Consider the following 110,880-nt stretch of genomic DNA (forward strand, 5'->3'; position numbering starts at 1 on the left):
GGGGTGGGGGAGGGCGTGCCGGGCCCCTCCGTGCTGGTCGCGTCCGGGCTGGGTGTCTCACTCGCTGAGGGGCTCGTCGTTGATCCACTAGTGTCCGCCTGCGGCGAGCACGCCGTCAGGGCGAGGAGGAGGGTCATGGCCGCGGCAGCGCTGGTGAGGCGGGGGTTCATGGCCACACCGTACCGCTCCGTGGCATCGAGAGACGAGAGCATCGCGGTATCGCCGTGGTCTCCCGACGTCGCGATAAAGTCGGCGGGTGAGCAACGTGACTTCCTCCGCCGGTTCCGTGGTCGTGATCGGTGATGCCCTGATCGATGAGATCCGCGATGATGCGGGGGTGCGCGAGCTCGTCGGCGGAGCTGCCTTGAACGTGGCCGTCGGTCTGCGTCGCTTGGGGGTGGAGACCACGCTGATCGCGATGCTCGGTGACGACGAGGCGGGCGCCCACATCCGTGAGTACCTCGAGGATCACGGGGTGACTCTGATCGCGAGCGAGGGGCCTCATGGCTCGTCTCGGGCCGTGGTGCAGCGGGCGCGGAACGGCGAGCCGCAGTACGTCTTCAACGAAGCAGCGCAGAAGCGCAGCATCCGATACTCCGACGAGGCACGTGGGGCGATCGCCGATGCTGCGCTCGTCGCGATCAGCTGCTTCCCCTTCGACGTGCCGACAGAGGTCGATGCCCTCGTCGATGCCCTGGGCGATGCGAGGGTCGCGGTCGACCCGAACCCTCGCACCGGGATGCTCAGAGACCGTGAGGAGTTCGTGCGCGGGTTCGAGCGGGTGGCGACGTCGGCCGCCATCGTCAAGGTAGGAGCCGATGATGCATCGATCCTGTACGACGGCGACCTCGATTCTCTGCGGGCGCGACTCCGCAGCCTCGGTGCCGCTGCCGTGCTCGCGACCGCGGGCTCGGACGGCGCCACGATCGATGCGGAGGCCGGTGTCGTGTCTGCGCCCATCGCACAGCTTCCCGGAGCGGTGATCGACACCGTCGGGGCGGGAGACGCGACGCTCGCGGCTGTCTCCGAGGGCCTGGTCGCTTCGTCGCCGTCCGACCTGGGGGAGTGGCGCGCACTGCTGCTCCGCGCCATGGAGGTCGCCGCTGCGACCTGCCGCGCGGAGGGAGGTCTGCTGCGGACACCGGAGTCGCTGGCCGACTCCGGACGTGGCGTGAACGGCAGCTGACGTTTCGATTTCTTGGACCCGCCTCCGACAGGTATGCTTGTCTCTCGTGCCCCCGGTTGGCTGTCGAAGTCGGACGGGTGCGCTCTGGCGAGTTACCCAAGCGGCCAAAGGGATCTGACTGTAAATCAGACTGCACTGCATTCGGGGGTTCGAATCCCTCACTCGCCACCATCATCATCACGAAGAAGGCCGCCAAGAAGCCGGCGGCTTTCTTCGTTCCTGGGCCGAGTGTCACTCAGACCTCACTCCACCCCAGCCTCACCTCTGCGGCCAGCAGCGCTCCGCCCGCCGGCATCGGGAACCACGTGCCTTCCCATCCGCCGTAGCGGTTGTCGTCGACAAAGTCGAGAGCCAGTTCGATGCGAGCCTCGCGGCTGAGGTCGTCAGAGGCGTCCTCGTCGTCCAGGAAGAGCTGTCCCTGAGAGCGGAGGCTTGCGAGGAGGGCGTCTGCGACGTTGTCGGCTACTTCCTCGGTGGCACGGGCGAACTCGATGACAGTCGCTGAGCCGTCCGGTCGCCAGCCATACGTGTCCTCATCGTTGTCCCGCTCGATCACGCGCCCGCTGCCGAGCAGTTCCGTGACGATGCCCTCCGACCCGAGTCTGTGCCCACGGGCTTGACGCCGAGGATCCATGCGACATGTCGGCGCGGCACCAGCAGGCCCGAATGTACGTTTCAATGCGTTTGTGTCAGTATGAGTACGTGAGCGAACTCTTGAGCGTGGATGACGTTGCAGAACGATTGCACCTGCGACCCAGGACGATCCGCGACTACATTCGGACTGGTCGTCTCCGAGCGACACGCATCGGCAAGCAGTATCGAATCCGCATCGAGGACCTCTACCTCATCGAACAGCGAGGTGCTGCGCATCCCCAGAAGATCGGTGGCGGGCCAGTAGCCAGCGCGACGATCGCGGTTCGCATCGAAGCGGCGGATCTGCGTCAGGAGGAACGAGTGTTCTCGCTTCTCAATGTCGTCGGCGGGTTTCCAGGGGTGGCGCTGCAAGTCGTGCGCGCATCGGAGGGCGGGGCGATGCAGGTCGTAGCGACCGGCTCCCTCGACGCGGCTCTCGACGTGCTCACGCGGATCAGTAATGCGATGGAGGTAACCGATGACTGACAACAGGCGATTCCGGACTGCCGTCGGCGAGAACGAGGTCCGGCACTCGTACGAGGCTCTCATCGCGAAACACATCCCGGACGTCGTTCGGCGCACCGTCCCGACTTCGATAGGTCCGGTTGCAACCCTGACGACCGGCCCGGAGAGCGGAACCCCTGTTGTTCTCCTGCATGGCTCTGGGGCGACGGCACTCTCGTGGGCTCCGGTCCTTTTGCGGCTGTCAGACCAGTACCGTCTCCACGCAATTGACCTGCCCGGAGAGGCGGGTGCGAGCACGCCCACTCGGGTGCCGTTCGTTGCGGAAGAGCAGGCACGGTGGCTCGCCGAAGTGCACCGTGAGCTAGTTGACCGGCCGGCGGTGTTCGTTGGCGTCTCCGTCGGCGGCTGGATCGCGACGGCGTTGGCGGTTCATGAGCCGCAACGCGTCTCGCGCCTCGTGCTCCAGTCCGCAAGCGGCTTCGGTCCTCGGAAGACATTTCCGCTCGTCCTCGCGGGGGTGCTCTCGATGCTCGGGGATCGTGGGCGACGTCAGGCGCTGGCGTACCTGACTGGACCGCGCGCCGACGCAGGGCATCGGTCGATGATGCAGCGCGACATCGACGCTTTCGCCCTGCGCACGTTCGCGCACTTCGTGCCCCGCACCGACGCGCTGCCCGAGCACGACGGTGCAGACCTGGCGCGGATTCGCGCACAGATAACTGCCGCCTATGGTGCCGAGGACAGAATGCTGGACGCGAGCGCCGCGGCCCGAAAGTTGCGGACGACATTCCCGACAGCGACGGTCGATCTTCGCGAGCGGGTCGGGCACCTGATTGACGACCAGGCAACCCTCACCCGCCAACAGCTCAGCGCGATCATCCCATAGCCGCTGAGGGGAAGCTTTCGTACCGCGCGAGGCTCTGCGGGCTCGCTGCGGTACCGGACGCGACGGCCGTCGAGGAGATAGTTCCCGACGTTGAAGCGTGGGCGACCGAACTCCTGCAGGCACGCAACAGCCTCGCCCACTCAGGCAACGACGATGCCCAACGTGGCATCTTCGAACTGGCGGACGTCGTCACTTCTCGCCCTGGTGCTCATGGTTGAGATCGCGTTGCCCGCAGAGGTCCAACGACGTGCGGCATCGAGTTTCTCGATGACCTCGGGCCTCGTCGAACATCCCCCTCGGATTCGGGGCTGCAGCCGTCCCCACTCATGCACAGCGAACTAGCGGTGTGGAGCGGAGCTCAGCCAGAGCCGACGATGGCCCAACCGCACGCCGCTTAGTAGCGCGCTCACGCCAGTGGATTCGGCAGTGCACATGGTGCCCATGAACCCTGAAGCCTCACGGCATCGCAGAGATACGCGAACAGCCCATCACCTCCGCGGAGAAGCGCAGAGATCTAAGGCCCACGCGATCACCGCGAGGGCCTTCTCTCGTTGGTGTGACCCCTCGCTGTAAATAGGGTGGTGACATGTCGCCGATGATCCGCACCCAGTCCGACGTTCGGATTCGATCGTGACCGCGCCCGCAGGCTGGTACGTCGATGACCAGGGCTCGACGCGGTGGTGGGACGGTTCCCGGTGGGGTGAGGACGCGCCGGTCGTAGCGACATCACCGGAGTTCCCTTCGGTCCCTGAGGGGAGCGATACGAACACGGCATGGGTCTGGTTGATCGTGCTTCTCCCTGTGCTGAGCGCGATCGCGACCATCGGCTATCTCGTGCAGATGCAGCAGGGGATGTTCGAGGTGCTCGCGGTCGTGCCGATGGATGGCTCGTCGTCACTCGACGTGGACAGGTTCATCGCTGCGGAGTTCAACGCCTTCCTCACGCCGTGGTACCTGGTCCTGACGCTGTCGGGCTGGGTGGTCTACGGGCTCTCCGTGTGGTTCGCCGCCCTGGATGCCCGAGAGCTCGCAGCGCGGGGGTTCGTTCGTCCGTTCCCCTGGGCGTGGACCTTCCTGTCCTCGTTGGTCTATGTGATCGGCCGCCACGTGGTGATCCGTCGGCGGGGCGGAAGGACTCTGGCACCGCTCGTGGTCACGATCGCGATCCAGGTCGTCATGCTCCTCGCGGCATCCGTCTGGGTGTCCGTGTTCGCCGCGCAGCTGTTCGAGACGGTGTTCGAGATGGCCACGACCCGGCGACTGTGACGCGGCCCCGCCCCGCGAACGGTTTCCTAGACTGGAGGGATGCGACCGCTCACCGAAGCCGACGTCCGGGCATCGTTCGTCAATGCGGATGATGACGAGCTGCGTCTGATGGAGATGCCTCATGACTTCCTGCTCGTCGACTGGGACTACCTCGACTTCTTCGCCTGGCAGGATCCGGGCGCGAGTCGGCGTGGCTACGTGCTGATCCCGCACGACGATGACGTGATCGGAGTGGTGCTGCGCGCGACGGACCCGGGGCGGGCGCGCTCGGGCATGTGCAACATCTGCCACACGATGCAGCCGGGCAACCAGGTCGCCCTCCTCTCCGCGCGTCGAGCCGGCGAAGCGGGTAAGCGGGGAGACTCGTTCGGCACCTACATGTGCGCCGACCTCTCCTGTCATGAGAACGTGCGTCTCGCCCACCCGCTGGCACCGAACGAGATCAGATCTCCCGGACAGGTCGACTTCCGCCTCGACGGCACCCGCCGACGGATGGAGAGCTTCGTCTCGCAGGTCTGGGAGCGGGTCTGATCGCGGTTACGCTGGTGCGACACGTTCTGCGCTCGAAGGAGAAGCCATGACTGATGCCATCCTGTTCGCCGTCGAAGAGGGAATGGCCAGGCTCACGCTGAACCGCCCCGCTCGTCTCAACGCCTTCAACGCCGATCTGGCGCACGCGTGGAAGGATGCGACGGCCGAGGCGACATCGCGTGTCGACGTGAAGGCGATCCTCCTCGATGCCGCGGGTCCTGCGTTCTGCGCCGGGGGAGACGTGATCGACATGGCCACGACGATGGGCGCTTCCGGGGCGGAGATCACGGCGCTCGCCGAGGTCATCAACTCGGGCATCCGCTCCCTGACGGAATCGGCGGTGCCTGTCGTCGCGGCAGCCCACGGCACGACCGCAGGCGGAGGGCTGGGGATCCTGCTGTGCAGCGACTACGCCGTGGTGGGCTCTAGGTCGAAACTCGGCAGCCTGTACGCGAACATCGGGCTGACCCCCGATCTGTCCGTCTCCGCGCAGCTCGCCCGTGCCGTCGGACAGCGTCGCGCACTGCAGCTCGTGCTGCAGGACCGACTGCTCACGGCGGGGGAGGCCGTGGAGTGGGGGCTCGTCGCCGAAGCCGTCGAGGGCGCGGACGCCGCCGCCGAGGCGGAGAGTGTGCGAGCGCGCGGCGAGGAGATCGCCCGCTTCTGGCTGGCGGGCGCTGCCGATGCCTACGGTCAAGCGAAACGACTGGTGCGCGCGCAGCCGGAGCGTTCCTTCATCGAGCAGCTGAGCGAGGAAGCGCGCTCGATCGGTGCCGCGCTCGAGACTCCCGGCGCGCAGGCCCGCGTCGCTGCCTTCGCGGCAGCGTCTGCGAAGAAGGCCGGCTGACCTCTCCTCCCCAGGCGGAATGAAAGCGACAGGTTTCACTCGCGGGGCCGAGAGCCCCCGGGGAACCGCTGGCGTGCATGGCAGGATGAAGGCATCGCCGCTCGACGAGAGGATCGCCATGTCCCAGCCGGACATCACCACGCATCAACAGCAGGGTGAGAAGAAGAACATGTCGCTGTTGATCAGAGGCTCTCTATGGATCGCCATCGGCGCCCTCATCGCCGCGGCCCTCGTGTGCGTCATCTGGGTGCTCATCGGTGATCAGGATGGTCTGATCGGTCGCGCGTTCCTCACGATCCTGCTGCTGGCCGCGTTCGCGGGGATCGCGATCCTCGAAGCCGGGCTCGCGCCGAACCGCCCCGACTGGCTGCAGTTGGCGAGCATGGTGAGCTGGATCGTCGCTCTCCTCGTCGGTGCCGTGAAGATCTGGCTTCCGGAAGACGGGTTCTACTTCGGTGCGGAGCGCTTCTTCCAGCTGCTCCTCGTCATCGGCATCCTCCAGCTGGCGCTGCTGCACGTACGTCTGTTCACGCCGGCAGCTCAGCGGTATGTCACGACGTTCACGCGCGTCATCTACATCGTGACGATCACGTTCCTCGCCGGTCTGGTCGGCATGCTCGTGTTCTTCCTCGCGTTCCCGAACACGTTCCACTACGGCGAGCTGTACTGGCGCATCGTGGTCGCCCTCACGATCCTCGTGGCGGTGGGCACGACGCTGATCCCCCTTCTCAACGCGCTCTTCGCGCCGAAGAAGAAGACCTCGGCCGACCGTGCCGTCGCGTCGGCGCCGTCCTGGCCGACCTACGCCGACGGCATCACGCCGCTGCCCGCGCTGCCCGATGCGTCTCCCGACTGGAACGCGTACTACACCGGGTACCCGACCGTCGCCCCGCCGCAGCATGCACTCGCGCCTGCGCCCGCATCGACATTCCCGGTGGTGCCGCAGCCTGTGCCGCCGCAACCTGCGGCACCCCAGTTCTCCCAGCCCGCTGCACCCCAGTTCGCGCCGCCAGCGGAGTCAGCGCCCGCGGTCCCGGGCGAGCACCCGGTGCCCCCTGTCCCGACCGCCCAGCCGGTGGTCTCCCCGCAGGAGGCTTCGCCCGCCTTCCCGCCGCCGCCGCCCGCACCCCGGCAGCCCGAGCAGTGACGCTGGAACTCGATCTCCGCGACCTGGCCACCGAGGTCGCGGAGGAGGCCGGCCAGCTCGCGCGGCGCCGACGACAAGAGGGGGTGCGTCTGGCGGCGACGAAGTCGTCGATGGCGGACATCGTCACGGAAGCCGACCGCGAGGTCGAAGCGCTCATCCGTTCGCGTCTCCTCGCGGCGCGGGCTGACGACGGCTTCCTCGGGGAGGAGACCGGGGCGGAGGTCGGAAGCAGCGGGATCACGTGGATCGTCGACCCGATCGACGGCACCGTGAACTATGCGTACGGCATCCCTGCATACAACGTGAGCATCGCCGCGGTCCGTGGCGAACCGAACCCCGAGACCTGGGAAGCACTCGCGGGTGTCGTCAACGCTCCGGCGCTCGGAGAGACCTTCGCGGCGGCCCGAGGCCATGGCGCGTGGTCGAACGGTGTCCGTCTCGCGGTGACCGACACGACCCCGGCGGGAGCCCTCCTCGCCACGGGCTTCGGTTACGACCCGGCCACCCACGACGGCGACATCGCGACCGTGGCGCGGGTCATGCCGATGGCCCGCGATGTTCGACGCATGGGCGCGGCGGCGCTCGACCTGGCCTTCGTCGCCGCAGGGCGGTTGGACGGGTACTTCGAGCGGGGCCTTCGCCCGTGGGACTTCGCTGCCGGTGCGCTCCTCGTCGAGGAAGCGGGTGGCGCCGTATCCCGAGTCGACATCGACTCCCCGCGCCCGATGCTGATCGCCGGAGGTGCGGATGTACACGCCCGTCTGCTCGCGATCCTCGCGGAGAACCAGTGAACGATTCATGGCATTCTCAGCCTGGTCAGGGTAGGGTTTATCCGATCGTTACTTTCATCACCCGAAGGTGAAAGTCAAAGTTTGCGCCCCCCGAGCATGACGCACGACCGAGAGAAACGCTTTGCCCTTCGAGAACTCCCAGGCTGCCGCTGCGCCCACGCGCCGATCCAGCCGACTCCGCACTGCGGCCTCTGAGGCCCCCGCGGCGGGACCGACGGCACCCATTTCTGCCGCGGAGTCCACCGCCGTCGCCCTCGCTGCTGTCGCCCCGCTTTCCCGCCGAGCCGCCCGTCAACGTCAGGTGCCTGACGAGGTGGCCGTCGATGCGCTGATCGAGCCCTTCGCCGCGACGAACTCGGAGCCCGTCATCGCCGAGGTCCCTGCGGTTCCCGTCGCTCCGGAGATCGTCGATACACCGGCGGCCCCGACCGGCGGAACTGAGGGAGCCCCGCGCGAACCGGCTGACGAAGCCGACGCGTTCGAGCGTGCGTCCCGCGCCTTCCGTGCGACGGGTTCGGTTCCGACGGTTCCCACGGCTGAGCGCTCGCGGCCCGCAGAGGGGCCGGACGCTGAGCCCGTCGTCCCCTCGCATGTGGCACCTCGTCGCCCCCGCAGCCTCCGCAAGGCGGTCACGGTCGGAGCGACAGTGGGCGTGATGAGCCTCGCCGGCCTCCTCGCGGTGTCCATGACGCTCCCCGCGGAGGCGGTCGCCGGTGTTCGGGGCGGCTCGGCCGCATCGATGTCGCTGGTGTCTGCAGCTGCCGCCGACTCGAAGGATGCGGCGGACACCGAGATCCAGGCCTTCGTCGCCCCCTCCGGCGTGGAGAATGTCGCCCTCACCCGCGCCGATGACTTCAGCACGGTCTCGCTCGCCGAGGTCGCGGCAGAGCAGGGAATCAACTACTCGGGCGAGATCTTCACGAACGACCCGGACGCCGCCATCCAGTGGCCGTTCCTCGTCGGTGTGGGCATGAGCTACGGGTACGGCATGCGCAGCGGCCGGCTCCACGAGGGGATCGACTTCGTGCCGGGCAACGGTGCGCCGATCCAGGCGATCGCCGACGGCACGGTCCGCATCGCCACCGAGCAGGGCGCGGCCTTCGGTGTCACGGTGTACATCGACCACGTCATCGACGGCCAGGTCATCACGAGCCACTACTCGCACATGCAGTACGGTTCCCTGCAGGTCAAGGCGGGCGACACCGTCAAGGTCGGCGACATCGTCGGCAAGACGGGCAACACCGGCCGCTCCTACGGCGCGCACCTGCACTTCGAGCTCATCGTCAACGGAACGACCATCGATCCGATGCCGTGGCTCAAGAAGAATGCCGGCCGTACGTCGCTGACCGCAGAGGACTGACCGGCTCGATTTCATGAGGACGCCACAGTAATGGTATTCTCGTACGGTTGCCCCGCGAGGGGCAGCACGCCCCGATAGCTCAGTGGCAGAGCACTTCCATGGTAAGGAAGGGGTCGTCAGTTCAATCCTGACTCGGGGCTCGCAAGCATTCTTCTCACGCGGACGGATGCCTCGCGGCAGGGTAGCTCAGCTGGTTAGAGCGCACGACTCATAATCGTGAGGTCGCGGGTTCAAGCCCCGCTCCTGCTACAGATCAAGACCCCGGTTCGCCGGGGTTTTTCTGTGTCCGCACCAGTGCGCCGACGGTCCGGAGCGACAGGGTGAGCGTGTCAGTGCTGGATGCCAGCGCCGGGTCCGTGGCGGTCCTCGAACTCGCGGATGGCCACAACCGCTCGACGGTATTCCACGATGCCCACACCGATCCCGATAAGGAACAGAGCAACACCGATGAGCCGCAACACGCCGCCATCGAACACGAGCACGACCGTCGACCCGGTCAGCATGAGCGCTGAGAACGCGATCGTGTAGATGGCCCAGCTTCGCCTGCGCTGCAAGACCATCCGCTGCTGGATGAGGGACGGCTCTGCGGTGGGCTCGCTCATGCGGAGAGCCTACCCGCGGTGAAAACCGACCGGTGTTGGCCGCAATCCTGCAACGACCGCACCGGCTGGGCAATATCGTGGCAGGAGTATCGAACTCGACGGAGAAGGAGCGGCATGCGCATCGCACTGCACTCGGTGATCGCAGAAGGTGCGATCGACGACTACCGGACTCATCACGCGCGAGTCCCCGATGGGCTGCGAGACCTGTTCGGTGTCGCGGGGATCGAGGACTGGACCATCTGGCGCTCCGGCCGCGATCTGTTCCATCTCGTCGAGTGCGAGGACTTCGACGCGGCCATGCGCGTGGTCAACGCCTCGCCGACGAACGATGCCTGGCAGGCCGACATCGGACGATTCGTCGAAGGCTTCCACGGGCCCGATGGCGAAGACGCCTTCACGCCTATCGAAGAGGTGTGGGCGCTCTCCACCCAGCGAGCCACAGACGTCTGAGGTCCGCGAGCGCTCCCGGTATCTTTCGGATACCTGGAGCGCTTGCGGGTAACCAGAGGGCCCCGGATAGCGTGATGGGCATGGCAACGACGACCCCCGTCGACGTGAAGGTGCGCGCCGGGGCTCCACGCACGGGAGCGCCACGGGTCCTGGGCTACGACGCCGCAGGGATCGTGGTCGCCGTCGGAGAGGGGTCGACCCGCTTCGCCGTGGGGGATCGCGTGTTCTACGCCGGGCAGATCGATCGTTCAGGCACCAATGCACGGTTCCACCTGGTGAACGAGAACATCGTCGGCCATGCACCTCGCTCGCTGCCCGTCGCCGAGACGGCCGCATTGCCGCTGACGGTCATCACCGCGTGGGAGAGCCTCTTCGACCGTCTGGCGCTCACCCGTGAGAGCCAGGGCGTTCTCCTCGTGATCGGGGCCGCGGGAGGCGTCGGCTCGCTGATCATCCAGCTCGCGAAGGCCCTCACGCGTCTCGAGGTCATCGCCGTGGCCTCACGTCCGGAGACGGCGGAGTGGGTGCGTGAGATGGGGGCTGACCACGTCGTCGGCCGTGACTTCGCCGGTGAGGTGTCGGCACTCGCCCCCGCCGGCGTCGACTACGTTTTCACCTCGTTCACGCCCGGCAACGTCAAGGCGATCGCCGATGTGATCCGTCCGCGTGGACAGGTCGTCTCCATCGACGAGACCGGCGGCAGCATCGACGCCCTCAAGGCGAAGAGCGCGACCTGGCATTGGGAGCTCATGTTCACGAGCCCCGTCACCGACCCCGCCGACCACTACCAGCACGACCTGCTGGAGACCGTCGCGGACATGGTGGACGCAGGAACCCTCCGCACCACGCTGACGACGCACCTCACTCCGCTGAGCGCCGCGACCATGCGTCAGGCGCACGGCATCGTGGAGGCCTCCAGGACGATCGGCAAGGTCGTCGTCACCGATTGGCCCGAGGCGCCCCGCTCCTAGCGCTGCGGAGCGTCGAAGGCGGGTCCGACCTCATCCGCTGCGGTGACTGCGACACCGACACGTCCGCGGATGAAGAACAGCAGCACGAGACCGAGCACGATCACGGCGGGGTTGCCGAGCCCCGCCAGCGTCGAGACCGGACCCTCGACCGGATAGGCCGTGTGCAGGAAGATGCTCGGGTCGGTGCTGGCGTGCAGCAGGATCGGCGCGAGGAGTGTGCCCGTGACCCGCATGGCGAGGTACATGCAGATTCCGAACGCGAACGTGTAGACGAGCTGGAACGCGGTGGCGAAGACGGACTGGCCGCTGAGGACGTTCCCGGCATGGAGCCCGGCGAAGACCGCGGCCGAGATCACCGCCACGACGATCTCGCGGTGGCCGGCCTTGCGGAGCATGTTCACGACGAGACCGCGGGTGAGCACCTCTTCGGCGAATCCGATGAAGACGCCGGCGAGCAACCAGGTCGCGACCACCTGGAACCCGGCCTCGCCGTAGTCGACGCTGAGCAGGTGCAGGACGTTGAACAGCAATACCACCACGATCGCGATCCACATCCAACCGCGGCCCGTGATGGGCTGCCGTCTGAACAGCTCCCCGAGCCAGCCGACCGACGCGGCGAAGCCGATGAGGAGCAGACACCCGACGAGGACCGGAAGTGCGTAGAAGACGAGGATGCCGGCGGGACCGGTCGGGTCCTCGATGATGTTCGCGAGAGGAGCGAACGCGAACGACAGTGCGTTGTAGAGCACGAAGTAGACGGCGGCCAGAAGGAGGGCGCGCCACCAGCCGCCCTTCTCCCAGAATCGCTTCCAGGGGGTGCCGGTCGTGTCGGCCGGGGCGGGTGCGGTCACGAGCGCTCCAGGACTGAGGGGACGGTTCTCTCGATCAGTGTGGCGCAGCCGCAGTCATCGCGTCCATCCACCGCGTCATCGCGGGCGCGTCCCTCGCCCCGCCCTGCCTGTCGGCGGCGGCATGCGGGGGATCGGGATCGGGCGGGTGGCGCGGGATGTGTCGTGGAAGCGCTGAACGGCGGTGAGCACGTCGTCCACAGACGAGTAACGCAGAGCGAGGGGGAGATCGCGCAGCCAGAGCACCTCGACCTCCGTCGGCGCGTCCTCGTAGACCCGGCACACGACCCGCCTGTGGTCGACCTCCGGGTACTGCAGGTCGACGACGGCCCAATCCGTGGTGCTGACCTGCTCGAGGGCGAACCGTGAGCCTGGTACGCGATCCATCATTCTCCTGACTGTCCCCACGATGAAGCATGCGCCCAAGCGAGCCTTGGTGGGAGCCCCTTGACAGACCGCGGCCCCTGCTCCAGAGGGGCAGGGGCCGCGGTGCTCCAGGCTGCGGTGTTCATCGAGAGGGGGGCGCCGAGTCCGACTCCGGGTGTGCACCGGTCGACGCGGCGGTGGTTCCCGACCACTCGACGCCCCGTTGCTCGGCCTCCAGACGCTCCGCTTCCTCCCCGCTGATGGCCTCGCCCCGGGCCACGAGTCCCGCGGTGTCTGACAGGGGGATCTGCTTCAGGAACAGGGAGAGCAGCAGCGCGAGGGCGATGAACGGCACGAGGTACCAGAACACCGGGGCGAGAGCATCCGCATATGCGGTGACGATGCCCTCGCGCACCTCATCCGGCAGAGAGTTGAGAGTCGAGGGGTCGATCGTCGATGCGGCCTGGGAAGCGGCATCGGGCGATGCGCCCGCGCCGGCGAAGACGCCGAGCAGGTTCTCGGTCAGACGCGTGGTGAAGATGGTGCCGAAGACCGCGGTGCCGAGCGACGCACCCACTTCGCGGAAGTAGTTGTTCGTGCTGGTCGCGGTACCGATCTCACCCGCCGGGACCGCGTTCTGCACGACCAGCACGACGACCTGCATGATGAGGCCGAGACCGGCACCGAACACGAACAGGAACACGCAGATCAGCCAGATGGGAGTCGACGCCGAAAGGGTCGTCATCGCGACCATGGCGATACCCGTGATGATCGTGCCGAGGATCGGATAGATCTTGTATCTGCCGGTCTTCGAGATCGCGATTCCGGAGAAGATCGACGTGCCCATGAGGCCGACCATCATCGGGATCATCAGCAGGCCGGATTCCGCCGCAGAGGTGCCGGACGACATCTGCAGGAACGTCGGTACGAACCCGATCGCCGCGAACATGCCGATTCCGAGCACCAGGCCGATCGCCGTGGCGTTGACGAAGATCGGGTTGCGGAACAGGCTCAGCGGGATGATCGGGTCCTGCACCCGCGACTCGGTGATCACGAATGCCGTCGCCGCGACGACGAGCCCGGCGCCCCACGCCCAGGTCGCGAGAGAGTCCCATCCGAACTCCTTGTCACCGCCGAAGTCGGTGAAGAAGATGAGGCAGGTGGTGGCGATCGAGAGGAAGACGACCCCGAAGATGTCGATCGGCTTCTCGGCCTTCTTGCTCGGCAGCTTGAGCGCGACGAGAGCGATGATGAAGGCCGCGATCCCGACCGGGATGTTGATGTAGAACGCCCACTGCCAGGTCAGGTGATCCACGAAGTAGCCGCCCAGGAGAGGGCCGGCTACGGCCGAGAGGCCGAACACCGCGCCGAGCGGACCCATGTACTTGCCGCGCTCGTTGGCGGGCACGATGTCGGCGATGATCGCCTGGGACAGGATCATCAGACCGCCGCCGCCGAGACCCTGCAGGGCGCGGAACACGACGAACATCCAGAAGTCCGTGGCGAACGCGCAGCCGACGGATGCCAGCGTGAACAGCGCGATCGCGACGAGGAACAGGTTGCGCCGGCCCAGCACGTCGCCGAACTTGCCGTAGATGGGCATCACGATCGTGGTGGCGAGCAGGTAGGCGGTGGTGATCCACACCTGGTGGTCGACACCGCCGAGCTGTCCCACGATCGTCGGCATCGCGGTGGACACGATGGTCTGGTCGAGGCTGGAGAGCAGCATGCCCGCGATGAGGGCGCTGAAGATGATCCAGATGCGGCGCTTCGTGAGCAGGAAGGGCGCATCCTTCGTGGCGGTGGCGGACATTCAACGGGCTTTCTGTGACGGTGCGTAGAGCGAACGGGCGAGGTCGAGGCGGCGGGCGATGAGGTCGGCGAACGGTTCGGTGGACTGGTGATGCAGGAGCTGGTCCATGCTCATGCGCACGAGCGCACCGACGGTGTGGACGACCACCTCGGCGCGGAGTTCGGCATCGGGGTCACCCGCGGTACGACGGAGGATCAGGGCCTGGTCGCGTTGCTCGTTCTTGGCGAGCTGTTCGAAGGCGGCCTTGAGCAGCCGCGGCTCCTGCTCGATCACGGCGAACACCGCGGGCGCGTCATCCACAGGGTTGAAGAGCTCGAAACGACGGATCGTCAACTCGATGAAGTCGTCGAGGAGGTCTCCGTGCTGCGTGACGAACTCCTCTTCAAGAGCTTGCTGGCGGGAATCGATCGTGGCGAAGCCGAAGACCGCGTTCTCCTTGCTCTCGAAGTAGTTGAAGAACGTGCGCCGCGAGACTCCGACCTCGGCGCACAGCTCCTCGACCGTGAACCCGGCGAACCCCTTCTCTGCGGTCAATCGGCGTGCGGCGTCGGTGAGGGCTCGCGACGTCTCGCGCTTGCGCTGTTCCCGCAAAGATTCTGCACTGTCGCTCATGGAGTGCAATATTGCACTTCAAAGCTTGGAGTGCACTGTGAGCCGAGGCTCCGCCCTCTGAAGAAAGTTCGGATTGATTTGTGACATCCGCTGCTCGCGATCCGTCCTAGTCATAGCGTCGCCGACCGCGACCGGCGCCCCTCTGCGGGCGGCCCACGGATGAAGGAGCCCATGATGGCGAACACGACTCCGGGCACGCAGCCCGAGATCCACGTCGAAGCACCACTGCAGGGGGCTGCGGTGGGCACGACGACGATCGAGGATGCGGTGGTCGCGAAGATCGCCGGCATCGCCGCGCGGGATGTCGACGGGGTTCATGCACTCGGCGGGGGCGCCGCGCGCATGGTAGGAGCCATCCGGGACGCCTTCAACACGACCGACCTCTCGCAGGGAGTGTCTGTCGCGGTCGGCGAGGCGCAGATCACCGTCGACATCACGATCGTCGCCGAGTATCCGGTCGCCCTGCAGAAGGTCGCCGACGAGGTCAGGGCGGCCATCCACCGCGATCTCGTCGACCTGGCAGGGGCGGATCTCGTGGAGGTCAACGTCACGATCGACGATGTGCACGTCCCCTCGGACGACGTCGAGGGCGACACCACCGTGGCGGCGAGCGAGTAGTCGCCACGTCGAGGACTCGGCTCCGAGATCCGGGGCCGTAACGAGAAAGGGAGAAGCAATGAGCGCTGAAGACAAGATCAAGGCCACAGCCGAGAAGGTCGCCGGAAAGGCCAAGGAGACCGTGGGCAAGGTCATCAACGATGACAAGCTCGTCGCCGAGGGCAAGGCCGAGCAGGCCAAGGGCAACGTGCGCGATGCTGCGGAGGACGTGAAGGACGCGTTCAAGAAGTAGGCGGGACCGGGGGAGAGGCCGCACCGCCTCTCCCCGATCCCTCACAGGCGGGTGAGACATGATCCGATCCGACGGGGCAGCTGTTCCGAATTCCTTCGGGGATCGGATCGAGGGGTGGGGTAGATGGAGAAGGAACGCTTTCGGACAGCGCTCGAGGATGCGGATGACGGCATCGTCGCCGGACGGGCGATGGATGGGGACGTCGAGGCGTTCGCCGTCTTGGTGCGCAGGTATACGCCGATGATGCGCGCCTATACGCAGCGGATGCTGAACGCCTCCGCCGACGTCGACGACATCGTGCAGGAGTCCTTCGTGGTCGCGTGGCAGCGGTTCGGCGAACTCGAGGATCCGGCGAAGGTCAAGAGCTGGTTGATGCGGATCGTCAGTCGCAAGGCGGTCGACCGCATCCGTGCGATCCGACCGGCCGTCGACATCGACTCGATTGACCGCCCGGCACCTCTTCACGCCGCACCGTCCGCTGTGGTCGAGGCTCGTGCCGGTGTCGCTGCCCTCGGTGCTGCTCTGCGGGAACTGCCCGACGCCCAACGCGAGTGCTGGGTGCTTCGCGAGATCGGCGGATACACCTATGAGGAGATCTCGGAGCAGTTGGATATCCCGGTCTCCACGGCGCGCGGCCTGCTGGCCCGCGCCAGAAAATACATGATCGTACGGATGGAGGAGTGGCGATGACCGACGACAGAGACGCGCCTGAAATCCGCAGACTCGGACTGGAACCCACCGACCTCGACGGGCACACCCTGGACGAGCTCACCGACTACCTCGACGCCGGAAGACGACCGGCCGACCGCTCCATCGACGAGTCGCCCGGGTGTCAGCTGGCCTTGGATGCGCTCGAGCGCCTGCGTGGGCTCGGTGCGGAACTCCTCGCCGCGGAGGCCGCGGCCGAACCCGAGGTCGATGACAGCTGGGTCGACCGGATTCTGAGCGGCATCGCGATGGATGCGCGGGCGGGGCGTCGCATCCCCTTCGAGTCACCGGATCCGAAGGCCGATCTCGCCATCACAGAGGGGGCTGTCCGCGGTCTCGTGCGTTCCGCGGAAGATGCCGTTCCCGGACTGCTCATCGGTCGCTGCAGGCTGGAGGGTGACGTGTCCCAGCCTGGTGCTCCGATCCGCGTCGGGATCGATGCGAGCGCGCTGCACGGGCAGCCGATCCCCAGGGTCGCGGAAGAGCTTCGTGTCGAGGTGGATCGGCGCCTTCGCGCGCACACCGAGTTGAACGTGGTCGCGATCGACATCGCGATCCGAGACATCCGGGAGGTGTCGTCGTGAGCGGGGGAGAGCTGATGCAGGCGGAGGAGCGGGACGAGCTCGCCGCGGCGATCGAGGCGACCCTGAGGTCGACTCCTGGCGTGCGCAGCGTATACAGGTCCGGGTCCGTGATCTCCCAGCTGCTGCGGCTGGGGGCTGAGGCCATCGGCGCCCGCAAGGACGATGAGCCCATGGTCTCTGTGGCCGTCGGCGATGACGGGGTTGCCGTCGAGGCGACACTCGGCGTGGAGTTCACGGCGAGATCGGGCGACATCCTCCACGCCGGGCGCGGGGCCATCGACGCGCTGCTCGATGCCCGAGGCCTGCGGCGCGAGAGCATCACGCTCACGGTGGCACACGTGCAGCCTGCGCAGGTGGATCCCGCAGACCGTCCTCAGGCGCCTGCGACGTCCTGAGCCCCGGAACCACCGAGTGCCGCGGTCCGGGGGGACGGCGGCACTCGGTCTTCAGGGAGTCGATCAGGCGGAGGCGGCCCGGAGCCCCTCCACGAGAGGCGTGGTGGGGCGGCCGATGAGTCGAGCGAGCGTGCCGTCGGTGTCGGCGAGCGCACCGTCCTTGATCCCGGCGTCGAGGGCGGCGACGAAGCCTGCCGTCCCTTCGTCGAGGCCCGCTTCACGGAGCGCGGCGATCTGGTCGTCGGAGTCGAGCGGCACGAACGAGACCTCGCGTCCCGTGACCTCGGCGAAGGCGGCGGCGAGGTCGGAGTAGTTCCAGGCGACGTCGCCGCCGAGTTCGTACACCTCGCCGATGTGACCGTCCTCGAGTGCGACGACGGCTGCGGCCTCGGCGTAGTCCTTGCGGCTCGCGGAAGCCACTCGTCCCTCGCCGGTGCCTGCGGCGAGCACGCCCGTCTCCCCGGCGCGGGTGAGGTCAGCGGCGTAGTTCTCGGTGTACCAGTTGTTGCGCAGGATCACGGCCGGCAGCTCGGCCGCGGCGATGAGCTCTTCCGTCGCCTTGTGCTCGGGAGCCAGGATGAGGTCGCTCGTGGTGGCCTTCGGGGCGCTCGTGTAGACGAACTTGGAGACACCCGCTGCCTTCGCGGCATCGATGACCGTCCGGTGCTGCGGCACCCGCTGGCCGACCTCGGAGCCGGACACCAGGATGACGGTGTCGACGCCCTCGAGCGCAGTCGCGATCGATGCGGGGTCCGTGTAGTCGAGATGCGCCACGCGCACGCCGAGGCCTGCGGCCTTCGCGGTGTCGCGAGCCCCTGCCACGATCGACTGGGGGTCGGCCCCGCGCTCGAGCAGGCTGGCGATGATGAGGCGGCCGAGGTTGCCGGTCGCACCCGTGACGAGGATGGTCATGAGGGTCCTTTCGTAAGTGACACCCACGACAACCGTCGACCGACCTTGCTGCATTCCGATCTGATGGTACCCACTTTGAAGTAAGGTACCCACATGACGGTTAGTTTCGCGCAGATAAAGGAATCCACTCCGTTCGTGTTCGACCAGAACTGCGGCACGCGCGTCGTCCTCGATCACATCATGAGCAAGTGGGGAGTGCTCGTGCTCTCCTGCCTCTCCGACGGCACCCACCGCTGGGGCGCCCTGCGCAGGGAGGTCGACGGCATCAGCGAGAAGATGCTCGCCTCGACGCTCCGGACGCTCGCCGATGACGGCCTCGTGCACAGGGAGTCCCTCCCGACCGTGCCCCCGCACGTGGAGTACAGTCTGACGCCGCTGGGGCGCGACCTGATGGAGCGCATGCTGCCGCTGATGGAGTGGGTCGCTGATCATGCCGACGGCATGCTTGAAAGAGGCTGATTCCACGGATTCCGTTGTGAACGGGTCTTCTTTGCTTCGGATTCATGCCGTCGAAGAAAGCCGTTGACGCGAGAACCGTTGTGGCTCTACTGTTCTGACATGGCAGCAACGACGCCGATTCATCTGGAACGACCCGACGGCAAGGGTCTGGCTGCGGGCACACTGGGACTGTGGGGATCGACCGTGATCGGTCTGGCCTCGACGGCGCCGGTGTACTCGCTCGTGGCGACGCTCGGCTTCGTGGTGCTCGCGGTGGGGGCACAGGCGCCCATCGCGTTCATCATCGCCTTCGTGCCGATGCTCCTGATCGCCTTCGCATACCGCGAGCTCAACAACGCCGTCCCCGACTGCGGTACGACCTTCACCTGGGGGACCAAGGCGTTCGGCCCATGGGTCGGATGGATGGGCGGATGGGGAGTCGCGGTCGCGGGGATGGTCGTGCTCGCCAACCTCGCGCAGATCGCCTCCGTCTACTTCTGGTCGCTGATCGGTCAGGACCTGGAGAACAACGACTGGCGCGTCGTGGTCGTCGCCGTGCTCTTCATCGCGGCGATGACCTGGGTCAGCTGGCGCGGTGTCGAGATCGGTGAGCGCATCCAGAACATCCTCCTCGCGATCCAGTACCTGGCACTGGCGATCTTCATCGTCGCGGCCCTGTGGCAGTTCTTCGCCGGCACCGCTCCGAACGCCACGCCCTTCGATTGGGAGTGGATGAACCCGTTCGCCTTCACAGACTGGTCGGGGTTCACCGAGGCGATCCTCCTGGCGCTGTTCATCTACTGGGGCTGGGACACCTGTCTCGCCCTCAACGAGGAGACGAAGGACCCGAAGCGCATCCCGGGTCGCGCCGCCCTCCTGACCACGGTGATCCTGCTGTTCACCTACGTCGCGGTGACCATCGCCGCCATGATGTACGCCGGACTCGGCGAAGACGGCACCGGTCTCGGCAACGAGGCCAACGCCGACGACTTCTTCCTCGCGATCAAGGACGGGCTGCTCGGTCCGTTCGGCTGGGTGCTGGTGGTGTCCGTGATCATCTCCGCCATCTCGTCGACCCAGACCACGATCCTGCCGACCGCCCGTGGAACGCTCGCGATGGGCGTCTACCGCGCGCTGCCCGCCAAGTTCAAGGAGGTGCACCCGACCTACAAGACCCCCTCGTTCTCGACCATCGTCATGGGTGTGGTCGCCTCGGTCTACTACGTCGGGATGACGCTGATCAGTGACAACATCCTGCAGGACTCGATCCTGTCCCTCGGTCTCGCGATCGCGTTCTACTACGCCATCACCGGCTTCGCGTGCGTCTGGTACTTCCGCAAGGACCTCACCTCTTCCACCCGGGATTTCTTCTTCAAGGGACTGTTCCCGCTGCTGGGCGGGCTCATGCTCGCGTGGGCCTTCGTCCAGTCGGCCATCGACATGTGGGATGTCGACTACGGCTACACCGTCCTGTTCGGTATCGGGGGCACTTTCGTCATCGGTGTCGGCTCGCTGGCGTTCGGTCTGGTGCTGATGTTCGTCTGGTACCTCTTCCCTCGCTCGAAGCGCTTCTTCCGTGGCGAGAGCCTGAACCGCGACACCGAGGTGATGGTGCCGGACGAGCCTGCCGTGACGATCCGGTCGATCGACGGAGGCATCTGAGCATGCCGGTCGCGACGGCGGACCTCTACGACGAGCTCGGGGAGGGGATCCAGTCGCTCGCGCTGCAGCTGCGGTCGTTCGGCCGGAGGTCGGCATTCGACGGACCGATCCGCACCGTTCGCTGCTTCGAGGACAACGCTCTCGTGAAGGCGGTGCTGGCGACCCCCGGCGCCGGCTTGGTGCTGGTCGTCGACGGCGCTGGATCGCTGGAGACGGCGCTGATGGGCGACCTGATCGCGGCGTCTGCCGTGGCGAACGAGTGGGCGGGCGTCGTGATCAACGGCGCGATCCGCGACAGCGTCGCGATCGATGCCCTCGACCTGGGCGTCAAGGCGCTCGGGACGAATCCTCGCAAGAGCGCGAAGCTCGGGGCCGGTGAGACGGATGTCGCGCTCGTGATCGAGGGCGTGGTGTTCCGACCAGGGGCGCATCTCTACAGCGATCAGGACGGCATCCTGGTCGAACGCTGAGGAGCGTCGGGTCGGCCGAGGGGTGTTTGTCCTAGGCTTGCCGAGTGCGCATCCGGCTCGACATCGCCTACGACGGCACCCACTTCCGCGGGTGGGCGAAACAACCGACTCTGCGCACCGTGCAGGGCACGTTGGAGGCCGCGCTCGCGCGCATCGTGGGCTCGGACGTGCAGTTCGTGGTCGCTGGTCGCACCGACGCCGGCGTGCACGCGAGCGGTCAGGTCGCGCACGTCGACCTCGACGAGAAGCAGTGGTCGCGCATCGAGGCCAGGCAGGGCAGGGCTCCGCTGGAGCCGGCGGAGACCATCGCCGGCCGCATGCGGGGTGTGCTCGGCGCCTACTCGGATGTGACGGTCACGCGGACGTCGATCGCGCCGGAGGGCTTCGACGCGCGATTCTCCGCCGTCTGGCGACGCTATCGTTATCGCCTCGCGGACGGCCAGGCGGGGTACGACCCGCTGCGGCGCCACGACACGACCGTCGTCCGCGGCCGCCTGGATGAGCGCGCGATGGATGCTGCGGCGCGGACTCTGATCGGACTCCACGACTTCGCGGCGTACTGCAAGCCTCGTGAGGAGGCGACGACGATCCGCACGCTGCTCGACTACCGCTGGGAGCGCGACGCCGACGGCGTGCTCGTCGCGGAGGTCAAGGCCGACGCGTTCTGCCACAGCATGGTGCGCGCACTCGTCGGAGCGTGCGTGGCGGTCGGGGAGGGGCGCCTCGACGTCGACGACCTCGTGGTGCTGCGCGATGCCCTCACCCGCACCAGCGAGTTCAAGGTGCTGGCGGCACGGGGGCTGATCCTCACCGAGGTCGGGTACCCCGCCGACGACCTGCTCTCTTCACGGGCGGCCCAGACACGCGCGCGTCGAGACCGGGACTGACGCGCGACCTGCCGGCGACCCCTGGCACCCTGAGCGCGTGAGCCGCACGGGAGCGGCCACTAGCGCAGACGTTTCACCGCGTGCAACCCGGAGCCGATGCACAGCGTGCCGGAGTAGCGTTGAACGGTCATGAAGGTCATCTCGTACAACCTCCAGAAGCATCGAGCCGCGGGCGAGCTCGCGACTCTGGTGCGCGAGCACGATCCCGACATCCTCTGCTTGCAGGAGTGCGATGTCCCTGCGCTGCCGGCGCAGATCGGCGACCTCGTGCTCGCCGACGCCACCCAGGGCAATCGTCTCGGGCTCGCGCTCTTCTACCGTGCGAGCACGTTCCACCTGCAGGCGATCCGCATGCTCGGCCTCAAGAAGTCCCTGCACGACCGGATCGCGAAACCCGCTCACGAGCGCGTGCTCGGCGCGCGACTGCGTGACATCGACGACGGTCAGGACTTCATCGTCGCCTCCTTCCACGCGGCTCCGCTGACCGCGTTGAACTCCCTGCGTCGTCACCAGATCCGTGCCGCGCTCACCGAGCTCGCCGCGCTCGGCCACGGATTGCCGCAGTTGATGGTCGGCGATTACAACTATCCGATCTTCAAGGAGAATCTCGGCCAGGCCGTGCGCGACCACGGGTACGCACTCTCCCTCAGTGACGACCACACCTACACGCGCTACCGGGTGTTCCGCGGCCACTACGACTTCGCCACGTCGACGGGCTTCGACATCGAACGCATCACGACCCTGCCGCAGGGAGCGAGCGATCACCGCCCGATCCTCGTCACGGTCAAGCCCGACTGAGCGGTGGTTTGGGCATACGGCACCGGTGGCGTATGATTTCCCTTTGGTGCCTTTCCCCGTCCGCGGAGAAGGTGCATCGTCCGAACGTGAGCCCTCCACTGGCGTGTTCCTCCCCGTCGGGAAGAACCACCCCGGAGTGGGATTCACGAACTTCTCCGTTCGACACAAGAAAGCAGCACTATCGTGACGCGCACTTACACTCCCAAGGCTGGCGAAGTCCAGCGCGATTGGGTCGTCATCGACGCCACCGACGTCGTTCTCGGCCGTCTGGCTTCGCACGCCGCTACGCTCCTGCGTGGCAAGCACAAGCCGACCTTCGCCAACCACATCGACTCGGGTGACTTCGTCATCATCGTGAACGCCGACAAGGTCGCGCTCACCGGTCAGAAGCTCCAGAAGAAGCTGGCTTACCGCCACTCCGGCTACCCGGGCGGCCTGAAGTCGGTCACCTACGCCGAGCTCCTCGAGAAGAACCCGGTCCGCGCTGTCGAGAAGGCCATCCGTGGCATGCTCCCCAAGAACAGCATCGGCCGCCAGCAGCTGTCCAAGCTCAAGGTGTACGTCGGTGCCGAGCACCCGCACGCTGCACAGCAGCCGACGCCGTACACCCTCGACCAGGTCGCCCAGTAAGCGCCGTAAAGACTTAAGGACATACTCGTGGCTGACATCCAGGACACCACCGAAACCCCCCAGAACTTCTCGACGTCGACTCCCGAGACCGACGCGGTCGAGGCGGCTCCCCGCCCCGTCCTCAGCGTCCCGGGCGCCGCTGTCGGCCGTCGCAAGCAGGCCATCGCCCGCGTGCGCATCGTCCCCGGCTCGGGCACGATCACGGTCAACGGCCGCACGATCGAGGACTACTTCCCGAACAAGCTGCACCAGCAGCTGATCAACGACCCGTTCACCGTGCTGAACCTCGCCGGTGCATACGACGTCATCGCGCGCATCTCCGGCGGAGGCCCCTCGGGCCAGGCCGGTGCGCTTCGCCTCGGCATCGCCCGTTCGCTGAACGGCATCGACGAGGAGAACAACCGTCCGACCCTGAAGAAGGCCGGCTTCCTCTCGCGCGACGCTCGCGTGAAGGAGCGCAAGAAGGCTGGACTCAAGAAGGCCCGTAAGGCGCCTCAGTACTCGAAGCGTTAAGGTCAACTGCTCCGATGCCGATCTTTGGCACGGACGGTGTGCGAGGGCTCGCCAATGGCATCCTCACCGCCGACCTGGCGCTCACCCTGGCCCAGGCGACTGCTGTCGTCCTGGGCCAGGGCCGTACTGCGGAGGCTCGCAAGGCTGAAGGCAAGCGACTCACCGCAGTGGTCGCCCGCGATCCCAGGGTCTCCGGGCATTTCATCGCCGCATCAGTCGCCGCCGGTCTCGCCTCCTCGGGAGTGGACGTGCTCGAGGCGGGAGTCATTCCGACGCCCGCGCTCGCGTTCCTCGTCGCCGACCGTGACGCCGACTTCGGTGTGATGATCTCGGCATCGCACAACGCCGCCCCCGACAACGGGATCAAGATCTTCGCGCGCGGGGGCCGCAAGCTTCCCGACGAGGTCGAGCGGCGCATCGAAGAGGCCATGTCCGGCGAGAAACTGCGTCCGACGGGCGCCGGTGTGGGACGCATCGATCGGTTCTCCGACGCCGAGGACCGCTACGTCATGCACCTACTCGGGTCGCTCCCGAACCGCCTGGACGGTATCCACGTGGTGCTCGACTGCGCCCACGGAGCCGCCTCAGGTGTCTCCCCGGAGACGTTTCGCGATGCGGGAGCCGAGGTCACCGTCATCGGTGCCGATCCCGACGGCTGGAACATCAACGACGGCGTCGGCTCGACCCATCTCGACAACCTCGCCGAGGCCGTCGTGCGGTTGGGGGCCGACATCGGCATCGCCCACGACGGCGACGCCGATCGCTGCCTCGCCGTGGATGCCGAGGGCAACCACATCGACGGCGACCAGATCATGGCCATCCTCGCGGTCTCCATGAAGGAGCGCGGACACCTGACCGACGACACCCTCGTCGCGACGGTGATGAGCAACCTGGGTCTGCACGTCGCCATGCGCGAGCACGGCATCACCGTGCGCCAGACCGCTGTGGGTGACCGCTACGTGCTCGAGGACATGAACGAGGGCGGATATGCGCTCGGCGGAGAGCAGTCCGGGCACGTGATCATGAGCGAGTACGCCACCACAGGCGACGGAATCCTCACCGGCCTGCACCTGGTCGCCGAGATGGCGCGGCAGCAGAAGTCGATCGCCGAGCTCGCATCGGTCATGACGGTGTACCCGCAGGTGCTGATCAACGTGCGCGACGTCGACAAGGACCGTGTGTCGGAGGACGAGGTCGTGCAGCAGGCCGTGCGCGACATCGAGTCCGAACTCGGCGACTCCGGAAGGGTGCTGCTGCGCAAGTCCGGCACCGAGCCGCTGGTGCGGGTGATGGTCGAGGCCTCCGACGCGGAGTCCGTGCACGCCTACGCCGGCCGCCTCGCCGAGGTCGTGCAGGAACGTCTGTCGCTCTGACCCCGTGATCGAAAACGGCCGACCGCTGATCTCAGCGGTCGGCCGTTTCGCGTTCACCGTTGTGCTGTGCGGTGCCGCGGTGGGTGCGCAACGCCCGGGGCGTGGCACCGTAGTCCTCCTCGATGGCGCGACGCAGGCTGATGGGAGAGGCGAAGCCCGAGCGCTGCGAGATCTGCTCGACGGTCAGATCGTCGAATCTGCTGTCGGTGAGCAGCGAGCGAGCCAGGCGTGCCCGACGGTGTCTGATCTCCCCGGCGACCGTGTTCTCCACCTCGGCGAAGACCACCTGGAGCTGGCGGAGGGAGGTCTGCACCTCGCGGGCGACCCGTGCTGGGTTCAGTCCGGGGTCGCCGCACTGCTGCGCGATGAGAGCGACCGCACGATCGCGGAGAGCGGCGTGAGCGGAGCGCGGTCCGGATGCGGTATCGACGCGGTCGAGCAGCACCGCTCCGCTCATCTCCACGATCAGGTGCTCCATCGCATACCGTTCGATGGGCGTGGGGTCGTCGTCGACGGCCAGCACCTGCTCGATGAAAGCCTGCATCGCCCGATCGAGAGGGCGTCGCTCTTCCAGGACCCAGGCTTCGGAGGGCAGCGCGGCGACGAACGCCCCCAGCGCGGCGCGGGGGACGTACGCGGCGGTGATGTGCCATGAACCCACGCAGCGCACCCGTTCGGTGATGCCGGGCGGCGCGACCACGAGCCCGCTCTCGACGGGTGTCCACGGGCCGTTCTGTTCCTTCGCCGAGAGCGCGGCGGCGTCGACGAAGGCGAGGATCGCGTGGTCGGGGTGCGTCGCCGTGGTGTCGATCGCGAGCTCCGTGGTGCTGCCCTGCATGGACAACAGGGTCACGGGCCCCGGCGCGCGCTTCGTCGCCCGAAGGGATGCGAGGCCCTCCACTGCGTGCACACCGTGCGCGCTCAACTCCGTCGAACCGACCGTCGTCGCATCTCCTGGAACCACTCAGCACCCCCCGACGCCGATGATCACGGGACGGCATCGACCATCTGGTCGGTCCGCCGGGCGTTCACCTCCCGTCCTCCTCCGTGCGGTCGGGCGGGTGCTCGCTTGGGTCAGAGGATACCGGCGCGCAGGCGGCGGCAACAGGAGATGTTCATCTCGGGTCACGTGTCGCTCAGCGGCGAGAGTCGCTCCAGCTCAGCTGCTCGATGTACCGCAGCAGCACGCCCTCGCGCAACGCCCACGGTGAGACCTCGAGCTCGTCCACGTCGAGCGCGGTCATCGCGGCATGCAGAGACACCGCCGCTGCCACGATCTGGAACGTCCGATCAGGCGTGATGCCGGGCAGCTCCTGCCGGGCGGAGGCGGGTAGACGGGCGAGGCGGGGGATCCAGGAACCGAGCGCTGCGCGGGGGAGGAGCATCCGCTCGCTTCCGGACCATCCCTGGGCCGGGTATCCGACCAACCGGGCCAAGGATCGGATGGCCTTCGACGATCCCACGACGTGGTCGGGGCGGGAGAGCGCGGCGAACTTCGGCAGCACGGCGGCCAGAGTCGCGGTCGCGTGGATGCGCAGTCGTTCGACATCGGCCTCGCCGGGAGGGTCGTCCGGCAGGAACTGCACGGTCATACGTCCGGCGCCCAGAGGCACCGAGACGGCTGCATCCGGCAGCTCCTCGGCTCCCGCGGCGATCTCCAGCGAGCCCCCGCCGATGTCGAGGAGCAGGAGTTGGCCCGCTGACCAGCCGAACCAGCGTCGCACCGCGAGGAAGGTCAGCTCGGCCTCCGTCTCGCCGTCGAGGACCTGGAGCGGCTGGCCCAGGGCAGCTTCGATGCGGGCGATGACGTCAGCGCCGTTGCGAGCATCCCGCACCGCGCTGGTCGCGGTGGCGAGCAACGCATCGACGCGTTCGCTCTCCGCCACCCGTCGCGCCTGCGCGACCGCGGCTTCGAGTGCCACGACGCCCTCCTCCGCGATGGCGCCGTCGGGGGTGAGGTAGCGCATGAGGCGCAGCACCGTCCTGTCGCTCGTCGTCGCGAGCGGGCGTCCGCCAGGGCGGACGTCGGCCGCGAGCATGTGGACGGTGTTGGATCCGATGTCGAGGACTCCCAGGCGCACGGGATGAGAATACTCTCCAGCCGGGCGTCGACCCGTGAGCGCGCCGATACGATGGTCTCCGTGACCACCGTCGACCCCACGCTGCCGCTGTCTCCGTATCGGGAGATCGGGCGTGCGGAATGGGCGCGCCTCGCCGCCGGGCTCGACCAGCCGCTCACCGAGACCGAGGTCGTCGAGCTGCGGGGCATCGGGGACCGCCTCTCGCTCACCGAGGTGCGCGAGGTGTATCTGCCGCTGAGCCGACTCCTCAGCCTCTACGCGACGTCGACCAAGCGGCTGGGCGCCGCGACCTCGTCGTTCCTCCAGGAGGACGACACCACCACGCCGTTCGTCGTGGGCGTCGCCGGTTCGGTCGCCGTCGGCAAGTCGACGATCGCGCGCCTGCTGCGTGAACTCATGAGCCGCTGGCCGGGAACGCCGAGGGTGGAACTGGTGACCACGGACGGGTTCCTCTACCCGAACGCGGAGCTCGAGCGCCGCGGCATCATGGATCGCAAGGGCTTCCCCGAGTCCTACGACCGCCGTGCGCTGATCGAGTTCCTCACCGAGGTCAAGAGCGGTGCTGCAGAGGTGCGGGCTCCGTTCTACTCCCACATGCGGTACGACATCGTGCCGGACGCGAACGTCGTGGTGCGGCGTCCCGATGTCGTCATCGTCGAGGGGCTGAACGTGCTGCAGCCGCCACCCGCTCCGAACGACGTGGCCGTGAGCGACCTGTTCGACTTCTCGATCTTCGTCGACGCCGACACCTCGCACATCGAGAAGTGGTATGTCGACCGCTTCCTCGCACTCCGCCAGGCCGCGTTCAGCAACCCCTCGTCGTACTTCAACGTGTTCGCGCACCTCACCGACGAGGAGGCGATCACCACTGCACTGGGATATTGGAACGAGATCAACATGCCGAATCTGGTGGAGAACGTGATGCCCACCCGGCACCGTGCACGGCTCGTCCTGCGCAAGGGCGCGGATCACGACGTGGAGAGCGTGCTGCTGCGCAAGCTCTGAGGCCGCCCGCCGACGCCGGATTGTACGGACGGCTCGCAAAAAACGCGTCTTACTCTTGATCCCATGTGTGGAATCGTCGGATACGTGGGCCCGCGGCCCAGCCAGGACATCCTTCTCGCAGGCCTTGCACGCCTGGAGTATCGCGGATACGACTCTGCCGGAGTAGCGGTCATCGACGGCACCGGTGCGCTCGGGATGCGCAAGAAGGCGGGAAAGCTCGCCGTGCTGCGCGACTCGCTCGCCGATGCGCCGCTCCCCGACGGATCGACCGGCATCGGGCACACCCGCTGGGCGACGCACGGGGGCCCGACGGACGGCAACGCGCACCCGCACCTCGCCGACGACGACAAGCTCGCGGTCATCCACAACGGCATCATCGAGAACTTCGCGGCATTGCGCGACGAACTCCTCGCCGACGGCGTCGTGTTCCGCAGCGAGACCGACACCGAGGTCGCCGCGGCCCTGCTCGGGCGGGAGTACGCGTCCAACGGGGGCGACCTTCAGCTTGCCTTCCGCAGCATCGTGAATCGCCTCGAGGGTGCGTTCACCCTGTTGGCGATGCACCAGGATCACCCGGGTCTCGTCGTCGGCGCCCGCCGCAACTCACCGCTCGTGATCGGACTCGGCGAGGGCGAGAACTACCTCGGCTCCGACGTCGCCGCCTTCATCGAGCACACGCGCAAGGCGCTCGCGATCGGCCAGGACCAGATCGTCTCGATCACCCCGGACTCCGTCACGGTCACCGACTTCGCCGGTACGCCCGTCGAGCCCGAGCCCTTTGACGTGTCATGGGACGCGGCCGCCGCTGAGAAGGGCGGATGGTCGAGCTTCATGGCCAAGGAGGTCGCGGAGCAGCCCGAGGCGGTGGCGAACACCATCCGCGGGCGCATCCACGAAGGCCAGGTCGTGATCCCCGAGCTCGACGGTCTGGATGAGCTCTTCGTCGGCATCAACAGGGTGATCATCACCGCCTGCGGCACGGCCTCGTACGCGGCGCTGGTCGGCAAGTACGCGATCGAGCAGTGGGCGCGTGTGGCGGTCGACGTCGAGCTCGCGCACGAGTTCCGCTACCGCGATCCCGTGATCGGCGCCGACACCCTCGTCGTGTCGATCAGCCAGTCGGGCGAGACGATGGACACGCTGATGGCGGTGAAGTACGCCCGCGAACGCGGCGCACGTACGCTGTCCATCTGCAACACGCAGGGGGCCACCATCCCGCGTGAGTCCGACGCCGTGGTCTACACGCACGCCGGTCCCGAGGTCGCTGTGGCCTCGACCAAGGCGTTCTCGGCGCAGATCACCGCGCTCCTGCTGCTCGGCCTGCACATGGGCCGGGTTCGCGGCACCGTGGTCGACGCCTCGATCGACGCGGCAGAGCTCGCCGCACTCCCCGAGAAGATCGCCAAGGTCCTCGACAGCGAGCAGGAGCACGTGACGCAGCTCGCCGGCTGGATGGCCGACACTCGTTCGGTGCTCTTCCTCGGTCGTCACGTGGGCTTCCCGATCGCCCTCGAGGGTGCGCTCAAGCTCAAGGAGATCTCCTACATCCACGCCGAGGGCTTCGCCGCCGGCGAGCTCAAGCACGGTCCGATCGCGCTGATCGAGCCGGGGCAGCCCGTGTTCGTGCTGGTGCCGTCGCCGCGCCACTCCGCGCTCGTGCACTCCAAGGTCGTCTCGAACATCCAGGAGATCCGCGCCCGCGGTGCCCGCGTGATCGTGGTGGCGGAAGAGGGCGACGCCGCCGTTCTGCCCTTCGCCGACGAGGTCATCCGCATCCCGCTCGCCGGGGCGATGTTCGAGCCGCTGCTCGCTGTCGTGCCGCTGCAGATCTTCGCGATGGCGCTGGCGACCGCGAAGGGTCTCGACGTGGACCAGCCGCGCAACCTCGCGAAGTCGGTCACGGTCGAGTAGACCCGGCCTTCGAATCGCGCAAATGGCTTCGTTTCCAGGGGAAACGGAGCCATTTGGGCGATTTGAACCGGAATCATGCTCGGTAGGCTGAACGGGTGATCATCGGAACCGGCATCGACCTCGTGGACATCCCGCGGTTCGAGCGGACGATGGAACGGACGCCGCGGTTGCGTGAACGTCTTTTCGCGCCGTCGGAGCGCACCCTGCGGCTGCCATCTCTCGCCGCGCGCTACGCCGCCAAGGAGGCGTTGATCAAGACGCTGGGCGGATCGGACGGCGTGCACTGGACCGAGATCGAGATCGCCTCCGAACCCTCCGGCCGCCCGCACTTCGTGCTCACCGGATCGACGGCCGCCGTCGTCGCGGAACGAGGCATCCTCACGCTGCATCTGACCCTCACCCACGACGCCGGCCTCGCTGCGGCGTTCGTCGTCGCCGAAGGAGCACCGCTGTGACCGTCCCCTTCCGAGAAGCGACCGTCGATCTCGATGCCATCGCCGACAACGTCCGGCACTTCCGACGCCTCACCGGCGTCGAGGTGATCGCCATCGTGAAAGCCAATGCCTACGGTCACGGCGCAGCTTCAGCGGCGGTGGCCGCGCTCTCGGCCGGCGCCACGCGGATCGGTGTCGCCGAGATCCCCGAGGCACTCGAGCTGCGCAGGCAGGGCGTGCATGCGCCGATCATGGCGTGGCTGCACGCACCGGGGGAGAGGTTCGAGCACGCCGCAGCCCAGGACATCGAGGTCGGTATCTCGTCGTTCGATCAGCTGGAGGCGGCCGGTGCGGCCGCTGCCGTCGACCGGCCGGTCGGTGTGCACCTGAAGTTCGAGACGGGGCTGTCGCGCAACGGCATCGCCCCGGCGGACTGGGGGCGTGTGCTGGCGGAGGCGGCGCGTCTCGAGCGCATCGGGCGCCTGCGCATCGTCGGGCTCTTCAGCCATCTCTCCAACACCTCCGTGGACGACGACAGAGCCGCGCTCGCGAAGTTCGAGGAGGGGGTCGCGACCGCTGCGTCGTTCGGCATCCACCCCGAGATCCGGCACATCGCAGCCACCGCCGCTGCGATAGACCTGCCCGAGATGCGCCTCGATGCCGTGCGGATCGGCGTGGGCCTCTACGGGCTCTCGCCCTTCGACGACCGCAGCTCCGCTGAACTCGGGCTGCGTCCGGCCATGACCCTCCGTGGCGCGATCGCCGCCGTCCGTCGCGTGCCGGCGGGGACAGGGGTCTCCTACGGATACGACCACCGCACCGACCGGGACACCACGCTCGTGCTGGTGCCGCTCGGATACGCCGACGGCGTGCCGCGCAACGCCTCGGGGAAGCTCCCTGTCTCGATCGGCGGGCGCCGGTTCCTGAACGTCGGACGCATCGCCATGGATCAGTTCGTGGTCGATGTCGGTGACACGCCCGTCTCGATCGGCGACGAAGTGGTGCTGTTCGGCGACCCCACGCTCGGTGTGCCCTCGGCCACGGACTGGGCGGAAGCCGCCGACACCATCAACTACGAGATCGTCACCAGGATCGGCCACCGGGTGCCTCGGAGGACATCGTGAGCGTGGATCCGGCCTTCCTGGGCCGCCGGGAGATCGCGACCGCCGAGGAGATGGAGCAGCTGGGTCTGGGCATCGGCGAGCAGCTCGAGGCGGGCGACCTGCTCGTGCTGACCGGCCCGCTCGGCGCGGGGAAGACCACGTTCACCCGTGGGCTCGCCGAGGGGCTGGGAGTGCGCGGTCCCGTGCAGAGCCCGACCTTCGTGATCGCCCGCACGCATCCCTCACTCGTCGGACGAGCGCCACTGGTGCACGTCGACGCGTACCGACTCGGCTCCGCCGCCGAGCTCGACGACCTCGACCTCGACCTCGAGCGGTCCGTCGTGGTGGTCGAGTGGGGGCGCGGCATGGCCGAGGAGCTCGCCGACTCGTGGTGGGACATCGAGGTGGAGCGGCCCGTCGGCGCGGCGGACGTCGATCCGTCGGAGCTGGACGCCGACGCACCGCGCTTCGTCACGATCACGCGCGAGAGCATCTCGTGAGCGCGGGGGACGTCCGCGCACTGGTCGCCGTGATCATCGAAGACGACCCGGACGTGCGGTCGCTTCTCGACGAGGTCTTCCTCGCTGCGGGCTTCGAGACGATCCTCACGGGGTCAGGCACGGACGGTCTCGCGGCCGTCGAGCGGCACCGCCCGGTCATCACGACCCTCGACATCAACCTTCCCGGCATCGACGGCTTCGAGGTGGCGCGGCGCATCCGACGGGTCAGCGGCACCTTCATCATCATGCTCTCCGCGCTCTCGGATGAGTCAGACGTGGTGCTGGGGCTCACCTCCGGCGCCGATGAGTATCTGGTGAAGCCGTTCCGGCCGCGAGAGCTGCGGGCCCGGATCGAGGCTCTCCTTCGTCGTCCTCACCTCCCGGACGCCCGCAGCGCTGCGGCCCCGCGCGCACCTGTCGAGTCCGATCCGCTGGCTGACGGTGCGACCGTGCTCACCTGGCGTGGGCGTGTGCACCGAGACCTCAGCCTCGACCTCGACACGCGCATGGTCCTGATCGGCCAACGGCGGATCGACCTCACCCCGACCGAGTTCGATCTGCTCGCCGCGCTGCTCGAGGCGAAGCAGCGCGTGTGCAGCAAGGCCGAGCTCGCCCGCGGGCTGCGGGGCCTCCCCGTCGGCTCGAACGATCATGTGAGCGAACCGGACAAGCGTGCGATCGAGACGCATATCGCGAACCTGCGGCGGAAGCTCGGAGACAGCACGAGCGCCCCCCGCTACGTCGAGACCGTGCGCGGGGTCGGCTATCGCCTGACCCCCGCATCGATCGAACCGAACTGAGCCGGGCGGAGCCGCGGCTCCCCAGCCGCGGCCCCGGATGCCTGCGAATCCCCACTCGCCTGGCCCCGGCGTCTGCGTTGTTCCCCAGTCGCAGTTTCGGCCCCACTCAGAATGCTAGGGGTGCGAAGCCGCCCGAAGAGCGGGCTGTACCGATCTTTGAGTAATCTTGCGGGAAAGCTGAGGATCGACCGGAGGGCGGGCGAAGAGCATGATCCGCACCGTGTCGATCTGGCGTTGGCAGCTGGTGTTCATGGGCAGCATCGTGGCCATCGTGGTGATGATCACCGCCTTCAAGCCGCAGACCTTCGCCAATCCGCTGATCGTCACGGGCATCGCGCTCGTCGTCGTGACCACTGTGGCGACGCTGGCCGTGCCCTGGCATCGGCTTCCGCACAGCGCGGTGGCTGCCGTCCCGCTCCTGGACGCCCTCGCCGTCGGCTTCACGACGAACGCGCCCGACATCCGCCTCGGCTTCCTCTGGGTGTTTCCCGTCGTATGGCTGGCGACCTATTTCTCCCTGCCGTGGGTGCTCGGAGGTATCGCCTTCATCAGCGGCACCCTGGTGGTCTTCGCGGATCAGAACGGCACCCCGGCCGACATCCTGCTGCGGCTTCTGACTCTCGTGATCACGCTCGGGTTCCTCGGCGTCACGGTGCGGATCGGGGCGCAACGTTCGCGCGCGGCGCGGCGGCTCCTCCAGCGACGGTCGGAGCAGGTCAATCGTGCGGCGGAGCGCGCAGAGGCGAACCAGCGTCGGGTCACACAGATCGTGGACGCGCTGGGCGCCGCGCTCGTGGTCGTCACCTCGAGCGGCCGCATCCTGCAGATGAACGACGCCTACAGATCGCTGTACGGACGCGACCGCTTCGGAGCCGCGCTGCCCTCCGCGTCGGTCGAATACGATGCGCGCCGCGGCAACGCCGTACCCCCGACCCAGACGACGCTCGCCAGGGCGGCACGGGGAGAGGCGCTGCATTCCGAGAGGGTGTGGCTGTACGACGGGAGCGGACGCTGGAAAGCGCTCGGGGTGAGCACGCAGCCGATGGCGACCGCGGGCGAGGGCGAGGACATCACCCTGGTCGTGATCGACGACGTGACCGCGATGCTCGAGGTCGAGGAGGAGCGCCGAGCGTTCACCGCGGTCGTCTCGCACGAACTGCGCAACCCGCTCACCGCGATCATCGGCCACGTGGAGCTGCTGCGAGAACGCGAGGACCTGCCGGGCAGGGTGCCCGCTCAGCTCGAGATCATCGCGCACGCGGGCGATCGCATGCAGGAGCTCGTCGGGAGCATCCTGGAGCAGACGAGCCACACGGCCCCGGAGCCGTTCGCCCCCGTCGACCTGCGTGAACTCGTCGAAGCGTCCGCCGCATCCTATGCACCGCTCATCGCCGGGAGCAGGCAGAGTCTCACGATCGAGGGGGAGGGTGGTCTCCTCGTCTCAGGTGATGCCTTCCGCCTCCGTCAGGTGCTGGACAACCTGCTCAGCAACGCCGTCAAGTACACCCCCGCCGGAGGCGACATCACCGTGCAGCTCTCGACAGGACCGGACGGGAGCGCGGAACTCGCGGTCGCCGACAACGGAACGGGGATGACCCAGGAAGACCTCGCGCGCGTGTTCGAGCCGTACTTCCGGGCCGAGAGCGCCATGCGCGCCGGCATCGGCGGAACGGGGCTCGGCATGGGGATCGCGAGGGAGATCGTCGCCACCCACGAGGGCACCATCGAGGTGTGCAGCGAACCGGGCACCGGCACCAGGGTGACACTGCGGTTCCCGCATCGCCCGGCGAAGGAGAACCGCGCATGAGTCCTCTCGTTCCCGTGAGCGTCGACATCACCACGAGCATGGTGGCTGTCGTCACGGTCCTGACCGCGCTGGTGGTCGGGCTCGGCACTCTCGCCCGCCCGAGCCGCGCGACCGTGACGTGGGCCGCTGCCTTCGGGTCTGGCGTGCTCGGTTCCTACCTCTGGCTCGCGGGGCAGCAGACCGACGAGCCTATGCTGCGCGCGGCGGCATCTGCGCTGATGCTGTGCTTCGAGCCGCTGGTATGGATCGGACTGCGGCAGCACTTCGGTCGACGCGCATCCTGGTGGGTGGTGATCCCCTTCCTGGTGGCGGCCCCCGTCCTGCTGGTCGCGACGGCGGGGACACCCGGGTATCTGCCCACATTCCATGCCGTCTTCGTCGCCAGCGGCGTATTCGCGGGCATGGTCGCCTACGAGCTTCTGCGCGGACGACCGGTGGCCAGGGACATCGTCCTGCCCCTGGCGCTCGCCTCGTGCGGTTTCGTCGTCGTGGCGGTCGTGAGCGCCGCCTCCGCCCTCGTGTCCGGCAGCGAGGGGACGCAGGAGCAGCTGAGCGCGCTGCGGGGCATGAACGCCGTGGGGACTCTCGTGGTGAGCACCTGCGCGGCCTTCACCCTCGTCCTGCTGGTGCGGGCCGGGGACAAGGCGGCTGCCGGTGCTGGCACCGAGGGAGCGGACCGCGTCCGCCGACGCCTGCGGAAGGCGGAGGCGCAGAACGATCAACCGTGGTCGATCCTCGACATCCGGCTCGACGATCCCGTCGACCTGCGCGAGGCGTCGACCGGCGCGGCGTTCGCCCGCATCGTCGATCGTTTCCACGAGGACATCGAAGAGGCGCTGCCGGCAGCGGCGGACGCCGACCGGATCGAGGACGGGAGGGCGATCGTCATCATCCGCGCCAGCGACGAGGCTGTGCGCTACCACCTGCGCGCCATGCTCACCCGCATCGCGATCGTCGAACAGGATGCGTCCGCGAACGGTATCCGCTCCTCCGCCAGCATCGGCTGGGCGCCCGTAACCGTCGTCGGCTACGACTACGACCTGCTGCGTGCCGCAGCGGACCGCGCGGCCATCAGAGCCAGAGCCGCCGGCGGCGACCAGTGGAAGCGCGCCAACGCGGACGATCTGAGCGACGTCCGACTGCGCGGCTGACCGCTGCGGGCGCTGACTACGGCGTGCGGGTCTCTCGTCCTCTCGCGAGGGCCGCGACGATCGCATCCTCGGCGTCGGCACCCGTCTCGGCGGCAGCCGACACGTTCTCGGCGACGACCGCTTCGATGATCTCGGTGCGCTGGATGCGCGTCTCGCGCGGCGCCTTCACGCCGATGCGCACGCTGTCGCCCTTGATCTCGAGCAGCGTGACCTCGATGCCGCCGTCGATGCACACGCTCTCACCGATCCGCCTCGTCAACACCAGCATTCGTTCAGCCTAGTGCTGCGGGGACGACACCGACTGCCGGTGCGGGGATGTCGCTCACGACGCCGACCGTCTCGATCGTGAGGGCGGCTGCCGTCGCCTCGTTGTACGACAGCACGGGGAGCCCGTCGGTCTGCGCGGAGACGAGACGTCGCACGGCCGGCCGCAGCGAGGGCGCACACACCAGCACCGGTTCGCCGCCCTCGCGCACGGCGGAGACAGCCTGCTTCACGGACTCGATCACGGCCTCCATGCGCTGTGGGTCGAACACGATCTGACTGCCCTCGTCGCTCGAGCGCAGGCTCTCGAGCATCGCCTGCTCGAGCAGAGGGTGGATCATCACGACGCGCAGGGTTCCGGCATCGGCGAACCGGGCCGCGATCGCGGGGCCCAGGGCGGCGCGGGCGGCCTCGATCAGGCCCTCGGGCTCGGTGGAGGCCCTGGCCCGCAGCGCGAGCGCCTCGTAGATGCGGGTGAGGTCGTTGATGGGCACCCGCTCCGCGAGGAGTCCCTGCAGCACGCGCTGGACCTCTGCCAACGACAGCAGCACGGGCGTGAGCTCCTCGACCGCGGCGGGCGACGCCTGCTTGAGAGCGTCGGTGAGCTGGCGCACGTCCTCGCGGCTGAGCAGCCGGGCAGCGTGGGCGTGGATCACGCTGGACAGGTGGGTGATGATCACACTGGCGCGGTCGATCACGGTGGCTCCCGCGAACTCCGCGCTGTGACGCATCTCCATGGGGATCCACTTGCCCTCGAGCCCGAAGACGGGGTCGAGCGTCGCCATGCCGGGAAGGCTGTCCAGCCCTTGCCCGAGTGCGAGCACCGAACCGACGGGTGCCGTTCCGCGACCGGTCTCGACCCCGGCGATCCGGATGACGTACGTCGCCTGCGGCAGCTCGATGCTGTCGCGCGTGCGGACAGGTGGCGTGACGAGGCCCAAATCGAGGGCGACACGGCGCCGGAGGGCCTTCACACGCGCGAGCAGGTCGTCGGGGCCTCCCGTGACCAGGTCGACGATGTCGGGCGCGAGCAGGATCTCCAGAGGGTGCACGCGCATCTTCTCGATGAGCTCCTCCGGCTGGTCGGTGGGGACGGTCGACGGAGTCTGCGCCGCTGCGGCCTCGTCGCGTTTCTGCGTGGCCTTGATCCGCTGCGCGATCAGCAGCAGCGCCGCGCCGATCGCGACGAACGGCAGCATCGGCATGTGGGGGATGAGCGACATGATGATCGCCGCGCACCCGGCGATGATGAGGGCGTTGCGCGACTGCCCGAGCTGGGCGGATGCCGCGGTGCCCATCTCCGCCTCCGCGGTGGAACGGGTCACGATCATGCCGGTGGAGACGGCCATCAGCAGGGCAGGGATCTGCGTGACCAGACCATCGCCGATCGTCAGGAGGCTGTAGGTGCTCACGGCCTCGTCGATCGTCATCCCGTGCTGCACGATGCCGATCGCGATGCCGCCGACGATGTTGATGATGATGATGACGAGTCCGGCGATGGCGTCGCCCTTGACGAACTTGGACGCGCCGTCCATCGCTCCGTAGAAGTCGGCCTCCGCGGCCACCTCGGCGCGGCGCTCGCGGGCCTCCGCGTCGGTGATGAGTCCGGCGTTGAGGTCGGCGTCGATCGCCATCTGCTTGCCGGGCATCGCGTCGAGCGTGAAGCGCGCGCCGACCTCCGCGACACGCTCCGCACCCTTGGTGACCACGACGAACTGGATGACGACGAGGATGAGGAACACGACCGCGCCGATGATGAGGGAACCGCCGACCGCGATCGCGCCGAACGCCTCGATGACCTGTCCCGCATATGCCTCGCCGAGCACCAGACGGGTGGAGGCCACGTTGAGCCCCAGGCGGAACAGCGTCGCCACGAGCAGCAGCGAGGGGAAGACCGAGAAGTCGAGCGGCTTCTTCACGAACATCGACGTGAGCAGGATCACGAGGGCGAACATGATGTTCAGGATGATGAGGATGTCGAGCAGGAACGGCGGCACCGGCACGACGAGGAGCATGATGATGCCCACGACGCCGATCGGCACTCCGAGCTTGGGAAGCAGCTGTCTCATGCGGTCCTCCGGTAGGGAAGGGAGTGGATGCCGCGGGCGGCTCCGCGTCGTCGCAGCGAGTCGACGAACACGAGCACACGGGCCACGGCGTTGTACAGGTCTTCGGGGATCTCATGCCCGAGCTCGCAGGCGGCATGCAGAGCCCTGGCGAGGGTGATCTCGCGCACCAGGGGAACCCCGGCGCGCACGGCTTCGTCGCGGATGCGCTCCGCGATCACGCCGCTGCCCTTGGCCACGACCTTGGGGGCGGCTCTGCCGGGTTCGTACCGCAGTGCGACCGCGATATGCGTGGGGTTGACGACCACCACGTCGGAGCCGGCGACGGCCGCGATCATGCGGTTGCGGCTCACCGCCAGCTGCCGCGAGCGTCGCTGCTGGCGGATCAACGGATCGCCTTCGGAGTTCTTGCTCTCGTCGCGGATCTCACGCTTGGTCATGCGCGTGTGCTTGCGGTTGCGTCGCATCACCACGAACATGTCGATGGCGGCGAGGGCGAGTCCCACCGCGATCGCGGTCTGCAGCAGGGCGGTCGTGCCTTCGCTCGCGATGCCGAGCAGGCGGGAGACGGAGTGCGCTCCGCTCGCGGTCAGCACGGGCATCAGGCTCGCGATCACGAACCAGAGCGCGATGCCGATGGCCGCGGTCTTCATGAGGGCCTTGGCGCCCTCCCAGAGGGCCTGCATGCCGAACACGCGACGCACGCCGTTGACGAGGTTGAACTGCTCGAAGCGACCTGTCAGCGGGCGCAGGTGCACACCGCCCTGGATGACCGCGCCGATCAGGGTGACGATCGCGACGGCCGTCAGCATCACGGTGAGCGTCGGGAGCACGGAGGCGAGGCCGCGGCCCAGCGCCGCGAGTGCGGCTGCGGGGGTGGGGGCGGCGACCAGGGAGTCGAGAGTGAGGAGCTGCTCCGTGCCCGCGGAGGCCCCGAGGGCGATCGCGGCGGGCATCGTGACGGCCGCGGCACCGATGCCGAGCCAGGCCGTGAGGTCCTGGCTGCGCGACAGGCGACCCTTCTTCCTCGCTTCGCTGAGGTGCTTGTCTGTCGCCTTCTCGCTGCGTTCGCCGCTGTCGGTCCCGCTCATTCGTGCACCCCCTGCATCAGCCGCAGCGCGTTGGCGGCGAGGGCGTCGACGATGCCGGGGAGCACGGCGTACACGGCTCCGGCGAGCAGCAGGGTCAGCAGGATCTTCACCGGGAAGCCCATCGCGAACGCGTTGAGGGCGGGGGCGACACGGGTGATGAGTCCGAGTCCGACGTCGGCGAGGAACAGCACGAGCACAAGCGGTCCCGCGATCTGCACGGCCGCCAGCACGAGCTGCGTCACCCCGTCGACGAGCAGTTCGGCGGGGCCGGCCACCTGGAAGATGCCGTTGACGGGCACGGCCTCGAAGCTCCGCGCGAGCCCGGCCAGGATCAACTGGTAGCCGCCCGAGGCGAACAGCAGCGTGAGCGCGGTGATGTGGAACAGCCGCGTGAACTGCGCGCCGTTGACCATCGAGTGGGGATCGAACGCCTGCGCGAGCTGGAACCCGCCGAAGACGTCGATCAGGCTGCCCGCGGCCTGGAGCGCCGAGAAGCACAGCAGTACCAGGAACCCCAGCAGGGCGCCGGTGACGAGCTGAAGCACGAGCGCGCCGAGGAAGGGGCCGGTGTCGAGGTTCTCGTACCCGGGAGCGACGGCGGTGCCGACGGCGAGGGAGAGCCCGATCGCGAGCATCGCCTTCACGCGCACCGGGATCGCCCCGTACGAGAACGGCGGAGCGATCATGATGAAGGCCGTGATGCGCACCGCGGTGAGCATCGTGGCCTCCAGCCAGGCGAAGTCGATGGGGATGTACACGCCGTCATCCGCTCAACAGCGAGGGGATGCGGGCGAACATCTCGTTGGTGAAGGCGATCATCTCGGCGATCATCCAGTTGCCGGCGATGAGCAGTGCGATGCCGACGGCGACGATCTTCGGCACGAACGACAGCGTCACCTCCTGCACCTGGGTGATGGACTGGAGCAGCGAGATCGCGAAGCCGACGACGAGGGCGGTGACCAGGACGGGGGCGGCGAGCTTCGCCGCGATGATCAGTCCCTGCGTCCCGATGTCGATGACCGCTTCCGGGCTCATCCGACTCCTCCGTAACTCTCCAGGAGGGCTCTGATGATGAGCCCCCAGCCGTCCACGAGGATGAAGAGCAGGATCTTGAACGGCAGCGAGATCATGACGGGCGGGAGCATCATCATGCCCATCGACATGAGGGCCGCGGCCACGACCAGGTCGATCACCAGGAACGGGATGAAGATCACGAAGCCGATGATGAACGCGGCCCGCAGCTCGGAGATCATGAACGCGGGGATGAGCGTGTACATCGGGACGCTGGAGGGGTCCTCGGGGTTGGGTTGGCCGGCCATCCGCGTCATGAGGGCGAGGTCTTCCTCGCGGGTGAAGCGCAGCATCCACTCCTGCAGGGGGAGCTGCCCCACGTCGATCGCCTGGGTGAACGAGAGCGAGCCGTCGATGTAGGGCTGCACCGCGACCGTGTTGATTTCGGTGAGCACCGGCCACATGATGAACAGCGACAGGAAGAGCGAGAGGCCGGCCAGCACCTGGTTCGGGGGGATGGTCGGAAGCGAGAGTGCGTTCCTCGTCATCGCCAGCACCACGAAGATCTTCGTGAACGACGACATCATCAGCAGCAGCGCCGGGGCGACCGAGAGCAGCGTGATGCCCAGCAGGGTCAGGATCGATCCGGACGGGCCGCCGTCCACGCCGTTGATGTCGATCGTGATGCCCTCGCCCGGGTCGTCCGGGGTCACCTGCGCGTGGGCGGCCGTGCTCGAGAGGAGGGTGAGGACGACGACCAGCGCGAGCGCCGCGGCGAGGATCAGTGCGATTCGTCGCAGCGTCCGCCCGTCGACGACCCCACGGGCGACGCTCATCGCGTGCGCCGGATGGCCTCGGCGGTCTGCCGCCAGGTTTCGGGGGAGAGGATGGAACCGCGCAGCGGATCGTTGCGGTGCCGCACACGTCGCTGCGGGGCGGGTGCCACCGGAGAGCCGTCCGTCGATTCCGTCAGAGCCGCCGCGGCGAGGATCCGGTCGAACTCCGCGGCATCCGCAGCCGCCTCCGAGGTCGGCGACGACCATGCGGCACGCGGCTCCTCATCCGACGCGTCGGTCCGTCTGACCGGCAGCCGATCGACGACGTTCACACCGTGCTCCGTGACGCCGAGGACGTACCTGGCGTCCTCGGTCTGGATCACGACGATCTGCGCCTTCGGGCCGACCCCCTGGCGCCCGAGCACCGTGATCGCCTCGCTGTCGCGTCGGCGGGCCTGGGTGCGCGCGACACGGCGCTGCAGGAACCACAGCACTCCGAGCACTGCGGCGAGCGAGAGCACGACCCGCAGGCCGAGCAGGAGGTCGTCCAGGGTCAGGCCTCGACGTTCTCGAGGATGCGGGTGATGCGCACCGCGTAGTCCTGGTCGACCACGACGACCTCGCCGTGCGCGATGACGCGTCCGTTGAGCTTGATGTCGGCGGGGGCGCCTGCGGAGCGGTCGAGCTCGACGATGCGTCCGGGCTCCAGGTCCAGCACGTCGCGCACGGCCATCCTGGTGCGGCCGATCTCGACCGTGAGCTCCATCTCGACGCCGGCGATCCGGTGCAGACGGCGTGAGGAGCTCGCGGCTCCTGCCGGTGCGCGGGTGACGACCACGGCCAGGCGGCCGACGGTGTGGTCGGCGTCGTCCTGCAGGTCGAACAGCTGCACTGCAGGGTCTGCGAAGAGAGCGGATGCATCGCCGATGGTGGCCTCCCCCAGAGCGCCGGAACCCAGCGCGCTGGTCGCCGTCTCGAGGGCATCACGCAACCGGTCGGTGAGCGGCGTGCCGCCGAGCCCATCGACCAGGATCTCCGGCTCGAAGAGCTGCACCGCCAACTGAGCGCTGGCCTCGCCGACGAACTGCGCGATCACGGCGTCGCCGGTGTCGCCGGAGACCTGCGAGGCACGAGCGACGACGGGCGAGGGCGTGGGGAGCGACGCGGCGAAGGCGGCGGCGACGGCGGACTCGTAGGTGGTGGTGCTGGTCACACGGGCTCCTCGGCGGATGCGGGATCGGGGACGGTGGTGGTGACGACACAGGCCAGCCGTGCGCCCGCGCTGCCGACGGCAGCGGTCGCGACGGTCTGATCGCCGACGGTGAGGACCATCGGCCGGTCGGCGGAGTGCGGGAAGGCGATGATGTCGCCCACGGAGAGATCGAGCACCTCACGCGGCAGCACGGTCCGGGGTGCGAGCCGGAGTGCCACCTCGACCGGCGCGATCTCGACCTGACGGCGGATCCGGGCGGGGGCGGCCGAGCGCTCCTTGTCAGAGGGGCGCACGGTGAATCCGGCGAGCACAGAGGCGGGCAGCATCACGCTCGTCGGGACCGTGCGGCCGGCCAGGCGCATCGAGAACCGCGCGACGATGACGGGCTCGCCGGAGGCCGCGACCTGGGCGAACTGCGAGCTGTACTGGATGCCGCTGAACGAGACGCCGAGGGGGAGGAGCCCGTCGAGCGCTCCGGTGAGGTGGTCGATCGCGTCGACGATCAACGAGCGGATCAGTGCCTGCTCGATCGGAGTGAAGGTGCGATCCTCCGAGGCGACAGATGCCCGTCCACCGACCATCTGAACGATCCAGGCGGTCGCGGCCGATGTCGGAAGCTGCACGATGAGGCGCTCTTCGGAGTCGGGGAGCGCGCACACGATCATGGTGGTCGTGGTGGGAAGGGACTGGGCGTACTCGCCGTAGGTCATCATGCCGACGTGCTCGACAGCGATCGTGGCCCGCACGTGGATCTTCGCCGACAGCTGCGCCGACCACTGCCGCGAGAACGTCTCGAACGCGAGTTCCAGAGCGCGGGTGTGCTCGCGGGAGAGGGTCGCGGAACGGCCGAAGTCGTACACCTCGACTTCGGGGGCCCTTGCCGCCGTCCCCGCGCGCACTTCGGAGCGCACGCTGTTATCGATCACCACGAATCGGACTATCGGGCGGTGATCGGCGTGCGTTAGGTGCGCAGGAAGCTCAGGAGGCCGGCTTCCCCGCCTGGGCCTGGGGGATGAGGGCTCGCACCTCCTCGTTCGCATCGGAGAGGACGACGATGTCGACCCTGCGGTTCTGCGCCAGTGCCTCCGGTGCGTCTCCGGCGGCGACAGGTCGCGTGTCACCGAAGCCGACCGACTTGAGATGCGCGGGGGGAAGACCCGAGGACTCGACGAGGTGCCGCAGCACCTGGGTCGAGCGGCCGGACGACAACTCCCAGTTCGTCGGATACGGGGCGACCGATCCGCGCACGTCGGCGTGGCCCTCGACCGAGATCTCGTTGGTCGTCGTCACCAGCACGGAGCCGAGGGCATCCAGGACCAGGAGTGCCTTGTCGCTGAGCGTCGTGCTGTTCGTGTCGAAGAACGTCTCCGCGCTCACCAGGCCGATCGTGAGGCCGCGCTCGTCGATCGTGAAGGTGACATCGGCTTCGAGACCGTTGTCGGCGAGCACCTGACGCAGACGCTCGCGGAGCGCGGAGAGCTCGTTGAACTCGGTCTGGGCGGCGGCGAGGTCGATGTCGGCGAAGTCCTCGCCCTTCTCGTCGACGAGCTCCGGGGGCACGACCACGCCCGTCGTCGCGTCGATCTCGTCGGACGGCTCCTGACCGAAGCCCGTCGCGAGGGAGGCGCTGAGAGCCTCGAACTTCTGCTGGTCGACGGTCGACATCGCGAACAGCACGATGAACATGCACATCAGCACGGTCACCATGTCCATGTAGGACGCCATCCACCGCTCGTCCGGACCGCTGTGCTCCTCCTGCGGCACGCGGCGACGGGCACGGACGCTCATGACGCCTGCTCCGTCTCCTCGGGTGCTGAGGTGCGGGCCTTTCGGCCGGATCGGGCAGAGGGACGCTCGGCCACGAGCGCTCGCAGGCGCTCGTTCACGAACTGGGGAGGCGCGCCGGCTTGGACGGCGAGCATGCCCTCCATCAGCACCGTCATGCGCTCGACCTCGAGCTCGCCGAGTCGCTGCAGGCGACCGCCGATGGGCAGCCAGATGAAGTTGGCCGAGAGCAGACCCCACAGCGTCGCCACGAATGCTGTCGCGATCATCGGACCGAGCGTGTCCGGCTTGTCGAGCTTCTCGAGCACGTGCGTGAGGGAGACGACGGTACCGATGATGCCGACCGTGGGAGCGAAGCCGCCGAGGGTCATGTAGAACCGCGAGGCGGTGCGGTTGCGGGCTGCCGTCGAGGTGAGCTCGTCCTCCAGCAGCACGCGCAGGTCTTCCGCGTCCGTGCCGTCGGCGATGCTCTGCAGCGCCTGTCGCAGGAACGGATCCTTCTCGTCCTCCAGGCCCTGCTCCAGGGCGAGCAGACCCTCGGCGCGTGCCTTCTCGGCATAGCCGACGACCGTGTCGATCATGCTGGCGGCCGTGCGGCGCTCGCCGCGGAAGGCACGGGGGAGCGACTTGACCGCATGCAGTGCGTCGCGCACAGTGCCGCTCGCGGTGCCGACGGCGATCGTGGCTCCGAAGACCAGCACCATCGGGGCGGGGATCAGCAGCGATCCGATGGTCGCGCCCTCGAGGTTGATCATGGCGATCAGGGCGCCGAATGCCAGAAGCAGCCCGAGGATGAGAGACGGATCCATCAGAGACCGACCTCGGGGTCAGGGGTCGACGAGTCCGTTCCAGAGGCGATCATCCCGGCGGCGGTGGCGAGCACCCCGGCGCGGAAGCGGGTGATCTGCGCGATGACGTCATCCATCGTCTCGGTGACGACGAAGGTCGCACCGTCGACCATGATGAGCGTCGTGTCCGGCGTGGCCTGGACGCGTTCGATCAGGTCGGGATTCACCGCGAACCGCGAACGGTTCAGGCGCGTGAGGACGATCATGGGCTCCATCCTGGAAAGATCCGTCCGCGTTCCGGGGAGCACGGACCCGACGGCCCGTCCTGGGCTGTCGGGGGTGACTGTCGGCCGGACGGCGCCGGGCGTTAGTCGCACCCGTCGGCGGCGACCTCCACCGGGATGGAGCGGACTCAGCGGTCGGCGAGCAGCTGGTCGCGCACCTGCCGCCGCAGCACCTTGCCGATCAGCGAGCGGGGCAGGTCGTCGACGGCCGTGATCCGGCGGGGCACCTTGTAGGGGGTGAGCCGGGTGCGGCAGAAGTCGCGCAGCGCGTCGACGTCGAGCGTCGCTCCGTCGCGGAGCATCACCGCGGCGACGACCTCTTCCCCGCCATGGGGCTTGGGGAGACCGACGACCGCAGCGGCTTCGACGTCGGGGTGAGCGATGAGTGTGTCCTCCACCTCGCTCGGCGATACGTTGAAGCCCCCCGTGATGATGAGTTCCTTGAGGCGGTCGACGATGGTGACGAAGCCGTCGGGGGCCACCTGGGCGATGTCCCCGGTGCGGAGCCAGCCGTCCGGCAGGAGCGCATCCGCTGTCTCGCCTGGGCGCCGCCAGTATCCCTGGAACACCTGCGGGCCTCGGATGAGCAGTTCACCCGGCTCGCCGACGGGAAGGTCGACATCCGGGTCTGAAGGGTCGACGACGCGGATCTCCGTGCTCGGGAAGGGCACGCCGACGGTGCCGGGGCGACGTGTCGGACCCATCGGGTTGCCGAGCGCCACCGGCGAGCTCTCCGTCATGCCGTAGCCCTCGACGAGCAGGCCGCCTGTCGCCTCCTCCCAGCGTTTCACCGTCGCGACGGGAAGGCTCATCGCTCCCGAGATGGCGAAGCGCACGGTCGAGAGGTCGATGGTCCCTCGGGCGGCCGCGCGGGCGAGAGCATCGTAGATCGGCGGTACGGCCGGGAGGAACGTGGGCGGCGTCGAGCGCGCTGCCGCCGTGACCAGGCCCAGGTCGAAGGCGGGGAACAGCACGAGCCTCGCTCCGATGCTCATCGCGAAAGTCAGGCACAGGGTCATGCCGTACGCGTGGAACAGCGGCAGCACGCCGTAGAAGGTCTCCTCGCCGTCGACGAGTCCCGGCACCCACGCCCGCCCCTGCATCGCATTGGCTCGGAGGTTCGAGTGGGTGAGGATCGCTCCCTTCGGAACGCCCGTCGTGCCGCTGGTGTACTGCAGGAGCGCGGTGTCATCCACGCTCGGGCCCGGCACTCGGCGTGAGATGCGTCGGTGGGCGGCGAGCTGTTTCCAGGCGATCAGATGCCGTGCCTTCGGAGTGCCGCTGAGCTTCGCACGGGCCTCGCGAGCCCGGGGAAGAGGCAGACGGAGAGCGAGGCGCTTGGACAGCGGCATCGCCTCGGTGATGTCGACGCTCACGATGTGCTCGACCCTGACGTCGGCGGGGAAACCCGCGATCGTGTCGGCGGACTTGTCCCACACGACGGCCACCCGAGCGCCGTGGTCCTCGAACTGGTGGCGAAGTTCGCGCGCGGTGTACAGCGGGTTGTGCTCGACCACGATCGCCCCGAGACGGAGGATCGCGTAGAAGGCCACGACGTGCTGCGGGCAGTTGGGCAGCACGAGGGCCACCCTGTCGCCCGCACCGACCCCGAGTCGGCGCAGTCCCTCCGCGACGCGTTCGACCTGCTCGCCGAGGTCGCGGTAGGTCGTGACGGCACCGAAGAAGTCCAGTGCCGGTCGTCGACCGAAGGCCTTCACGCTCGCCGAGAGCATCTCCGGCAGCGTCTGCGACGGCTCATCGATCTCGGCAGGAACGCCTTCCGAGTAGGAATCGAGCCAGGGGCGTGCGGCGAGCGGCGATGCGGACATGTCTTCCATCCTGTCGGGGAACGCTGTGTAGAGACTCCGTGCCTCAGCCGACGAACAGGAGGACGACGGACAGGATGACGGCGCCCGCTCCGACGGCGGTGAGCGTGATCCCGAGCACCTGGAACGCGTGGAGCAGCGGACGGCGGGGTTCGAACCGCATCAGACCGGGGTGGTGTTCGCTGACGAACGCATCGACCTCCTCGCGTCCGTGCCAGTGGATGGACTCCTCGGCGCGGAGCGGGCGTTCCCGGAAGTCACCCGCGGTGAACCACCGGGCTAGTGCCCGGCCGTGCTCGTCCTCGAGGATGAAGACCTCGTGCGGTAGCCAGGAGCCGTCGTGCATCTTCACCAGGAACACGATGACGAGCAACGGGAGGCCGAGGCCGAGACCGATCCAGGACAGGACCTCGGCGATCGTGCCGACGGCGTCGAGGGCGTTCATCTCCGGCTCCGATCTCCCGGATACGACAGTAGCGGGAGATCGCGGGGTGCTCGGCTCAGCTGGGACCGGGCGGGAGCTTGTCCACTCCGTGACGATTCGGCTTGCCTGGTTCGGCCGCGGTCTCCGGAGAGGCGTGGGCGGAACTCGTCGGCGCCTCGGAGGTCGGATAGCTCGGCTCTTCGATCTCGATCGCCTTGTCGCGCTCTTCGAGCGGGGGGAGGTGATCGAGCGGTTGCTTGATGTCGTCTGGATGTGCCATGCCCCCGAGGATCGACCCGTCGGGCGGCGAGCTCCAGGGGGTTGTGCACCCGTGACCTATGTGGAAGGGGCCTCCGTGACTTCGGCTCGCGCCGCCCACGCCGTTCGAGCCCCCTAGGCTGACGACGTGAATGAGAACCCCGACGCCCGCAACGTGCATGCCGCGCTGGCGACCATCACCGAACATTGGCAGCCGCACCGGCTGACGAGTGTCAACGACTACGACGTCAAGGTCGTCAAGCTGCTCGGAGAGTTCGTCTGGCACACGCACCCCGATACGGACGAGCTCTTCATGGTTGTGCAGGGGAAGCTGACGATCCAGCTGCGCGACCGCGATGTCGTGCTCGGACCGAACGACGTGTTCGTCGTGCCGAAGGGCGTGGAGCACTGCCCGCGGGCCGACGAAGAGGTGCACGCCATCCTCTTCGAGCCGAAGGGGACCGTCAACACGGGGGACGCCGGCGGGGAGATGACCTCGGAGCTCCGCGAGCTCTGACGATCGAGGTGCTCAGACCGCGTGGAGGGCAGCGGCCGCCGCATCCATCACGTCGACGTTCAGAGCGAAGTACGCCCACTTGCCGCGCTGTTCTCGCGTGACCAGTCCCGCTTCCGCGAGCAGTTTCATGTGGTGGGACACCGTGCCCTGCGAGAGCCCCACAGGCTCGGTCAGGTCGCAGATGCATGCTTCTCCGCCAGCTCCGGCGGCGATGAGCGACAACAGTCGGACGCGCGTGGGGTCACCAAGCGCTTTGAAGACCCGGGCAACGCGTTCTGCATCCTCGACGGTCATCGAGGGCGCGATGGGCGGAACGCAACAGCTGGTCGCTTCGATGGTCGTTGGCAAGCTCACGGGTCCAGTGTGACACGTATTGACAATCTTCGATAGGTGAGCGACAGTCTTCATATTGAAGGTTGTCAATGTGAGGAGATGTCATGTCCGAGCTTCCTGTCGTCATCGTCGGAGCGGGCCCGCAGGGCCTTGCCGCCGCGGCGCATCTTGTCGAACGCGACGAGAACGTGATGGTGGTCGAGCGCGGTGAGGGGCCTGCTGCCGCGGTTTCCGAGTGGGGACACGTGCGCCTGTTCTCGGCCTGGCCGGAGCTCACTGACGCTGCAGGACGTCGTCTTCTTGAGGCGACCGGTTGGACTGCACCAGTGTCGGGATATCCGACCGGCGCCGAATGGGTCGACGGTTACCTGGCGCCTCTGGCAAACGCCTTGGGTGAGCGGGTCCACTACGCGACGACTGTCACCGGAGTTGCTCGTCACGGCCGTGACAAGGTCGTCGAGGGTGGGCGCAGGGGCCAGCCCTTCGTCGTGCATACGGTCAGCGCGGACGGACAGGAGTCGCGAGTTCTCGCTCGCGCTGTCATCGACGCGAGCGGCACGTGGGCTCTTCCGAATCCGGCGGGAGCGGATGGATATCCCGCCCTCGGGGAGGCCGCGGCATCCGATCTGATCTCGTACCGCATTCCGGCCGATGTGTCAGAGCTCGCGGGGTCGCACGTCGTCGTCGTGGGTGCGGGGCACTCCGCCGCGCACACTGTTCTGCGTCTGAGCGAATTGGCGCGTCGGGCCCCCGGCACCCGCATCACGTGGATGCTCCGCCGAGGGACTGCGACGAACGTCTTCGGAGGTGGCGCCGGAGATGAACTTCCCGAACGGGCCGCGCTCGGCTCTCGCGCGCGCAGGATGGTCGATGAGGGTGTCGTGGAGCTGGTGGCCGGATTCCGTGTCGCCGAGTTCCGGCGAGCCGCTGACGGTCTGACCGTGGTCGCCGAAGACGGGAGCGAGGTGGCGGGTATCGGGCGTGTATTCGCACTCACGGGCTTTCGGCCGGACACGGAGATGCTGCGAGAGCTCCGGATCGATCTCGATCCCGCCCTCGAGGCGGTCGCTGGCATCGCGTCCGAGATCGACCCGAACATCCACTCCTGTGGATCTGTGGGTGCCACGGGGGCGCGAGAGCTCGCGCAGCCGGAGCTGGGGTTCTTCATCGTCGGCGCGAAGTCCTACGGCCGGGCGCCGACTTTCCTCGCGTTGACCGGCTTCGAGCAGGTGCGGAGTGTCGCCGCGCATCTCGTTGGGGATCACGAGGCTGCAGGGCGCAGCGAGCTAGTCCTCCCCGATACCGGCGTGTGCGGGGGAGCCGGCGCCTTCGATGGCAACGCAGGCAGCTGCTGTGCTGCTCCTTCAACCGTGCAGATCGGTGCGCGGCCCATCGCCGTCGGCTGATTCACGGTGAACTTCACGCGCAGCGATTGCGTTAAACATCGATGAATGTCAATATAGACACATGTCGATACAAGAAGTTGAGCTCGTGATCATCGGGTCCGGCGCCGGCACCGGCGCCGGCACCGAGGAGGTCGAAGCGGTCACGGGATGTGCCGCGGCTCAGGACGCCCAGCACTACCTGGCCGCGCTTGACGAACCTGCGCCCATCGTGGTTGACGCCCCCGCAGGGGAGGCCCTCGTATGAGCACGCCCATCACCATCACTGACGCCACCTTCCAGGCAGAGGTCCTCGACTCGGAGATCCCCGTCGTCGTCGACATCTGGGCCACCTGGTGCGGGCCCTGCAAGCAGCTCGCCCCGATTCTGGACGACCTCGCCACCGAGTACGACGGGCGAGTGAAGATCGTCAAACTCGACGCGGACCAGAACGTCGAGACCGTGACCGCGGTCGGCGTCACCTCGATCCCCACCCTTGGCTTCTACACAGGCGGAACCCGCGTCGACACGCTCATCGGCGCCCACCCGAAGCCCGTCATCGTCGAGAAGATGGAGGCGCTCCTCGCATGAGCACCGCAACCGTACCCACTGACGCACCGGCCACTCGGCGTCTGTCCACCCTGGACCGGTGGCTGCCGCTGTGGATCGGCCTGGCCATGGTCGGCGGTATCGTCGTCGGCCGCTTCATCCCCGGAGCCTCCGACCTCGTGGCGGGACTCGAGGTCGGTGGAATCTCCGTTCCCATCGCCCTCGGTCTGCTGGTGATGATGTATCCGGTCCTCGCGAAGGTCCGCTACGACAGGATCGCCGCCGTCACCGCAGACAAGAGACTGCTCATCTCGTCGCTGGTGCTCAACTGGCTCGTCGGGCCCGCGCTGATGTTCGTCCTCGCCTGGGCGTTCCTCCCCGATCTGCCCGAGTACCGCACGGGACTCATCATCGTCGGGCTCGCGCGCTGTATCGCCATGGTCGTCATCTGGAACGACCTCGCCTGCGGCGACCGGGAAGCGGCCGCCGTCCTGGTCGCCATCAACTCGGTCTTCCAGGTCGTCGCGTTCTCGCTCCTCGGATGGTTCTACCTGACCGTCCTCCCCGGCTGGCTGGGACTCGACTCGCAAGGACTGGACATCTCGGTCTGGCAGATCGCACTGAACGTCCTGGTCTTCCTCGGCATCCCCCTGGTCGCCGGCTTCGCCTCTCGCCTCATCGGAGAGCGTGCGAAGGGACGGGACTGGTATGAAGACCGCTTCCTGCCGAAGATCGGTCCCTGGGCCCTCTACGGTCTCCTCTTCACCATCGTGCTGCTGTTCGCTCTCCAGGGGGAACAGGTCACCAGCCGCCCGTGGGACGTCGCCCGGATCGCCCTCCCGCTGCTGGCGTACTTCGTCGTCATGTGGTTCATCGGACTCTTCGCGGGTAGAGCGCTCGGACTCGGCTACGCGCGCTCGTCGACGCTGGCGTTCACGGCTGCCGGCAACAACTTCGAGCTCGCCATCGCCGTCGCCATCGGCACGTTCGGGGCGACGTCAGGGCAGGCCCTGGCCGGCGTCGTCGGTCCATTGATTGAGGTCCCGGTTCTTGTCGGGCTCGTGTACGTCTCGCTCTGGGCGGCCCGCCGCTGGTTCCACACGGACCCGTACACCGCTGAGAGGATGCAGTCATGAACGTCACGCTGACCGCCGCAGGTGAGTCCTGCAGCCCCGTCGCCACTCATGCCATCGGACCCGAGGCGGCGTCCTCGGTGGCGACCACGCTGAAGGCGCTGTCGGATCCGCTGCGCTTGCGGATGCTGTCGGCCATCGCCTCGGATCCGCGGGGAGAATCCTGCGTGTGCGATCTCGCCGCGCTCGCCGACGTGTCCCAGCCCACCGTGTCGCACCACCTGAAGGTGCTCAAGGACGTCGACGTGCTCACCTCCGAGCGGCGTGGCACGTGGGTCTGGTATCGCATCAACCCGAGTCGGCGCAGCGCTGTGACGGCCTTGCTGGACTCCTTCGCGCCGGCTTCCGTCGCACCCGGGAACGTCGATGACGATCCACCACGGCCGGACTTCGATGCGCGGGTGACCCGTCTCGCCGAGGAGCTCGCAGCGGAGGTTCCCGAACTCGACGCGCGCGTCGTTCTCACGACCGTCCGAGAGTCCTACACCGCGCTTGCGCGGACGGCACGCGTCACGTCAGCTCTTGTGCCTCTCACCGAACGCTTCGCCCGCCAACGGCTCGCAGACCTGATCCGAGACCGCGACTCGGCCGTTCCGCAGGTGCTCTTCGTCTGCGTCGCCAATGCCGGCCGGTCCCAACTCGCCGCCGCGCTCGTCAACCAGCTCGCCGCCGGGAAGGTCATCGCACGCTCTGCGGGTTCCGCCCCCGCCGACGTCGTCCATCCCCATGTGCGCTCGCTCCTCGCCGAGATCGAAGGCGACCGAGCTGCCGAGCGATTCCCGAAGCCACTCACCGACGACGCGGTCCGCGCGGCAGACGTCGTCATCACGATGGGCTGCGGCGACGTCTGTCCGATCATCCCCGGCGTCCGCTACGACGACTGGGCTGTCGGCGACCCTGCCCTCGCCTCGCGCGAAGGCGTCGAAGCCATCCGCGACGACATCGCCGAACGCGTTCGTGTACTCGTCGACGAACTCCTCCACTGACCACATCTCACCAGGAGCACCCATGACCGACACGACCCCCAGACCGTCCGTCCTCTTCGTCTGTGTCCACAACGCCGGACGCTCCCAGATGGCGGCCGGATTTCTCCGCGACATCGCCGGCGACCGTATCGAGGTCCGTTCCGCTGGTTCCATGCCCGCCGACCAGATCAACCCGATCGCGGTCGAAGCCATGAGCGAGCTCGGCATCGACATCACTGCCGAGCAGCCCAAAGTGCTCACGACCGAAGCGGTGCAGGCTTCCGACGTCGTCATCACCATGGGATGCGGCGACGCCTGCCCGTTCTTCCCCGGCAAGCGGTACGAGGACTGGAAGCTCGACGACCCCGCCGGGCAGGGGATCGATGCGGTGCGTCCGATCCGCGACGACATCAGAGCCCGCATCGCCCAGCTGGTGAGCGAACTCGTCTGACGTCGGTGGGAGCCGCGGCACGCTCGTGAATCCACAAGCCGCCGCGGCTTCCTGACGACTCAGCGCTTGAGGTTCGTGAGCTCCTGCAGCACCTCGTCGCTCGTGGTGATGATGCGGGCGTTCGCCTGGAAGCCGCGCTGCGCGACGATCAGGTTGGTGAACTCCTGCGACAGGTCGACGTTCGACATCTCGAGAGCACCGCTGATGATGCCGCCAAGACCGTCGGATCCGGCCTGACCGATCGTCGGCTCTCCGGAGTTGCCGCTCGGACGGAACTGGGACGAGCCGGCCTTCTCGAGCCCGCCGGGGTTGACGAATCCGGCCAGGGCGACACGGGCGAGCACCTCGGTGTCGCCGTTGCTGAAGGTGCCGACGAGGCTGCCGTCGTTCATCAGCGCGTACGAGCTCAGGGTGCCGGCCGGCTTGCCGTTCTGCTCCTTGATGGCGACGTCGCTGACGTCGGCGAAACCGGTGACCGCGGAGAGGTCCACCGTGACACCGCCGGAGACGATCGAGGAGGCAGCCGCCTGCTTGCCGTCCGTGAACGCCAGGGCGGTGGTCGTGCCTCCCGGCTCGGTGACGTCCCACCCCGTGGCCGTGCGGGTGAAGGTGAGGCGGAGCGAGGTGGCCGTGCCCTCGGCGTCGTAGGTCTTGATGTCGCGCACCAGCTGCTCGCCGACCGCGGCACCCGAGGGCAGGTTGCCCGTGACCCGCGCGGTGGTGGTCGCCGTCGCAGGGCTGAGGGCCCCGACCGGGAGCCGGATGTCGCCGATGCCCTGGCCGGGGACGATGACGCCGTTCTGTGCCGTCCAGCCCTGCACGAGGGCGCCGTCGGCCGAGACCAGCTTGCCGCTCGCGTCGAAGGAGAACCCACCGTTGCGGGTGTAGAGCGTCTCGCCACCCGAGCGGACGACGAAGAACCCGTCGCCCGCGATCATGAGGTTGGTCGGCACGCCCGTGGGCTGCGGCGCCCCGGAGGCGAAGTTGGTGCTGATCCCGGCGACCTGCACCCCGAGACCGACCTGTGCGGGGTTCTGACCGCCGGCGGCCTGCTGGGGCATCATCGAGTTGCGCACGAGCTGGGAGAGCGAGTCCTGGAACTGCACGGCCGAGGCCTTGAAGCCGGTCGTGTTGACGTTGGCGATGTTGTTGCCCGTGACGTCGAGCATGGTCTGGTGCGAACGCAGACCCGAGATTCCGGAGAACAGAGAGCGGAGCATGGTGATGCCTTTCTGGAGGGACTGGTCAGGACTGCGGACGGGGAGCGAGGGCGACGCCGGAGACGGCGTCGAGGGGGATGGAGGCCTCGCCGATGGTGACGAGGGGCACGGCGCCGGCGTAGGACACCGAGGTGACGATGCCCTTCTGGGTGACGCCCTTCTCATCGACGTACTGCGCCTCGTGGCCGATCAGGGCGGCGGCGGTCTGACGCATGCTGAGCGCGAAGCTCTCGGTCGAGGTCGCCGTCAGCGCGGTCAGCTGCTCCATGGAGGCCAGCTGCGTCGTCTGCGAGATCATCTCGTTGGTGTTCATGGGTGAACTGGGATCCTGATTGGTCAGCTGCGTCACCAGCAGCTTCAGGAAGACCTCGGAGTCGAGCGTCTTCTTCCGCTCGGTCGGGGGCGTGGTGCTGCCGGTCTGCACGCCGGAGGGCGGGATGGTGCCGGAGATCGGGTCGACCATGGGCGGGGGTTCCTCTCGGATCAGGCGAAGACGTCGATGCCGCCGTGCGGCGAGACCAGGGGTGAGTTCGGGTCGACGGGTGTAGACGGTGCCGGCCGAGGGGTGCTGCCCGGCGCTGTTCCGGCCGTCCCGTCCCGACCGTTCGGCGTTCCGGCTCCGGGCCTGCCCTGATCGGCCCCTCCGGCGTGCGAGGAGCCGGCGGCCGTGCCGTGGGAGCCGCCGAAGTTCTGGGCGGTCGAGGACGTGGGTCCGTCTTCCGAGGCGGACAGCAGGAGTGAGGCATGCGGTGCCGCAGCGGCGAGGTCGCGACGGAGATCGGCGAGGATGGCGCGCAGCGCCTCCCTGCCGAGGTCGTTCGGCGCGTGCAGTTCGATGTGGATCGCACCGCCGGCGATGTGGGCACGCACCGTCACGGGACCGAGGTTCTCGGGTGACACGGTCAGGGTGAGGTTGTGCTCGCCGTCAGGGGCCTGTGCGAGTGCGACGACCGGGGTCGCGATCTGAGGCAGCAGCGTCGGACGCACGGTGGCGGCAGCGGCCGGAGCCGCCGCTGCGGCCATGGGCGTCGACGGTGCCGTGCCGGCGATCGCCGGAGTCGCGGTGGATGCGTCGCCCGTCGCGGGCGAGACGGGAGGCGCCGGTGCGGTGCCGGCTGCTGTGATCGGGGCCGCCGACTCGGTGGTCGGATCGGCTGCCACGACCGCCGCGGCGCTCGTGGTCGCATCGGCGGGTGCACCCGTGGCCGGCTTTCCGCCCGCGGGGAGGGACGAGGTCGAGGGCGTCGCCCCCGCAGTGCCCGACGTCGAGGCGTGCACATCCGCCTTCGAAGACACGGTCACGGTCGGCTCCGCCGTCGTGCTCGTCGCCGGTGGTCCACCGAGCGATGACGACAGCAGCGCGCGGCCGGTCTCGAGGGCTGAGGCGGACGCGACCGTGCCGGTGGAGGATGACGATGACCCGACCGCGATCACGCGCCCCGGCCCTTCGCTCGCGGCATCGCCGTCGAAGGCGCCCGTCGACACGGCGCCGCCCGGGGTGCGAGCCGGCGACGATGCACCGGTCGAACCGCCGACGCCGGGCACCGTCTCCTGTGCGGGAGCCGACTCCGCGGTCTCCCCTGCGGGCGCAGCCGGGCTGGCCACGACGGAACCGGCCACGACGGAACCGGACACGACTGCGGGCGGAGCGGGGCTGACCAGGTCGTAGCCGGTCAGGGCGGAGTCGGGCGGCGTCGGACCGGGAGGCGTCTGACCGGGAGGAGTGGACGGAACGGCGGCTCCGGGTGATGCGGACGGACCAGCGGTCGCGGCGTCGGCAGAGGACTCGTCCGTCGGTGCTCCTGCCGCCGTGTCGTCCGCACGGTCATCGGAGGCGCGCGAGGCATCCAGGATGACGTCGGCGAAGGCCGCGGCCCCGGGCGTGGACTGCCGGGCTTCGGCGGGTGTGCCCGCCGCGCGGTGCACCCGTGGAGTGAGCATGTCGACGATGCCGAGAGACGTCATGCGTGGTCCTCCGTGCTCGTGCTCGTGCGTGAACCGATCTCGTCGAGCTCCGTCTGCTCGGCGTGCAGCTCGGCCGCCCGCATCCGCAGCGCGTGCGCTTCGGCGAGCCGGTCGAGTCCGCGCATCGCCTTCCGCGCCTCGGCATGTTCGGTCCTCGCCTCGTCGACCGTCTGGTTCTGCAGCTCCGACAGCGCGGTCAGGTCGACCAGCAGAGTCCGCCCGGCTACCCGAGCGGCCGCGAGCGCGGCGAGGGAGCGGACGTCGACGGCTTCGCTTCCGACTCCGGACAGGTGGGCGCGCAGCGACCGGTCGCGTGCCTCGGTGTGCTGCGCGTCGATCACGGCGCGTGAGAGGCGCTGGGCGGCCGCGCGCTCCTGGATCTCCCTGACCCGCAGCAGACCGGCGAGCGAGAACGACCGCGTCATGAGACTCCTCCGAACGCGGCCACGAGCTCATCCAGGCGGCGCCACGATTCGCCGATCTCGCTGGTCTCGTCGAGAGGCTGGGTGAGGAAGGCGCTGATCTGCTTCTCGTGGGCGATCGCGGCGTCGATGCGGGCATCCGCTCCGGCCTGGTAGGCGCCGATGTCGATGAGGTCGTTGGCGCGACGGCGGGCGGCCAGCACGGCGCGGAGCGTCGCGGCGTGCGCTCTGCGCTCGGGAACGGTGATCTTGCCGGCGACGCGCGACACCGAGCCGAGCACATCGATCGCGGGGTGGTGTCCCGACAGGGCGAGAGCGCGATCGAGCACGACGTGCCCGTCGAGGATCGACCGCACCGTGTCGGCGATGGGTTCGTTGTGGTCGTCGCCGTCGACGAGGACCGTGTAGATGCCGGTGATCGAGCCGCGGGTGTCCGTGCCTGCGCGTTCGAGCAGGCCGGCGAGGAGCGAGAACGTGGACGGCGGATAGCCGCGCGTGGCCGGAGGTTCCCCGGCGGAGAGCCCGATCTCGCGTTGGGCCATGGCCACGCGGGTGAGCGAGTCCATCATGAGGATGGCGTGCGCGCCGTCGTCGCGGAAGGCCTCGGCGATCCTGGTGGCGGTGTACGCGGCGCGGATGCGTGCCATCGCGGGCTGGTCAGAGGTCGAGACGACCACGACGGAGCGGGCGAGACCCTCCGGTCCCAGGTCGTCTTCAATGAACTCGCGCACTTCGCGGCCGCGCTCGCCGACCAGCGCGATCACGGTGACCTCCGCTTCGGTGCCGCGCGCGATCATGGACAGCAGCGACGACTTCCCCACACCGGAGCCGGCGAACAGACCGACGCGCTGACCGCGTCCGACGCTGACGAGCGTGTCGAGCGTCCGCACCCCGAGCGGAAGGGGGGAGTCGATCCGGTCGCGGCCCATGATGGAGGGCGGAGCATGGTCGAGACTCACCGGCACGGCACCGGTGAGCGGGCCCTTTCCATCGATCGGGCGGCCCAGACCGTCGAGGACACGTCCGAGGAGCGCTGTTCCGGTCGGCACGCGCAGGGCTCCGCCGCGGGCGCGCACCGGAGCGCCGACCGTGAGGCCGGTGACGGGGGCGAGCGGCATGCAGCGCAGCCCGCTCTCACCGATCGCGACGACCTCCGCATCGACACCGTCGAGCGTCACGACGTCGCCGACCGCGCCGTCGAGGCCGCGCACCTGCACGCTGAGTCCGCGCACCTGGGAGACCTCTCCGATGCGCTCGGGCCGTGCCGCATCGAGCACCGCGCCCCAGGCGCTCATGCGCTGTGCTCCCCGAGCGCTCGACGGGCACGGTCCAGCGCGCTCCCGATCCGGGCGTCGATGCGCCCGTGAGCCAGTGTCGCGACGGCATCCCCTCGGCGCAGCGTGTCGTCGGCGACGAGGTCGATCCCGGCCGGCTCCGCGGCGGAGGCCCGCAGCGTCGCGAGGTCGTCCGGGTGAAGGCGCACCTCGCGGATCGCCTCGGGATCCACGCCGCTCATCGCGCGCCGGATGGCGGCGATCGCCGACGTCCCGCCCTCGGAGAGCTCTCCGGCGACGATCAGTTCCGCGAGCTCGATCGCGCAGCGCATCACCCGGTCTTCTCCGGCACCCGTCAGCTCGCTTTCCCGGTCGCCCAGGGATCGTGCGGCGGCGTGGAGGGCGGCGACCGCGCTCTCGATGCGCTGCGCCTCGACGGCGTCTCGCTGTGCCCGCGCCTCGGCTGCAGCGCGCTGCTCCGCCTCAGCCTCCGCGCGGCCGGCGCGGAACCCCTCCGCATGCCCGTCGGCGTACCCCCGAGTGCGGGCGAGTGCGTACTGTTCGCCGTTCTCGCGTCCATCGAGACGCGGGAACATCACCGGTGCGAAGGCCTCAGTAGACATACTCGTCCTCGTCGGCACGCTGCACGGTGATGTCGCCGGCGGCCTCGAGCGCGCGGATGGTCCGGACGATCTCCGCCCTGGCCTCCTCGACCTGCGAGACACGCACGGGGCCGAGCGTGCGGGCCTCCTCGTCGAGGTTCTCCCTGTTGCGCTCGGAGACGTTGCGACGGATGAGGTCGGCGATCGGCTGGTGTGCGCCCTTGAGCGCGAGGGCGAGCGAGCGGATGTCCATGCCACGCAGCACGCGCTGGGTGTCGCGATCGTCGAGCTTGACGATGTCGGCGAACGTGAACATGCGCGAGCGGATGTCCTCCGCCAGCGCGCTGTCCCTGTCCTCGATGCTGGCCAGCAGCGCTTTCTCGACCGTGGCACCGGAACGGGCGATGATCTCGACGAGCGGCTCCACGCCTCCGAGCACTTCCGGGGTGTCGCGCGCCGCGAACGTGCCGGTCCGCGCCTTGAGGGCGTCGGCCACGATGGCGATCGCCTCCTGCGATGCGGTTCCCATGGTCGCGATCGCTTGGGCGACGTCCGTGCGCGTCGGGTCCGGGAGTGCGGCCAGCACGGCAGCGGCGCGGTCGGTCGGCAGATGCGCGAGCACGAGGGCGACGGTCTGGGGCAGTTCGCCGTCGAGCAGCGTGGCGAGCTGCGCGGGGTCTGCGGATCCGAGGAACTCGAAGGAGGAGTTCATCGAGGATGAGCCCACTCTGCCGAGCACCGCGGCCGCGCGTTCGGCCCCGAACGTCGCCTCCAGCAGTCCCGCGGCGATGTCGCGTCCTCCTCGGGCGGGCGGCAGGTGGCCCGACGCGATGCGGTGGAACTGGCCGAGCGCCTGGGCGGTGGTCGCCGCGTCCAGGTTCTGCAGGTCGATGATCTCTGCGGCGACCGCCTCCGCCTCCGCTTCGGACAGATGCTTCATCACCTCGATCGCCTGTGCACGATCGAGGTTCATCAGCACGACGGCCGCCGTCTGCCGGTCGGTCAGTCCGGTCATACCTGCTGCCTGTCGTCGATGAGGGTCCGCAGCAGATCGGCCGTGCGCTTCGGGTCTTGCCGCGTGAGGGAGTCGATCTCCGCGCGGCGGCGCTCGAGGCTCACCTGGGCGGGCTCGGGCTCGGGGTCGGGCTCCGGTTCGGGGTCGGGCGTCGTCTCGAGGAAGGCGAGCGGTGTGGTCGGTGCCTGATCGATGGCGGCGGTCGCGCCCGCGTCGAGCGCGGACAGTGCGGGCGGACGAGCGCCGAAGAGCTCGTCGAACTCGGTATCGGCTCCGCGGCGCCGGCGGGCACGCATGATGAGTGCGGCGAGGCCGGCGAGCAGCGGGATGGCGATGGCAGCGGCGATGATGATGGTGTTCAGCAGGGCGGCCTGGCGCTCGGCGCCCTCCGCGTCCTTCGCCGCCTGGAGTGCCGCCTGTGCCGCCTCGGAACTCGTCTGGTTGAACGCGACGAGCTCGACGGCGACCGAGTCGCCGCGGTCGGTGTCGATCCCCGCCGCGGTCTCGACCAGATCGCTCAACTGAGCGGTGCTCAGATTCCCACCGGCACCCGCATCCACGGCCACGGAGACCGATTGGCGCAGCAGCGAGCCGGCCGGTGTCGACGTGCTCTGTGTGCTCTTGTTGACCGCGTTCGTCCTCGACGTCTCGGTCGACTCGGAGGTCCCGTCGCCGCCGGCAGAGGGGACGGCGATGTTGTCGGGGCCGAGCACCCCGGCGTTCGAGCTCGAGCCGTTCTGCGTGTCGGTCCTGGTCTGCTCGGTCAGCGGGGGAGCGCCCTCGGCGGGTGTGTAGGTCTCTTCGACACGCTCGTTGACGGAGTGGTCGATCTCGGCGACCACGGTCACCTTGGCGTTGCCGGGGCCGACGACGGTGTCGAGCATCTGCTGCACGTTCGCGGTCACGCGTGCTTCGTAGTCGCTGGCCTGCTGGTCGATGCCGCCGGTCGTGCCGACACCCGCTGCCGAGAGGGTCAGACCGCTCTGGTCCACCACGGCCACGTTCTCCGGCTTCATGCCGCTGACCGCGGCGGAGGTCAGATGCACGATCGCCTCGACCTGCTTCGGCGAGAGGGTCGAGCTGCCGGAGGTCTCCACGAACACGGATGCCGTGGGGTCGACCTTCTCGGAGACGAACACGCTCTCCTCGGGGATCGCGAGCTGCACCGACGCGGCCGTCACGCCCTTGATGGAGGAGATGGTGGCGGCGAGTTCGCCCTCGATCGCGCGCTTGAACGTCACGGACTGCTGGAACTCGCTGGTCGTGACGCCCATCTTGTCCAGCAGCGAGTAACCGCCCGAGCTCGCGCCGGGGAGGCCGGCGGAAGCCGCCGCCAGGCGCTGGTCGTACACATCCTTCTCCGGGACGAGCACCGTCGCGCCGCCATCGGCCAGTTCGTACGGCACCGACGACGACCGCAGCTGCTCGACCACGGCGTTCGCGTCGGAGGCGCTCATGCCGGAGAACAGCGGGGTGTAGGTCGGACGGCTGAGCCAGCTGGAGAGAGCGACGATCCCGAGGGCAAGCACGGCGACGCCGATGATGGCGATGGTGCGCTGCGCGAGCGTGAACCCTGCGATCACGCGTCCGATCCGCTGGAACACGTTGGTGACGGCCTGGGGCATCAGGCCTGCATCCGCATGATCTCGTTGAACGCGTCGACGCCCTTGTTGCGCACGGCGGCGACGAGTTCGAGGGTGACGGCGGCCCTCGACGACGCGATCATCGCCGAGTGGATGTCATCGAGGTCTCCGGTGACCGCGGCGACCTTGAGCTTGTCCGACTCGGACTGCAGCGACCGCAGCTCGTCGATGGCGCCCGTCACACTGTTCGCGAACGCCGTGTCGTCGGTGGCCTTGGAGGGCGCGGGGGTGGGCGGGGCGAGTGTGAAACCTGAGGAGATGGCTTCGATGCCGGGGAGTGCGGCCATCAGCTGCGTCCGATCTGCAGGGCGGATTCGTAGGAGTTGCGCGCGCGGTCGACGATGGCAGCGCTCGCCTGGTAACCGCGCTGGGCGAGGATCAGCTGGCTCATCTGGTCGCCGAGGTCGATGTCGGGATAGCGCACGTAGCCCTCGGCGTCCGCGAGCGGGTGATCGGGCTGGTGCACCAGACGTCCCTGCGCGCTGCCCTGGGCGGTGCCTGCGACGTACACGCCGGGGGACTGGTCGCTCGTCTGGGCGAGGATGTACCGCGCCCGGAACGCGGCGCCGTTGCTGGGAGTCGCCGTGTTGATGTTGGCGATGTTGTCGCTGATGGCGTCGAGCCATTTGCGGTGCACGGTCAGGCCGGTGCCGGCGATGCCGATCGCGTCGAAGGTCATGAGGTCCTCATCGCGGTGCGCATCGACGTGAACGAGCCGTTCACGGCCTGCGTGGCGAACTGATATCGCAGCATCGTGTCGATGCTGGAAAGGGTCTCGGTGTCGAGGTTGACGTTGTTGCCGTTCAGGCGGGTGGGCTCCAGAGAGGTGCCGACCGTCGACCCGACCCTCCCATCACCCGCGTCGATCGAGCGGGCGAGCGCCTCTTCGAACTGCACGCGCTTGGCGTGGTAGTTCGGGGTGTTGATGTTGGCGATGTTGTCGGAGATCGCGCGCTGCCGTTGCGCGAGGCCGTCGAGCGCGCTCGTCAGCGCGTTCATGGTCACAGAATCGAACACGAAACCGGCTCCCCGTGTGTGGGTGATGTGGCCGATCCATGGCCGAGGATTGCGAGCCATCCGTGCTCTCCCTGCTCTATCGGCAGGGTTCTGCGCTCCGTTAGGGAGCGATCTCACCCATCGACGTCGAGGTAGGCGGGCTCCTCCGGACGACGGGTGCCCGGCACGCGGCTCACCGCGCCGAGATGCCGGCGCGAGCCCTCGAGATCGGAGCGGGCACGGTCCATCGCGGCCCGCTGGAGGTCGATCACCCGTCTGGCGCGGTCCGCGAGCGCAGGGGGAAGCGGCGTGCTCGGCGGCATCCACGGAGCGAGATCGGTGTCGGCGGCGTTCCCCGGCGCGGCGGCGAGGATCTGCTCGGCCTCCTGCTCGAGTCTGTCGAGGAGCGCGGTCCACTCGTCCAGGGTCACGACCGCGCCTCGGCGACCGTGCGCGCGGCCTCGTGCCAGGCGTCACGCAGCGGGGCGACGATCTCATGGCAGGCGTGCGTGCGCTCGGGGTCGCGGCCGATGTTGGCGCCGATGAGCGTCTGCGACAGGAAGACGTACAGCGAGCGCAGACCGGCGCTGCCGTTCCAGTCGTCCGTGAGCGAGGACGACAGCTCGGAGACGATCGCCTGGGCGTGCTGCAGCTGCGCGTTGGCCTCTGTCCAGTCCTGCGCGCGCTGGGCGATCTCTCCGCGCTCGATGTCGAGCAGGAGACGGTCGTAGAGCATGGTCACCAGTCGCTCGGGCGGAGCCGACAGCACGGCATCGTCACGGTAGCGCTGCTGAGCACGGAGCGCGGCGTTCATGCTCACTTCCCCGAGCTCGAGCTCGAGCCCGGAAGGGCGGCGATCTGCGAGGTGAGGTATGACGACTGCGACTGCAGCTGCGAGAGCATCACCTCGAGGCGTGCGTAGGTGCGCTCGAGGGAGGTCTTGCGCTGCGCGAGACGGACGTCCCAGCGCTCCATCTGCTCGCCGAGCCCCTTCACCTCGCTCTCCTGGCCGGTGATGCGCGTGGTGAGCAGGCCGTCGTACTTGTCGGAGTACACCTTCGCGGTGTCCTGTACCCGCGAGGCGATGTCGGAGAAGAGGCCGGCCACGGCGTCCGGATCCTTCGCGAGGGCTTCGGCGAACTTCTCCTCGTCGAAGCTCATCACGCCGTACATGTCGCTCGAGATGCCGATCGACGACGGGGAGACGCCGTTCACAGGGTGTTGCACCGCATCGGCCAGGGCCGTGCGCAGGGTTCGGACCGCGCTGTCGCCGGTGAAGACGCCGAGGGTGGTCTTGTCTCCCTGCTTGGCGGCGATGGTCGCCTTCGAGCCGTTGTCGATGCGGGTCAGGATGTCCTTGACGGCGGCGATGAATTCCGCCGAGGCCTTGGTGCGGGCGGCGGTGTCGACCGCGACGCCGATGGTGACGGGCACGGTCGAGGCCGCAGACACGGTCACGTCCACCCCGTCGAACAGGTCGGTGAAGGTGTTGCTCGACGAGGTCAGCACCTGCTCAGCGCTCGTGCCGGCCCACAGGCGCACCTGGGCATCGGCACCGACGTCGATGACGGCTGCTCCTGCTTCGGTGGAGATGTCGGAGGCAGTGCCGGCCGCGACCGCAGCGGTGTCACCGCGAAAAGCACGGAACTGTCCGGCTTCTCCCGAATCCGCCGCGCGCAGCTGCAGGCGGTGCATCGGGTTGCCGTCGGCGTCGCGTCCGGCGGGGACCGCCGTCGCGACGATGCCGAAGCCCGCTTCGTTGACCGCCCTCGCGACGTCCTGCATCGACGTGGATTCGGCGGTGACCTGCACGCGCTCGCCCTTGGCGTTCTCGAGCGTGATCACGGGGGGATCGACGGGCCATCCGGCGGAGGCGGCCGACACGATGGTGTGGCTCTTGGCGACCTTGTCGACGACGATGTCGGCGGAGAGGGGAGCGGCACCGGTGCGGGTGGCGACGGTGACGGTGGGGGACGACGACGAGGTGGTGAAGCGGGCGAGCCCGTCGCGGGTCGCCGCCTTCTCCGCCGCTGTGGCGAGGTTCTGCACCGCCGTGTTCAGGGTGCGCAGCTGGGCGACGACACCGTTCTTGTCATCCATCTTCGCCTTGAGCAGCGAACGGGGGATGGAGGCGACATCCATCAGCGCCTTGATGACCTCGGTGGTCTTCAGGCCGGAGACGAGGCCGTCGAGCGAGAGGGACATGGTCGCCTTTCCGGTTGGGGAGCGGACAGGGTCCGGACGCCGGTGGGCGTCCGGACCCTATGACGTGGTTCAGCGCAGGAGCTGGAGCACGCCCTGGTTGGCCTGGTTGGCCTGTGCCAGCATCGCCGTACCTGCCTGGGACAGGATGTTCTTCGACGTGAACTTGACCATCTCGGACGCCATGTCGGTGTCGCGGATACGGCTCTCGGCGGCGGAGAGGTTCTCTGCCGACACGTTGAGGCTGTTGATGGTCGACTCGAAGCGGTTCTGCAGCGCACCGTAGCCGGCGCGTGCGGTCGAGACCGCCTGGATCTGCGTGTCGATACCCGCCAGCGCGGCACCGTACGTCGCGGCGTCCGTCATGGTCCCCGCGAGCGTCTTGATGTCGGCACCGAGGGTCGCGAAGTCGGTCAGGGCGACCGAGATCTGGTCCTCGGCGGCGACGGAGCCCGCACCGACCTGGAACGTCAGCGTGTTGCCGCCCGAGAGCAGCTTGATGCCGTTGAAGTTCGTGCTGCCGGCGATCCGGGTGAGCTCATCACCGAGGGTGTTGATCTCCTTCTGGATCGCGTCGCGCGACTTCGTGTTGTTCGAGTCGTTCGCACCCTGAGCGGTCAGGTCGCGAACGCGCTGCAGGATCGAGTGGACCTCGGTCAGGGCGCCTTCCGCGGTCTGGATGACCGAGATGCCGTCCTGGGCGTTGCGTGCCGCGACGTTCAGGCCGTTGACCTGCGAACGCAGGCCCTCGGAGATCGCGAGGCCTGCAGCGTCGTCAGCCGCGCGGTTGATGCGGAAGCCGCTGGACAGCTTCTCGAGCGACTTCGACAGGTCGTTCTGCGTGTTGGACAGGTTGCGGTAGGCGTTGAGTGCCGACACGTTCGTGCTGATCTGCATACCCATAAGGGTTCTCCTCCGTGAATGGTGTTGTGCGGGGGACCATCCGTGGTCTCCCGGTCACACCTATCGGCGGAGGTTCGCCGTGCGTTAGCAGGGCAGGTCGGAGACAGTTCAGGCGGTCGCCGATTCCCGGAAGACGCCGGCGATCCGGGACCCCGCCGCGTCCGCGATCCGGGTGAAGTAGGCATCGCGGGCACCGGGCGAGACCCGTGTCGTCGTCGCCGGTGCCGACCCCTCGGCGTAGTACCGGTCCAGGGCGTCGCGCAGCAGCCGGATCGCCTCCGAGCGCTGCTGGGACACCGCGGAGTGCGTCACGCCCAGCTCTTCGGCGATCTCCTTGACGGGGCGCTCGTCGAAGTAGACCGCCTGCACGATCCGGCGCATGCGCTCCGGCAGGGCCAGGACCGCATGTTCGAGCACCTCGCGCCGTTCGCCCACCAGCGCCGATTCCTCGGGGAGGGGGATGTCGGCGGCGACGTCACGGGCGGCGGGGTCGTCGAGAGTGGTCAGCATCCTGGCGGCATCGCCGAGGGCTTCGATCACGACCTCTTTCGCGACGCCCATCGCGGTGGCGACCTCGGAGACCGTGGCCGTGCGGCCCAGCCCGGCGGTCAGCGCCTCGCGAACGGCGACCGTCTCCTTGATGCGTTTGCGGATGCCGCGGGAGGCCCAGTCCATCGAGCGCATCTCATCGGCGAAGGCACCGAGGATACGTCGGCGGGCGTAGGCCCCGAAAGGCACTCCGAGCTCGGGATCGAACGCTTCCGCAGCGGTCACGAGCGCGAGCGCTCCGACGGCCGCGAGCTCGTCACGGGGGATGTGGGTGGCGCGGGCATGGGTCTCGGCGGCGAGGTATCCGACCAGGGGGAGGTTGCTCTCGATGAGCAGATTGCGCTCAGCGCGCGACGACATGGGGGATGATCCACCTCTCTGGATGCACTCCAAAAGATCCAAGGAGATGAACAGATGCACATATCACACGATTTATGATTTGTACATGGGGAGAACTATCCACCGCCGTTCCACATAGTAACGTTAGGCGGACGCTGGCCGATAGTGACGTTTGGCCGCGTTGTCAGGCGGGGCGATCACTGGGGAAAAGGGGATCATGGGAGCCAACGAACTATCGATACAGCTGTGGCGGGAGCGCGAGCTGCTCGAGATGCTCCTGTTCAAGCTCGACGAGCAGCAGCTGCTGCTCGCCGCCGGGCGATCCCAGTGGATCCAGTTCGCCGCACGGGAGATCGATCAGGTGCTCGACCGCCTGCGCGGCGCGAGCCTCGCCCGCACCGTCGAGGTCGCGACCGTCGCCGAGGAGTGGGGAGCTCCTGAGGCGTCGACGATCCGCGAGCTGATCGAGCACGCGCCGGAAGGCGCATGGCAGGAGGTCTTCGCCGACCATCTGCGCGCGCTCTCGAAGCTCGCCGCCGAGGTCGAGCAGCTGCGCGACGCGAACGCCGAGCAGCTCAGCGGAGTGCTCCGCGCGACCCAGGAGACGATCGCCGCGCTCGGACACGACACGGGCGAGTACACGACCAAGGGTGACCGCGCACGCGACGACGCCGCGCGCATCATCGACACCGAGATGTGACCGAGAGGGGATCATGTCGACCTTCAGTGGATTGAACACGGCGGCCAGCGGACTGGCGGCCGCCCGGCGCGGCATGGACGTGGTCGGGCAGAACATCGCCAACCAGAAGACCGAGGGGTACACGCGGCAGCGCGTGACGACCTCGGCGGTCGCCGCCATCGCGCAGACGGGTCGGTTCAGCGTCGGAGCCCTCCCCGGTCACGGCGTGTCGATCGACGGTGTCGCGCGTCTGGGTGACGCACTGCTCGACGCCAGAGTGCGCGACGCACTCGGCGCTTCGGGATACTGGTCCACCAGGGCGGTGGCCGCGACCACGGTCGAGGCGTCGCTGGCCGAGCCCACGGCGAACGGACTAGCCGCCCGGCTGTCGAAGTTCTGGTCCGGCTGGCAGGACCTCGCCAACACCCCGGACTCCGGGGCAGCGGCCTCGAGCATCCTGGAATCGGCGAAGGAGCTCGCCTCCCATATCGCCGGCGGATACCGGAACGTGGCCACCCAGTGGAGCAACGCGCGCGACTCCGCCGACCGCACGGTCTCGCAGGTGAACGCCACCGCCGACCAGATCGCCGTCCTCAACGGAGAGATCCGCGACGCGCTCGCCTCCGGCCGCTCGGCGAACGAGCTCATGGATCAGCGCAGCGTCCTGGCGCAGAACGTGGCCAGGATGTCCGGCGCGGCGGCGACCATCGAGAGCGACGGCACCATGACCGTGCGACTGGGCGGCAACGCGCTCGTATCGGGCTCCGATTCGCGGCACCTGGTGCTGAGCGGGCCCGCGTCGATCGACTCGGGGCAGCGATTCAGTCTCTCGTGGGCATCGGCGCCGGATCTCCCCGTGTCGATCGACGGCGGCGAGCTCGGTGCCTCCCTGTCGGTGCTGGCCCCGGCCTCCGAAGGCGGCATGCTCGCCGGGCTCGCGGCGACGTACGACAAGGTCGCCACGACGCTGGCCGACGCACTGAACGCTCAGCACAGGGCGGGCGTGACCTCCACCGGCCAGGCCGGGGGAGACTTCTTCACCGTGCCGACGACGGGCTCCGCCGCACTCGGCCTGACCGTCGCGGTCGGGTCGGCCTCCGAACTGGCTCTCGCGGCGCCCGGTGCCGGTGCCCTGGATGCGACCAACGCCGACCTGATCTCTCAGATCGGCAGGAGCGTCGGTTCCCCTGACGCCGTCTGGTCCGATCAGGTCACCCGGTTCGGGGTCGCGACCGCGGCCGACGTGCAACGCGCGAAGCTCTCCGACTCCGCAGCGGTCGCCGCTGTCGGAGCTCAGCAGTCGGTCTCGGCGGTCGACGGCGACGAGGAGACCATCAGCCTGCTCACGTACCAGACCGCCTACCAGGCCGCCGCCCGTGTGATGACGGCGGTGGACGAGGCGCTCGACGTCCTGATCAACCGCACCGGCCTCGTCGGACGCTGAGCGAAGGAGCACCGTGATCTCTCGAGTGACGTCATCCGCCATGACGCAGACGGCCATGCGCCAGCTGCAGTCCAACCTCTCCGAGCTGGCGCGTCTGCAGGAGCAGGCGACATCCCAGCGGGCCTTCGCCGCGCCGTCCGACGACCCGGCAGCCGCGGCCACCGCTCTGGCCCTGCACGCCGAGCAGCGCCGCACCGAGCAGTACGCGCGCAACATCGACGACGGCCTCGCCTGGGTCACCGCTGCCGACACGGCCATCACGGCGAGCACGGCCCTGCTCGCGCGCGTCCGTGATCTGACGGCCCAGGGCGCCAACGACGGGGCGCTCGATGCGACGGCCAAGGAGGCGCTCGCGGTCGAGCTCGAAGGCATCCGCAAGGAGATGCTCTCGCAGGCCAACACCCGGCTGCTCGGTCGCTCCGTCTTCGCCGGAACCTCCGACACTGCTGCCTTCGCCGCCGACTACACCCACAGCGGAGTGCCGGGAGCCGAGGTCACCCGTCGAGTGTCCGACGCCGCCTCCGTGCGTGTCGACACCGACGGTGCCGCGGTCTTCGGCACGGGAGACGACTCGGTCTTCGCGCTCGTGGACAAGATCGTGGCCGACCTCCGCTCCGGCACGAACGTCGGGCCGCGACTCGGCGAGATCGACAGCCGACGCACCGCCATGCTCGGAGTGCAGGGCTCGGTGGGAACCAGGCAGTCCCAGATCGAACGCGCCAAGGAGGCGGCAGTGCAGAATTCCGTGTCCCTCGAGTCCCGCAGGACGGCGGTGGAGGACGTCGACTCGATCGAGGTGCTCGTGCGTCTGCAGGCGCAGGAGCTCGTGTACCGTTCGGCGCTCGCCGTCAACGCGCGGGTGCTGCAGCCGTCGCTCATGGACTTCCTCCGATGACCGCCGCACTGACGTTCATCGCCCCTCCTCCGGGACTCGCCCCGCATGTGGACTTCGCTCTCGCTCCTGTCGAGGGCTCCGACGGGCTGTTCTCGCTGCGGGCGGTCGACGATGCGGAACTGCGCCTGTTCCTGGTGGATCCTCGCACGGTGCTGAGCGACTACGCGCCGACTCTGAGCGACGAGCAGGCGGACGGACTCGCCCTCGGCTCTCCCGAGGACGCGCTGGTGCTGGTGGTCGCGCATCCGTCCTCCGAGGGGGTCAGCGTGAACCTCCTCGCCCCCGTGATCGTGAACCAGACGACGGGGGCCGCCGCGCAGGTGATCCTGGAGGACCAGGACTACCCCCTGCGCGCGCCGCTCGGCTGACCCGCACCGCGCCGGTGCACAGCCCTCCTCAGGAGACGGCGGCTAATCTGGAGTCGTGATCCTTGCCGTCGACACCTCCCTGGGCACGGCTGTCGCCCTCATCGATGCCGAAGGGGAGCGACGGGCCGAAGCCGCGGCTGTCGACCCGCTCGGCCATGCGGAGGTCATCGGAGACCTGCTCGTCCGTGTTCTCCGCGAGGGTGGCGACGACCTCGGTGGGGCGGACGACACCGCGATCACGCATGTGGTCGCCGGCATGGGGCCCGGTCCCTTCACCGGGTTGCGCATCGGGATCGCCGCGGCCCGTGCCTTCGCTCTCGGGCGGGGTCTCCCGGTCGTCCCCGTACCCAGCCACCTCGCCGCAGCCCTCACCGCTCTCGACTCCGACGCCGAGACCGCGCCTTTCGCGATCGTGACCGACGCCCGTCGACGCGAGGTCGCCATCACCGTGTTCGACGGCCTCGACGACGACGGCATCCCCGCTGTGGTCGCCGACACCGTGCTCGTGCGAGCGGCCGACGCGGATGCCCACCTCGACGGCATCCGGCGCATCGATGTGTCGACGCTCTCCGCGACGGACCTGGCGCGTGTCGGGGCCAGGGCGCTGGCAGCCGGTCGCACCCTCGCCGGCGAGGAGCCCCTCTACATGCGGCACCCCGATGTGACGCTCCCCGGTGCGCCGAGGAAGGTGGGCACGTGACCCTCCGCGACGCCACCGCAGACGACCTCGACGCGATCATGGCGATCGAGAACCGGTCCTTCCCGACGGACGCCTGGAGCTCGGAGACCATGGCCGCCGAGCTCTCCAGCCCGCACGGCCGCTATCTGGTGGACGAGCACGACGGCGCGGTCATCGGCTACGGCGGGGTGCGTGCCCTTCGCGGCAGTGCCGACGCGGACATCCAGACCATCGCGCTGCTCGCCGAACATCGGGGACACGGGCGAGGACGCAGCCTGTTGCGCGCGTTGCTCGCGGCGGCGGCGGAACGCGGTGCCCGAGAGATCTTCCTCGAAGTCCGGGCCGACAACCCGTCGGCCGAGGGGCTGTACCGCGCCGAGGGCTTCGAGGAGATAGCCCGCAGGCCGCACTACTATCAGCCCGACGACGTCGACGCGATCGTGATGCGACGGCAGCTGCGGCACCAGGCAGTGCCCGGGACGGCGGACGAGGAGGCGAAGGCGTGAGCGAACCGTTGGTTCTCGGCATCGAGACGAGCTGCGACGAGACGGGCATCGGCATCGTGCGAGGGCGCACCCTGCTCTCCAACACCATCGCCTCGAGCATGGACGAGCACGCCCGATACGGCGGCGTCGTGCCCGAGGTCGCCGCGCGGGCGCACCTCGAGGCGCTGCAGCCCTCGATCGACGCCGCGCTCGCCGAAGCGGGGGTGGGCCTCGCAGACCTCGACGCCGTCGCGGTCACGAGCGGGCCCGGGCTCGCCGGCGCGCTGATGGTCGGCGTCGGCGCCGCGAAGGGCCTCGCTGTCTCGATCGACAAGCCCCTGTACGCGGTGAACCACCTGGTAGGGCACATCGCGGCCGACATCCTCACCGCCGATTCCGCGCCGCTCGAGTACCCCACGATCGCCCTGCTGGTCTCGGGTGGACACACGTCCCTGCTGCATGTGCGTGATCTCACCACCGACGTCGAACTGTTGGGGGAGACGATGGACGACGCTGCGGGCGAGGCCTTCGACAAGGTCGCCCGGCTGCTGTCCCTGCCGTATCCCGGAGGGCCGGAGATCGATCGGGCGGCTGCGACCGGCGACCCGCACGCGATCCGGTTCCCCCGCGGACTGTCGCGGGCTTCCGATCTGGCGAAGCACAGGTACGACTTCTCGTTCTCGGGTCTCAAGACGGCGGTCGCCCGCTGGGTCGAGCGCTGCGAGGCCGAGGGGATCGATGTGCCCGTCGCCGACGTCGCCGACGTCGCCGCGAGCTTCCGCGAGGCTGTCGTCGACGTGCTGGTCACCAAGGCCCTCGCCGCGTGCGCCGATCTCGGCGTCCCGCGCCTGCTGCTCGGTGGCGGAGTGATCGCGAACCGGCGGCTGCGCGATGTCGCGCTCGAGCGCGCCGAAGCCGCAGGCGTCACGGTGCGCATTCCCCCGCTCTCGCTGTGCACGGACAACGGGGCGATGATCGCGGCGCTCGCCGCGGAGCTCATCTCGTCCGGACGCCCTCCGTCGACGCTCGCCTTCGGTGCGGATTCGACTCTTCCGGTGACCGAGATCCAGGTCGCGGAGGCGGTGCCGGCATGAAGGACCTCCCTGGCGCGCCCGACGAGCCGTCTGCACTCCCGACGCCGGCGGCTCGCATCGAACGCCCCAGCGACGAGGTGGAGCACCCGGCGGGGACCGCACGTCTCCCCGGTGCCCGCCGCGATGGCTACACGCGGCTGCCGACGGGACCTGTGGGCATCGAACCGGTCGTGGTGACAGGGCCGGACATCGATACCCCGGGCGAGACCGAGTGGGAGCCGTCCACGGGTGCGGTGTCGATCGATGACACGCGACTGGCGCCGTGGGCCCTCATGGCGGCGATCGTCGCGCTCGGAGCGTCGTTCTTCGTCGGCTGGGGCATCCCGGTCGCGGTGGTGGCGGTCATCGCGGCGATCATGTCGCTTCGTCGACCGGTCGAGAACCGCGCGATCGCACGCTGGGCGCTCGTGCTCGGACTCTGCGCGACCGTCTACAGCCTGGGGTGGCTGGTCTGGGCCGGCATGCAGTTCGAGCGGCTCGGCTGACCTGATGCTGGACGCGTCCGAGCTCTCCGAACTGCGCTCGCTGCAGGCGCGGGCATACGGTCGCGACGCGTCGCTCACCGAGGTCGAGACTCTGCGTCTGCACGAGCTGGAGCGGCGCCGGGTCGAGCCGGCCGCCGTGGCCGCGGATCCACCGGTGGACGGTCCGGTCGAGCCCGAGACGGCGGGGACGGGGCAGCGTTCTCGGACGGTGGAAGCTCCGGTTTCGATGGATGACGATTCCACGACGAGCAGCACGGACGCGGACGACCGGCGCAACTCCGGACGATCACCTGCCACCTCATCGCTGCGCACGCGCTGGCTTCCACTCGGAGCTGCCGTCGCGACGCTGGTGCTCGTCGGCATCGGGCTCGGGTGGGCGCTGTTCGGCAGGTCCGGCGCCACAGCTGTGGCGCTGAGCCCGCAGCAGCAGGAATGGCAGAGCGCTCTGGTCGCCGGCGGCGACTACGACCGGGGTTCCCTGCGTGCTCTCGCCGTCGAGGAAGGCGCGGTCATCTGGGTGGCGACCAAGGACGACGCCGAGATCACCTGCCTGCTCGTGGCTACCTCGCCGTCTGCGCTGCCCAGCTGCGAGCGCACCGAAACGGTCGACAGGATAGGACTGTTCGCAGCGGTGACTCTGGAATCGAAGGCGCAGACGCGTCGGGAGCTCAACGTGCAGATGATGTTCACCGCCTCCGGTGAGCCTGCGGTCGCCGCGCACGTGACGGAGTTCGGACCGGGCACCACCAACGGGATGACCTGGGCGAACGTCGACGAAGCGGAGAGGGCCACGCGTATCGCGGAGCAGGGGTTCCAGATCAACTCTCTGTGGATCGTCGGCTATGACGGCGACGTGCCGGTGTGGACCGGAGCGGAGCTCGATGGCGACCAGACCTGCCTGATCTATGACGGCTCCGATGATGCGTTCCCCCGGGTGTGCGCCGATGCGCTCATGATGCAGGAGCAGAGCGCCACCCTCGTGCTGAACGTGGTGGACGAGGCCAGCGGTGAGGTCGTCCGCCTGGAGCTTCCGACCGCCAGCAACGGACGCTCCTCCCTGATGATCACGCGCGGGGGAGGTGCCGACGGTGCCGGCGGAGACTGAGGCCGCCGAGCTGCGGCGGTTGCAGCGCCGCGCCTACGGTCGAGACGGGGTCGTCACCGCGGCGGAGCTCCGTCGATTGCATGAGCTCGAGGATGCGCAGCGGGCAGCGACCGCTGCGGCGACACCGATGCCGCCGAGTCCCGCGCCGGAGGAGCACTCCGCGCGGGAAGAGTCCCCCGGACAGGGGCAGTCCGGAGCCGCGGGCGAGACCTCCGACGAGGAGGAGCCGGGCATCGATCACGACGCCGAGCCGCCCTCCGACGAGGGCATCCCGCGCGCACCGGAGCCCTTCTTCCGCACCCTGCGCCGGCACCCCGTGGCGGTGCCAGTGCTCTCCGCGCTGATGCTGGCGGTCGGGGTGGCCGTCGGTTGGGCGTTGTTCGCGCCCTCCTCCGGGGAGGTCGCACTGACGGCGGCGCAGCAGGAACGCCGCGACGTACTCGCCGCGTCCGACTACGACCCCGGGTCGGTCCGACCCCTCGCACGGGATGCCGACGCACTGGCCTGGTATGCGACCAAGGATGACGCTCGTCTCCGGTGTCTGATCCTCGATGTCGGCGATCAGTCGCAGTCGGACTGTCGTCCGGTCGACGACGTCAGGCGCGATCTGAGCGTGTGGTTCCCTGTCCCTCGCGGAGAGAAGGGCGACGCCGCGCGCGAGCTGGACGGAGTGAGCGCCGGGCTGCTCCTCTCGACGGACGGAGAGCCGATCGTCACCCTGCAGCGTTGGCCGATGTCGTCGTCGACCTCGCAGTTCGCGGGTGCGGAGCGGGCGCGTGCCGAGGAGCTGGCCGATGAGGGGTTCGCCTCCTCCCTCGACATCGCCGGCTCCTTCCGGACCTCGCCGGTGTGGATCGGGGACCGCGTCTCGGATCTGGGCGCTGTCGAGAAGTGCCTCATCGTCGACGCCGTCGGTGTGATGACCTGTGCCGCTCCCACCGCGGCCGTCGACTCCGGCCTTCAGACGCGGGTCGACCGCGTCGACGGCGCGAACGGTGTGCTCCTCGGCACCTCGACTCTCGAGGTGAGGTTCACGAAGTGGCGGACGCCCTACCTGGTCATCACCGAAGCGCCGCCCGGCGAGGGAGGATCCGGTGAGATCGTCAGGGTCGAGGCTCCGCCCGGTGACCCCATCGTGGTCGAACCGCCGGGCGGCGATCGGGACGAGTGAGCGGGTGTCAGCCCGCCGCGGGCACCCGGTCGGCGAGGATCGCGCGGCGCTGATCGCCGATGCGGGCGAGGATCAGCGTGGCCTCCTGGTCACCGCGCAGAGTGAGCTTCTTGCGGAAGGCGGCGGGGTCGACATCCACTCCACGCTTCTTGATCTCCAGACGTCCGACATCGTTCGCCTTGAGTGCGGCGTTGATCGCCTTGGGGTTCGCCGCAAGCGTCTCCCTGACCCGGAAGGACTGCACGAACGGACTGGTCAGGGCCGCGTCCGAGGTGAGATAGGCGATGTGCTCGTCGAGCATGCCCGCATCGAGGCTGCGCGCGACCTCTCCGATCAGTCGCGCACGGATCACGGCGCCGTCCGGCTCGTGCAGGAACGCACCGAGCTCGCGCACGGGCTCGTCGGCGGTGTCTGCCGGAGCGGTGAGTTCGTGCGAGCGCTCGCCGCGGATCACCAGCGCGGCACGGCGCACCCCTTCTCTGGCGAGGGCTCCGCTCCACACGACGAGTTCGACCACGCTGCCGTCGGCACTCACCCACTGCGCCTCGGCATCGGCGGGCAGCGCGTCGCGGTCGTGTGCCGGTCCGAGCTTGATGCCGGTCGGGCGATGGGCGGACACATCGAAGGCCCAGTCCAACGAGGGCGAGTAGTCGTCGGCGGAGACGCGTCTGGTCTCGGTGTGCCCCGACGTGCGTCTGGCCGGGTCCATCCACACTGCGTCCGTGTCCTGCAGCGAGGAGAACGCCGCCTCTGCGGTGTCGTGGCGCACGGTGGCGCTGTCGCCGAAGGGTGCCAGGTTGTAGGCCGCGATGGCGGAGGTGACCTCGTCCGCGTCGACGGCGTGCACCTCGAGTCCGGCTCCGGCGAAAGCGAGCGCGTCTCCACCGATGCCGCAGCCGAGATCGGCCACACGGGTGAATCCGGACTGCCGGATGCGCTGGGCGTGACGCGCTGCGACGCCGAGCCGCGTCGCCTGTTCGAGGCCGGCTCTGGTGAAGAGCATCCGCGCGGCGAAGGGCCCGAACTTCGTCGCGGCCTTCGACCGCAGGTGCGTCTGCCCGACGACGGCGGATACGAGGTCGGGGGAGTGGCCCGCCGCACGCAGGCGGGACACGGTCCGCGCGACCTCGGCGGTCGAGTCGATGGGTCCGATCGCGTCGAGAAGCTCGAGACCCTCGGAGGTCAGCAGGGCACGCAGCTCGGACATCTCCACCGTCTCAGCCTAATCGGCCGCACATCGAGCCGAACCGCAGAGCCCACTGGCACTCGCATTGCGTGAGTGCCAGCCGAGCGCCTAGACTGGATTAGCACTCTCGGGTTGAGAGTGCGAACAAGTCTTTCGTGTCAGCGTCAAGAAAGAAGAGGTAGACCGTGTCGGTTTCCATCAAGCCGCTCGAGGACCGCATCGTCATCAAGCAGGTCGAGGCCGAGCAGACCACCGCGAGTGGCCTGGTCATCCCCGACACCGCCAAGGAGAAGCCCCAGGAGGGCGAGGTCGTGGCGGTCGGCCCCGGCCGCATCGACGACAACGGCAACCGTGTTCCGCTCGACGTCGCCGTCGGCGACCGCGTGCTCTACAGCAAGTACGGCGGCACCGAGGTGAAGTTCGGCGCAGACGAGTTCCTCGTCCTGTCGGCTCGCGACGTCCTGGCGGTCGTCGTCCGCTGATCTGCTGAACCTGTTCCCGCCTCCCGTGGTGGGCGAGGTCCTCGAAGGGGGCTCGGATGCGTCTCGCATCCGGGCCCCCTTCTGCGTCCGCCAGCGGCCATCCGTTTCCTGCCAAACTCCGCGGGGGACCCAGGTGGCGCCGTCGGCGTCCACACCGCGGGCATAGGGTTGTGCGGTGATCCCAGAGACGACCCGTGCCACGCAGTCCGCCGGAGTCGCCTACGCCGGTGGGGCGTACCTGCTCTGGGGTGTGCTTCCCCTCTACTTCCTCCTCCTCGTTCCGACGGGTCCGTGGGAGGTCGTCGCCTGGCGGGTGCTGCTCTCCTTCGTCTTCTGCGCGCTCCTGCTCACCGTCATGCGCGGCTGGGGCGCTTTCGGCGTCATCGTCCGGCAACCGAAGCTGCTGGGGTGGACGGCGCTGGCGGGTCTGCTGATCTATGCGAACTGGCAGGTGTTCCTGATCGGAACGCTCAGCGGCAATGTCGTGGAGACGAGTCTGGGGTACTTCATCAACCCGATCACGACCGTGCTGCTGGGCGTCTTCGTCTTGAAGGAGCGCATCCGGCGGCTGCAGTGGGCCGCGATCGCCATCGCGGCGGTCGCCGTCGTCGTGATCATCGTCGCCTACCGGCAGTTCCCGTGGATCGCACTGTCGCTGACCGCATCCTTCGGGGTGTACGGGCTCATCAAGAAGAAGATCGGCCCTGCCATCGATGCGATCAGCGGCCTGACGCTCGAGTCGTTCTGGCTGATTCCCATCGCCGTGGTGCAGTTGATCGTCGTGGGGGCGACGTCGGGCATCACGATGGGCGCGCACGGGTGGGTGCACGCGCTGCTGCTGGCCTTCGCCGGTGTCGCCACGGCCGTCCCGCTGCTGCTCTTCGCGGCGGGAACCCGACGTATCAACCTGACGGTGATCGGCATGATCCAGTTCATCACTCCGGTCATGCAGTTCCTCATCGGCGTCCTGGTCCTGCACGAGCCGATGCCGCCTGAGCGCTGGGCCGGCTTCATCATCGTGTGGATCGCGATCGGCGTCTTCATCGTCGATCTCCTGCTCGCCGCGCGACGAGGGCGCAGGATTCCCCGGGTCGAGGCCGCCTGATCCTGAGGCGCACCGGCCGGGAAACCCGGTCCCGGATCGTTAACGCACCGAGATACTTGCACCCCCTGCGCGCGATACTCACGCCCTAGTGTTAGAGCACCCGATTGTGGTCACAGTCCACGTTCAGTTACGCAAGGGAGCATCATGAACGCATTGAAGGGCTCGCGCACAGCGAAGGTCTTCGCCGGGATCGCACTGGTCAGTGCATCCGCCATCGTCATCGCCGGTTGCAGCAGCACCCCGAGCCCGGAGAGCGGCGGCAGCGACAAGCCCGCAGCCGATCTGACGCTCAAGCTCGGTTCGCTGCTTCCGCAGACCGGTTCGCTGGCATTCCTCGGTCCGCCCATGGAGTCCGGTGTCGGACTGGCCGTGCAGGAGGTCAACGACGCCGCCGCCGGTATCACGATCGACCTGACCGCCGAAGACGAGGGCGACACCGACACCAAGGCCTACGAGACCTCGATCACCAAGCTGCAGGGTGCCGGCGTCTCCGCTATCGTCGGAGCCGCCGCATCGGGTGTCTCCAAGCTCATCCTCGACGGCAACGTCAGCGCCGGGATCCTCCAGATCTCCGCATCGAACACGTCGCCCGACTTCACCACGTGGGACGACAACGGGCTCTACTTCCGCACCGCCCCCAGTGACCTGCTGCAGGGCGAGGTGCTCGGCAACCTCATCGCCGAGGACGGCGCGAAGACGCTCGGCATCATCTACCAGAACGACGCGTACGGCACCGGCCTGGACGCGGCGATCAAGGAGACCTTCGAAGGCACCGGCGGCGAGGTCGTCGCCGAGGCATCGTTCAACGTCGGCGACGCGCAGTTCGACGCTCAGGTCGAGACGATCAAGGCGCAGAACCCCGACGCGGTCGCGATCGTGTCCTTCGACCAGTTCAAGACCATCGCGCCGCTGCTGGTGAACGCCGGCATCTCGGCCGACAAGTTCTACATGGTCGACGGCAACCTGTCCGACTACGGCTCGGAGATCCCGGTCTCGCTCGAGGGCGCGCAGGGAACCAAGGCCGGGCCCGCACTCGCCGACGACTTCACCTCCCGCCTGCAGGACTTCTGGACGGGCGAGGGCAATGCCGAGGTCAAGGACTTCACCTACGCAGCTGAGGCGTACGACGCCGTGATCCTCGTGGCGCTGGCGTCCCTGGCTGCTGGTTCCACGGACGGCGCGGACATCGCGGCCAAGATGCAGGAAGTGTCCGGCGGCTCCGGCGACGGCAAGAAGTGCACCAGCTTCGCCGACTGCGCAAAGATCATCAACGACGGCGGCACGGCCGACTACGACGGCTACTCCGGTGACGTCACGTTCGATGAGGCCGGCGACCCGCAGGGTGCGTCGATCGGCATCTACAAGTACGGTGCCGACAACATGATCACCCGCACCAACTGATCAGACGATCACACGACGAAGGCCCCGGATCCGATCCGGGGCCTTTGTCGTGGTGTCGGCGGTTTCTCGCTCGCGGTCTCTCGCCCGCGGCTCAGGCGGCGTCGGTGCCGAGGGTGCCGAGATAGAGACCGATGACCTTGGGGTCGTTCAGCAGGTCCCTGCCCGTTCCCTCGTGTGCATCCCTGCCCTGATCGAGCACATAGCCCCGGTCGCAGATCTGCAGGCAGCGTCGGGCGTTCTGCTCCACCATGATCGTCGTGACGCCGGCCTTGTTGATGTCGGAGACCCGGATGAACGCGTCGTCCTGGCGCACGGGGGAGAGCCCGGCCGACGGCTCGTCGAGCAGCAGCACGGACGGATCCATCATGAGCGCGCGGGACATGGCGACCATCTGCCGCTCACCGCCGGAGAGCGAACCGGCGCGCTGCTTGAGGCGCTTGCCCAGCTCGGCGAAGATGCCGGTGACGAACTCGAGCCGCTCCGCGTAGATCTTGGGGTTCTGGTAGAGCCCCATCTGCAGGTTCTCCTCGATCGACAGCGAGGGGAAGACGTTGTTCGTCTGCGGCACGAAGGCCACGCCACGGCGGACCAGTTTGTCGGCCTTCAGCCCCACGATGCTCTCACCGTTCACGGTGATGTCGCCGCTTCGCACGTTCACGAGACCGAAGATCGCCTTGAGGAGCGTGGACTTCCCCGCCCCGTTGGGGCCGATGATCCCGATCAGCTCTCCCTGCCGGGCCACCAGGTTGGCGCCGTTGAGGATGTTCACACCGGGAAGATAGCCGGCGTGGACATCGGTCAGCTTCACGACGATGTCGTCCTGAGCTGCGCTCTGCGCTGCGTCGATCGGCGTTTCCCCGCTCATGCGGTGCCCTTTCCCTCGTCGTCGGTTTCGGCATCGCTGCCGGGCACGGGGTCGCTCGCTTCGAGCTCCGCCTCCGCCTCGGCCTCGATCTCCTCGCGGAGCCTGCTGGCTGCGGCATCGGGGAGCACCGGGATGCGTCCGGTGACGGCACCGAGATCGACGTCCTGGTGGGCACCGAGGTACGCATCCACGACGGCCGGGTTCTCCATGACCTCGTCGGGCGGCCCCTCTGCCACCACACGTCCCTCCGCCATCACGATCACCCAGTCCGCGATGTGGCGCACCATGTGCATGTCGTGCTCGACGAAGAGCACGGTCATCCCGTCCTCCTTGAGGTCGAGGATGTGGTCGAGGAGCGACTGGGTGAGGGCGGGGTTGACTCCAGCCATGGGCTCATCGAGCATCACCAGCGTCGGGTCGCTCATCAGCGCCCTGGCCATCTCGAGGAGCTTGCGCTGGCCACCCGAGAGCGCCGCGGCGAAGTCCTTCTCCTTCGCGTCGAGCTTGAAGCGCGTCAGCAGTTCGCGCGCCTTGGTCTCGATCTCGGTGTCCTGCGCCCTCCAGAGGAAGGGGAACAGGCTGGCCCAGAATCCCTCGCCGCGCTGATGCGGAGCGCCGAGCTTCATGTTCTCGAGCACGGTGAGCAGCGACAGCGACTTGGTGAGCTGGAACGTGCGGACCTGGCCCATCCTGGCCACCTTGAACGACGGGACCCCCGACAGGCTCGTGCCGTCGAACGACCACGTGCCGCTGTTCGGCTTGTCGAACCCGCAGAGCAGGTTGAAGAGAGTCGTCTTGCCGGCACCGTTCGGGCCGATCAGAGCGGTGATGGCTCCGCGGGGTACTTCGAGGTGGTCGACGTCGACGGCCGTCAGACCACCGAAGCGACGCTGGACGGCATCGACGACGAGGATCGGATCGACCTTGGCGACTCCGGGCTTGACCTCGCCCTTGGTCAGCCCCGTCGTCTTCGGACGCCGGATACTTCCCGTGGCGGGGGCGGCGGTCGTGGCACCCTCGGCCGAGCCGGGGGCCTGATCGGGGGTCAGTTCATTTGACAAAGGTCATCTCCCTCTTGTCTCCGAGGATGCCCTGCGGGCGGAAGATCACGAGCAGCATCAGGGCGATGCCGACGAAGACGAAGACGAGAGTCGACGCCTGGCTGTCGGTCATCGGCAGCAACCCGGACTTCGCCATCGACGGGAGCAGGTTGGCCATGAAGGCGAACACCACCCAGAAGAGCACCGCACCGAGCGTGGGTCCGAACACCGTGGCCGCGCCTCCCAGCAGGAGGATGGTCCACAGGAAGAACGTCAGCGACGTCGAGTAGCTGCCGGGGACGACCGCGGAGGGGAGGACGAAGACGATCCCACCCGCGGCGCCCACGACACCGCCCACGACGAGCGCCTGCATCTTGTAGGCGAAGACGTTCTTGCCGAGCGAGCGCACGGCGTCCTCGTCCTCGCGTATGCCCTTGAGCACCCGGCCCCACGGGCTGCGCATCAGCGCCCACACCAGCAGGATGGCCACGGCCAGGACGATCACACCGAAGACGCGGTTCCAGAGGTCGTTCGCGCTGTATGTCCAGGGGCCGAACCCGTAGGTGCCTGGCGGGATGGGGTTCGCGTCGCGGAATCCGCCGTTGTACTGGGCGAGGCCGTCGGCGCTGTTGGTCCATTCGTCGAACACCTGGGTGGTGAACAGGAGGCGCACGATCTCACCGGCGGCGATCGTGGCGATCGCGAGATAGTCGGCGCGGAGCCGCAGCGTCGGGATGCCCAGCAGCACGGCGAACAGCGCGCCGCCCAGCAGGCCGATCAGCATGCCGATCCACCAGGGCAGTCCGAAGCTGAGCACCGAGATGGCGTAGCCGTAGCCGCCGATCGCCATGAACGCCGCCATGCCGAAGTTGAGCAGTCCCGCGTATCCGAAGTGGACGGCGAGGCCGGTCGCCGCGAGCGCGTAGGCGATCGTGACGGGGCTGAACAGGTAGACGGCCGTGTTCGAGAAGATGCTTCCGAAGTCCATGGCGATCAGCCCAACCTTTCCCTGCGTCCGAGCAGCCCTTGAGGTCTCACGAGGAGGATGAGGATGAGGATGACGAGAGCACTCGCGTACTTGAGGTCGGACGGGATCCACAGCGTCGAGACCTCGACCGCCATGCCGACGATGAGCGATCCGACCAGAGCACCGAACGCCGTGCCGAGACCACCGAGGGTGATCGCGGCGAAGATCAGCAGGAGCATCTGCATGCCCATGTCCCACTTCACACCGGGGCGGAAGTACGCCCACAGGATTCCCGAGATCGCGGCCAGCGTGCCGGAGAGGATCCACACGTAGCGGATCACCCGGTCGACGTCGATGCCGGATGCTGCGGCGAGCTGCGGGTTGTCGGAGATCGCGCGGGTCGCCTTGCCGATGCGGGTGCGCGTCAGGAAGAAGGCCACAGCCAGGATCACGACGATGCTCACGCCCATGGCGATCATGTCGATGTAGGACAGCGAGATCGGTCCGAGCTGGATGGGGGTGGGGCTGGCGCCGGGGAGCTGATACGTCCCTCCGCCGATGATGAACTGGAACGCGTACCGCAACGCCAGCGAGAGGCCGATGCTGACGATCATCAGCTGGACGACACCGAGACCCCGTCGACGGAGCGGACGCCAGATGCCGGCATCCAAGGCCCAGCCGAACAGACCACCGCCGATGACGGCCGCGGCGATGCCGACCCAGAGCGGGAGATGCCAGAACGTGGTCGTGACGAGGGCGACGAGGCCGCCCCACGTGACCATCTCCGCGTGCGCGAAGTTGGACAGGCGCGTGGTGCCGTAGATGAGGGCAGCGCCCATCGAGGCGAGAGCCAGCAGGAGCCCGAAGTTCAATCCGCCGACGAGGCGTGAGAGCAGCTGGTCGACGAAGGAGACGGTGACCCGCTGTCCCTCGCCGAGGAAGAGGTTCATGATCTTGGTGCCGGTGAGGCCGAACTCGACTTCGAAGGAGGCGGTGGTCCCGGCGATCGGCTGGGTGCCCTCCGGGAGCTGGGTCGCATCGACGATCACCCCGTCCGGCAGCGTCGACTCGTCGACCGTGAGGGTGTACTTCTCCTTCTCCGGCACGTACAGGCGCCACTTGCCGTCGGCGTCCGTCTCGGTCTCGCCGTCGAAGCCCTTGCCCTCGATGGACATGACCACGCCTTCGACCGGCTGATCGTCGAAGGTCACGACACCGGCGAAGTAGAAGTCCGTGACCTCCTGCCCGTCGTCCGTCGTCTCAGCGGAGGCCGCTGAAGGGGGCAGGAACAGGAACGCTGTGAGCGCCATGAGGATACTGAGCACGGCGACCACCCAGGGTCGCTTTCGCTGCACGGCGAGTGTTGTGGGTCCCACGCAACCTCCACTTTGAGTGCTGTGTCTCTGCGATCTCGGGTTGGTCCGCAGAGATGGACGACGCACTTGAGCGTAATGCGCGATCGCCGATTCACCTACGGTCGGGGTCAACGGTCCGGTAACGACGCCGCTCTGGGAATGTTCTCGGGCGTGTCTCGCTTAGAATCTTCATACGGGCCGCGGCCCCGCACCGGCCGACGTCGACCACCCCCTCGCACTCGGACTTGCGCGACTCGCGCAGAAGGAGAATCCATGGAACAGCACGATCCCTTCGGCTTCGTCGGACTGACGTACGATGACGTGCTGCTGCTCCCCGGGCACACCGATGTCATCCCCAGCGAGGCCGACACCTCGTCGCGGATCACCCGGCGCATCTCGGTCGCCACCCCGCTCCTCTCCAGCGCCATGGACACGGTCACCGAGTCCCGCATGGCGATCGCGATGGCCCGCGAGGGCGGCATCGGCATCCTGCACCGCAACCTCTCGATCGCCGACCAGGCCGCGCACGTCGATCGCGTCAAGCGCAGCGAGTCCGGCATGATCACCGACCCGATCACGACCACGCAGGACGCGACGGTCGAAGAGGTCGACAACCTCTGCGCGAAGTACCGTATCTCCGGGCTCCCCGTCGTCGACGACGAGGGGCGACTGGTGGGCATCATCACCAACCGCGACATGCGCTTCGTCTCCGGCTTCGAACGGCAGACCACCTTCGTCAAGGACGTCATGACGCGGGAGAACCTCGTCACCGCACCGGTGGGCGTGGCAGCAGGCGAGGTCATCGCCCTGTTCGCGAAGCACCGTGTCGAGAAGCTTCCGCTCATCGACGATGACGGCAAGCTCGCGGGTCTCATCACCATCAAGGACTTCGACAAGAGCGAGAAGTATCCGCTCGCCACCAAGGACGACCAGGGGCGCCTGCGCGTCGGCGCGGCCATCGGCTTCTTCGGCGACGCCTGGGAGCGTGCGGAGGCGCTGCGCGATGCCGGTGTCGACGTCCTCGTGGTCGACACGGCCAACGGGCAGTCGCAGGGCGTCATCGATCTCGTCCGCCGGCTCAAGGCCGACGAGTCGTTCGCGCACATCGACGTCATCGGCGGCAACGTCGCGACCCGTGAAGGGGCTCAGGCCCTGATCGATGCCGGAGTCGACGCGGTCAAGGTCGGCGTCGGTCCCGGGTCCATCTGCACCACGCGCGTCGTCGCAGGCGTGGGCGTGCCGCAGGTGACCGCGGTCTACGAGGCCTCGCTGGCCGCGCGCCCCGCAGACGTCCCCGTGATCGCGGACGGCGGCCTGCAGTACTCGGGCGACATCGCCAAGGCGCTCGTTGCCGGTGCCGACGCCGTGATGCTCGGCTCGCTCCTGGCCGGAACCGACGAGTCGCCGGGCGAGATCGTCTTCCAGTCGGGCAAGCAGTTCAAGCAGTACCGCGGCATGGGATCGCTCGGCGCCATGCAGACGCGCGGCAAGCAGACCTCGTACTCGAAGGACCGCTACTTCCAGGCCGACGTCCCCAGCGACGACAAGCTGATCCCCGAGGGCATCGAAGGACAGGTGCCGTACCGCGGTCCGCTCTCGGCCGTCGCGTACCAGCTCGTCGGCGGGCTGCGTCAGTCGATGTTCTATGTCGGGGCACGCACGATCGAGGAGCTCAAGACGCGCGGCAAGTTCGTGCGCATCACCTCGGCGGGGCTCAAGGAGTCGCACCCGCACGACGTGCAGATCGTGGTCGAGGCGCCGAACTACAAGAAGTAGTCACGACGCGAAGAGGGACCGGATGCGCATCGCATCCGGTCCCTCTTCGCGTCAGCGCCCGCTGCGGTCACCCGCAGGTGTAGGTGACGCCGTTGACTTCCCAGACGCCGGTGCCCAGCTCGGCGCACGTGCCGAAGATCGCGGCGAAGACGGTGACGGACAGGATGATCCCGATGATGCCGAGGATCGTCAGGATCGCGCCGACGATGATGCCCGCGATCGCCAGCCCCTTCGACTGCCCGGTCTTGCCGAGTTTCACCGCGGCGACGATGCTCAGGACGAGTCCGATCGGTGCCGCCAGGAAGGCGAGGACCAGACCGACGATCGACAGGACGCGACCGGGAGGCGTGGGCTCGGGCTGGGGGTACGCCGGTGCCGTGGGCGCCGGATAGGCCGGGGCCGCTGTCGGTGCGGATTCCCAGGCCGGGGCTGCGGTCGGCGGAGCGGGAGGGGCAGCGGGCGGTGTCGTCGGGTTCGAGGAGTCGGGAGAGGGCGGTTCGGGGAACGGCGGGTTCGTCATGGTCTGTCCTGTCGACGGGGGTGGGGATCGCACTGGCGGCCCGGATAGCCCCGAGCGTAGCGAGCGGCCCTCGGCGGCACCATCCCCTGTCGTCGGTCCGACCCCGGCGGAGGGGAGACGCCGCAACTCTTCCTTCGACCCGCCGTGCGGCGTAGCGTGCGGGTATGTGCCGCAACATCATCCCGCTGAACAACCTCGAGCCCGCTGCAACCGCGCAGGAATGCCACGATGCGGCGCTGCAGTTCGTGCGCAAGATCGCCGGGACCACGGCCCCGTCGCGGGCGAACCAGGCCGTCTTCGAGAGCGCGGTCGAGGAGATCGCGGCCGTCGTCGACCGTCTGCTGGGTGAACTCGTCACCACCGCACCTCCGAAGAATCGCGAGGACGAGGCGGCAAAGCGACGGGCGCGCTCGGCCGAGCGGTACGAGGCGATCCGGGTCTTCCAGGAGGAGAAGCGCGCCGCCCGCGCCGGAGCGTAGGAGCGTACCGTCGCGATGGCGGCGCCGTATGCCAGAATCGACATGCCCCGCTCGACTTTCCCTGCGGTCCCGGTGTTGAAGGCGCCGAGATCGCGCCGCCTATCCCCATCGGTCAGGGAACCTCCCCAAGGAGAGCCGTACACATGCCTGAGGATTCTCCTCGCGTTCTCGTCGTCGATGACGATCCGGACGTCGCCCTGCTCGTCAAGACCGTGCTCGAGCGACGTGCCGGGTGCATCGTGGACGTCGCCGAGGACGGGGAGGTCGCGATCGAGCGGGTCGCGGACGTGCGACCGGACGTCGTGGTGACCGACATCGAGATGCCTGGGCTGAGCGGCCTCGAGCTGCTCTCCGAGCTGCGGCGCATCGTTCCGTCGGTTCCTGTCGTGGTGATGACCGCCCACGTCTCGGTGGAGTACGCGGTCTCGGCCTTGCGGGCGCAGGCGGACGAGTTCCTGACCAAGCCGCTCGACAACGGCAAACTCGTGGAGGCCGTCACCCGTCTGGTCGAGGAGGGGCGCCGCCGCCGAGCGGAAGCGCGCACACCGGAGCGGGTGCTCGCGGTCGGCGCGCATCCGGACGATGTCGAGATCGGCGTCGGCGGACTGCTCGCCGCGCACGCCAGCGCTCAGGACGAGATCACGATCCTCACGCTCTCCCGCGGAGCCAGGGGCGGGGACGCCGACAGCAGGCAGGACGAATCCCTCGCTGCGGCGGAGATGCTGGGCGCTCGCCTCTTCGTGAAGGATCTCATCGACACCGAGATCTCGGGCGGCGGCTCCACGGTCCGGATCATCGAGGAGGTCGTGCAGGAGATCCAGCCGACGATCGTCTACACGCACTCGCCGCACGACCGGCACCAGGATCACCGTGCCGTGAGCGAGGCGACTGTCGCAGCCACGCGGCGGGTCGGTACCGTCGCCTGCTATCAGAGCCCGTCGGCGACGATCGACTTCCGGCCCACGAGGTTCGCGCGCATCGACCAGTACCTCGACGCCAAGCTGCGACTCCTGGAGCGTTTCGGCTCGCAGACGGCGAGTCGCGACTACCTCGCGCCCGAGTTCGTCACGGCGACGGCGCGGTATTGGTCGAGATTCGGTGGTGGCACTGCCGTCGAACCGCTCGAGGTCGTGCGGGAGACCGCCGAGTTCATCGGCGCCCACGAGCTCACACGACGGGAAAGCTGATGACGAAGCGCGTGCTGGTGACCGGTGCCGGCGGTCCGGCGGGAGTGGCCGTGATCCGGTCGCTGCTCCGCCGCTCGGACCTGACCGTGTTCGCCGCGGACATGGACGGCTGGGCGAGCGGCATCTACCTCGTGCCCCCGCAGCAGCGGCGCCTCGTGCCACCGGGGAGGGGCGACGACTTCGTGCCGGCGATCGCGCGCCTGGTGGCGGACGACGACCTCGATCTGGTGATCTCGACCGTCGACGTCGAGCTCATCGCACTTGCGGGAAGACGCGCCGAGCTGGCACCTGCCGTGCTGGCCGCGCCGTCCGAGGACACGCTGAACACCGCGCTCGACAAGCTCGCCCTCGCAGAACGCTGCGCGTCGACCGGTCGCACCCCGCGCACGGTCCTCGCCGGACGCGATGCCGAGGCCATCGAGTGGGAGTTCCCTGTCTTCGCGAAGCCGCGTCAGGGCGCAGGCAGCCGCGGAGTGCGGCTCGTGCCCGACCGCGCCGCGCTCGAAGCGCTTCCGACGGATGAGGGACTCATCGTGCAGGACTTCCTTCCGGGGGAGGAGTACTCCGTCGACGTCATCGCCGACGCCGACGGCACAGTCGTCGCCGCGGTGCCCCGCACGAGAGCCAGGGTCGATTCCGGTGTCGCGATCGCCGGACGCACCGTCCGCGACCCGGAGCTCGAGGAGACGGCGGCATCGATCGCCCGCGCGATCGGGCTGGTCGGTGTCGCGAACGTGCAGCTGCGCCGCGACCGCGCCGGCCGTGCGGTGCTGCTCGAGGTCAACCCGCGCTTCCCCGGAGCGCTCCCCCTGACGATCGCGGCAGGCGTCGACATCCCTTCGCTCGTGGCGGATCTGTTCCTCGGCCGTGAGCTTCCCGTGCACATCCCGTTCCGCGAGATCGCCTCCGTGCGCTTCCTGGAGGACGTGATCGTGGAGATCGACGATGTGCTGGTCTCCGACCACGCGGGGCACCAGGAGGAACTGTGAGCCACGCGCTGCTCCGCGGCGACCACCACGTCCACTCCACGTTCTCGGACGACGCGGTCTCGACGCTCGCACAGAACGTCGAGGCGGCGGTGGCGGTGGGATTGACCACGCTGCGCCTCGTCGATCATGTGCGTCAGAGCACGACATGGGTGCCGGATTACCTCGCCGCCGTGCGACAGCTCCGGGTGCCGGACGGGCTCACGGTGCTCACCGGTGTGGAGGCGAAGATCCTCGATGTCGAGGGGACCCTCGACATCCCGACGCTTCCAGAAGGCATCGATCGGATCCTCATCGCCGACCACCAGTTCCCCGGGGCGGACGGTCCGCTCGGACCCACCGCGGTGCGGGAGCGGATGGCGGCAGACTGGGCCGCCGACGATGTGCTCGATCAGTTCGTCGAGGCGCTCATCGCCACCATGCGCCGGTATCCCGGCAACCAGCTCGCACACTGCTTCTCGATACTGCCGAAGATCGGGCTGTCCGAGGCCGACCTGGGTGCACAGCGCGTGGACGCCTGGGCACGGGCCGCCGCCGACACCGACACTCTCGTCGAGGTGAACGAGAAGTGGGGCTGCCCCGGGAGCGATGCCCTGGCCTCGCTGCGTCGGGCAGGTGGGACGCTCGTCGCCTCGACCGACAGCCACGACGCCTCCGAGGTGGGCCGGTACTCGCGGATCCTCCCGCTGCTCGATGCGGTGGAGGTCTCCTGATGGCCGACCTCAGCTGGCTGGAGACCGTGCTCGTCATCCTTCTCCTGCTCTGCGTCCTGGTCGGGACCCTGCCGGTGATCAACACCGGCCTGCAGTTCCTCATGCTGCCGCTGCACGCGTTCCGCAACCACTACGGCAAGGCGGCGCCCTACCACCCGAACGTCGCCGTCGTGATCCCCGCCTGGAATGAGGGCGCGGTGATCGGCCCGGCGATCGAACGTCTGCTGCAGCTGGAGTATCCGGCCGAGCGCCTTCGGGTCTTCGTCGTCGACGACGCATCGACCGACGACACCCCTGAGGTCGTCGCCGCCAGGTCCGCGGTGCACCCCGGCCGCGTCGTGCACCTCCGGCGCGAGAAGGGCGGAGAGGGCAAGGCGCACACGCTCAACCACGGTCTCGACGTGATCCTCGCCGACTCGTGGGCCGAGGCCGTGCTCATCATGGATGCAGATGTGATCTTCGCCCGTGATTCGCTGCGCAAGCTCACCCGTCACCTCGCCGACGAGAAGGTCGGTGCGGTGACGGCGTACATCGCGGAGGGCAGTCGCGACCGCAACTACCTCACCCGGTTCATCGCGATCGAGTACGTCATCGGCCAGCTCTCCGCCCGACGGGTGCAGAACGTCGGCGGTGCCATCGCCTGTCTCGCGGGCGGCGCGCAGCTGCATTCCCGCGCGAACCTCGAGGCCATCGGCGGGCGCATCCCCACAGGGACCCTGGCCGAAGACACCATGACGACGTTCGAAGGGCAGCTCAAAGGACGCCGGATGGTGTTCGAGCCGCACGCCGTGGTGCTGGCGGAGGAGCCCCGGACGATCGACAGCCTGTGGAAGCAGCGCCTGCGCTGGGCGCGCGGCAACGTGCAGCTCACCTCGATCTACCGCAAGCTCTGGTTCCGCCCGAGCCCGGATCACAACCTGGGCGGCTTCGGGTTCGGACTCGCCTGGTTCACGATCCTGCTGCTCCCGGCGTTCATGCTGCTCGCGGCGGTCGGCCTGCTCGCACTCCTCGTGCTGCACAGCGACATCGCGGAGTTCGTGTTCCGCTTCATGTGGATCGCGGCGGCGTGCATCTACATCTACTCGATGCTCTACTCGGTGCAGTTGGATCCCCGCATCGGCAGGCAGTCGTGGCGCGAGGCGATCATGTTCCCGGGGCTCGGCGCTCTGATCCTGATGGCGATCGCGATCTTCCCGCAGCTGTTCGAGTCCACGCTGCTCGCGCTCGGACTGCCCGTCACGCACGAGGCCCGCATCATGTGGGCGGTGATCTTCTACCTGTGGGGACCGATCTCGATGCTGGGGATCTGGCTCGCCCGTGCGGTGGAGCCGCTCCCCGGAGGGCGGTTCTTCGCAGGTCTCCTGCTCTACGTCTGCGGGTACGGCTCGCTGCTGTGCGCCATCACCGTGGACTCCTACATCAAGGAGTGGCGTCGCGCGGACGCCTCCTGGATCAAGACCGAGAAGATCGGACGTGTCGACTCATGAGCACAACCCCGTCGCAGGATGCCGAGGTGGAGGAGATCGCCGCGGACGCCCGACGCGAGCGGCGTCTGATCCCGCAGGCTCTGCTCGCCCTCGCCGTGGTGGTCGTCATCGTCGTGGTGCGAGAGCTGCTGCTCCGATGAGCGGGAGGCCGTTGGCCCTCGTGGTCGAGGACGCTCCCGATCAGGCCGCACTGCTGCGGCGCTACCTCGATCGTGAGGGCTTCGATGTGTTCGTGGCCCGCGATGCCGAGTCGGCGATCGCTGCGTTCCCCGAGATCGATCCCGTTCTTGCGGTGCTCGATCTGCTGCTGCCCGGCATCTCGGGTCAGGAGTGCGCGCGGCTGGTCCAGGAGCGCTTCCCCGATTGCTTCCTGGTGATCAGCTCGGTGCTCGATACCAGCGACTACCCGCCGGCCGACGCCGCCCTCCCGAAGCCCATCACGGGTGCGCACCTGCACGCGATCGTCGAAGGCGTGCGACGATGAGGGCGACGCCGCTCGGGCGTGCGGAGAACCGCTGGTATCGGGTCTTCGACAACCCCAGCCCGCTGCTCAAGCAGGCGCCCACGGTCATCGCGACGGTGATCGCGGCGATCCTGACCTGGTGGGTGCCCGACCTTCCGTTGACGCACATTGCCCCTGCGGTGGCGGGGATCGTCGTGGTGCTGGTCGCCACCGTGTTCGCCGCCGTGCTCACGGCGCGCGGGGTCCTCGAGGGGTGGGGGCTCCTGCTCATCCCCATCGTCGACATCGTGGGCCTCGGACTCTTCCGCACGGGTACCGGGGGAGCGACATCGCTGTTCTCGTCGCTCGTGCTCCTCCCCGTGGTCTGGCTGGCCGCGGCTCCCGGTATCCGCTGGGTGTTCGTGGTGGGTGGACTCACCTCGATCGCGTTGCTGATGCCGTACCTCACCGAGCCGCCCGACACCTCGGTCGAATGGCTCAGGGGTGTGGTGGGACCGCTCGTGTTCTCGGCGGTCGCCGCCGTGATCAACCAGCTCGCACGGCAGCAGCGGATGCGTGTGGAACAGGCGGAGGAGCTCGTCACGGAACGCACGAGAGCGCTGTCCGAGAACGTGTCCATGATCGTGCAGCTGCGGGAGAAGGAGCACCAGTACCGCGAGCTGCTCGACTCCTTCGAGAGCCTGTGGTCGTCGATCACAGCGCAGGCGGTGGTGGCGACGGACGGTTGCGGCACCGTGACGGCCTGGAACCCGGGAGCGGTCCGCCTCCTCGGACTTCCGGTCGACGAAGCGCTCGACGGCGTGCGCATCGATCGGTTCTTCTCGACCGCCGTGCTCTCGATGCTGGCGGCCGACACCGCGGAGCACCCTGCGCCGACCGGTGATCTGCCCTCCGACTACGCCGACCTCGACCCTGGCATCAAGGCCCTGTTCGGACAGGCGGACGCCGGCGTCCCCGTCGATGGGGATATCGAGATCGTGACCGCCGGTGGGACGACGGTTCCCGCACGCGTGACCGTCAGCCCGCGCCAGGACGGCACGGGCGCGCACCAGGGATACCTGTTCGTCGTCACCGACGAGACCAGGGCCGTCGAGGTCGCGCGGATGAAGGACGAGTTCGTCGGGATGATCTCGCATGAGCTCCGCACGCCGCTCAGCGCGATCATCGGCTTCCTGGATCTGCTGCAGAACGATCCAGGGCAGCCGCTCACGGAGGATCAGCAGGAGTTCGTCGGCATCATCGAGCGCAACGCGCAGCGCCTGCTCAATCTCGTCGGCGACCTGCTGTTCACCGCCCAGGTCGAGTCCGGGCGATTCCCCCTCGAGCGCGATGAGGCCGATGCGGCCGCGCTGGTGCGATCCGCGGTGGCGTCGGCCGGTCCGCATGCGCAGCGCGAAGGGATCGAACTCGTCGCGGAGGTCGGTCCTGCGGCGATGCCCGTCTTCGTCGACGCCGGAAGAGTGGGGCAGGCCATCGACAACCTGCTCTCCAACGCCATCAAGTTCACCTCTCGGGGCGGGAAGGTCACCGCGCGGGTGCGCGCGGTCGACGGCGGTGTGGAGTTCTCGATCGCCGATACCGGGGTCGGGATCCCGGAGGACGAACAGGGGATGCTCTTCACCCGCTTCTTCCGCGCGTCGACCGCGACGCGCAACGCGGTGCCCGGCGTGGGTCTCGGTCTCACGATCACCCGTGCCATCGTCCTCGCGCACGGGGGGACGATGGACGTGACGAGCAAGGAGGGCGTCGGCACGGAGTTCCGCTTCTTCCTGCCTGTCGCTCCGCGCACCGAGGTGCTGACGAGCCTGAGTCGCGCCGAGTGAAGCCCTCGCCGTGACGGGCGATGGTATCGTCGAAAGATGGATACCACATTCGTTGCACCGATGGGTGATCGCGGTCGTCTCGTGGTCCCTGCCGAACTCCGCGCCCGCCAGCATTGGGACCAGGGCGTGCCGCTGCTCATGATCGAGACATCAGGAGGCGTGATCCTCGTCACCAGGGAGCAGGCCAAGGCGCTCGTCAGGTCGCAGCTGGAGGGAAAGCGCGCTCTCGAGTCGCTGCTGGCAGAGCGTCGGAGGTCCGCGGACTCCGAGGACGCAGCGGCGTGATGGTGGTCGACGCGTCAGCTCTCCTCGCGTTCCTGCAGGGCGGGCCTGGCGCGGATCGGGTCGAGGAGATCCTCGATGACTCCGTGATCGGAGCCGCGAACTGGTCGGAGGTCGCGCAGAAGGTGCGCGCGTCCGGCGCGGACTGGGGTATCGCCTCCGGCCTGTTGCTCAGTTACCGGTTGAAGGTGGAACCGGTGTCCCAGCGCGACGCTGAAGCCGCCGCGGAATCGTGGAAGCGCGGAAGCGGGCTGTCGCTGGGGGACCGCCTGTGTCTCGCACTTGCGCGACGGCTCGATCTTCCTGTTCTCACGGCGGACCGGGTGTGGGGAGAGTCCGAGCGCATCGAGCAGCTGCGGCGCTGACGCGACATGTCGGCGACATGCCGGCGCCGTGACGCCGCGTTTCGCGGTATGAAGCCCGATGACGGGTGGCGGGCGCTGGGAACGGGACGATCGCTACCGTCGGGTCATGACTCTTCTCCAGGACCAGCTCGCCGGTGTCGCGGACGTCACCCCGGCTGAGCGCGCGCAGCGACTCGCCGACGCAGGATCGGCGTGGAACGAGCGGATCGCCGTGGATGACGCGAACGCCCGGTTGACGTACCGCGTGAGCGGACGCGGGATCGGGTCGGTCGCCACCGAGATCCGTGCGGGCAAGCACCGCTTCCTCGTCGATGAGCCTGGCGCGCTCGCCGGCGACGACGTCGCCGCCAGCCCGGTCGAGTACGCCCTGGGTGCGCTCGTCTCGTGCCAGGTGGTCGTCTACCGGCTCTACGCCCAGGCCCTCGGCCTCACGATCGACGCGATCGAGATCACGGCCGAGGGTGACCTGGACGTGCGCAAGCTCTTCGGCATCGACGAGTCGGGGCGCGCGGGATTCCACGATGTGCGCGTGGCTGTCGACATCACCGGTCCGAACAGCGTCGAGGAGTATGAGAACCTGCGCGCCGTCGTCGATGCGCATTGCCCCGTGCTCGACCTCTTCGCGGCTCCCGTGCCGACGTCGAGCGCTCTCGTCTGAGCGGGTCCCGCGCTCGCGTCTGCCTCGGTGCGGTCCGCGACCGCTGCTGCTGATATCCTGGTCGGCTCGGCATGTGCGGGGCGGAAGGACGGCCACGCACCGTGGGCTTCATCGATGTATCCAGCGTCTCCCTGACGCTTCCAGACGGCAGACCGCTTCTCGACGAGGCGAGCTTCCGGGTCGGCGCCGGCTCGACGAGCGCTCTGATCGGCCCGAACGGCGCGGGCAAGACGACGATGCTGCGCATCATCCGCGGCGATCAGACGGCTGATGACGGTGTCGTGACGATCGACGGCGGGCTCGGAGTCATGGACCAGTTCGTCGGTCACGGCGAAGCGGGTGAGACCGTGCACCAGCTGCTCGTCCGTGTCGCTCCCGCCCGTATCAGGGTCGCCGCGGAGGCGCTCGAGACCGCGGAGAACGCACTGATCGAGCATGACGAGCACGACACGCAGATGGCCTATGCATCGGCGATCGCCGAGTACGCGGATGCCGGCGGATACGAGCACGAGACGATCTGGGATCAGTGCACGGTCGCCGCGCTCGGAGTCCCCTTCGAGCGCGCCAAATACCGGGAGCTCACCACGCTCTCCGGCGGTGAGCAGAAGCGGCTCGCGCTCGAGGCTCTGTTGCGCGGTCCCGATGAGGTGCTGCTCCTCGACGAGCCGGACAACTACCTCGACGTGCCGACGAAGCGCTGGCTGGAGGAGCAGCTGCGCCAGACGCCCAAGACCGTGCTGCTGGTCTCGCACGACCGTGAGCTGCTCGCGCGGGCTGCTGACCGGCTCATCACGCTCGAACCGGGTGGTGCCGGGGCCACGGCCTGGGTGCACGGCGGAGGCTTCGGCACCTACCATCAGGCTCGCGCCGACCGGATGGACCGGCTCGACGAACTGCGCAGGCGCTGGGACGAGCAGCATGAGAAGCTGCGCATCCTGGTGGCCAACCTCAAGGTCAAGGCGTCGGCCAACGACGGCTTCGCCTCGCGATACCAGGCGGCGCAGACCCGCCTGCGCAAGTTCGAGGAGGCGGGTCCTCCGGAAGAGCGTCCGCCTGCTCAGGACTTCGACATGCGACTGCGCGGCGCGCGCACGGGCAAGCGGGCGGTGGTCGCGCAGCGCCTGGAGCTGACGGGGCTCATGCGGCCCTTCGACGCGGAGGTCTGGTACGGCGACCGCGTGGCCGTGCTCGGGTCGAACGGGTCGGGCAAGTCGCACTTCCTGCGTCTGCTCGCTCGCGGCGGGTCCGACCCCGACGCCACGCTCGGCCACGTCACGTCGACGGGCGAGCAGCTCAGCGCTGTCGAGCACACCGGCACGGCCGCACTCGGCGCGCGGGTGGTGCCCGGTCTGTTCGCGCAGACGCACGCGCACCCGGAGTTCGTCGGCCGCACGCTGCTGGAGATCCTGCACCGCGGTGATGATCGCCGAGCGGGTATGCCGCGCGATGCCGCGAGTTCGGCACTCGACCGCTACGGTCTCGTGCGCCAGGCGCAGCAGACGTTCGACTCGCTGTCGGGAGGACAGCAGGCGCGGTTCCAGGTGCTGCTTCTCGAGCTTTCCGGGGCGACGCTGCTGCTGCTCGACGAGCCGACCGACAACCTCGACCTGGAATCCGCGGAGGCGCTGGAGCAGGCACTCGCCCGCTTCGAGGGGACGGTCCTCGCGGTCACGCACGATCGCTGGTTCGCCCGTTCGTTCGATCGGTTCCTGGTGTTCGGGTCGGACGGCGAGGTCTACGAGTCGGCGGAGCCGGTGTGGGACGAGAAGCGGGTGGCACGTTCGCGCTGACGTTCGTTCGGGGGCAGGGCGGCCGCGGTCCCGTGCCGCTCAGGGCAGCCGGAAGGGTGTGGCAGCGCGCGCGGAGGGGTCGATCGCGAGGTCGGCGAGGACCCCGCCGACGCCGGGTGCGAACTTGAAACCGTGTCCGGAGAACCCGGCGCCCACCACGATGCGGCCGCGGCGATCGAGCACGAAGGCGCCGTCGTCGGTCGAGGTGTACGTGCAGCTGATCGCCTCGGCCGACGCCGGGTCGAGGCCGGGCATCCACTCCCGCACGTAGTCCGAGAGAGCGCGCTGACGCGTCGGCAGGTGTGGGCGGCCATCCGGGTCGACCTCGTCGCCGACGCGGTGGAACCCGACCTTCACGCCCTCCCCGGGGGTGGGCATGCCGTACACGGTCGCGGGGTAGGTCCCCGGCTGCACGTAGTGGTTGAACGATGGCCACGGTGCGTCCGCGAGCGGCCGGAAGTGCGCCGGCGTCTCCTCGGTCACGGTGAGGCGCGGCAGGTCGACCTGCGGGAGGAGGGTGCGCGTCCAGGCGCCCACCGTGACCACGACGGTCTCGGCACGGAGGCGACCGCCGTCGGCGATGTCGACCGTGACCCCGGCCGAGTCCTCGTCGATGCGGACGGCCGGGGTGCTCCAGCGCACTTCTCCGCCGCCGCCGACGATCCGCCGCTCCAGCTCCCGCAGCGTCTCGGCGGCGCGCACGACCCCGGCGTCGGACGACCACAGCACGTCGCCGCCGAAGTGCATCCCCGGCCACCGGGCACCCGCCTCGGCCTGCGAGAGGACGGCACTCGGGATGCCACGGGTGTCGAGACCCGACTGCACCGCGGCGATGTCGAGGTCACCGTGGGTGACGAGCCCGTGCAGACGGAGGAGAGGCTCGCCGCCGACTGACCCGAGGGCATCCCACCCTTGCCGGGCGCGCACGAGCAGGTCGAGGTAGTGCTCCTCGTCATAGGCATTGTTGAAGTTGCGGGTCGCGCCGTGCGACGCACCCTCGCGATGGCCGCGGGCGAATCTCTCCAGGACCACGGGTGCGAGCCCTCGCCGCACGAGCGCCCAGGCCGTGGCCAGTCCCATGACGCCACCGCCCACCACGATGACGTCGGTGTGCTCGATGCTCATGCTGCCCTCCGGTCCTCGGCTCCAGTCTCCCAGCACGGGCGGCTCCGGCTGCCGGGTAGGCTGGAGGGGTGACCATGGAGATCGAGCTCGGCCGAGGAAAGCGCGCACGTCGCGCGTACACGTTCGATGACATCGCGGTGGTGCCTTCGCGGCGCACGCGCAACCCGGAGGACGTGTCGACCGCCTGGACGATCGACGCCTTCGGGTTCGAGATCCCGGTGCTGGGTGCGCCGATGGACTCGGTGGTGAGTCCGCAGACGGCGATCATGCTCGGTCAGCTCGGCGGTCTGGGAGTGCTCGATCTCGAGGGCCTCTGGACCCGCTACGAGAACCCCGAGCCGCTGCTGGCGGAGATCGCGGACCTCGACGAGACCAAGGCCACGGTCCGCATGCAGGAGCTCTACTCGGAGCCGATCAAGCCCGAGCTCATCACCCGCCGTCTGGCCGAGGTCCGTGAGGCAGGCGTCACCGTCGCCGGCTCCCTCACGCCGCAGCGCACGCAGGAGTTCTACGACACCGTCGCCGCCGCCGGCGTCGACCTGTTCGTCATCCGCGGGACCACTGTCTCGGCCGAGCACGTGTCGAGCGTCGCCGAGCCGCTGAACCTCAAGAAGTTCATCTACGACCTCGATGTGCCGGTCATCGTCGGCGGGGCCGCGACCTACACCGCAGCGCTCCACCTGATGCGCACCGGCGCGGCGGGCGTGCTCGTCGGCTTCGGCGGGGGAGCAGCATCGACGACGCGGGCCACCCTCGGCATCCACGCCCCGATGGCGACAGCGGTCTCCGACGTCGCCGCCGCGCGCCGCGACTACCTCGACGAGTCCGGTGGGCGCTACGTGCACGTGATCGCCGACGGCGGTGTCGGCACGTCCGGTGACATCGTCAAGGCGCTCGCGATGGGCGCTGACGCCGTCATGCTCGGCGTCGCGCTCGCTCGTGCGACCGACGCGCCAGGACGCGGGTTCCACTGGGGTCCGGAAGCGCACCACCCGAAGCTCCCTCGCGGGCACCGCGTCGAGGTGGGCGGCATCGGCACGCTCGAGGAGATCCTGTACGGTCCGGCGCCCGTCGCCGATGGCACCGCGAACCTCATCGGCGCGCTGCGCAAGTCCATGGCCACCACCGGATACTCCGACCTCAAGGAGTTCCAGCGGGTCGAGGTCGTGCTCGCGCCCTACGAGGCCTGAGGGTCCTGCTCGACACCGTGACCACTCCTGCGCTCTTCCCCCCGACTCTCCGCGAGGTCATGCTCCGGGGACGCTGGATCGGGATGCTCCTGCTCTGCCTCCTGGTGGCCGGTGTCTTCGCATGGCTCGGGCAGTGGCAGCTCGAGCGCGCGATCGACACCGATCCGCCGGCGCCGGGGGCGACCGAGCAGGTGCAGCAGCTCAGCGACGTCCTCCAGCCGGGGGAGTACCTGCCGGAGCCGCTCGTGGGCCAGCGCGTCGAGACCACAGGCGCCTGGGTTCCCGGGGACTTCATCGTGGTGGCGAGCCGCTTCAACGATGACGTCGAGGGGTACTGGGTCACGGGTCAGCTGCGGGTCGCCGATCGGACCTCGATCGCCGTCGCGGTCGGCTGGGCACCGGACCTCGCGTCCGCGGATGCGGCTGTCGAAGAGCTCGAGGCTGCGGCGGACGGATCCGAGGTCGAGATCGCGGGACGCATCATCTCGGACGAGGGCCCCCGCGTACCGCCGCATGCGGAGCCGGAGCGGCTGGACCGCATGTCGCCTGCTGCTCTCCTCAGCCGCTGGCACGACGTGGACGAGCTCGACGTCTACCGCCCCTACCTCGCGGCGACGACGGCGAGTGCCGGATTGGTCGACATCTCGTCGCCCGCGCCCGATGAGATCTCGCCCGTCAACTGGCTGAACGTGTTCTACGCCGTCGAGTGGGCGATCTTCGCCGGTTTCGCCTTCTACCTCTGGTACCGGCTGGCGAAGGACGCCTGGGAGCGCGAGGTCGAGGAGTTCGAGGACGAATCCGGAGCCGGCTCGGTCGTCTGATCGGCCGCGCATCCGCGCGCTCGCAGATGCGCAGATGTGTGTCCGAGTGCCTCGGTAGCGACCTTCGTCAGGGGTCCCTCCGGCCATCCGGTGAGCGCTCGATGACGAAACGGAAAACTCCGTTGAGGATGTCAGGACCGCTCCGTATGCTCGCACCATGTGAGCACGCTGGGAGTTTCCCCTGTGTGCCGTGACAGCCCTGAGAAGTGTCGAAACCCGACCGAGGAGACAGCACCGATGATGTCCGCCCCAGACGACGAGAACCGTATGGTTCCCGTCTCGCACCGTAGAAGTCGGGGGCGCATCGGCGCTCTCGCCGTGACCTGCGTCGCCGCGTTGAGCCTCGGCTCGCTGGCCGCGGTTCCCGCCACCGCCGACACGACGGGCACGGGGGTGGTGATCAACGAGGCGTACCTCTCCGGCGGCAGCGCCGGTGCGGCTTTCAAGAACAAGTTCGTCGAGCTGTACAACCCCACCTCGGCTCCGATCACCCTCGACGGCATGTCGCTGCAGTACCGATCCGCCACCGGTTCGGCCGCCTTCAACGGCGTCGCCCCCCTCACAGGGGTGATCCCCGCCGGTGGCTACTACCTGGTGCAGGGCAACAGCAACGGTGCGAACGGTGCCGAGCTACCGGCCCCCGATGCCGTCAGCAACCTGACCCCGAGCGGCACCAACGGCACGCTCGCGCTCGTCGAGGGCACGGCGGCGGTGAGCCTCGCGCCCGGATCGGTCGTCGGCGTCGACGGTGTCGTCGATCTGCTGGGCTACGGCACCTCCAACACGTTCGAGGGCACCGCGGCCACGGCACCCGCCGGCAACACCGACGTCAAGTCGCTCAACCGCACCGGCGGTGTCGACACCGACGTCAACAGCGCCGACTTCACGCTCTCCGCCACGATCACCCCGCAGAACTCGGGCGGCACCGATCCCGGCACCGAACCGGGCACCGGTCCGAAGAAGGTGTCGATCGCCGAGGTCCAGGGCACCACCGACATCTCACCGTTGAACGGCCAGACGGTGCAGGTCGAGGGTGTCGTCACCGCCGACTACCGCACCGGCGGCTACAAGGGCATCGTCATCCAGACCCAGGGGTCCGGCGGCACGACCGATGCGACTCCCGGTGCGTCCGACGGCGTGTTCGTCTTCCTGAACGCATTGACCCCGGCCCTCGCAATCGGCGACCTCGTCTCGGTGACGGGCTCGGTGAGCGAGTACTTCGGTCAGACGCAGATCAACCCGGCGGCAGCCGCCGACGTCTCGGTCGTCACCGCTGGCGTCGGAGTTCCCGCCGTCACGCCGCTGCCCGCCTCGGTGCAGGGCGCCGACCGTGAGCAGTACGAGAACATGTACGTGGCTCCGGAAGGCACCTATCGCCTGGCATCGAGCCACCAGCTGTTCAACTTCGGAACGCTCTGGCTCAACGCCGGCGACGACCTCGCGGTGAAGAGCACCGAGACCACGCGTCCCGGCGACCAGGCCGCCGCGATCGCCGCGGCCAACCGTGCCAATCGCATCCTGCTCGATGACGGCTGGTCGATCCAGGTGACGAACAGCGGTCACCCCGGCCAGCAGCCGTACTTCACCAAGGACACGGTGGTCCGCAACGGCGACACCGTCGACTTCGGCGACAACGGCTATGTGCTGCAGTGGGGCTTCAACGACTGGCGCCTGCAGCCGGTCGTCCCGATCGACGACTCCTCGTCCGCCGACCTCAAGGTCGGATTCAGCGCGACCAACCCGCGTCCGGCCAAGGCTCCGGAGGTCGGCGGCGACGTGCAGGTCGCGTCGTTCAACGTCTACAACTACTTCACGACGCTGAAGAGCGAGAACTCCAGTGCACGAGGTGCGGCGAACGCGGCGCAGTTCGCGATCCAGAAGTCCAAGATCGTCGCGGCGATCAACGGACTGGACGCCGACATCGTCTCGCTCATGGAGATCGAGAACTCGGTGAAGCTGGGCAAGCCGATCGACACGGCGCTCAAGGACCTGGTCGCCGGGCTCAACGCCGACGCCGGCAGCGACGTGTGGGGCTACGTTCCCACCCCCGCCGCTCTGAACAACGCGGCGACGACCGACTTCATCACCAACGCGATCATCTACAAGAAGGATGCCGTCAAGCGGGTCGGCGACAGCGCGACCGTCACCGACGAGTCCGTGTGGGGCAACGCCCGTGAACCGATCGCCCAGGCGTTCGACATCGACGGACGCGTGGTCACGGTGGTCGCGAACCACCTGAAGTCGAAGTCGCCGCCCGAGGGTGCCGGTGCCGAGCCGGCCGACGGCCAGGGTTTCTTCAACGCCGACCGAGTGAAGCAGGCGAACGCCATCCTCGCCTTCACCACCGAGCTCGAGAAGACGACCGGCAGCGCCGACATGCTGCTGATCGGCGACTTCAACGCCTATGGCAAGGAAGACCCGATCGACGTGTTCACCTCGAACGGCTGGAGCGACCTGGTCGCCGACAAGGCATCGGGCCAGTACACGTACTCGTTCGACGGCGAGCTCGGATCGCTCGACCACGTGATCGCGTCCCCGTCGCTCGTCTCGTCGATCACCGGCGCCGGTGTGTGGGGCATCAACTCGCCCGAGTGGAGCGACCGTGGCTACGCCTTCGGCGCAACTGAGCAGGGTACGCCCTACCGTTCCAGCGACCACGACCCGATCATCGTCGGCGTCTCCTCGGAGATCCCGCCGGTGAGCATCGATGTCGTCACGGTGAACGACTTCCACGGTCGGATCGAGGCAGACGGCGCTGCTGCGGGTGCGGCCGTCCTGGCCGGTGCCGTGAAGCAGTTCCGTGAGGCGAACCCGAACACGATCTTCGCCGGTGCCGGCGACCTGATCGGCGCGTCGACGTTCACCTCGTTCATCAACGACGACAACCCCACGATCGACGCTCTCAACGCGGCCGGTCTCGATGTGAGCGCGGCGGGCAACCACGAGTTCGATCAGGGCTGGGCGGATCTCCGCGACCGCGTGCAGGACCGCGCGGACTGGGAGTACATCTCGTCGAACGTGTTCGTCACCGAGACCGGTGAGCCCGCGCTCGCCCCGGCCTGGGTGAAGGAGCTCGACGGCGTCCGCGTCGGATTCGTCGGTGCCGTCACCGAAGACCTGGACTCGCTGGTCTCGCCCGAGGGCATCAAGGACCTCGAGGTCCGCAGCATCGTCGACTCCGTGAATGCGGTGGCGGATGACCTGCGCGACGGCGACGAGTCCAACGGCGAGGCGGATGTCGTGATCCTGCTCGTGCACGAGGGCGCATCCAGCACCGCCGTGTCCAGCATCACTCCGGACTCCCCGCTCGGCGAGATCGTCTACGGCGTCGACGGCGACGTGGACGCGATCGTCTCGGCGCACACCCACCTCGCCTACAACCACGTGATCGACGGTCGTCCGGTCGTCTCCGCGGGGCAGTACGGCGAGAACCTGGGCCTGATGAACATCAAGGTCGACCCGAAGACGAAGGACCTGATCTCGATCACCAACGAGATCAAGCCCCTCACCGCCGCGGGGAAGCCGCTGTACCCGGCTGTACCCGAGGTGCAGGCCATCGTCGACAAGGCGAAGGCCGAGGCTGACGTGCTGGGCGCTGTCAAGGTCGGAGACATCACCGCCGACTTCAACCGTGCGCGTCAGACCAACGGCTCGGAGAACCGCGGTGGCGAATCCACCATCGGGAACTTCGTCGCTGACGTGCAGAAGTGGTCCACGGGCGCCGATGTGGCGATCATGAACCCGGGTGGTATCCGCGCGAATCTGACGTACGCCTCGGCCGGAGCCTCCGACCCCGACGGCAACGTCACCTACCGCGAGGCGGCCACGGTCCAGCCGTTCGCGAACACCCTGGTGACGCTGACGCTCACGGGCGCTCAGCTGAAGGGCGTGCTCGAGGAGCAGTGGCAGCCGGCGGGCTCGGCTCGTCCGTTCCTGAAGCTCGGCGTCTCGAAGGGTCTGGTCTACACCTACGACCCCGCTGCGGCGCAGGGTTCACGGGTCACGTCGATCACGCTCGACGGTGCCCCTCTCGATCCGGCGAAGAACTACACGGTGGCGGCGAACTCGTTCCTCGCGGCGGGTGGAGACAACTTCTTCACCTTCAAGGAGGGCACGGGCAAGCGCGACACGGGCAAGATCGACCTGCAGTCCATGGTCGACTGGTTCGACGCGAACAAGACTGCGAGCCCCGACTACGCCCAGCGCGCCGTCGGAGTCTCGGTCAGCGCGGCGGACGCCGACGGTTACAGCGCCGGCGACCAGGTGACCGTGTCGCTCTCCTCGCTGGCGTTCAGCGCCGGTGAGCCGGCTCCGGGCGAGGTGACGCTGTCGCTCGGCGGCACGCAGCTCGCGGCGGGTGCCGTCGACCCGGCGGTCGTCGACACCACGGACGAGGGTGGGCGCGCCACCCTCACCTTCACGGTTCCGTCCGGCGTCTTCGGCGAGCAGGCGCTCACCGTGAACGTCGCCGGTACCGGAACCACCGTGCAGGTGCCGTTCACGATCGCCGGCGAGCAAGAGTTCGCCGGGACGATCGCGCTCGGTTCGTCAAAGGTCACCGCGGGCAAGAACCTCAAGGTCACCGGTGCCGGCTATGTGCCCGGCGAGACCGTGAGCATCGAGCTGCGGCCGAAGAAGGGCAAGCCGGTCCAGGTCGGCACCGTCCAGGTCGGCGCAGACGGTACCTTCAGCACCTCGGTCACCGTGCCGAAGAGCGCTCCGTCCGGCAAGTACACCGTCGCCGCATCGCAGGCGGACGGGGACGCGGCGACCGCGACGGTCACCGTGAACCGGGCCGGCGGCGTCATCGGCGCGATCCTCGACTGGCTCTGGGAGCTGCTGACCCGGTGGTTCTGATCCGGAAGAGTGGTTCTGATCCGTTGATCGGATGACACAGGCGGAGGCCGTCGGGAGCGATCCCGGCGGCCTCCGTCGTGCAGGCGAGGTGTCGCGCGCCCGAATTCAGCACGATTCTCCGGCGGCTAGACTGGACGCATGCCCGAACCGAAAGTCGCCAGCTTTCCGGCGATCCGCGGTGCGCTGAAGTTCTACCAGATCGCGTCGATCATCACAGGAGTCATGCTGCTCCTGCTGCTGGCCGAGATGGTGCTGAAGTACACGCCGATCCACCTCGAGCTCTTCCTGGGCGGTTCCGGAGGTCCGCTCTGGTTCGCCGGGGTGCTCGCGGGGGCTGACTGCCAGTGGTGGTCGCTGTTCGCCCCGATGACCAACTCCTGCGAGATGACCTCGCTGGGCGACGGCTTCAACCTGTCGCTGTTCATCCTCGTCGCGCACGGCTGGTTCTACGTCGTGTACCTCTTCGCCTGCTTCCGCATGTGGAGCCTGATGCGCTGGCGCTTCCCGCGGTTCCTCCTGCTCGCGCTCGGCGGCGTCGTGCCGCTGCTGTCGTTCTTCATGGAGGCGGTCGTCGCCCGTGAAGTCAAGACCTATCTCGCCACCAGAGAGGCCGCCGAGGCCTCCGCCCCCGCCCCGGAAGGTGTCCGTTGACCGAACAGTCCGAGACCCAGCAGCGTCCTGCGCTCGTCGTCGACTTCGGCGCGCAGTACGCGCAGCTGATCGCCCGCCGCGTCCGTGAGGCGGGTGTCTACAGCGAGATCGTGCCGCACACCGCCACGGCCGAGGAGATCGCCGCGAAGAACCCCGTCGCGATCATCCTCTCCGGCGGACCGTCGTCGGTGTACGAGGAGGGTGCCCCCAAGCTCGACCCCGCGGTCTTCGACCTCGGCGTCCCGACCCTCGGCATCTGCTACGGCTTCCAGTACATGGCTCAGACGCTGGGCGGCGAGGTCGCGAACACCGGCCTGCGCGAGTACGGCGCGACGGACGCCGTCATCAGCGGTGGCGGCGGAACGCTGCTGGGCGGCCAGCCCGCGGAGCAGAACGTCTGGATGAGCCACGGCGACCAGGTGGCCAAGGCGCCCGAGGGCTTCGACGTGCTGGCGACCACCGACGCCACCAAGGTCGCGGCGTTCGCGAACGAGGAGCGCGGCTTCTACGGTGTGCAGTGGCACCCCGAGGTCAAGCACTCCGACCACGGTCAGCGCGTGCTCGAGAACTTCCTCCACAAGGGTGCGGGACTCGCGTCCGACTGGAACAGCGGCAACGTGATCGCCGAGCAGATCGAGCGCATCCGCGAGCAAGTGGGTGACGCCCGCGTCATCTCCGCGCTCTCCGGTGGCGTCGATTCCGCGGTCTCCACCGCTCTCGTGCACAAGGCCATCGGCGACCAGCTCACCGCCGTCTTCGTCGACCACGGACTCCTCCGCAAGGGCGAGCGCGAACAGGTCGAGAAGGACTACGTGGAGTCCACGGGCGTGCGACTGATCACGGTCGACGCGGCTGACACGTTCCTCGGCCACCTCCAGGGTGTGACCGACCCCGAGGAGAAGCGCAAGATCATCGGCCGCGAGTTCATCCGCGCGTTCGAGAAGGTGCAGCTCGATCTCGTCGCCGAGGCCAAGGCTTCGGGCGGCGCTCCGGTCAAGTTCCTCGTGCAGGGCACGCTCTACCCCGACGTCGTCGAGTCCGGCGGTGGCGCCGGCACCGCGAACATCAAGTCGCACCACAACGTGGGCGGTCTCCCGGACGACCTCGACTTCGAGCTCATCGAACCGCTGCGCGCCCTGTTCAAGGACGAGGTCCGTGCGATCGGCCGCGAGCTCGGCATCCCCGAGGCGATCGTCGGACGCCAGCCGTTTCCGGGGCCCGGCCTCGGCATCAGGATCATCGGTGAGGTCACCGCTGACCGTCTCGAGATTCTGCGTGAGGCCGACGCCATCGCCCGCGAGGAGCTGACGAAGGCCGGCCTCGACCAGGAGATCTGGCAGTGCCCGGTCGTGCTGCTCGCCGATGTGCGCTCGGTGGGCGTGCAGGGTGACGGCCGCACCTACGGCCACCCGATCGTGCTGCGCCCGGTGTCGAGCGAAGACGCCATGACCGCCGACTGGACGCGCCTGCCCTACGACGTGCTGTCGAAGATCTCGAACCGCATCACGAACGGCGTCCGCGACGTCAACCGCGTCGTGCTCGACGTCACGTCGAAGCCGCCGGGGACGATCGAGTGGGAGTAGGGAGCACGATGCTCCCCGACGCGGCGCCGGCACTTCCCGACGCCGAGTACCTGGTGCTGTCCAGCCGGCTCATCCCCGGCATGGACGGCGGGTACACGATCGCGACGCTCGCCCGTGCCCGCCAGCTGGCGAGCGCCGGGGTGGCCGATGGGTCAGGCCCGCAGCTGCTCACGTTCGATCCAGGAACCACGGCCGACCATGCCGCGCACCGACGGACGTTCGCGGAACAGGGTGCGCTCGTCGACTCCTCGCGGATGCGGAACCTGTTCGACGAGGCCGCAGCAGAGGGCGGGGGAGCGGCCGACTGGCTGCGTGCCGCCGCCGACCCCGCGGTGAGCGCCGATCCCGATGTGGAGTACCGGGTGCTCGCGGATGCCGAGGGGCGACCGTTCGCGGCGCTGCCGGTGATCCCGGGCAATCCGGACTGGCATCTGAGCGAGGAGCCGGTGCTCGTCTACGACGCCGCGGGTCGGGTGACGGGGGCGCTGCACGGCTTCCGTGGCCTCTACCGCGCCTGGCTCGACCACGTGACGGCGGCGTTCGGCGACCGTCGGATCATCGTGATCTGCGAGTCCAGGCAGCTCGGCGAGCTCATCGCGGACTGGTCGGACCCGCGTGTGCGCATCCTGCACACGATCCACACCATGCACGTGGAGGCGCCGTACACGCCTGATGCCCCGATGAACACGCTCTGGACGCGCTGGTTCCGCCTCGCCGACCGCTTCGACGCCGTGATCTGGCCGACCGCCACGCAGCGCGATGACGTCGTCTCCCGCTTCGGCGCATCGGCTTCGCACGTGCTGGTGCCGAACCCCATCGCTCCGGTCGACCGCCGCGACGACCTGCGCGAAGACGGCCTGGTCGTGGTGCTGGGGCGCCTCGCACCCGGAAAGCGCGTCGATCAGGCCATCCGCGCGTTCCTCGCGGCCGACGTGCCTGGCGCCCGCATGGAGATCTGGGGTGGCGGCCCGGAGGAGGAGCGGCTGCGCGCCCTGATCGCAGAGCTCGATGCGGGGGAGCGCGTGCTCCTCGCCGGTTACACCGATTCACCGGGTACCGTGCTCGATCGGGCGTCCATGATCGTCACAGCGACCGCTTTCGAGGGTCAGCCGCTGTCCATCGTCGAGGCTCTTCTGCACAGCGCCCCTGTCGTGTCGTACGACGCCCGATACGGCATCCGCGACGTCCTGGAACAGGGCGGAGGTGTCCTGGTGCCGAGCGGCGATGTCGAGGCGCTGGGAGAGGCGATCCGCGCACTGCTGACAGACCCCGATCGTCTCGCGTCGCTGAGCGCCGAAGCCCCGTCGGTCGCGGCCGCATGGAGCCCGCAACGCTCGCTCGACGCCCTCACCGCTGTGATCGCCGAGGCTGCCGCGCGCCCGTCTCGTCGCGCCTGACCGCGCCACCACCTTCCGGTCGCAGTTCCTGTCGCTTGTGCGCCTCCGGAGCGACGGAAAACGCGACCGGACCCCGGTGTTCAGAACTTCTCCGAAGAATCTCAGGGATGATGTCGATCTGCGGCGTTCCCGTTCGACGTCTTAGATGAGAGGGTCGAGAGACGGCCCCTTGAACAAGGAGAACATCATGAAGTTCATGCTCATCATGCGCGCGACCGACGAGGCAGTGGAGGCGTACAAGGAGATGCCCTTCGACCAGGTCATCGAGGCCATGGGCAAGTACAACGAATCCATGATCAAGGCGGGCGTGCTCGTGGCCGGTGAGGGTCTGACCGACGCGGCCGAGGGCTTCGTCGTCGACTTCAGCACCGAGAAGCCGCTCATCACGGACGGCCCCTACGGCGAGACCAAGGAGCTCTTCAACGGCTTCTGGATCATCGAGGTCCCCACGCGCGAAGAGGCGGCGGAGTGGGCGAGCCGTGCTCCTCTCGGACGTGGTTCGTACCTCGAGGTGCGTCGTGTGACCGGTGTCGAGGACTTCCCTGCCGACAACGAGTGGATCCAGAAGGAAGCGGGCTGGCGCGAGGAAGCGGAACAGCGCGCGCAGCAGTGACGGACGAGCAGCGATGACTCCTCCTGTGCACGGCCAGACGGCGCGCTCGGCACCCGATCCCGGATCTGCTGAGCGCGCCGTCACGGCTGTGTGGCGCATCGAGTCGGCGCGCATCGTCGGCTCGCTCACCCGGATGGTGGGTGACTTCGGGCTCGCCGAAGACCTGGCCCAGGAAGCACTGGTCGATGCGTTGCAGCAGTGGCCGGTCGAGGGCGTTCCCCGCAACGCCGGGGCCTGGCTCACGGCGGTCGCGAAGCGCAAGGCCATCGACCGTTGGCGTCGCCAGGAACGGCTCGACGACAGGGTGGCCCTGCTCGCGCATGACCTCGAGCGGGAACAGGCGGAGGGCGGTGACCTGCTGTGGGATCCGGACGCCGTGGATGACGACGTGCTGCGCCTGATCTTCATCTCCTGCCATCCGGTTCTCGCCAAGGAGGCTCAGGTCGCTCTGACGCTGCGTGTCGTCGGTGGGCTGTCGAGTGAGGAGATCGCCCGCGCGTTCCTGGTGCCGACCGCGACCGTGCAGCAGCGCATCGTCCGCGCGAAGAAGACGCTCGCCGCCGCGAACGCTCCGTTCGAGGTTCCGCCCCGAGACGAGCGCACTCAGCGCATCGGTGCGATCCTCGGGGTGCTGTATCTGATCTTCAACGAGGCGCACGCCGCGAGCAGCGGACCCGAATGGATGCGCCCTGAGCTGAGCGACGAGGCCATCCGCCTCACTCGGGTGCTCGCCACGCTCATGCCCCAGGAACCCGAGGTGCACGGTCTGCTGGCGCTCATGGAGCTCACGGCGGCGCGGTTCGCCGCCCGGGTGGACGGAAACGGGGACCCCGTGCTGCTGGCCGATCAGGACCGCAGACGCTGGGATCGGAGTCGTATCGCGCGGGGACGGGCCTCTCTCGCCAGCGCCGACGCGCTCGGCCGCGGCCGGGGGACGTATTGTCTGCAGGCGGCGATCGCGGAGTCCCATGCCGTGGCCGCGTCGGTCGATGAGACGGACTGGGATCGGATCGTCCTGCTGTACGAGGCGCTGGGGCGCATCTCCCCGTCGCCGGTGGTGGAACTCAATCGAGCGGCGGCTGTCGCGATGGCCACAGGCCCCGCCTCGGCGCTGCGCATCATCGACGAGCTGTCGGACTCCGGGGTGCTGCGGGGCTACCATCTGCTGCCGGCCACGCGAGGGGAGCTGCTGCGTCGACTCGGTCGTGAGGAAGAGGCCCGCAGCGAATTCGCGACTGCGGCCATGCTCGCCGGCAATGATCGCGAGCGCACGCTGCTGGAGCGCAAGGCGCAGGGCGCACAGAAATGACCCGCCCCCTTCGGTAGCGCGAAGCTGCCGAAGAGGGCGGGCGTCTGGATCCGGAGGATCGTCAGTCGTTGACCTTCTGGCCACGGCCGGCGATCAGGCCGTAGATCAGCAGCACGATGATCGAACCGCCGATGGCGAGGAGCCAGGTGCCGAGGTCCCAGAACTCCGTCAGCGGACGGTTCAGGATCAAGCTGCCGAGCCAGCCGCCGAGCAGTGCACCGACGACGCCGAGAAGCAGCGTGATGAACCATCCGCCGCCCTGCTTGCCGGGCAGGATCAGCTTCGCGATGGCTCCGGCGATGAGGCCGAGAAGAAGAAAGCCGAGAAAACTCATGGTCAGCTCCTTGGGTCAGGAGCCCCGGGGTGCCGGGGCCTCGTGACGTCTACTGTGCCCGGCCCCGGAATCATGTGCCAACCCCTTGCGCGCGGCCTCCCGGATATGGCAAGAGGCCCGCCTCCCTTGCAGGAGACGGGCCTCTCGGCGACACGGGTCGCGTCAGTTGTTGCCGCGGGCGATCGCGATGATCCGCAGGATCTCGACGTAGAGCCAGACGACCGTGACCATGATGCCGAAGGCGCCGAGCCAGCCGTACTTGCGAGGAGCGCCGTTGCGGACGCCCTGCTGGATCTGGTCGAAGTCGAGCACCAGCGAGTACGCGGCCATGATCACGACGAGGACGCCGATGATGAGTCCGAGCGGGATGCCGAAGATCTTGGTGCTAAACAGGCCGAACGCGTTGTCGTTGATGCCGGTCCACATGAGGACGAGGTTCAGCAGGGAGAAGACCAGGTAGCCGATCATCGCGATCATGAAGATCTTGGTCGCCTTCTTCGACGCGCGGATCTTGCCGCTCGCGAAGAGAGCGAGAGTGACGCCGACGACCGAGACGGTCGCGAGCGTCGCCTGGAAGACGATGCCGGGCCAGCGCACCTCGAAGAACGCCGAGATGCCACCGATGAACAGACCCTCGAACGCCGCGTAGGCGAAGATCAGTGCGGGGCGCACCTTCTTGCGCGAGGTGAAGGTGATGACCATGGCGAGCACGAAACCGCCGAGCGCCCCGAGCGCCCACGGCAGCACGCTGACGGCGGCGGGGTTGTACGGGTCGTAGCGGGGCACGTCGAGTCCACCGAGCGTCAGCACCCAGCCGATGGCGGCGGTGACGAGGAGGATGCCGAACAGGCCGGCGGTCTTCCAGACGGTGTCCTCGACCGACATGCGGTCGGTCTCGATGGCACCGGCGGGCGGCGCCGCGTACATGCCCTCGAGCTGCGCGTTGGCGGCAGCGTCCATCGCCCCGTGCTGGAGCGAGGCACTCTGCGCGCCCTGGGCAGCCTGAGGTCCGCCCGGGTACGTCGCGACGTTGCGCGGGTCCTGCTGCTGGAAAGCAGGGTTGTTGAAAGCGAAGTTGCTCATTGGTGGGCCTCACTCCAAAGGGGGGTAGTAGGTCTCTCCCCTCCACGATACTCGGCAGGGGGCGCCGCCGGGGTGTTCTACGCTGAGAGCGTGCCCAGGAATTCCCCCCTCGTCATCGGGCACCGCGGTGCGCCCGGCTACCGTCCGGAGCACAGCCGCTCCTCCTACGAACTCGCCCTCGCCATGGGGGTGGATGCGGTCGAGCCCGACGTGGTGGCGACCAAGGACGGCGTGCTCATCGTGCGTCACGAGAACGAGATCTCGGGCACGACCGATGTGGCGGACCATCCCGAGTTCGCCGACCGCAAGACGACCAAGCGCGTCGACGGAGACGCGCTGACCGGCTGGTTCACCGAGGACTTCACCTGGGCGGAGCTGTCCACCCTGCGTATCAGGGAGCGTCTGCCGGAGGTGCGGGCCTCGAGTGCGAGTTTCGACGGCGCTCAGCAGATCCTGCGCCTGCGCGACGTGCTCGACATCGTGCGTGAGGGGTCGACCGAGCACGGGCGTGAGATCGGCGTGGTGCTCGAGGTCAAGCACGCCACCTACT

124 protein-coding genes and 3 tRNA genes (1 of these 127 only partly in view) are annotated in these 110,880 nt (G+C 68.5%); 77 read left to right on the top strand and 50 right to left on the bottom strand.

Going from position 1 to position 110,880, the window contains the following annotated elements; all coding sequences use genetic code 11:
* Positions 1–256 precede the first annotated feature (256 nt).
* Complete coding sequence (locus RN51_RS08650) at positions 257–1,186, top strand: PfkB family carbohydrate kinase (RefSeq protein WP_045263656.1); 930 nt, start codon at positions 257–259, stop codon at positions 1,184–1,186.
* 86 nt (positions 1,187–1,272) lie between these two features.
* A tRNA-Tyr gene (locus RN51_RS08655) sits at positions 1,273–1,357 on the top strand.
* 64 nt (positions 1,358–1,421) lie between these two features.
* On the opposite strand, the gene RN51_RS08660 is transcribed toward RN51_RS08655, so the two are convergent.
* Positions 1,422–1,820 carry a hypothetical protein gene (locus tag RN51_RS08660; RefSeq protein ID WP_045263657.1) on the bottom strand — a complete coding sequence of 133 codons (399 nt, stop codon included), beginning with the start codon at positions 1,818–1,820 and terminating at the stop codon, positions 1,422–1,424.
* A 68-nt stretch (positions 1,821–1,888) separates the two neighbouring features.
* Between RN51_RS08660 and RN51_RS08665 the strand changes: the two genes are divergently transcribed.
* From RN51_RS08665 to RN51_RS08710, 10 genes are all read left to right on the top strand, one after another.
* Complete coding sequence (locus RN51_RS08665; protein WP_197073217.1) at positions 1,889–2,305, top strand: helix-turn-helix domain-containing protein; 417 nt, start codon at positions 1,889–1,891, stop codon at positions 2,303–2,305.
* Entirely contained in the window at positions 2,298–3,170 is an 873-nt protein-coding gene (locus RN51_RS17985; RefSeq protein WP_052674652.1) for an alpha/beta fold hydrolase, read from the top strand. The genes RN51_RS08665 and RN51_RS17985 overlap by 8 nt, the downstream gene beginning before the upstream one ends.
* 630 nt (positions 3,171–3,800) lie before the next feature.
* On the top strand, positions 3,801–4,436 hold the full coding sequence (locus tag RN51_RS17990; RefSeq protein ID WP_052674653.1) for a DUF2510 domain-containing protein: 636 nt from the start codon (positions 3,801–3,803) through the stop codon (positions 4,434–4,436).
* A 39-nt stretch (positions 4,437–4,475) separates the two neighbouring features.
* Entirely contained in the window at positions 4,476–4,967 is a 492-nt protein-coding gene (locus RN51_RS08680) for an FBP domain-containing protein (protein ID WP_045263658.1), read from the top strand.
* A 46-nt stretch (positions 4,968–5,013) separates the two neighbouring features.
* The gene (locus tag RN51_RS08685) at positions 5,014–5,814 is read left to right on the top strand and encodes an enoyl-CoA hydratase/isomerase family protein (protein WP_045263659.1); all 801 of its coding nucleotides are present in this window, start codon (positions 5,014–5,016) and stop codon (positions 5,812–5,814) included.
* 118 nt (positions 5,815–5,932) lie between these two features.
* Positions 5,933–6,961: a hypothetical protein gene (locus RN51_RS08690; protein ID WP_197073218.1), complete on the top strand. Its 1,029-nt coding sequence runs from the start codon at positions 5,933–5,935 to the stop codon at positions 6,959–6,961.
* The gene (locus tag RN51_RS08695) at positions 6,958–7,752 is read left to right on the top strand and encodes an inositol monophosphatase family protein (protein ID WP_045263660.1); all 795 of its coding nucleotides are present in this window, start codon (positions 6,958–6,960) and stop codon (positions 7,750–7,752) included. Before RN51_RS08690 ends, RN51_RS08695 begins: the two co-directional genes overlap by 4 nt.
* 121 nt (positions 7,753–7,873) lie before the next feature.
* Positions 7,874–9,112 carry a M23 family metallopeptidase gene (locus tag RN51_RS08700; protein ID WP_045263661.1) on the top strand — a complete coding sequence of 413 codons (1,239 nt, stop codon included), beginning with the start codon at positions 7,874–7,876 and terminating at the stop codon, positions 9,110–9,112.
* A gap of 68 nt (positions 9,113–9,180) precedes the next feature.
* Positions 9,181–9,252, top strand: a tRNA-Thr gene (locus RN51_RS08705).
* A gap of 35 nt (positions 9,253–9,287) precedes the next feature.
* Positions 9,288–9,361 (top strand) — tRNA-Met (locus RN51_RS08710).
* A gap of 80 nt (positions 9,362–9,441) precedes the next feature.
* On the opposite strand, the gene RN51_RS08715 is transcribed toward RN51_RS08710, so the two are convergent.
* Complete coding sequence (locus tag RN51_RS08715) at positions 9,442–9,714, bottom strand: hypothetical protein (RefSeq protein WP_045263662.1); 273 nt, start codon at positions 9,712–9,714, stop codon at positions 9,442–9,444.
* Between the two features lie 114 nt (positions 9,715–9,828).
* On the opposite strand from RN51_RS08715, the gene RN51_RS08720 reads away from it, so the two are divergent.
* Both RN51_RS08720 and RN51_RS08725 read left to right on the top strand, forming a co-directional pair.
* Complete coding sequence (locus RN51_RS08720; protein ID WP_045263663.1) at positions 9,829–10,164, top strand: L-rhamnose mutarotase; 336 nt, start codon at positions 9,829–9,831, stop codon at positions 10,162–10,164.
* 80 nt (positions 10,165–10,244) lie between these two features.
* Positions 10,245–11,135 carry a zinc-binding alcohol dehydrogenase family protein gene (locus RN51_RS08725; RefSeq protein ID WP_231579261.1) on the top strand — a complete coding sequence of 297 codons (891 nt, stop codon included), beginning with the start codon at positions 10,245–10,247 and terminating at the stop codon, positions 11,133–11,135.
* On the opposite strand, the gene RN51_RS08730 is transcribed toward RN51_RS08725, so the two are convergent.
* From RN51_RS08730 to RN51_RS08745, 4 genes are all read right to left on the bottom strand, one after another.
* Entirely contained in the window at positions 11,132–11,986 is an 855-nt protein-coding gene (locus RN51_RS08730; protein WP_045263664.1) for a CPBP family intramembrane glutamic endopeptidase, read from the bottom strand. The two genes, RN51_RS08725 and RN51_RS08730, sit on opposite strands and share 4 nt — an antisense overlap.
* A 75-nt stretch (positions 11,987–12,061) precedes the next feature.
* Positions 12,062–12,370 carry a hypothetical protein gene (locus RN51_RS08735; protein WP_045263665.1) on the bottom strand — a complete coding sequence of 103 codons (309 nt, stop codon included), beginning with the start codon at positions 12,368–12,370 and terminating at the stop codon, positions 12,062–12,064.
* Positions 12,371–12,491: 121 nt separating this feature from the next.
* Positions 12,492–14,162: an MDR family MFS transporter gene (locus RN51_RS08740; RefSeq protein ID WP_045263666.1), complete on the bottom strand. Its 1,671-nt coding sequence runs from the start codon at positions 14,160–14,162 to the stop codon at positions 12,492–12,494.
* Entirely contained in the window at positions 14,163–14,774 is a 612-nt protein-coding gene (locus RN51_RS08745) for a TetR/AcrR family transcriptional regulator (RefSeq protein ID WP_045263667.1), read from the bottom strand. It abuts the gene before it with no gap.
* Between the two features lie 174 nt (positions 14,775–14,948).
* On the opposite strand from RN51_RS08745, the gene RN51_RS08750 reads away from it, so the two are divergent.
* The 5 genes from RN51_RS08750 (at position 14,949) to RN51_RS08770 (ending at position 17,311) form a co-directional block, all read left to right on the top strand.
* Positions 14,949–15,392 carry an Asp23/Gls24 family envelope stress response protein gene (locus RN51_RS08750; RefSeq protein WP_082066535.1) on the top strand — a complete coding sequence of 148 codons (444 nt, stop codon included), beginning with the start codon at positions 14,949–14,951 and terminating at the stop codon, positions 15,390–15,392.
* Between the two features lie 58 nt (positions 15,393–15,450).
* Positions 15,451–15,624, top strand: coding sequence for a CsbD family protein (locus RN51_RS08755; protein WP_045263668.1), 174 nt, complete (start codon positions 15,451–15,453; stop codon positions 15,622–15,624).
* A 123-nt stretch (positions 15,625–15,747) separates the two neighbouring features.
* Entirely contained in the window at positions 15,748–16,314 is a 567-nt protein-coding gene (locus RN51_RS08760) for an RNA polymerase sigma factor (RefSeq protein WP_045263669.1), read from the top strand.
* On the top strand, positions 16,311–16,916 hold the full coding sequence (locus RN51_RS08765) for a hypothetical protein (protein ID WP_045263670.1): 606 nt from the start codon (positions 16,311–16,313) through the stop codon (positions 16,914–16,916). Before RN51_RS08760 ends, RN51_RS08765 begins: the two co-directional genes overlap by 4 nt.
* Positions 16,913–17,311 carry a hypothetical protein gene (locus tag RN51_RS08770; RefSeq protein ID WP_231579262.1) on the top strand — a complete coding sequence of 133 codons (399 nt, stop codon included), beginning with the start codon at positions 16,913–16,915 and terminating at the stop codon, positions 17,309–17,311. Before RN51_RS08765 ends, RN51_RS08770 begins: the two co-directional genes overlap by 4 nt.
* 63 nt (positions 17,312–17,374) lie before the next feature.
* Here the strand turns inward: RN51_RS08770 and RN51_RS08775 are convergent, their stop codons facing one another.
* Positions 17,375–18,223 (bottom strand): SDR family oxidoreductase, encoded by an 849-nt coding sequence (locus RN51_RS08775; protein WP_045263672.1) that lies wholly within the window; start codon positions 18,221–18,223, stop codon positions 17,375–17,377.
* Between the two features lie 93 nt (positions 18,224–18,316).
* Between RN51_RS08775 and RN51_RS08780 the strand changes: the two genes are divergently transcribed.
* From RN51_RS08780 to glmM, 8 genes are all read left to right on the top strand, one after another.
* Positions 18,317–18,682, top strand: a complete 366-nt coding sequence (locus RN51_RS08780; protein WP_045263673.1) for a winged helix-turn-helix transcriptional regulator — start codon at positions 18,317–18,319, stop codon at positions 18,680–18,682.
* 99 nt (positions 18,683–18,781) lie between these two features.
* Positions 18,782–20,323, top strand: a complete 1,542-nt coding sequence (locus RN51_RS08785; RefSeq protein WP_045263674.1) for an APC family permease — start codon at positions 18,782–18,784, stop codon at positions 20,321–20,323.
* Positions 20,324–20,325: 2 nt separating this feature from the next.
* Positions 20,326–20,793, top strand: a complete 468-nt coding sequence (rraA, locus tag RN51_RS08790) for a ribonuclease E activity regulator RraA (RefSeq protein ID WP_045263675.1) — start codon at positions 20,326–20,328, stop codon at positions 20,791–20,793.
* Positions 20,794–20,837: 44 nt separating this feature from the next.
* Entirely contained in the window at positions 20,838–21,680 is an 843-nt protein-coding gene (truA, locus tag RN51_RS08795; RefSeq protein WP_045263676.1) for a tRNA pseudouridine(38-40) synthase TruA, read from the top strand.
* A 129-nt stretch (positions 21,681–21,809) separates the two neighbouring features.
* Positions 21,810–22,478 (top strand): endonuclease/exonuclease/phosphatase family protein, encoded by a 669-nt coding sequence (locus RN51_RS08800; RefSeq protein ID WP_045263677.1) that lies wholly within the window; start codon positions 21,810–21,812, stop codon positions 22,476–22,478.
* A gap of 183 nt (positions 22,479–22,661) precedes the next feature.
* A complete protein-coding gene (gene rplM / locus RN51_RS08805; RefSeq protein ID WP_045263678.1) occupies positions 22,662–23,108 on the top strand; it encodes a 50S ribosomal protein L13 in 447 nt (148 codons plus the stop codon).
* Between the two features lie 27 nt (positions 23,109–23,135).
* Complete coding sequence (gene rpsI, locus RN51_RS08810) at positions 23,136–23,621, top strand: 30S ribosomal protein S9 (RefSeq protein WP_045263679.1); 486 nt, start codon at positions 23,136–23,138, stop codon at positions 23,619–23,621.
* A gap of 14 nt (positions 23,622–23,635) precedes the next feature.
* A complete protein-coding gene (gene glmM, locus RN51_RS08815; protein WP_045263680.1) occupies positions 23,636–24,994 on the top strand; it encodes a phosphoglucosamine mutase in 1,359 nt (452 codons plus the stop codon).
* A gap of 31 nt (positions 24,995–25,025) precedes the next feature.
* Here glmM and RN51_RS17995 read toward each other — a convergent pair whose 3' ends face one another.
* A complete protein-coding gene (locus RN51_RS17995; protein WP_156149151.1) occupies positions 25,026–25,832 on the bottom strand; it encodes a helix-turn-helix transcriptional regulator in 807 nt (268 codons plus the stop codon).
* 298 nt (positions 25,833–26,130) lie between these two features.
* A complete protein-coding gene (locus tag RN51_RS08825; protein ID WP_045263681.1) occupies positions 26,131–27,075 on the bottom strand; it encodes a Ppx/GppA phosphatase family protein in 945 nt (314 codons plus the stop codon).
* 51 nt (positions 27,076–27,126) lie between these two features.
* Between RN51_RS08825 and coaA the strand changes: the two genes are divergently transcribed.
* The 8 genes from coaA to RN51_RS08865 all read left to right on the top strand — a co-directional run bounded on the left by coaA (position 27,127) and on the right by RN51_RS08865 (position 35,786).
* Positions 27,127–28,080, top strand: a complete 954-nt coding sequence (coaA, locus tag RN51_RS08830) for a type I pantothenate kinase (protein WP_045263682.1) — start codon at positions 27,127–27,129, stop codon at positions 28,078–28,080.
* A gap of 63 nt (positions 28,081–28,143) precedes the next feature.
* Positions 28,144–29,991: a glutamine--fructose-6-phosphate transaminase (isomerizing) gene (gene glmS / locus RN51_RS08835; RefSeq protein WP_045263683.1), complete on the top strand. Its 1,848-nt coding sequence runs from the start codon at positions 28,144–28,146 to the stop codon at positions 29,989–29,991.
* Positions 29,992–30,086: 95 nt separating this feature from the next.
* Entirely contained in the window at positions 30,087–30,446 is a 360-nt protein-coding gene (locus RN51_RS08840) for a holo-ACP synthase (protein ID WP_045263684.1), read from the top strand.
* The gene (gene alr / locus RN51_RS08845) at positions 30,443–31,549 is read left to right on the top strand and encodes an alanine racemase (RefSeq protein ID WP_045263685.1); all 1,107 of its coding nucleotides are present in this window, start codon (positions 30,443–30,445) and stop codon (positions 31,547–31,549) included. The genes RN51_RS08840 and alr overlap by 4 nt, the downstream gene beginning before the upstream one ends.
* Positions 31,546–32,028, top strand: a complete 483-nt coding sequence (tsaE, locus tag RN51_RS08850; protein ID WP_045263686.1) for a tRNA (adenosine(37)-N6)-threonylcarbamoyltransferase complex ATPase subunit type 1 TsaE — start codon at positions 31,546–31,548, stop codon at positions 32,026–32,028. The genes alr and tsaE overlap by 4 nt, the downstream gene beginning before the upstream one ends.
* Positions 32,025–32,828 (top strand): response regulator transcription factor, encoded by an 804-nt coding sequence (locus RN51_RS08855; RefSeq protein ID WP_045263687.1) that lies wholly within the window; start codon positions 32,025–32,027, stop codon positions 32,826–32,828. The genes tsaE and RN51_RS08855 overlap by 4 nt, the downstream gene beginning before the upstream one ends.
* Positions 32,829–33,036: 208 nt before the next feature.
* A complete protein-coding gene (locus tag RN51_RS08860; protein WP_045263688.1) occupies positions 33,037–34,635 on the top strand; it encodes a sensor histidine kinase in 1,599 nt (532 codons plus the stop codon).
* Positions 34,632–35,786 (top strand): hypothetical protein, encoded by a 1,155-nt coding sequence (locus RN51_RS08865; protein ID WP_045263689.1) that lies wholly within the window; start codon positions 34,632–34,634, stop codon positions 35,784–35,786. Before RN51_RS08860 ends, RN51_RS08865 begins: the two co-directional genes overlap by 4 nt.
* A 16-nt stretch (positions 35,787–35,802) precedes the next feature.
* Here RN51_RS08865 and csrA read toward each other — a convergent pair whose 3' ends face one another.
* From csrA to RN51_RS08940, 15 genes are all read right to left on the bottom strand, one after another.
* On the bottom strand, positions 35,803–36,054 hold the full coding sequence (csrA, locus tag RN51_RS18795; RefSeq protein WP_045263690.1) for a carbon storage regulator CsrA: 252 nt from the start codon (positions 36,052–36,054) through the stop codon (positions 35,803–35,805).
* A gap of 4 nt (positions 36,055–36,058) precedes the next feature.
* Positions 36,059–38,119 carry a flagellar biosynthesis protein FlhA gene (locus RN51_RS08875; RefSeq protein WP_045263691.1) on the bottom strand — a complete coding sequence of 687 codons (2,061 nt, stop codon included), beginning with the start codon at positions 38,117–38,119 and terminating at the stop codon, positions 36,059–36,061.
* Positions 38,116–39,207: an EscU/YscU/HrcU family type III secretion system export apparatus switch protein gene (locus RN51_RS08880; protein WP_045263692.1), complete on the bottom strand. Its 1,092-nt coding sequence runs from the start codon at positions 39,205–39,207 to the stop codon at positions 38,116–38,118. The genes RN51_RS08875 and RN51_RS08880 overlap by 4 nt, the downstream gene beginning before the upstream one ends.
* Complete coding sequence (locus RN51_RS08885; RefSeq protein ID WP_045263693.1) at positions 39,204–39,965, bottom strand: flagellar biosynthetic protein FliR; 762 nt, start codon at positions 39,963–39,965, stop codon at positions 39,204–39,206. The genes RN51_RS08880 and RN51_RS08885 overlap by 4 nt, the downstream gene beginning before the upstream one ends.
* 4 nt (positions 39,966–39,969) lie before the next feature.
* Positions 39,970–40,242 (bottom strand): flagellar biosynthesis protein FliQ, encoded by a 273-nt coding sequence (gene fliQ / locus RN51_RS08890; protein ID WP_017828226.1) that lies wholly within the window; start codon positions 40,240–40,242, stop codon positions 39,970–39,972.
* The gene (gene fliP / locus RN51_RS08895) at positions 40,239–41,054 is read right to left on the bottom strand and encodes a flagellar type III secretion system pore protein FliP (protein WP_045263694.1); all 816 of its coding nucleotides are present in this window, start codon (positions 41,052–41,054) and stop codon (positions 40,239–40,241) included. Before fliP ends, fliQ begins: the two co-directional genes overlap by 4 nt.
* Positions 41,051–41,515: a FliO/MopB family protein gene (locus RN51_RS08900; RefSeq protein ID WP_231579263.1), complete on the bottom strand. Its 465-nt coding sequence runs from the start codon at positions 41,513–41,515 to the stop codon at positions 41,051–41,053. The genes fliP and RN51_RS08900 overlap by 4 nt, the downstream gene beginning before the upstream one ends.
* A gap of 32 nt (positions 41,516–41,547) precedes the next feature.
* On the bottom strand, positions 41,548–42,207 hold the full coding sequence (fliN, locus tag RN51_RS08905; RefSeq protein WP_045263696.1) for a flagellar motor switch protein FliN: 660 nt from the start codon (positions 42,205–42,207) through the stop codon (positions 41,548–41,550).
* A complete protein-coding gene (locus tag RN51_RS08910) occupies positions 42,204–43,136 on the bottom strand; it encodes a flagellar motor switch protein FliM (RefSeq protein WP_052674657.1) in 933 nt (310 codons plus the stop codon). Before RN51_RS08910 ends, fliN begins: the two co-directional genes overlap by 4 nt.
* Before the next feature lie 49 nt (positions 43,137–43,185).
* Complete coding sequence (locus tag RN51_RS08915) at positions 43,186–43,995, bottom strand: OmpA/MotB family protein (protein WP_045263697.1); 810 nt, start codon at positions 43,993–43,995, stop codon at positions 43,186–43,188.
* Positions 43,992–44,801: a motility protein A gene (locus tag RN51_RS08920; protein ID WP_045263698.1), complete on the bottom strand. Its 810-nt coding sequence runs from the start codon at positions 44,799–44,801 to the stop codon at positions 43,992–43,994. Before RN51_RS08920 ends, RN51_RS08915 begins: the two co-directional genes overlap by 4 nt.
* Positions 44,801–45,046: a flagellar FlbD family protein gene (locus RN51_RS08925; RefSeq protein ID WP_045263699.1), complete on the bottom strand. Its 246-nt coding sequence runs from the start codon at positions 45,044–45,046 to the stop codon at positions 44,801–44,803. The genes RN51_RS08920 and RN51_RS08925 overlap by 1 nt, the downstream gene beginning before the upstream one ends.
* A 146-nt stretch (positions 45,047–45,192) precedes the next feature.
* Positions 45,193–46,893, bottom strand: a complete 1,701-nt coding sequence (locus tag RN51_RS08930) for a long-chain-fatty-acid--CoA ligase (RefSeq protein WP_045263700.1) — start codon at positions 46,891–46,893, stop codon at positions 45,193–45,195.
* Positions 46,894–46,936: 43 nt separating this feature from the next.
* Positions 46,937–47,335: a hypothetical protein gene (locus RN51_RS18000; RefSeq protein WP_052674658.1), complete on the bottom strand. Its 399-nt coding sequence runs from the start codon at positions 47,333–47,335 to the stop codon at positions 46,937–46,939.
* A 55-nt stretch (positions 47,336–47,390) separates the two neighbouring features.
* The gene (locus tag RN51_RS08940; protein WP_045263701.1) at positions 47,391–47,594 is read right to left on the bottom strand and encodes a hypothetical protein; all 204 of its coding nucleotides are present in this window, start codon (positions 47,592–47,594) and stop codon (positions 47,391–47,393) included.
* A 126-nt stretch (positions 47,595–47,720) separates the two neighbouring features.
* Here RN51_RS08940 and RN51_RS08945 point away from each other — a divergent pair, with 126 nt between their 5' ends.
* A complete protein-coding gene (locus RN51_RS08945) occupies positions 47,721–48,089 on the top strand; it encodes a cupin domain-containing protein (RefSeq protein WP_045263702.1) in 369 nt (122 codons plus the stop codon).
* 12 nt (positions 48,090–48,101) lie between these two features.
* On the opposite strand, the gene RN51_RS08950 is transcribed toward RN51_RS08945, so the two are convergent.
* The gene (locus tag RN51_RS08950; RefSeq protein WP_269430490.1) at positions 48,102–48,443 is read right to left on the bottom strand and encodes an ArsR/SmtB family transcription factor; all 342 of its coding nucleotides are present in this window, start codon (positions 48,441–48,443) and stop codon (positions 48,102–48,104) included.
* Positions 48,444–48,526: 83 nt separating this feature from the next.
* Here RN51_RS08950 and RN51_RS08955 point away from each other — a divergent pair, with 83 nt between their 5' ends.
* The 6 genes from RN51_RS08955 (at position 48,527) to RN51_RS08980 (ending at position 52,902) form a co-directional block, all read left to right on the top strand.
* Positions 48,527–49,828 (top strand): NAD(P)-binding domain-containing protein, encoded by a 1,302-nt coding sequence (locus tag RN51_RS08955; protein ID WP_045263704.1) that lies wholly within the window; start codon positions 48,527–48,529, stop codon positions 49,826–49,828.
* An 85-nt stretch (positions 49,829–49,913) separates the two neighbouring features.
* On the top strand, positions 49,914–50,072 hold the full coding sequence (locus RN51_RS08960; RefSeq protein ID WP_197073220.1) for a hypothetical protein: 159 nt from the start codon (positions 49,914–49,916) through the stop codon (positions 50,070–50,072).
* Positions 50,069–50,395: a thioredoxin gene (gene trxA / locus RN51_RS08965; RefSeq protein ID WP_045263706.1), complete on the top strand. Its 327-nt coding sequence runs from the start codon at positions 50,069–50,071 to the stop codon at positions 50,393–50,395. The genes RN51_RS08960 and trxA overlap by 4 nt, the downstream gene beginning before the upstream one ends.
* Positions 50,392–51,489 (top strand): ACR3 family arsenite efflux transporter, encoded by a 1,098-nt coding sequence (gene arsB / locus RN51_RS08970; RefSeq protein WP_045263707.1) that lies wholly within the window; start codon positions 50,392–50,394, stop codon positions 51,487–51,489. Before trxA ends, arsB begins: the two co-directional genes overlap by 4 nt.
* Positions 51,486–52,472: a metalloregulator ArsR/SmtB family transcription factor gene (locus RN51_RS08975; RefSeq protein WP_045263708.1), complete on the top strand. Its 987-nt coding sequence runs from the start codon at positions 51,486–51,488 to the stop codon at positions 52,470–52,472. Before arsB ends, RN51_RS08975 begins: the two co-directional genes overlap by 4 nt.
* A 22-nt stretch (positions 52,473–52,494) precedes the next feature.
* The gene (locus RN51_RS08980; protein ID WP_045263709.1) at positions 52,495–52,902 is read left to right on the top strand and encodes an arsenate reductase ArsC; all 408 of its coding nucleotides are present in this window, start codon (positions 52,495–52,497) and stop codon (positions 52,900–52,902) included.
* Between the two features lie 59 nt (positions 52,903–52,961).
* On the opposite strand, the gene RN51_RS08985 is transcribed toward RN51_RS08980, so the two are convergent.
* The 16 genes from RN51_RS08985 to RN51_RS09065 all read right to left on the bottom strand — a co-directional run bounded on the left by RN51_RS08985 (position 52,962) and on the right by RN51_RS09065 (position 66,053).
* Entirely contained in the window at positions 52,962–54,122 is a 1,161-nt protein-coding gene (locus RN51_RS08985) for a flagellar hook protein FlgE (protein ID WP_045263710.1), read from the bottom strand.
* Between the two features lie 25 nt (positions 54,123–54,147).
* A complete protein-coding gene (locus tag RN51_RS08990; RefSeq protein ID WP_045263711.1) occupies positions 54,148–54,585 on the bottom strand; it encodes a flagellar hook assembly protein FlgD in 438 nt (145 codons plus the stop codon).
* A gap of 20 nt (positions 54,586–54,605) precedes the next feature.
* Positions 54,606–56,087 carry a flagellar hook-length control protein FliK gene (locus tag RN51_RS18415; RefSeq protein ID WP_052674659.1) on the bottom strand — a complete coding sequence of 494 codons (1,482 nt, stop codon included), beginning with the start codon at positions 56,085–56,087 and terminating at the stop codon, positions 54,606–54,608.
* The gene (locus RN51_RS09005) at positions 56,084–56,512 is read right to left on the bottom strand and encodes a hypothetical protein (RefSeq protein WP_045263713.1); all 429 of its coding nucleotides are present in this window, start codon (positions 56,510–56,512) and stop codon (positions 56,084–56,086) included. Before RN51_RS09005 ends, RN51_RS18415 begins: the two co-directional genes overlap by 4 nt.
* The gene (locus RN51_RS09010; protein ID WP_045263714.1) at positions 56,509–57,804 is read right to left on the bottom strand and encodes a FliI/YscN family ATPase; all 1,296 of its coding nucleotides are present in this window, start codon (positions 57,802–57,804) and stop codon (positions 56,509–56,511) included. The genes RN51_RS09005 and RN51_RS09010 overlap by 4 nt, the downstream gene beginning before the upstream one ends.
* Positions 57,801–58,406, bottom strand: coding sequence for a FliH/SctL family protein (locus RN51_RS09015; RefSeq protein WP_082066531.1), 606 nt, complete (start codon positions 58,404–58,406; stop codon positions 57,801–57,803). Before RN51_RS09015 ends, RN51_RS09010 begins: the two co-directional genes overlap by 4 nt.
* Positions 58,396–59,400, bottom strand: a complete 1,005-nt coding sequence (fliG, locus tag RN51_RS09020) for a flagellar motor switch protein FliG (RefSeq protein ID WP_045263716.1) — start codon at positions 59,398–59,400, stop codon at positions 58,396–58,398. The genes RN51_RS09015 and fliG overlap by 11 nt, the downstream gene beginning before the upstream one ends.
* Positions 59,397–61,025: a flagellar basal-body MS-ring/collar protein FliF gene (gene fliF / locus RN51_RS09025; protein WP_045263717.1), complete on the bottom strand. Its 1,629-nt coding sequence runs from the start codon at positions 61,023–61,025 to the stop codon at positions 59,397–59,399. Before fliF ends, fliG begins: the two co-directional genes overlap by 4 nt.
* On the bottom strand, positions 61,025–61,330 hold the full coding sequence (gene fliE / locus RN51_RS09030; protein ID WP_045263718.1) for a flagellar hook-basal body complex protein FliE: 306 nt from the start codon (positions 61,328–61,330) through the stop codon (positions 61,025–61,027). The genes fliF and fliE overlap by 1 nt, the downstream gene beginning before the upstream one ends.
* The gene (locus tag RN51_RS09035) at positions 61,330–61,722 is read right to left on the bottom strand and encodes a flagellar basal body rod protein FlgC (protein ID WP_045263719.1); all 393 of its coding nucleotides are present in this window, start codon (positions 61,720–61,722) and stop codon (positions 61,330–61,332) included. The genes fliE and RN51_RS09035 overlap by 1 nt, the downstream gene beginning before the upstream one ends.
* The gene (locus RN51_RS09040; protein WP_045263805.1) at positions 61,719–62,060 is read right to left on the bottom strand and encodes a flagellar basal body rod protein FlgB; all 342 of its coding nucleotides are present in this window, start codon (positions 62,058–62,060) and stop codon (positions 61,719–61,721) included. Before RN51_RS09040 ends, RN51_RS09035 begins: the two co-directional genes overlap by 4 nt.
* Before the next feature lie 113 nt (positions 62,061–62,173).
* The gene (locus tag RN51_RS09045; protein WP_045263720.1) at positions 62,174–62,470 is read right to left on the bottom strand and encodes a hypothetical protein; all 297 of its coding nucleotides are present in this window, start codon (positions 62,468–62,470) and stop codon (positions 62,174–62,176) included.
* Complete coding sequence (gene fliS / locus RN51_RS09050) at positions 62,467–62,853, bottom strand: flagellar export chaperone FliS (protein ID WP_045263721.1); 387 nt, start codon at positions 62,851–62,853, stop codon at positions 62,467–62,469. Before fliS ends, RN51_RS09045 begins: the two co-directional genes overlap by 4 nt.
* 2 nt (positions 62,854–62,855) lie before the next feature.
* A complete protein-coding gene (gene fliD, locus RN51_RS09055; RefSeq protein ID WP_045263722.1) occupies positions 62,856–64,244 on the bottom strand; it encodes a flagellar filament capping protein FliD in 1,389 nt (462 codons plus the stop codon).
* Positions 64,245–64,313: 69 nt separating this feature from the next.
* Positions 64,314–65,144 carry a flagellin gene (locus RN51_RS09060; RefSeq protein ID WP_045263723.1) on the bottom strand — a complete coding sequence of 277 codons (831 nt, stop codon included), beginning with the start codon at positions 65,142–65,144 and terminating at the stop codon, positions 64,314–64,316.
* A gap of 108 nt (positions 65,145–65,252) precedes the next feature.
* Entirely contained in the window at positions 65,253–66,053 is an 801-nt protein-coding gene (locus RN51_RS09065; protein WP_045263724.1) for a sigma-70 family RNA polymerase sigma factor, read from the bottom strand.
* 196 nt (positions 66,054–66,249) lie between these two features.
* On the opposite strand from RN51_RS09065, the gene flgN reads away from it, so the two are divergent.
* From flgN to RN51_RS09115, 10 genes are read left to right on the top strand one after another with little or no spacing between them, the layout of a single operon-like run.
* Positions 66,250–66,732, top strand: coding sequence for a flagellar export chaperone FlgN (gene flgN / locus RN51_RS09070; protein ID WP_045263725.1), 483 nt, complete (start codon positions 66,250–66,252; stop codon positions 66,730–66,732).
* A 13-nt stretch (positions 66,733–66,745) separates the two neighbouring features.
* On the top strand, positions 66,746–68,155 hold the full coding sequence (gene flgK, locus RN51_RS09075) for a flagellar hook-associated protein FlgK (protein ID WP_045263726.1): 1,410 nt from the start codon (positions 66,746–66,748) through the stop codon (positions 68,153–68,155).
* Positions 68,156–68,168: 13 nt separating this feature from the next.
* A complete protein-coding gene (flgL, locus tag RN51_RS09080) occupies positions 68,169–69,050 on the top strand; it encodes a flagellar hook-associated protein FlgL (RefSeq protein WP_045263727.1) in 882 nt (293 codons plus the stop codon).
* A complete protein-coding gene (locus tag RN51_RS09085) occupies positions 69,047–69,418 on the top strand; it encodes a flagellar assembly protein FliW (protein ID WP_045263728.1) in 372 nt (123 codons plus the stop codon). Before flgL ends, RN51_RS09085 begins: the two co-directional genes overlap by 4 nt.
* A 55-nt stretch (positions 69,419–69,473) precedes the next feature.
* Positions 69,474–70,118 carry a tRNA (adenosine(37)-N6)-threonylcarbamoyltransferase complex dimerization subunit type 1 TsaB gene (tsaB, locus tag RN51_RS09090; RefSeq protein WP_045263729.1) on the top strand — a complete coding sequence of 215 codons (645 nt, stop codon included), beginning with the start codon at positions 69,474–69,476 and terminating at the stop codon, positions 70,116–70,118.
* On the top strand, positions 70,115–70,603 hold the full coding sequence (rimI, locus tag RN51_RS09095) for a ribosomal protein S18-alanine N-acetyltransferase (protein ID WP_045263730.1): 489 nt from the start codon (positions 70,115–70,117) through the stop codon (positions 70,601–70,603). Before tsaB ends, rimI begins: the two co-directional genes overlap by 4 nt.
* Positions 70,600–71,676 (top strand): tRNA (adenosine(37)-N6)-threonylcarbamoyltransferase complex transferase subunit TsaD, encoded by a 1,077-nt coding sequence (gene tsaD / locus RN51_RS09100; protein ID WP_045263731.1) that lies wholly within the window; start codon positions 70,600–70,602, stop codon positions 71,674–71,676. The genes rimI and tsaD overlap by 4 nt, the downstream gene beginning before the upstream one ends.
* Positions 71,673–72,161 (top strand): hypothetical protein, encoded by a 489-nt coding sequence (locus RN51_RS09105; RefSeq protein ID WP_045263732.1) that lies wholly within the window; start codon positions 71,673–71,675, stop codon positions 72,159–72,161. Before tsaD ends, RN51_RS09105 begins: the two co-directional genes overlap by 4 nt.
* A gap of 4 nt (positions 72,162–72,165) precedes the next feature.
* Positions 72,166–73,266 carry a hypothetical protein gene (locus RN51_RS09110; protein ID WP_045263733.1) on the top strand — a complete coding sequence of 367 codons (1,101 nt, stop codon included), beginning with the start codon at positions 72,166–72,168 and terminating at the stop codon, positions 73,264–73,266.
* Positions 73,250–74,437 (top strand): hypothetical protein, encoded by a 1,188-nt coding sequence (locus RN51_RS09115; RefSeq protein ID WP_156149152.1) that lies wholly within the window; start codon positions 73,250–73,252, stop codon positions 74,435–74,437. The genes RN51_RS09110 and RN51_RS09115 overlap by 17 nt, the downstream gene beginning before the upstream one ends.
* A 7-nt stretch (positions 74,438–74,444) precedes the next feature.
* Here RN51_RS09115 and RN51_RS09120 read toward each other — a convergent pair whose 3' ends face one another.
* Positions 74,445–75,650 carry a THUMP-like domain-containing protein gene (locus tag RN51_RS09120; RefSeq protein ID WP_045263735.1) on the bottom strand — a complete coding sequence of 402 codons (1,206 nt, stop codon included), beginning with the start codon at positions 75,648–75,650 and terminating at the stop codon, positions 74,445–74,447.
* A 158-nt stretch (positions 75,651–75,808) separates the two neighbouring features.
* On the opposite strand from RN51_RS09120, the gene groES reads away from it, so the two are divergent.
* The 3 genes from groES (at position 75,809) to RN51_RS09135 (ending at position 78,611) form a co-directional block, all read left to right on the top strand.
* Positions 75,809–76,105 (top strand): co-chaperone GroES, encoded by a 297-nt coding sequence (gene groES / locus RN51_RS09125; protein ID WP_017203655.1) that lies wholly within the window; start codon positions 75,809–75,811, stop codon positions 76,103–76,105.
* 175 nt (positions 76,106–76,280) lie between these two features.
* On the top strand, positions 76,281–77,210 hold the full coding sequence (gene rarD / locus RN51_RS09130; RefSeq protein WP_045263736.1) for an EamA family transporter RarD: 930 nt from the start codon (positions 76,281–76,283) through the stop codon (positions 77,208–77,210).
* Positions 77,211–77,354: 144 nt separating this feature from the next.
* The gene (locus RN51_RS09135; protein ID WP_045263737.1) at positions 77,355–78,611 is read left to right on the top strand and encodes an ABC transporter substrate-binding protein; all 1,257 of its coding nucleotides are present in this window, start codon (positions 77,355–77,357) and stop codon (positions 78,609–78,611) included.
* A 91-nt stretch (positions 78,612–78,702) separates the two neighbouring features.
* On the opposite strand, the gene RN51_RS09140 is transcribed toward RN51_RS09135, so the two are convergent.
* From RN51_RS09140 to RN51_RS09155, 4 genes are all read right to left on the bottom strand, one after another.
* On the bottom strand, positions 78,703–79,476 hold the full coding sequence (locus RN51_RS09140; RefSeq protein WP_045263738.1) for an ABC transporter ATP-binding protein: 774 nt from the start codon (positions 79,474–79,476) through the stop codon (positions 78,703–78,705).
* Positions 79,473–80,459 (bottom strand): ABC transporter ATP-binding protein, encoded by a 987-nt coding sequence (locus tag RN51_RS09145; protein WP_045263806.1) that lies wholly within the window; start codon positions 80,457–80,459, stop codon positions 79,473–79,475. The genes RN51_RS09140 and RN51_RS09145 overlap by 4 nt, the downstream gene beginning before the upstream one ends.
* Positions 80,460–80,526: 67 nt before the next feature.
* On the bottom strand, positions 80,527–81,504 hold the full coding sequence (locus RN51_RS09150) for a branched-chain amino acid ABC transporter permease (RefSeq protein WP_045263739.1): 978 nt from the start codon (positions 81,502–81,504) through the stop codon (positions 80,527–80,529).
* 5 nt (positions 81,505–81,509) lie between these two features.
* Positions 81,510–82,859: a branched-chain amino acid ABC transporter permease gene (locus tag RN51_RS09155; protein WP_045263740.1), complete on the bottom strand. Its 1,350-nt coding sequence runs from the start codon at positions 82,857–82,859 to the stop codon at positions 81,510–81,512.
* 252 nt (positions 82,860–83,111) lie between these two features.
* Here RN51_RS09155 and guaB point away from each other — a divergent pair, with 252 nt between their 5' ends.
* Complete coding sequence (guaB, locus tag RN51_RS09160; RefSeq protein WP_045263741.1) at positions 83,112–84,614, top strand: IMP dehydrogenase; 1,503 nt, start codon at positions 83,112–83,114, stop codon at positions 84,612–84,614.
* A 67-nt stretch (positions 84,615–84,681) separates the two neighbouring features.
* Here the strand turns inward: guaB and RN51_RS09165 are convergent, their stop codons facing one another.
* On the bottom strand, positions 84,682–85,134 hold the full coding sequence (locus RN51_RS09165; protein ID WP_045263742.1) for a DUF4190 domain-containing protein: 453 nt from the start codon (positions 85,132–85,134) through the stop codon (positions 84,682–84,684).
* 164 nt (positions 85,135–85,298) lie between these two features.
* Here RN51_RS09165 and RN51_RS09170 point away from each other — a divergent pair, with 164 nt between their 5' ends.
* From RN51_RS09170 to RN51_RS09220, 12 genes are all read left to right on the top strand, one after another.
* Positions 85,299–85,613 (top strand): DUF2277 domain-containing protein, encoded by a 315-nt coding sequence (locus RN51_RS09170; RefSeq protein ID WP_045263743.1) that lies wholly within the window; start codon positions 85,299–85,301, stop codon positions 85,611–85,613.
* 143 nt (positions 85,614–85,756) lie between these two features.
* Positions 85,757–86,800, top strand: coding sequence for a response regulator (locus RN51_RS09175; protein WP_045263744.1), 1,044 nt, complete (start codon positions 85,757–85,759; stop codon positions 86,798–86,800).
* Positions 86,800–87,789, top strand: coding sequence for an ATP-grasp domain-containing protein (locus RN51_RS09180; RefSeq protein WP_045263745.1), 990 nt, complete (start codon positions 86,800–86,802; stop codon positions 87,787–87,789). The genes RN51_RS09175 and RN51_RS09180 overlap by 1 nt, the downstream gene beginning before the upstream one ends.
* A complete protein-coding gene (locus RN51_RS09185) occupies positions 87,786–88,499 on the top strand; it encodes a PHP domain-containing protein (protein ID WP_045263746.1) in 714 nt (237 codons plus the stop codon). The genes RN51_RS09180 and RN51_RS09185 overlap by 4 nt, the downstream gene beginning before the upstream one ends.
* Complete coding sequence (locus RN51_RS09190) at positions 88,499–89,986, top strand: glycosyltransferase family 2 protein (protein WP_045263747.1); 1,488 nt, start codon at positions 88,499–88,501, stop codon at positions 89,984–89,986. The genes RN51_RS09185 and RN51_RS09190 overlap by 1 nt, the downstream gene beginning before the upstream one ends.
* Positions 89,983–90,126, top strand: coding sequence for a hypothetical protein (locus RN51_RS18535; RefSeq protein WP_197073221.1), 144 nt, complete (start codon positions 89,983–89,985; stop codon positions 90,124–90,126). Before RN51_RS09190 ends, RN51_RS18535 begins: the two co-directional genes overlap by 4 nt.
* On the top strand, positions 90,123–90,470 hold the full coding sequence (locus RN51_RS09195; protein WP_045263748.1) for a response regulator transcription factor: 348 nt from the start codon (positions 90,123–90,125) through the stop codon (positions 90,468–90,470). Before RN51_RS18535 ends, RN51_RS09195 begins: the two co-directional genes overlap by 4 nt.
* A complete protein-coding gene (locus tag RN51_RS09200; RefSeq protein WP_045263749.1) occupies positions 90,467–92,272 on the top strand; it encodes a sensor histidine kinase in 1,806 nt (601 codons plus the stop codon). The genes RN51_RS09195 and RN51_RS09200 overlap by 4 nt, the downstream gene beginning before the upstream one ends.
* Before the next feature lie 36 nt (positions 92,273–92,308).
* Complete coding sequence (locus RN51_RS09205) at positions 92,309–92,557, top strand: AbrB/MazE/SpoVT family DNA-binding domain-containing protein (protein WP_045263750.1); 249 nt, start codon at positions 92,309–92,311, stop codon at positions 92,555–92,557.
* The gene (locus RN51_RS09210; protein WP_045263751.1) at positions 92,557–92,919 is read left to right on the top strand and encodes a type II toxin-antitoxin system VapC family toxin; all 363 of its coding nucleotides are present in this window, start codon (positions 92,557–92,559) and stop codon (positions 92,917–92,919) included. Before RN51_RS09205 ends, RN51_RS09210 begins: the two co-directional genes overlap by 1 nt.
* A gap of 106 nt (positions 92,920–93,025) precedes the next feature.
* A complete protein-coding gene (locus tag RN51_RS09215; RefSeq protein WP_045263807.1) occupies positions 93,026–93,577 on the top strand; it encodes an OsmC family protein in 552 nt (183 codons plus the stop codon).
* A 101-nt stretch (positions 93,578–93,678) separates the two neighbouring features.
* A complete protein-coding gene (locus tag RN51_RS09220) occupies positions 93,679–95,367 on the top strand; it encodes an ABC-F family ATP-binding cassette domain-containing protein (protein WP_082066533.1) in 1,689 nt (562 codons plus the stop codon).
* 39 nt (positions 95,368–95,406) lie between these two features.
* Here the strand turns inward: RN51_RS09220 and RN51_RS09225 are convergent, their stop codons facing one another.
* Entirely contained in the window at positions 95,407–96,492 is a 1,086-nt protein-coding gene (locus RN51_RS09225) for an FAD-dependent oxidoreductase (RefSeq protein WP_045263753.1), read from the bottom strand.
* Positions 96,493–96,566: 74 nt separating this feature from the next.
* On the opposite strand from RN51_RS09225, the gene RN51_RS09230 reads away from it, so the two are divergent.
* From RN51_RS09230 to RN51_RS09265, 8 genes are all read left to right on the top strand, one after another.
* Positions 96,567–97,682 (top strand): GuaB3 family IMP dehydrogenase-related protein, encoded by a 1,116-nt coding sequence (locus tag RN51_RS09230; protein ID WP_045263754.1) that lies wholly within the window; start codon positions 96,567–96,569, stop codon positions 97,680–97,682.
* Positions 97,683–97,741: 59 nt separating this feature from the next.
* Positions 97,742–98,503: an SURF1 family protein gene (locus RN51_RS09235; protein WP_045263808.1), complete on the top strand. Its 762-nt coding sequence runs from the start codon at positions 97,742–97,744 to the stop codon at positions 98,501–98,503.
* 237 nt (positions 98,504–98,740) lie between these two features.
* Positions 98,741–103,360, top strand: coding sequence for an ExeM/NucH family extracellular endonuclease (locus RN51_RS09240; RefSeq protein ID WP_052674661.1), 4,620 nt, complete (start codon positions 98,741–98,743; stop codon positions 103,358–103,360).
* A 138-nt stretch (positions 103,361–103,498) separates the two neighbouring features.
* The gene (locus RN51_RS09245; RefSeq protein ID WP_045263755.1) at positions 103,499–104,011 is read left to right on the top strand and encodes a DUF3817 domain-containing protein; all 513 of its coding nucleotides are present in this window, start codon (positions 103,499–103,501) and stop codon (positions 104,009–104,011) included.
* The gene (gene guaA, locus RN51_RS09250; RefSeq protein WP_045263756.1) at positions 104,008–105,594 is read left to right on the top strand and encodes a glutamine-hydrolyzing GMP synthase; all 1,587 of its coding nucleotides are present in this window, start codon (positions 104,008–104,010) and stop codon (positions 105,592–105,594) included. Before RN51_RS09245 ends, guaA begins: the two co-directional genes overlap by 4 nt.
* Positions 105,595–105,602: 8 nt before the next feature.
* Entirely contained in the window at positions 105,603–106,991 is a 1,389-nt protein-coding gene (locus RN51_RS09255; RefSeq protein ID WP_045263757.1) for a glycosyltransferase, read from the top strand.
* A gap of 187 nt (positions 106,992–107,178) precedes the next feature.
* Positions 107,179–107,604: a YciI family protein gene (locus RN51_RS09260; RefSeq protein WP_045263810.1), complete on the top strand. Its 426-nt coding sequence runs from the start codon at positions 107,179–107,181 to the stop codon at positions 107,602–107,604.
* Between the two features lie 13 nt (positions 107,605–107,617).
* Positions 107,618–108,913, top strand: a complete 1,296-nt coding sequence (locus RN51_RS09265) for an RNA polymerase sigma factor (protein ID WP_045263758.1) — start codon at positions 107,618–107,620, stop codon at positions 108,911–108,913.
* Positions 108,914–108,974: 61 nt separating this feature from the next.
* Here the strand turns inward: RN51_RS09265 and RN51_RS09270 are convergent, their stop codons facing one another.
* Together RN51_RS09270 and RN51_RS09275 are read right to left on the bottom strand one after the other, a co-directional pair.
* Positions 108,975–109,247, bottom strand: coding sequence for a GlsB/YeaQ/YmgE family stress response membrane protein (locus tag RN51_RS09270; protein ID WP_045263759.1), 273 nt, complete (start codon positions 109,245–109,247; stop codon positions 108,975–108,977).
* A 162-nt stretch (positions 109,248–109,409) separates the two neighbouring features.
* Complete coding sequence (locus RN51_RS09275) at positions 109,410–110,330, bottom strand: Bax inhibitor-1/YccA family membrane protein (protein WP_045263760.1); 921 nt, start codon at positions 110,328–110,330, stop codon at positions 109,410–109,412.
* Between the two features lie 90 nt (positions 110,331–110,420).
* Between RN51_RS09275 and RN51_RS09280 the strand changes: the two genes are divergently transcribed.
* On the top strand, positions 110,421–110,880 hold the 5' end (the start) of the coding sequence (locus RN51_RS09280) for a glycerophosphodiester phosphodiesterase family protein (protein WP_045263811.1). 527 nt of this gene lie beyond the right edge of the window; the window shows 460 of its 987 coding nt (coding positions 1–460); it begins with the start codon at positions 110,421–110,423; its stop codon lies off the right edge, out of view.

The organism is Microbacterium oxydans (genome assembly GCF_000956405.1).
Classification (GTDB): Bacteria; Actinomycetota; Actinomycetes; order Actinomycetales; family Microbacteriaceae; genus Microbacterium; species Microbacterium oxydans_C.

Excerpts from the sequence above, each read along its gene's own strand:
- RN51_RS09230 (WP_045263754.1), top strand. The coding sequence starts at position 96,567 with ATGGAGATCGAGCTCGGCCGAGGAAAGCGCGCACGTCGCGCGTACACG.
- csrA (WP_045263690.1), bottom strand. The coding sequence starts at position 36,054 with ATGCTGGTGTTGACGAGGCGGATCGGTGAGAGCGTGTGCATCGACGGC.
- RN51_RS09275 (WP_045263760.1), bottom strand. The coding sequence starts at position 110,330 with ATGAGCAACTTCGCTTTCAACAACCCTGCTTTCCAGCAGCAGGACCCG.
- RN51_RS08990 (WP_045263711.1), bottom strand. The coding sequence starts at position 54,585 with ATGGTCGACCCGATCTCCGGCACCATCCCGCCCTCCGGCGTGCAGACC.
- RN51_RS17995 (WP_156149151.1), bottom strand. The coding sequence starts at position 25,832 with ATGCAGGGCAGCACCACGGAGCTCGCGATCGACACCACGGCGACGCAC.
- RN51_RS09205 (WP_045263750.1), top strand. The coding sequence starts at position 92,309 with ATGGATACCACATTCGTTGCACCGATGGGTGATCGCGGTCGTCTCGTG.
- RN51_RS08765 (WP_045263670.1), top strand. The coding sequence starts at position 16,311 with ATGACCGACGACAGAGACGCGCCTGAAATCCGCAGACTCGGACTGGAA.
- RN51_RS08800 (WP_045263677.1), top strand. The coding sequence starts at position 21,810 with ATGAAGGTCATCTCGTACAACCTCCAGAAGCATCGAGCCGCGGGCGAG.
- flgN (WP_045263725.1), top strand. The coding sequence starts at position 66,250 with ATGGGAGCCAACGAACTATCGATACAGCTGTGGCGGGAGCGCGAGCTG.
- RN51_RS09010 (WP_045263714.1), bottom strand. The coding sequence starts at position 57,804 with ATGAGCGCCTGGGGCGCGGTGCTCGATGCGGCACGGCCCGAGCGCATC.
- RN51_RS08690 (WP_197073218.1), top strand. The coding sequence starts at position 5,933 with ATGTCCCAGCCGGACATCACCACGCATCAACAGCAGGGTGAGAAGAAG.
- RN51_RS08925 (WP_045263699.1), bottom strand. The coding sequence starts at position 45,046 with ATGATCGTCCTCACGCGCCTGAACCGTTCGCGGTTCGCGGTGAATCCC.
- flgK (WP_045263726.1), top strand. The coding sequence starts at position 66,746 with ATGTCGACCTTCAGTGGATTGAACACGGCGGCCAGCGGACTGGCGGCC.
- RN51_RS08940 (WP_045263701.1), bottom strand. The coding sequence starts at position 47,594 with ATGGCACATCCAGACGACATCAAGCAACCGCTCGATCACCTCCCCCCG.
- RN51_RS08955 (WP_045263704.1), top strand. The coding sequence starts at position 48,527 with ATGTCCGAGCTTCCTGTCGTCATCGTCGGAGCGGGCCCGCAGGGCCTT.
- RN51_RS09190 (WP_045263747.1), top strand. The coding sequence starts at position 88,499 with ATGGCCGACCTCAGCTGGCTGGAGACCGTGCTCGTCATCCTTCTCCTG.
- RN51_RS18000 (WP_052674658.1), bottom strand. The coding sequence starts at position 47,335 with ATGAACGCCCTCGACGCCGTCGGCACGATCGCCGAGGTCCTGTCCTGG.
- RN51_RS09135 (WP_045263737.1), top strand. The coding sequence starts at position 77,355 with ATGAACGCATTGAAGGGCTCGCGCACAGCGAAGGTCTTCGCCGGGATC.
- fliE (WP_045263718.1), bottom strand. The coding sequence starts at position 61,330 with ATGGCCGCACTCCCCGGCATCGAAGCCATCTCCTCAGGTTTCACACTC.
- RN51_RS09180 (WP_045263745.1), top strand. The coding sequence starts at position 86,800 with ATGACGAAGCGCGTGCTGGTGACCGGTGCCGGCGGTCCGGCGGGAGTG.
- RN51_RS09170 (WP_045263743.1), top strand. The coding sequence starts at position 85,299 with ATGTGCCGCAACATCATCCCGCTGAACAACCTCGAGCCCGCTGCAACC.
- RN51_RS08930 (WP_045263700.1), bottom strand. The coding sequence starts at position 46,893 with ATGTCCGCATCGCCGCTCGCCGCACGCCCCTGGCTCGATTCCTACTCG.
- RN51_RS09060 (WP_045263723.1), bottom strand. The coding sequence starts at position 65,144 with ATGGGTATGCAGATCAGCACGAACGTGTCGGCACTCAACGCCTACCGC.
- RN51_RS09150 (WP_045263739.1), bottom strand. The coding sequence starts at position 81,504 with ATGGACTTCGGAAGCATCTTCTCGAACACGGCCGTCTACCTGTTCAGC.
- RN51_RS08865 (WP_045263689.1), top strand. The coding sequence starts at position 34,632 with ATGAGTCCTCTCGTTCCCGTGAGCGTCGACATCACCACGAGCATGGTG.
- RN51_RS09225 (WP_045263753.1), bottom strand. The coding sequence starts at position 96,492 with ATGAGCATCGAGCACACCGACGTCATCGTGGTGGGCGGTGGCGTCATG.
- RN51_RS09235 (WP_045263808.1), top strand. The coding sequence starts at position 97,742 with ATGCTCCGGGGACGCTGGATCGGGATGCTCCTGCTCTGCCTCCTGGTG.
- RN51_RS09240 (WP_052674661.1), top strand. The coding sequence starts at position 98,741 with ATGATGTCCGCCCCAGACGACGAGAACCGTATGGTTCCCGTCTCGCAC.
- fliS (WP_045263721.1), bottom strand. The coding sequence starts at position 62,853 with ATGAACGCCGCGCTCCGTGCTCAGCAGCGCTACCGTGACGATGCCGTG.
- RN51_RS09270 (WP_045263759.1), bottom strand. The coding sequence starts at position 109,247 with ATGAGTTTTCTCGGCTTTCTTCTTCTCGGCCTCATCGCCGGAGCCATC.
- RN51_RS08760 (WP_045263669.1), top strand. The coding sequence starts at position 15,748 with ATGGAGAAGGAACGCTTTCGGACAGCGCTCGAGGATGCGGATGACGGC.
- fliQ (WP_017828226.1), bottom strand. The coding sequence starts at position 40,242 with ATGAGCCCGGAAGCGGTCATCGACATCGGGACGCAGGGACTGATCATC.
- RN51_RS09110 (WP_045263733.1), top strand. The coding sequence starts at position 72,166 with ATGCTGGACGCGTCCGAGCTCTCCGAACTGCGCTCGCTGCAGGCGCGG.
- RN51_RS08750 (WP_082066535.1), top strand. The coding sequence starts at position 14,949 with ATGGCGAACACGACTCCGGGCACGCAGCCCGAGATCCACGTCGAAGCA.
- trxA (WP_045263706.1), top strand. The coding sequence starts at position 50,069 with ATGAGCACGCCCATCACCATCACTGACGCCACCTTCCAGGCAGAGGTC.
- RN51_RS08680 (WP_045263658.1), top strand. The coding sequence starts at position 4,476 with ATGCGACCGCTCACCGAAGCCGACGTCCGGGCATCGTTCGTCAATGCG.
- RN51_RS08725 (WP_231579261.1), top strand. The coding sequence starts at position 10,245 with ATGGCAACGACGACCCCCGTCGACGTGAAGGTGCGCGCCGGGGCTCCA.
- fliP (WP_045263694.1), bottom strand. The coding sequence starts at position 41,054 with ATGAGCGTCGCCCGTGGGGTCGTCGACGGGCGGACGCTGCGACGAATC.
- RN51_RS08975 (WP_045263708.1), top strand. The coding sequence starts at position 51,486 with ATGAACGTCACGCTGACCGCCGCAGGTGAGTCCTGCAGCCCCGTCGCC.
- guaB (WP_045263741.1), top strand. The coding sequence starts at position 83,112 with ATGGAACAGCACGATCCCTTCGGCTTCGTCGGACTGACGTACGATGAC.
- RN51_RS08755 (WP_045263668.1), top strand. The coding sequence starts at position 15,451 with ATGAGCGCTGAAGACAAGATCAAGGCCACAGCCGAGAAGGTCGCCGGA.
- RN51_RS09035 (WP_045263719.1), bottom strand. The coding sequence starts at position 61,722 with ATGACCTTCGACGCGATCGGCATCGCCGGCACCGGCCTGACCGTGCAC.
- RN51_RS08720 (WP_045263663.1), top strand. The coding sequence starts at position 9,829 with ATGCGCATCGCACTGCACTCGGTGATCGCAGAAGGTGCGATCGACGAC.
- coaA (WP_045263682.1), top strand. The coding sequence starts at position 27,127 with ATGGTCTCCGTGACCACCGTCGACCCCACGCTGCCGCTGTCTCCGTAT.
- arsB (WP_045263707.1), top strand. The coding sequence starts at position 50,392 with ATGAGCACCGCAACCGTACCCACTGACGCACCGGCCACTCGGCGTCTG.
- RN51_RS09165 (WP_045263742.1), bottom strand. The coding sequence starts at position 85,134 with ATGACGAACCCGCCGTTCCCCGAACCGCCCTCTCCCGACTCCTCGAAC.
- RN51_RS09105 (WP_045263732.1), top strand. The coding sequence starts at position 71,673 with ATGAAGGACCTCCCTGGCGCGCCCGACGAGCCGTCTGCACTCCCGACG.
- fliG (WP_045263716.1), bottom strand. The coding sequence starts at position 59,400 with ATGACCGGACTGACCGACCGGCAGACGGCGGCCGTCGTGCTGATGAAC.
- RN51_RS08780 (WP_045263673.1), top strand. The coding sequence starts at position 18,317 with ATGACGGTTAGTTTCGCGCAGATAAAGGAATCCACTCCGTTCGTGTTC.
- RN51_RS17985 (WP_052674652.1), top strand. The coding sequence starts at position 2,298 with ATGACTGACAACAGGCGATTCCGGACTGCCGTCGGCGAGAACGAGGTC.
- RN51_RS08920 (WP_045263698.1), bottom strand. The coding sequence starts at position 44,801 with ATGGATCCGTCTCTCATCCTCGGGCTGCTTCTGGCATTCGGCGCCCTG.
- RN51_RS08980 (WP_045263709.1), top strand. The coding sequence starts at position 52,495 with ATGACCGACACGACCCCCAGACCGTCCGTCCTCTTCGTCTGTGTCCAC.
- fliF (WP_045263717.1), bottom strand. The coding sequence starts at position 61,025 with ATGCCCCAGGCCGTCACCAACGTGTTCCAGCGGATCGGACGCGTGATC.
- RN51_RS08735 (WP_045263665.1), bottom strand. The coding sequence starts at position 12,370 with ATGGATCGCGTACCAGGCTCACGGTTCGCCCTCGAGCAGGTCAGCACC.
- RN51_RS08775 (WP_045263672.1), bottom strand. The coding sequence starts at position 18,223 with ATGACCATCCTCGTCACGGGTGCGACCGGCAACCTCGGCCGCCTCATC.
- RN51_RS09085 (WP_045263728.1), top strand. The coding sequence starts at position 69,047 with ATGACCGCCGCACTGACGTTCATCGCCCCTCCTCCGGGACTCGCCCCG.
- RN51_RS09265 (WP_045263758.1), top strand. The coding sequence starts at position 107,618 with ATGACTCCTCCTGTGCACGGCCAGACGGCGCGCTCGGCACCCGATCCC.
- RN51_RS09215 (WP_045263807.1), top strand. The coding sequence starts at position 93,026 with ATGACTCTTCTCCAGGACCAGCTCGCCGGTGTCGCGGACGTCACCCCG.
- RN51_RS08915 (WP_045263697.1), bottom strand. The coding sequence starts at position 43,995 with ATGAGCGTCCGTGCCCGTCGCCGCGTGCCGCAGGAGGAGCACAGCGGT.
- RN51_RS08745 (WP_045263667.1), bottom strand. The coding sequence starts at position 14,774 with ATGAGCGACAGTGCAGAATCTTTGCGGGAACAGCGCAAGCGCGAGACG.
- RN51_RS09140 (WP_045263738.1), bottom strand. The coding sequence starts at position 79,476 with ATGAGCGGGGAAACGCCGATCGACGCAGCGCAGAGCGCAGCTCAGGAC.
- RN51_RS08875 (WP_045263691.1), bottom strand. The coding sequence starts at position 38,119 with ATGAGACAGCTGCTTCCCAAGCTCGGAGTGCCGATCGGCGTCGTGGGC.
- glmS (WP_045263683.1), top strand. The coding sequence starts at position 28,144 with ATGTGTGGAATCGTCGGATACGTGGGCCCGCGGCCCAGCCAGGACATC.
- RN51_RS08715 (WP_045263662.1), bottom strand. The coding sequence starts at position 9,714 with ATGAGCGAGCCCACCGCAGAGCCGTCCCTCATCCAGCAGCGGATGGTC.
- RN51_RS09255 (WP_045263757.1), top strand. The coding sequence starts at position 105,603 with ATGCTCCCCGACGCGGCGCCGGCACTTCCCGACGCCGAGTACCTGGTG.
- RN51_RS09200 (WP_045263749.1), top strand. The coding sequence starts at position 90,467 with ATGAGGGCGACGCCGCTCGGGCGTGCGGAGAACCGCTGGTATCGGGTC.
- RN51_RS09195 (WP_045263748.1), top strand. The coding sequence starts at position 90,123 with ATGAGCGGGAGGCCGTTGGCCCTCGTGGTCGAGGACGCTCCCGATCAG.
- RN51_RS08660 (WP_045263657.1), bottom strand. The coding sequence starts at position 1,820 with ATGGATCCTCGGCGTCAAGCCCGTGGGCACAGACTCGGGTCGGAGGGC.
- RN51_RS08880 (WP_045263692.1), bottom strand. The coding sequence starts at position 39,207 with ATGAGCGGGACCGACAGCGGCGAACGCAGCGAGAAGGCGACAGACAAG.
- fliD (WP_045263722.1), bottom strand. The coding sequence starts at position 64,244 with ATGTCCCTCTCGCTCGACGGCCTCGTCTCCGGCCTGAAGACCACCGAG.
- RN51_RS08685 (WP_045263659.1), top strand. The coding sequence starts at position 5,014 with ATGACTGATGCCATCCTGTTCGCCGTCGAAGAGGGAATGGCCAGGCTC.
- RN51_RS18415 (WP_052674659.1), bottom strand. The coding sequence starts at position 56,087 with ATGACGTCTCTCGGCATCGTCGACATGCTCACTCCACGGGTGCACCGC.
- RN51_RS08740 (WP_045263666.1), bottom strand. The coding sequence starts at position 14,162 with ATGTCCGCCACCGCCACGAAGGATGCGCCCTTCCTGCTCACGAAGCGC.
- RN51_RS09260 (WP_045263810.1), top strand. The coding sequence starts at position 107,179 with ATGAAGTTCATGCTCATCATGCGCGCGACCGACGAGGCAGTGGAGGCG.
- RN51_RS08785 (WP_045263674.1), top strand. The coding sequence starts at position 18,782 with ATGGCAGCAACGACGCCGATTCATCTGGAACGACCCGACGGCAAGGGT.
- RN51_RS18535 (WP_197073221.1), top strand. The coding sequence starts at position 89,983 with ATGAGCACAACCCCGTCGCAGGATGCCGAGGTGGAGGAGATCGCCGCG.
- RN51_RS09210 (WP_045263751.1), top strand. The coding sequence starts at position 92,557 with ATGGTGGTCGACGCGTCAGCTCTCCTCGCGTTCCTGCAGGGCGGGCCT.
- RN51_RS09015 (WP_082066531.1), bottom strand. The coding sequence starts at position 58,406 with ATGTCTACTGAGGCCTTCGCACCGGTGATGTTCCCGCGTCTCGATGGA.
- RN51_RS09245 (WP_045263755.1), top strand. The coding sequence starts at position 103,499 with ATGCCCGAACCGAAAGTCGCCAGCTTTCCGGCGATCCGCGGTGCGCTG.
- RN51_RS08985 (WP_045263710.1), bottom strand. The coding sequence starts at position 54,122 with ATGCTCCGCTCTCTGTTCTCCGGAATCTCGGGTCTGCGTTCGCACCAG.
- RN51_RS09065 (WP_045263724.1), bottom strand. The coding sequence starts at position 66,053 with ATGTCGTCGCGCGCTGAGCGCAATCTGCTCATCGAGAGCAACCTCCCC.
- RN51_RS09175 (WP_045263744.1), top strand. The coding sequence starts at position 85,757 with ATGCCTGAGGATTCTCCTCGCGTTCTCGTCGTCGATGACGATCCGGAC.
- glmM (WP_045263680.1), top strand. The coding sequence starts at position 23,636 with ATGCCGATCTTTGGCACGGACGGTGTGCGAGGGCTCGCCAATGGCATC.
- rraA (WP_045263675.1), top strand. The coding sequence starts at position 20,326 with ATGCCGGTCGCGACGGCGGACCTCTACGACGAGCTCGGGGAGGGGATC.
- RN51_RS09005 (WP_045263713.1), bottom strand. The coding sequence starts at position 56,512 with ATGACGCGGTCGTTCTCGCTCGCCGGTCTGCTGCGGGTCAGGGAGATC.
- RN51_RS08860 (WP_045263688.1), top strand. The coding sequence starts at position 33,037 with ATGATCCGCACCGTGTCGATCTGGCGTTGGCAGCTGGTGTTCATGGGC.